The organism is Pseudomonas sp. MDT1-16 (genome assembly GCF_054898115.1).
Map to the genome: position 1 here is coordinate 1,850,596 of NZ_CM142717.1, position 115,343 is coordinate 1,965,938.

The 115,343-nt window shown below is 58.7% G+C and carries 101 protein-coding genes, 4 tRNA genes and 2 pseudogenes (1 of these 107 running past the window's edge); 71 read left to right on the plus strand and 36 right to left on the minus strand.

Annotated features, from left to right (window positions below; all coding sequences use genetic code 11):
- From pabC to ACYZT3_RS08430, 10 genes are all read left to right on the plus strand, one after another.
- On the plus strand, positions 1-449 hold the 3' portion of the coding sequence (gene pabC / locus ACYZT3_RS08385) for an aminodeoxychorismate lyase (RefSeq protein ID WP_462031855.1). 367 nt of this gene lie to the left of the window's left edge; only the last 449 of its 816 coding nucleotides appear in the window; its start codon lies off the left edge, out of view; its stop codon occupies positions 447-449.
- Between the two features lie 3 nt (positions 450-452).
- Complete coding sequence (mltG, locus tag ACYZT3_RS08390; protein ID WP_282375709.1) at positions 453-1,718, plus strand: endolytic transglycosylase MltG; 1,266 nt, start codon at positions 453-455, stop codon at positions 1,716-1,718.
- A 19-nt stretch (positions 1,719-1,737) separates the two neighbouring features.
- On the plus strand, positions 1,738-2,370 hold the full coding sequence (gene tmk / locus ACYZT3_RS08395) for a dTMP kinase (protein WP_462031856.1): 633 nt from the start codon (positions 1,738-1,740) through the stop codon (positions 2,368-2,370).
- Positions 2,363-3,349 carry a DNA polymerase III subunit delta' gene (locus ACYZT3_RS08400; protein ID WP_462031857.1) on the plus strand — a complete coding sequence of 329 codons (987 nt, stop codon included), beginning with the start codon at positions 2,363-2,365 and terminating at the stop codon, positions 3,347-3,349. The genes tmk and ACYZT3_RS08400 overlap by 8 nt, the downstream gene beginning before the upstream one ends.
- A 42-nt stretch (positions 3,350-3,391) precedes the next feature.
- Positions 3,392-3,748, plus strand: a complete 357-nt coding sequence (locus ACYZT3_RS08405) for a PilZ domain-containing protein (RefSeq protein ID WP_282375712.1) — start codon at positions 3,392-3,394, stop codon at positions 3,746-3,748.
- A gap of 14 nt (positions 3,749-3,762) precedes the next feature.
- Positions 3,763-4,548 (plus strand): TatD family hydrolase, encoded by a 786-nt coding sequence (locus ACYZT3_RS08410; RefSeq protein WP_462031858.1) that lies wholly within the window; start codon positions 3,763-3,765, stop codon positions 4,546-4,548.
- 342 nt (positions 4,549-4,890) lie between these two features.
- Positions 4,891-5,529, plus strand: a complete 639-nt coding sequence (locus ACYZT3_RS08415; protein WP_008152317.1) for a TetR/AcrR family transcriptional regulator — start codon at positions 4,891-4,893, stop codon at positions 5,527-5,529.
- Positions 5,530-5,671: 142 nt separating this feature from the next.
- On the plus strand, positions 5,672-6,640 hold the full coding sequence (locus ACYZT3_RS08420; protein ID WP_282375714.1) for a GTP 3',8-cyclase MoaA: 969 nt from the start codon (positions 5,672-5,674) through the stop codon (positions 6,638-6,640).
- Between the two features lie 242 nt (positions 6,641-6,882).
- Complete coding sequence (locus ACYZT3_RS08425) at positions 6,883-7,491, plus strand: DUF4823 domain-containing protein (RefSeq protein ID WP_282375715.1); 609 nt, start codon at positions 6,883-6,885, stop codon at positions 7,489-7,491.
- Positions 7,492-7,508: 17 nt separating this feature from the next.
- Positions 7,509-8,069: a DUF1285 domain-containing protein gene (locus tag ACYZT3_RS08430; RefSeq protein WP_149631158.1), complete on the plus strand. Its 561-nt coding sequence runs from the start codon at positions 7,509-7,511 to the stop codon at positions 8,067-8,069.
- Between the two features lie 61 nt (positions 8,070-8,130).
- On the opposite strand, the gene ACYZT3_RS08435 is transcribed toward ACYZT3_RS08430, so the two are convergent.
- Entirely contained in the window at positions 8,131-9,003 is an 873-nt protein-coding gene (locus ACYZT3_RS08435; protein ID WP_462031859.1) for an esterase/lipase family protein, read from the minus strand.
- A gap of 211 nt (positions 9,004-9,214) precedes the next feature.
- Here ACYZT3_RS08435 and ACYZT3_RS08440 point away from each other — a divergent pair, with 211 nt between their 5' ends.
- The 10 genes from ACYZT3_RS08440 to ACYZT3_RS08485 all read left to right on the plus strand — a co-directional run bounded on the left by ACYZT3_RS08440 (position 9,215) and on the right by ACYZT3_RS08485 (position 19,868).
- Positions 9,215-9,931, plus strand: coding sequence for a FadR/GntR family transcriptional regulator (locus tag ACYZT3_RS08440; protein WP_282375718.1), 717 nt, complete (start codon positions 9,215-9,217; stop codon positions 9,929-9,931).
- Positions 9,932-9,956: 25 nt separating this feature from the next.
- Positions 9,957-10,832 (plus strand): SMP-30/gluconolactonase/LRE family protein, encoded by an 876-nt coding sequence (locus ACYZT3_RS08445; RefSeq protein WP_282375719.1) that lies wholly within the window; start codon positions 9,957-9,959, stop codon positions 10,830-10,832.
- A 198-nt stretch (positions 10,833-11,030) separates the two neighbouring features.
- Positions 11,031-11,849: an SDR family oxidoreductase gene (locus tag ACYZT3_RS08450; protein ID WP_282375720.1), complete on the plus strand. Its 819-nt coding sequence runs from the start codon at positions 11,031-11,033 to the stop codon at positions 11,847-11,849.
- Between the two features lie 121 nt (positions 11,850-11,970).
- Complete coding sequence (locus ACYZT3_RS08455; protein ID WP_462031861.1) at positions 11,971-12,975, plus strand: substrate-binding domain-containing protein; 1,005 nt, start codon at positions 11,971-11,973, stop codon at positions 12,973-12,975.
- A 65-nt stretch (positions 12,976-13,040) separates the two neighbouring features.
- A complete protein-coding gene (araG, locus tag ACYZT3_RS08460; protein WP_462031862.1) occupies positions 13,041-14,597 on the plus strand; it encodes an L-arabinose ABC transporter ATP-binding protein AraG in 1,557 nt (518 codons plus the stop codon).
- Positions 14,598-14,606: 9 nt separating this feature from the next.
- Positions 14,607-15,575: an L-arabinose ABC transporter permease AraH gene (gene araH, locus ACYZT3_RS08465; protein WP_111451791.1), complete on the plus strand. Its 969-nt coding sequence runs from the start codon at positions 14,607-14,609 to the stop codon at positions 15,573-15,575.
- Positions 15,576-15,693: 118 nt separating this feature from the next.
- A complete protein-coding gene (locus ACYZT3_RS08470; protein WP_462031863.1) occupies positions 15,694-16,407 on the plus strand; it encodes a GntR family transcriptional regulator in 714 nt (237 codons plus the stop codon).
- The gene (locus ACYZT3_RS08475; protein ID WP_462031864.1) at positions 16,404-17,411 is read left to right on the plus strand and encodes an ADP-ribosylglycohydrolase family protein; all 1,008 of its coding nucleotides are present in this window, start codon (positions 16,404-16,406) and stop codon (positions 17,409-17,411) included. The genes ACYZT3_RS08470 and ACYZT3_RS08475 overlap by 4 nt, the downstream gene beginning before the upstream one ends.
- A 68-nt stretch (positions 17,412-17,479) precedes the next feature.
- Positions 17,480-18,946: a purine-cytosine permease family protein gene (locus tag ACYZT3_RS08480; protein ID WP_282375728.1), complete on the plus strand. Its 1,467-nt coding sequence runs from the start codon at positions 17,480-17,482 to the stop codon at positions 18,944-18,946.
- Positions 18,939-19,868: a PfkB family carbohydrate kinase gene (locus tag ACYZT3_RS08485; RefSeq protein ID WP_282375729.1), complete on the plus strand. Its 930-nt coding sequence runs from the start codon at positions 18,939-18,941 to the stop codon at positions 19,866-19,868. The genes ACYZT3_RS08480 and ACYZT3_RS08485 overlap by 8 nt, the downstream gene beginning before the upstream one ends.
- A gap of 73 nt (positions 19,869-19,941) precedes the next feature.
- Here ACYZT3_RS08485 and ACYZT3_RS08490 read toward each other — a convergent pair whose 3' ends face one another.
- From ACYZT3_RS08490 to ACYZT3_RS08500, 3 genes are all read right to left on the minus strand, one after another.
- Entirely contained in the window at positions 19,942-20,196 is a 255-nt protein-coding gene (locus ACYZT3_RS08490) for a hypothetical protein (protein ID WP_282375731.1), read from the minus strand.
- Positions 20,197-20,384: 188 nt separating this feature from the next.
- Positions 20,385-21,590 (minus strand): MFS transporter, encoded by a 1,206-nt coding sequence (locus ACYZT3_RS08495; protein WP_462031865.1) that lies wholly within the window; start codon positions 21,588-21,590, stop codon positions 20,385-20,387.
- 112 nt (positions 21,591-21,702) lie between these two features.
- The gene (locus ACYZT3_RS08500) at positions 21,703-22,356 is read right to left on the minus strand and encodes an HD domain-containing protein (RefSeq protein WP_462031866.1); all 654 of its coding nucleotides are present in this window, start codon (positions 22,354-22,356) and stop codon (positions 21,703-21,705) included.
- A 165-nt stretch (positions 22,357-22,521) separates the two neighbouring features.
- Here ACYZT3_RS08500 and ACYZT3_RS08505 point away from each other — a divergent pair, with 165 nt between their 5' ends.
- The 6 genes from ACYZT3_RS08505 to ACYZT3_RS08530 all read left to right on the plus strand — a co-directional run bounded on the left by ACYZT3_RS08505 (position 22,522) and on the right by ACYZT3_RS08530 (position 28,303).
- A complete protein-coding gene (locus tag ACYZT3_RS08505; protein WP_149417666.1) occupies positions 22,522-23,004 on the plus strand; it encodes a GNAT family N-acetyltransferase in 483 nt (160 codons plus the stop codon).
- Positions 23,005-23,195: 191 nt separating this feature from the next.
- Entirely contained in the window at positions 23,196-24,188 is a 993-nt protein-coding gene (locus ACYZT3_RS08510; protein ID WP_462031867.1) for a 2-dehydro-3-deoxygalactonokinase, read from the plus strand.
- Between the two features lie 19 nt (positions 24,189-24,207).
- Positions 24,208-24,828, plus strand: a complete 621-nt coding sequence (locus tag ACYZT3_RS08515; RefSeq protein WP_462031868.1) for a 2-dehydro-3-deoxy-6-phosphogalactonate aldolase — start codon at positions 24,208-24,210, stop codon at positions 24,826-24,828.
- 63 nt (positions 24,829-24,891) lie between these two features.
- Positions 24,892-26,040, plus strand: a complete 1,149-nt coding sequence (gene dgoD, locus ACYZT3_RS08520) for a galactonate dehydratase (RefSeq protein WP_282375739.1) — start codon at positions 24,892-24,894, stop codon at positions 26,038-26,040.
- Positions 26,041-26,128: 88 nt separating this feature from the next.
- Complete coding sequence (locus ACYZT3_RS08525) at positions 26,129-27,439, plus strand: MFS transporter (protein ID WP_282375740.1); 1,311 nt, start codon at positions 26,129-26,131, stop codon at positions 27,437-27,439.
- Between the two features lie 60 nt (positions 27,440-27,499).
- On the plus strand, positions 27,500-28,303 hold the full coding sequence (locus ACYZT3_RS08530; protein ID WP_462031869.1) for an IclR family transcriptional regulator: 804 nt from the start codon (positions 27,500-27,502) through the stop codon (positions 28,301-28,303).
- On the opposite strand, the gene ACYZT3_RS08535 is transcribed toward ACYZT3_RS08530, so the two are convergent.
- Positions 28,304-29,356 (minus strand): NAD(P)-dependent alcohol dehydrogenase, encoded by a 1,053-nt coding sequence (locus tag ACYZT3_RS08535; protein WP_282375742.1) that lies wholly within the window; start codon positions 29,354-29,356, stop codon positions 28,304-28,306. It lies immediately after the preceding gene.
- A gap of 191 nt (positions 29,357-29,547) precedes the next feature.
- Here ACYZT3_RS08535 and ACYZT3_RS08540 point away from each other — a divergent pair, with 191 nt between their 5' ends.
- Positions 29,548-30,438: an AraC family transcriptional regulator gene (locus ACYZT3_RS08540; protein ID WP_282375743.1), complete on the plus strand. Its 891-nt coding sequence runs from the start codon at positions 29,548-29,550 to the stop codon at positions 30,436-30,438.
- Positions 30,439-30,489: 51 nt separating this feature from the next.
- On the opposite strand, the gene ACYZT3_RS08545 is transcribed toward ACYZT3_RS08540, so the two are convergent.
- Complete coding sequence (locus tag ACYZT3_RS08545; protein WP_282375744.1) at positions 30,490-32,154, minus strand: electron transfer flavoprotein-ubiquinone oxidoreductase; 1,665 nt, start codon at positions 32,152-32,154, stop codon at positions 30,490-30,492.
- Positions 32,155-32,700: 546 nt separating this feature from the next.
- Between ACYZT3_RS08545 and ACYZT3_RS08550 the strand changes: the two genes are divergently transcribed.
- The 9 genes from ACYZT3_RS08550 to ACYZT3_RS08590 all read left to right on the plus strand — a co-directional run bounded on the left by ACYZT3_RS08550 (position 32,701) and on the right by ACYZT3_RS08590 (position 39,759).
- Positions 32,701-33,450 carry an electron transfer flavoprotein subunit beta/FixA family protein gene (locus ACYZT3_RS08550; RefSeq protein WP_056745417.1) on the plus strand — a complete coding sequence of 250 codons (750 nt, stop codon included), beginning with the start codon at positions 32,701-32,703 and terminating at the stop codon, positions 33,448-33,450.
- 2 nt (positions 33,451-33,452) lie between these two features.
- Positions 33,453-34,382, plus strand: a complete 930-nt coding sequence (locus ACYZT3_RS08555) for an electron transfer flavoprotein subunit alpha/FixB family protein (protein WP_282375746.1) — start codon at positions 33,453-33,455, stop codon at positions 34,380-34,382.
- An 81-nt stretch (positions 34,383-34,463) separates the two neighbouring features.
- Positions 34,464-35,300: a substrate-binding periplasmic protein gene (locus ACYZT3_RS08560; RefSeq protein ID WP_282375747.1), complete on the plus strand. Its 837-nt coding sequence runs from the start codon at positions 34,464-34,466 to the stop codon at positions 35,298-35,300.
- Between the two features lie 9 nt (positions 35,301-35,309).
- Positions 35,310-35,666, plus strand: a complete 357-nt coding sequence (locus tag ACYZT3_RS08565; protein WP_282375748.1) for a DUF4398 domain-containing protein — start codon at positions 35,310-35,312, stop codon at positions 35,664-35,666.
- A complete protein-coding gene (locus ACYZT3_RS08570; protein WP_462031870.1) occupies positions 35,663-36,475 on the plus strand; it encodes an OmpA family protein in 813 nt (270 codons plus the stop codon). Before ACYZT3_RS08565 ends, ACYZT3_RS08570 begins: the two co-directional genes overlap by 4 nt.
- A gap of 213 nt (positions 36,476-36,688) precedes the next feature.
- Entirely contained in the window at positions 36,689-38,128 is a 1,440-nt protein-coding gene (locus tag ACYZT3_RS08575; protein WP_282375750.1) for an aminotransferase-like domain-containing protein, read from the plus strand.
- A gap of 90 nt (positions 38,129-38,218) precedes the next feature.
- Positions 38,219-38,692, plus strand: a complete 474-nt coding sequence (locus ACYZT3_RS08580) for a translation initiation factor 2 (protein ID WP_282375751.1) — start codon at positions 38,219-38,221, stop codon at positions 38,690-38,692.
- A gap of 165 nt (positions 38,693-38,857) precedes the next feature.
- Positions 38,858-39,112, plus strand: a complete 255-nt coding sequence (locus ACYZT3_RS08585; protein ID WP_282375752.1) for a YkgJ family cysteine cluster protein — start codon at positions 38,858-38,860, stop codon at positions 39,110-39,112.
- Between the two features lie 41 nt (positions 39,113-39,153).
- On the plus strand, positions 39,154-39,759 hold the full coding sequence (locus ACYZT3_RS08590; RefSeq protein WP_282375753.1) for an START domain-containing protein: 606 nt from the start codon (positions 39,154-39,156) through the stop codon (positions 39,757-39,759).
- Positions 39,760-40,168: 409 nt separating this feature from the next.
- Here the strand turns inward: ACYZT3_RS08590 and ACYZT3_RS08595 are convergent, their stop codons facing one another.
- Positions 40,169-41,596, minus strand: coding sequence for an IS1182 family transposase (locus tag ACYZT3_RS08595; protein WP_282383490.1), 1,428 nt, complete (start codon positions 41,594-41,596; stop codon positions 40,169-40,171).
- Between the two features lie 502 nt (positions 41,597-42,098).
- Between ACYZT3_RS08595 and ACYZT3_RS08600 the strand changes: the two genes are divergently transcribed.
- Positions 42,099-44,192, plus strand: a complete 2,094-nt coding sequence (locus ACYZT3_RS08600; protein ID WP_282380822.1) for an LTA synthase family protein — start codon at positions 42,099-42,101, stop codon at positions 44,190-44,192.
- Between the two features lie 62 nt (positions 44,193-44,254).
- Here the strand turns inward: ACYZT3_RS08600 and ACYZT3_RS08605 are convergent, their stop codons facing one another.
- Positions 44,255-44,413 (minus strand): DUF3309 family protein, encoded by a 159-nt coding sequence (locus tag ACYZT3_RS08605; RefSeq protein ID WP_169858239.1) that lies wholly within the window; start codon positions 44,411-44,413, stop codon positions 44,255-44,257.
- Between ACYZT3_RS08605 and ACYZT3_RS08610 the strand changes: the two genes are divergently transcribed.
- From ACYZT3_RS08610 to csrA, 4 genes are all read left to right on the plus strand, one after another.
- Positions 44,406-44,708, plus strand: a complete 303-nt coding sequence (locus tag ACYZT3_RS08610; RefSeq protein ID WP_462031871.1) for a hypothetical protein — start codon at positions 44,406-44,408, stop codon at positions 44,706-44,708. The two genes, ACYZT3_RS08605 and ACYZT3_RS08610, sit on opposite strands and share 8 nt — an antisense overlap.
- A complete protein-coding gene (locus ACYZT3_RS08615; RefSeq protein WP_282380827.1) occupies positions 44,693-45,508 on the plus strand; it encodes an SDR family oxidoreductase in 816 nt (271 codons plus the stop codon). The genes ACYZT3_RS08610 and ACYZT3_RS08615 overlap by 16 nt, the downstream gene beginning before the upstream one ends.
- Positions 45,509-45,572: 64 nt before the next feature.
- Positions 45,573-45,905, plus strand: a complete 333-nt coding sequence (locus tag ACYZT3_RS08620; protein WP_282380829.1) for a YnfA family protein — start codon at positions 45,573-45,575, stop codon at positions 45,903-45,905.
- A 153-nt stretch (positions 45,906-46,058) separates the two neighbouring features.
- Positions 46,059-46,244 carry a carbon storage regulator CsrA gene (gene csrA, locus ACYZT3_RS08625; protein WP_282380831.1) on the plus strand — a complete coding sequence of 62 codons (186 nt, stop codon included), beginning with the start codon at positions 46,059-46,061 and terminating at the stop codon, positions 46,242-46,244.
- A 5-nt stretch (positions 46,245-46,249) separates the two neighbouring features.
- Here the strand turns inward: csrA and ACYZT3_RS08630 are convergent, their stop codons facing one another.
- From ACYZT3_RS08630 to mnmC, 5 genes are all read right to left on the minus strand, one after another.
- Positions 46,250-46,477, minus strand: coding sequence for a YheU family protein (locus ACYZT3_RS08630; protein ID WP_025212539.1), 228 nt, complete (start codon positions 46,475-46,477; stop codon positions 46,250-46,252).
- Between the two features lie 63 nt (positions 46,478-46,540).
- The gene (locus ACYZT3_RS08635) at positions 46,541-47,731 is read right to left on the minus strand and encodes an osmoprotectant NAGGN system M42 family peptidase (RefSeq protein WP_282380836.1); all 1,191 of its coding nucleotides are present in this window, start codon (positions 47,729-47,731) and stop codon (positions 46,541-46,543) included.
- Between the two features lie 151 nt (positions 47,732-47,882).
- Positions 47,883-49,628, minus strand: a complete 1,746-nt coding sequence (gene ngg / locus ACYZT3_RS08640; protein WP_462031872.1) for an N-acetylglutaminylglutamine synthetase — start codon at positions 49,626-49,628, stop codon at positions 47,883-47,885.
- 3 nt (positions 49,629-49,631) lie between these two features.
- Positions 49,632-51,404, minus strand: coding sequence for an N-acetylglutaminylglutamine amidotransferase (locus tag ACYZT3_RS08645; protein ID WP_462031873.1), 1,773 nt, complete (start codon positions 51,402-51,404; stop codon positions 49,632-49,634).
- A 123-nt stretch (positions 51,405-51,527) separates the two neighbouring features.
- On the minus strand, positions 51,528-53,510 hold the full coding sequence (gene mnmC, locus ACYZT3_RS08650) for a bifunctional tRNA (5-methylaminomethyl-2-thiouridine)(34)-methyltransferase MnmC2/FAD-dependent 5-carboxymethylaminomethyl-2-thiouridine(34) oxidoreductase MnmC1 (RefSeq protein ID WP_462031874.1): 1,983 nt from the start codon (positions 53,508-53,510) through the stop codon (positions 51,528-51,530).
- A gap of 319 nt (positions 53,511-53,829) precedes the next feature.
- On the opposite strand from mnmC, the gene pap reads away from it, so the two are divergent.
- On the plus strand, positions 53,830-55,353 hold the full coding sequence (pap, locus tag ACYZT3_RS08655) for a polyphosphate:AMP phosphotransferase (RefSeq protein ID WP_282380962.1): 1,524 nt from the start codon (positions 53,830-53,832) through the stop codon (positions 55,351-55,353).
- Positions 55,354-55,454: 101 nt separating this feature from the next.
- Positions 55,455-56,639: a thiolase family protein gene (locus ACYZT3_RS08660; RefSeq protein ID WP_462031875.1), complete on the plus strand. Its 1,185-nt coding sequence runs from the start codon at positions 55,455-55,457 to the stop codon at positions 56,637-56,639.
- 123 nt (positions 56,640-56,762) lie between these two features.
- On the opposite strand, the gene ACYZT3_RS08665 is transcribed toward ACYZT3_RS08660, so the two are convergent.
- Positions 56,763-56,957, minus strand: a complete 195-nt coding sequence (locus tag ACYZT3_RS08665; protein WP_462031876.1) for a DUF6316 family protein — start codon at positions 56,955-56,957, stop codon at positions 56,763-56,765.
- 201 nt (positions 56,958-57,158) lie between these two features.
- Between ACYZT3_RS08665 and ACYZT3_RS08670 the strand changes: the two genes are divergently transcribed.
- Positions 57,159-58,118, plus strand: coding sequence for a DMT family transporter (locus ACYZT3_RS08670; protein WP_282380969.1), 960 nt, complete (start codon positions 57,159-57,161; stop codon positions 58,116-58,118).
- Positions 58,119-58,245: 127 nt separating this feature from the next.
- Here ACYZT3_RS08670 and ACYZT3_RS08675 read toward each other — a convergent pair whose 3' ends face one another.
- A complete protein-coding gene (locus ACYZT3_RS08675; RefSeq protein ID WP_282380971.1) occupies positions 58,246-59,640 on the minus strand; it encodes a class II fumarate hydratase in 1,395 nt (464 codons plus the stop codon).
- A gap of 190 nt (positions 59,641-59,830) precedes the next feature.
- Here ACYZT3_RS08675 and ACYZT3_RS08680 point away from each other — a divergent pair, with 190 nt between their 5' ends.
- From ACYZT3_RS08680 to ACYZT3_RS08700, 5 genes are all read left to right on the plus strand, one after another.
- Positions 59,831-60,355 (plus strand): DUF2059 domain-containing protein, encoded by a 525-nt coding sequence (locus tag ACYZT3_RS08680; protein WP_109633752.1) that lies wholly within the window; start codon positions 59,831-59,833, stop codon positions 60,353-60,355.
- Positions 60,356-60,367: 12 nt separating this feature from the next.
- Entirely contained in the window at positions 60,368-60,661 is a 294-nt protein-coding gene (locus ACYZT3_RS08685) for a BolA family protein (RefSeq protein ID WP_095133039.1), read from the plus strand.
- Positions 60,662-60,845: 184 nt separating this feature from the next.
- On the plus strand, positions 60,846-61,787 hold the full coding sequence (gene trhO, locus ACYZT3_RS08690) for an oxygen-dependent tRNA uridine(34) hydroxylase TrhO (protein WP_282380980.1): 942 nt from the start codon (positions 60,846-60,848) through the stop codon (positions 61,785-61,787).
- 39 nt (positions 61,788-61,826) lie between these two features.
- The gene (locus tag ACYZT3_RS08695) at positions 61,827-62,429 is read left to right on the plus strand and encodes a DsbA family protein (RefSeq protein ID WP_177338865.1); all 603 of its coding nucleotides are present in this window, start codon (positions 61,827-61,829) and stop codon (positions 62,427-62,429) included.
- Positions 62,422-64,260, plus strand: a complete 1,839-nt coding sequence (locus ACYZT3_RS08700) for an ABC transporter ATP-binding protein (RefSeq protein ID WP_462031877.1) — start codon at positions 62,422-62,424, stop codon at positions 64,258-64,260. Before ACYZT3_RS08695 ends, ACYZT3_RS08700 begins: the two co-directional genes overlap by 8 nt.
- Here ACYZT3_RS08700 and ACYZT3_RS08705 read toward each other — a convergent pair.
- A complete protein-coding gene (locus tag ACYZT3_RS08705) occupies positions 64,241-68,455 on the minus strand; it encodes a hypothetical protein (RefSeq protein ID WP_462031878.1) in 4,215 nt (1,404 codons plus the stop codon). The genes ACYZT3_RS08700 and ACYZT3_RS08705 overlap by 20 nt on opposite strands.
- Before the next feature lie 256 nt (positions 68,456-68,711).
- On the opposite strand from ACYZT3_RS08705, the gene ACYZT3_RS08710 reads away from it, so the two are divergent.
- Both ACYZT3_RS08710 and ACYZT3_RS08715 read left to right on the plus strand, forming a co-directional pair.
- Entirely contained in the window at positions 68,712-71,171 is a 2,460-nt protein-coding gene (locus ACYZT3_RS08710; RefSeq protein WP_282380990.1) for an EAL domain-containing protein, read from the plus strand.
- Between the two features lie 78 nt (positions 71,172-71,249).
- Positions 71,250-72,011, plus strand: coding sequence for a TenA family transcriptional regulator (locus tag ACYZT3_RS08715; protein WP_462031879.1), 762 nt, complete (start codon positions 71,250-71,252; stop codon positions 72,009-72,011).
- 81 nt (positions 72,012-72,092) lie between these two features.
- On the opposite strand, the gene sugE is transcribed toward ACYZT3_RS08715, so the two are convergent.
- A complete protein-coding gene (gene sugE / locus ACYZT3_RS08720; protein WP_027922462.1) occupies positions 72,093-72,407 on the minus strand; it encodes a quaternary ammonium compound efflux SMR transporter SugE in 315 nt (104 codons plus the stop codon).
- Between the two features lie 229 nt (positions 72,408-72,636).
- On the minus strand, positions 72,637-73,557 hold the full coding sequence (gene rdgC, locus ACYZT3_RS08725) for a recombination-associated protein RdgC (RefSeq protein ID WP_282380997.1): 921 nt from the start codon (positions 73,555-73,557) through the stop codon (positions 72,637-72,639).
- Between the two features lie 159 nt (positions 73,558-73,716).
- Here rdgC and ACYZT3_RS08730 point away from each other — a divergent pair.
- From ACYZT3_RS08730 to ACYZT3_RS08745, 4 genes are all read left to right on the plus strand, one after another.
- Positions 73,717-73,792: transfer RNA gene (locus tag ACYZT3_RS08730), tRNA-Val, on the plus strand.
- Between the two features lie 19 nt (positions 73,793-73,811).
- Positions 73,812-73,888, plus strand: a tRNA-Asp gene (locus ACYZT3_RS08735).
- Between the two features lie 188 nt (positions 73,889-74,076).
- Positions 74,077-74,152: transfer RNA gene (locus ACYZT3_RS08740), tRNA-Val, on the plus strand.
- Between the two features lie 18 nt (positions 74,153-74,170).
- Positions 74,171-74,247: transfer RNA gene (locus ACYZT3_RS08745), tRNA-Asp, on the plus strand.
- A gap of 144 nt (positions 74,248-74,391) precedes the next feature.
- Here ACYZT3_RS08745 and ACYZT3_RS08750 read toward each other — a convergent pair.
- Together ACYZT3_RS08750 and ACYZT3_RS08755 are read right to left on the minus strand one after the other, a co-directional pair.
- Positions 74,392-75,525 (minus strand): catalase family protein, encoded by a 1,134-nt coding sequence (locus ACYZT3_RS08750; RefSeq protein WP_462031880.1) that lies wholly within the window; start codon positions 75,523-75,525, stop codon positions 74,392-74,394.
- Entirely contained in the window at positions 75,522-77,324 is a 1,803-nt protein-coding gene (locus ACYZT3_RS08755; protein WP_462031881.1) for a di-heme-cytochrome C peroxidase, read from the minus strand. The genes ACYZT3_RS08750 and ACYZT3_RS08755 overlap by 4 nt, the downstream gene beginning before the upstream one ends.
- Positions 77,325-77,593: 269 nt before the next feature.
- On the opposite strand from ACYZT3_RS08755, the gene ACYZT3_RS08760 reads away from it, so the two are divergent.
- From ACYZT3_RS08760 to ACYZT3_RS08795, 8 genes are all read left to right on the plus strand, one after another.
- A complete protein-coding gene (locus ACYZT3_RS08760) occupies positions 77,594-78,310 on the plus strand; it encodes an FKBP-type peptidyl-prolyl cis-trans isomerase (RefSeq protein WP_282381001.1) in 717 nt (238 codons plus the stop codon).
- Positions 78,311-78,603: 293 nt separating this feature from the next.
- Complete coding sequence (locus ACYZT3_RS08765; RefSeq protein WP_282381003.1) at positions 78,604-79,059, plus strand: YkvA family protein; 456 nt, start codon at positions 78,604-78,606, stop codon at positions 79,057-79,059.
- Between the two features lie 114 nt (positions 79,060-79,173).
- On the plus strand, positions 79,174-79,515 hold the full coding sequence (locus tag ACYZT3_RS08770) for a helix-turn-helix domain-containing protein (RefSeq protein WP_282381005.1): 342 nt from the start codon (positions 79,174-79,176) through the stop codon (positions 79,513-79,515).
- On the plus strand, positions 79,512-79,883 hold the full coding sequence (locus tag ACYZT3_RS08775) for a hypothetical protein (RefSeq protein WP_003223109.1): 372 nt from the start codon (positions 79,512-79,514) through the stop codon (positions 79,881-79,883). Before ACYZT3_RS08770 ends, ACYZT3_RS08775 begins: the two co-directional genes overlap by 4 nt.
- Positions 79,884-80,291 carry an SEL1-like repeat protein gene (locus ACYZT3_RS08780; protein WP_462031882.1) on the plus strand — a complete coding sequence of 136 codons (408 nt, stop codon included), beginning with the start codon at positions 79,884-79,886 and terminating at the stop codon, positions 80,289-80,291.
- Between the two features lie 239 nt (positions 80,292-80,530).
- Positions 80,531-85,192 carry an RHS repeat-associated core domain-containing protein gene (locus ACYZT3_RS08785; RefSeq protein WP_462031883.1) on the plus strand — a complete coding sequence of 1,554 codons (4,662 nt, stop codon included), beginning with the start codon at positions 80,531-80,533 and terminating at the stop codon, positions 85,190-85,192.
- Complete coding sequence (locus ACYZT3_RS08790; protein WP_449644117.1) at positions 85,185-85,562, plus strand: hypothetical protein; 378 nt, start codon at positions 85,185-85,187, stop codon at positions 85,560-85,562. The genes ACYZT3_RS08785 and ACYZT3_RS08790 overlap by 8 nt, the downstream gene beginning before the upstream one ends.
- A 342-nt stretch (positions 85,563-85,904) precedes the next feature.
- On the plus strand, positions 85,905-86,072 hold the full coding sequence (locus ACYZT3_RS08795; RefSeq protein WP_449644194.1) for a hypothetical protein: 168 nt from the start codon (positions 85,905-85,907) through the stop codon (positions 86,070-86,072).
- A 135-nt stretch (positions 86,073-86,207) separates the two neighbouring features.
- On the opposite strand, the gene ACYZT3_RS08800 is transcribed toward ACYZT3_RS08795, so the two are convergent.
- Together ACYZT3_RS08800 and ACYZT3_RS08805 are read right to left on the minus strand one after the other, a co-directional pair.
- Positions 86,208-87,998, minus strand: a complete 1,791-nt coding sequence (locus ACYZT3_RS08800; RefSeq protein WP_462031884.1) for a bifunctional diguanylate cyclase/phosphodiesterase — start codon at positions 87,996-87,998, stop codon at positions 86,208-86,210.
- 149 nt (positions 87,999-88,147) lie between these two features.
- A complete protein-coding gene (locus ACYZT3_RS08805; RefSeq protein WP_282380152.1) occupies positions 88,148-90,229 on the minus strand; it encodes a carboxy terminal-processing peptidase in 2,082 nt (693 codons plus the stop codon).
- Positions 90,230-90,369: 140 nt separating this feature from the next.
- Between ACYZT3_RS08805 and ACYZT3_RS08810 the strand changes: the two genes are divergently transcribed.
- Positions 90,370-91,332, plus strand: a complete 963-nt coding sequence (locus tag ACYZT3_RS08810) for a zinc-binding dehydrogenase (protein WP_282380150.1) — start codon at positions 90,370-90,372, stop codon at positions 91,330-91,332.
- A 59-nt stretch (positions 91,333-91,391) separates the two neighbouring features.
- Here the strand turns inward: ACYZT3_RS08810 and ACYZT3_RS08815 are convergent, their stop codons facing one another.
- The 6 genes from ACYZT3_RS08815 to ACYZT3_RS08840 form a co-directional block, all read right to left on the minus strand.
- On the minus strand, positions 91,392-92,045 hold the full coding sequence (locus tag ACYZT3_RS08815) for an HAD family hydrolase (protein ID WP_282380148.1): 654 nt from the start codon (positions 92,043-92,045) through the stop codon (positions 91,392-91,394).
- A gap of 34 nt (positions 92,046-92,079) precedes the next feature.
- Positions 92,080-93,069, minus strand: a complete 990-nt coding sequence (locus tag ACYZT3_RS08820) for an ABC transporter ATP-binding protein (protein ID WP_282380146.1) — start codon at positions 93,067-93,069, stop codon at positions 92,080-92,082.
- Positions 93,066-93,866 (minus strand): ABC transporter permease, encoded by an 801-nt coding sequence (locus ACYZT3_RS08825; protein ID WP_282380144.1) that lies wholly within the window; start codon positions 93,864-93,866, stop codon positions 93,066-93,068. Before ACYZT3_RS08825 ends, ACYZT3_RS08820 begins: the two co-directional genes overlap by 4 nt.
- Positions 93,853-94,689: an ABC transporter permease gene (locus ACYZT3_RS08830; RefSeq protein WP_282380167.1), complete on the minus strand. Its 837-nt coding sequence runs from the start codon at positions 94,687-94,689 to the stop codon at positions 93,853-93,855. The genes ACYZT3_RS08825 and ACYZT3_RS08830 overlap by 14 nt, the downstream gene beginning before the upstream one ends.
- A 5-nt stretch (positions 94,690-94,694) precedes the next feature.
- On the minus strand, positions 94,695-95,501 hold the full coding sequence (locus ACYZT3_RS08835; RefSeq protein ID WP_282380142.1) for an alkaline phosphatase family protein: 807 nt from the start codon (positions 95,499-95,501) through the stop codon (positions 94,695-94,697).
- Between the two features lie 145 nt (positions 95,502-95,646).
- Complete coding sequence (locus ACYZT3_RS08840) at positions 95,647-96,714, minus strand: ABC transporter substrate-binding protein (protein ID WP_282380140.1); 1,068 nt, start codon at positions 96,712-96,714, stop codon at positions 95,647-95,649.
- Positions 96,715-97,063: 349 nt separating this feature from the next.
- On the opposite strand from ACYZT3_RS08840, the gene ACYZT3_RS08845 reads away from it, so the two are divergent.
- On the plus strand, positions 97,064-97,777 hold the full coding sequence (locus ACYZT3_RS08845; RefSeq protein WP_282380139.1) for a UTRA domain-containing protein: 714 nt from the start codon (positions 97,064-97,066) through the stop codon (positions 97,775-97,777).
- Positions 97,778-97,805: 28 nt separating this feature from the next.
- On the opposite strand, the gene ACYZT3_RS08850 is transcribed toward ACYZT3_RS08845, so the two are convergent.
- Entirely contained in the window at positions 97,806-98,573 is a 768-nt protein-coding gene (locus ACYZT3_RS08850; protein ID WP_462031885.1) for a DODA-type extradiol aromatic ring-opening family dioxygenase, read from the minus strand.
- 103 nt (positions 98,574-98,676) lie between these two features.
- Here ACYZT3_RS08850 and ACYZT3_RS08855 point away from each other — a divergent pair, with 103 nt between their 5' ends.
- Entirely contained in the window at positions 98,677-99,330 is a 654-nt protein-coding gene (locus ACYZT3_RS08855) for a thiopurine S-methyltransferase (RefSeq protein ID WP_282380165.1), read from the plus strand.
- Positions 99,331-99,396: 66 nt separating this feature from the next.
- On the opposite strand, the gene htpX is transcribed toward ACYZT3_RS08855, so the two are convergent.
- Entirely contained in the window at positions 99,397-100,284 is an 888-nt protein-coding gene (htpX, locus tag ACYZT3_RS08860; protein ID WP_282380135.1) for a protease HtpX, read from the minus strand.
- A 316-nt stretch (positions 100,285-100,600) separates the two neighbouring features.
- Positions 100,601-101,812 carry a pyridoxal phosphate-dependent aminotransferase gene (locus ACYZT3_RS08865; RefSeq protein ID WP_282380133.1) on the minus strand — a complete coding sequence of 404 codons (1,212 nt, stop codon included), beginning with the start codon at positions 101,810-101,812 and terminating at the stop codon, positions 100,601-100,603.
- 226 nt (positions 101,813-102,038) lie between these two features.
- On the opposite strand from ACYZT3_RS08865, the gene msrB reads away from it, so the two are divergent.
- The 3 genes from msrB to ACYZT3_RS08880 all read left to right on the plus strand — a co-directional run bounded on the left by msrB (position 102,039) and on the right by ACYZT3_RS08880 (position 103,485).
- Positions 102,039-102,437 (plus strand): peptide-methionine (R)-S-oxide reductase MsrB, encoded by a 399-nt coding sequence (msrB, locus tag ACYZT3_RS08870; protein WP_282380131.1) that lies wholly within the window; start codon positions 102,039-102,041, stop codon positions 102,435-102,437.
- Positions 102,438-102,538: 101 nt separating this feature from the next.
- Positions 102,539-103,024 (plus strand): glutathione peroxidase, encoded by a 486-nt coding sequence (locus ACYZT3_RS08875; RefSeq protein WP_074878825.1) that lies wholly within the window; start codon positions 102,539-102,541, stop codon positions 103,022-103,024.
- Positions 103,021-103,485: a MarR family winged helix-turn-helix transcriptional regulator gene (locus tag ACYZT3_RS08880; RefSeq protein WP_282380127.1), complete on the plus strand. Its 465-nt coding sequence runs from the start codon at positions 103,021-103,023 to the stop codon at positions 103,483-103,485. The genes ACYZT3_RS08875 and ACYZT3_RS08880 overlap by 4 nt, the downstream gene beginning before the upstream one ends.
- Here the strand turns inward: ACYZT3_RS08880 and ACYZT3_RS08885 are convergent.
- A complete protein-coding gene (locus ACYZT3_RS08885; RefSeq protein WP_462031886.1) occupies positions 103,466-105,787 on the minus strand; it encodes a hybrid sensor histidine kinase/response regulator in 2,322 nt (773 codons plus the stop codon). The genes ACYZT3_RS08880 and ACYZT3_RS08885 overlap by 20 nt on opposite strands.
- A gap of 166 nt (positions 105,788-105,953) precedes the next feature.
- On the opposite strand from ACYZT3_RS08885, the gene ACYZT3_RS08890 reads away from it, so the two are divergent.
- Together ACYZT3_RS08890 and ACYZT3_RS08895 are read left to right on the plus strand one after the other, a co-directional pair.
- A complete protein-coding gene (locus tag ACYZT3_RS08890) occupies positions 105,954-106,844 on the plus strand; it encodes an ATP-binding protein (protein ID WP_462031887.1) in 891 nt (296 codons plus the stop codon).
- Complete coding sequence (locus ACYZT3_RS08895; protein WP_282380122.1) at positions 106,841-107,323, plus strand: GAF domain-containing protein; 483 nt, start codon at positions 106,841-106,843, stop codon at positions 107,321-107,323. The genes ACYZT3_RS08890 and ACYZT3_RS08895 overlap by 4 nt, the downstream gene beginning before the upstream one ends.
- On the opposite strand, the gene ACYZT3_RS08900 is transcribed toward ACYZT3_RS08895, so the two are convergent.
- The 4 genes and pseudogenes from ACYZT3_RS08900 to ACYZT3_RS08915 form a co-directional block, all read right to left on the minus strand.
- On the minus strand, positions 107,324-110,272 hold the full coding sequence (locus ACYZT3_RS08900; protein WP_462031888.1) for an HD domain-containing phosphohydrolase: 2,949 nt from the start codon (positions 110,270-110,272) through the stop codon (positions 107,324-107,326). It abuts the gene before it with no gap.
- Between the two features lie 49 nt (positions 110,273-110,321).
- Positions 110,322-113,973 (minus strand): annotated as a pseudogene (locus tag ACYZT3_RS08905) (transporter substrate-binding domain-containing protein).
- An 8-nt stretch (positions 113,974-113,981) separates the two neighbouring features.
- Positions 113,982-114,608 (minus strand): response regulator transcription factor, encoded by a 627-nt coding sequence (locus ACYZT3_RS08910; protein WP_282380117.1) that lies wholly within the window; start codon positions 114,606-114,608, stop codon positions 113,982-113,984.
- A gap of 254 nt (positions 114,609-114,862) precedes the next feature.
- Positions 114,863-115,177: pseudogene (locus tag ACYZT3_RS08915) on the minus strand (response regulator); the annotation flags it as partial.
- Between the last annotated feature and the right edge of the window lie 166 nt (positions 115,178-115,343).

Below are 115,343 nucleotides of genomic sequence, written 5' to 3' on the forward strand. Positions count from 1 at the left end.
TGTTCCCCTGTGCAACGCGGCTTTCCAAACAGCCTCTGCTCGCCGGACTCAAACACCTGAACCGTCTTGAGCAGGTCATCGCCCGTTCCGAATGGCAAGACTCCGATCATGCCGAAGGCTTGATGCTCGACCAGGCCGGGCGAGTCATCGAAGGCGTGTTTAGCAATCTGTTCCTGGTGCGCGATGGTGTACTGATCACGGCCGATCTCAAACGCTGTGGCGTGGCCGGCGTGATGCGTGCCGAATTATTGTTTCAAGCCGAGTCATTGGGGATCCGCACCCAAATCACCGACATCACCCTCGATCAGCTGCAATGGGCTGATGAAGTCTTTGTCTGCAACAGCGTGTATGGCGTTTGGCCTGTGTGCGCCTATGCAGCACTGAGCTGGCCGGTTGGTCCGCTCACCCGTAAACTCCAAACCACTGCCCGCGCACTACTGGATGCTTGATACGTGAGACGTAAATTCTTGCTGCTGCTGGAAACCGGATTGGTTCTGGCGGGGCTGTGTCTGGGCGCTTCCGCCTGGAAAATCCATTCGGCGCTGGAACAACCGCTGAACATCACCCAGGAAGAACTGCTGGAAGTGCCAAAAGGTACGACACCCACCCGTACCTTCTATCGACTCGAAGCCGACGGCGTCATCAAGGATGCTTTTTGGCTTCGCGTGTATTGGCGCTTCAATCTCGCCAAACAACCGTTGCACAAGGGCGAATACCGCCTGCAGCCCGGCATGACTGTCGAAGGGCTGATTGACCTGTGGAAGCGCGGGGAAATGGTTCAGTACAGCCTGACCCTGGTCGAAGGCTGGAATTTCCATCAGGTCCGCGCGGCGCTGGCCAAGGATGAAAAACTTGAGCAGACCCTGAACGGTTTGAGCGATAGCGAGGTGATGGACAAACTCGGCCACACCGGGATTTTTCCGGAAGGGAGGTTCTTCCCTGACACCTATCGCTTCGTGCGTGGCATGACCGATGTTGAGCTGCTGAAAAAAGCCTACGACCGCCTCGACGAAGTCCTCGCCAAGGAGTGGGGCCAGCGCTCGGCTGACGTGCCGTACACCGAACCCTATCAGGCGCTGATCATGGCCTCGCTGGTGGAAAAGGAAACCGGTGTGCCGCAGGAGCGCGGACAAATCGCTGGCGTGTTTGTGCGGCGCATGGAAATGGGCATGTTGTTGCAGACCGATCCGACCGTGATCTACGGCCTCGGTGATCGTTATAACGGCAAATTGACTCGCGCCCATCTCAAGGAAGCGACCCCGTACAACACCTACATGATTTCGGGCCTGCCGCCGACTCCGATCGCCATGGTCGGCCGCGAAGCGATTCATGCAGCACTGAATCCGGTGGCTGGCAATAGCCTCTATTTCGTGGCCCGTGGTGATGGCAGCCACGTGTTCTCCGATGATCTGGACGCGCACAATAACGCTGTGCGTGAGTTCCAGATCAAGCGCCGTGCCGACTACCGCTCCAGCCCGGCGCCGACCACGGCGCCAGAGGCAACGGATGAGCAGGCACCGATTCCGGCCGCATCGCCCGACACGGCTCCCGAGGCTTTGCCACAAGTGCCGCCGCAAGAGCCTGCTCAAGCGGCGCCACCCGAGCCGCAAGCGCCTGCCCGGGAGCCGTCACAGGAGCCGCCGCAAGAACCCGTTCAAGAACCCGCTGCTGCACCTGTGCCCGAACCGGATGCAACCGCGCCGCAAAGCCCGCAATGACTCTGACTAAGGACTGCCTGTGACTGGCTTGTTTATTACTTTGGAAGGCCCGGAAGGCGCCGGCAAGAGCACCAATCGCGAATACCTGGCCGAGCGCCTGCGCGCCACTGGGATCGAGGTCGTGCTGACCCGCGAACCCGGCGGCACGCCGTTGGCCGAGCGGGTCCGTGAAGTGCTGCTGGCACCGGTTGACGAAGTCATGAACCCGGACACTGAGTTGCTGTTGGTGTTCGCCGCGCGAGCCCAGCATCTGGCCGAGGTGATTCGCCCGGCGTTGACCCGTGGCGCAGTCGTCTTGTGTGATCGCTTCACCGATTCGACCTACGCCTATCAGGGCGGCGGTCGCGGCCTGTCGCTGGAGCGCATCGCGACCCTGGAAACCTTCGTTCAGGGCGATCTGCGCCCGGACCTGACGTTGATTTTCGATCTGCCGGTGGAAGTGGGCCTGGCCCGCGCCAGCGCTCGCGGTCGTCTGGATCGTTTCGAACTTGAAGGCCGAACCTTTTTTGATGCGGTGCGCAGTGCTTTCCTCAAGCGTGCTGAAGCGGATCCTGCGCGTTATGTCCTGGTCGATGCCGCCCAGCCGCTGGCGCAGGTTCAGCAGTCACTGGATGCCTTGCTGCCGCGTCTGCTGGAGTTGACTCGTGGCTGAAGCCTATCCGTGGCAGGACAGTCTCTGGCAGCAGTTGGCCGGTCGCAAGCAACATGCTCACGCCTATCTGCTGCATGGCCCGGCCGGGATCGGCAAGCGTGCGCTGGCCGAGCGCTTGATGGCCCGTTTGCTGTGCCAGCGCCCATCCGCCCAGGATGCTTGCGGTGAATGCAAATCCTGTCTGTTGCTGAAGGCCGGCAGTCACCCCGACAACTACATTCTGGAACCGGAAGAAGCCGATAAGGCGATCAAGGTCGACCAAGTTCGTGATCTGGTCAGTTTCGTGGTCCAGACCGCGCAGATGGGCGGCCGCAAAGTGATACTGATCGAGCCGGCCGAGTCGATGAACATCAACGCCGCCAATGCCTTGCTCAAAAGCCTTGAAGAGCCTTCCGGGGATACTGTTTTGCTGTTGGTCAGCCATCAGACCAGTCGTCTGTTGCCGACGATCAAGAGCCGCTGCGTGCAGCAGGCCTGTCCACTGCCGAGCGAAGCCATGAGTCTTTCGTGGCTGGCGAAGGCGTTGCCGGACTGCTCGGAAGAAGAGCGCATCGAGTTGCTGACCCTGGCCGCCGGTTCGCCACTGGCCGCCGTCAACTTGCAGGCCCAGGGCGTACGCGAGCAGCGAGCGCTGGTGGTCGATGGCGTGAAGAAGTTGCTCAAGCAGCAACAGTCGCCAACACAATTGGCCGAAGGCTGGAATGCGATTCCGCTGTTGCTGCTGTTCGACTGGTTCTGCGATTGGTCGAGCCTGATCCTGCGCTATCAACTGACTCAGGATGAAGAAGGGCTGGGACTGACGGACATGCGCAAGGTGATTCAGTACCTGGCGCAGAAAGCCGGCCAGGACAAAGTCCTGAATATCCAGGACTGGATCCTCGCCCAGCGCCAGAAAGTGATGAGCAAAGCCAACCTCAATCGGGTGCTGTTGCTGGAGGCGCTGTTGGTGCAATGGGCGGGTTTGCCTACCCAGAGGTGAGCGTCTGAGCCTAGACTCTGAACATCAGCAGTGGAGGTCAGCATGAATGAAGCCGTCAATCCGGGGCCGCGTAACGGCATTTTGTCCCTGACGATCAAGGACAAGTCCGTGCTTTACGCGGCCTACATGCCGTTCATCAAAAACGGTGGCCTGTTTATCCCGACCAACAAAAATTACAAGTTGGGCGATGAGGTATTCATGCTGCTGAACCTGATGGATGAACCGGAAAAGATTCCGGTCGCCGGCAAGGTCGCCTGGATCACTCCAAAAGGTGCGCAGGGCAATCGGGCCGCGGGAGTCGGCGTGCAATTCAACGACGGCGACAACACTGCGCGCAGTCGAATCGAAACCCATCTGGCCGGAGCCCTGAAGTCCGACCGTCCCACTCATACGATGTAAGTTGCAGCCCTTTTATGCTCGTAGATTCCCATTGCCACCTTGATCGACTCGACCTCGCCGCCCACGACGGCTCGCTGGATGCTGCACTGGATGCGGCCCGTCAGCGCGGGGTAGGGCATTTTCTGTGTATCGGCGTCAGCGTCGAGAACGCCGCGGACGTCAAAGCCCTGGCCGAACGTTACGACGACGTCGACTGTTCGGTTGGCGTACATCCGCTGGATGTGCAGCCGGGGGCAGCGCCGGCGCTGGATTGGCTGTTGCGCGAGCTCAACCACCCGCGCGTGGTGGCGATCGGTGAAACCGGTCTGGATTATCACTACGAGCCGGAAGCGGCAGAGTTGCAGCAGGAGTCGTTTCGCCTGCATCTGCAAGCGGCGCAGCAGACGGGCAAACCGGTGATCATCCACACCCGTGGCGCCCGCGTTGATACATTGAACCTTTTGCGCGAAGCGGCGCTGCCCCAGGCTGGCGTGCTGCATTGCTTCACCGAAGACTGGGACATGGCCAAAGCGGCGCTGGACATGGGCTATTACATTTCCTTGTCCGGGATTGTCACTTTCCGCAATGCCGACGCTCTGCGTGACGTGGCCAGTAAAGTGCCGGCTGACCGACTGCTGGTGGAAACCGACTCGCCCTACCTGGCGCCGATTCCTCATCGCGGCAAACCGAACCTGCCGCAGTACGTGCGCGACGTAGCGGAATTTCTGGCAATGTTGCGAGGTGAGTCCTACGAGCGGTTTGCCGAGCAAACCACCGAGAACTTCAAGCGACTTTTTCCGCTGGCGCATGTGAAAGGTTAAATCGCAGGCAAAAAAAACCCGGGTTCTGGGGGGTGAATCCGGGTTAAGACCATTAGGAGTAAAACAAAGGCACGCGGTCCGTTGGTACCTATATCGGCGCGACACTTGGGGGAGATGCCCCGCCGACAGTTGAAGTATTGATCAGTATTGCGCCGAGTCCAGTTAACCGGTCGCGATTTTTAAACAAATTTGGAATACGGGCGCTTCGGTTGAGTTCTCATCAGTCTGCGAGACTGCCGGAATTCATCAAGAAGCACATACATGGTCGGATGATCCGTGCATTTTTGCGCAAGTTAGGCATAATACGCGGCTTCGAATTTTGACACCTACAGACCTTTTCTTATGCATAAAGAACCTCGTAAGGTCCGTGAGTTTCGTCGCCGCGAGCAAGAAATTCTCGATACCGCGCTCAAGCTGTTCCTCGATCAAGGTGAAGACAGTGTCACCGTCGAGATGATTGCTGATGCCGTCGGTATCGGCAAAGGCACGATCTACAAGCACTTCAAATCCAAGGCCGAGATCTATTTGCGCCTGATGCTCGATTACGAGCGCGATTTGAACGAGCTGTTGCATTCGGCCGATGTCGACAAGGACAAGGAAGCCCTTTCCCGCGCCTACTTCGAATTCCGCATGCGCGACCCTCAACGCTATCGGTTGTTCGATCGCCTGGAAGAAAAGGTGGTCAAGGGCAATCAGGTGCCGGAGATGGTCGAGGAGCTGCACAAGATCCGCGCCTCGAACTTCGAACGCCTGACCCTGCTGATCAAGGGCCGGATCAGCGAAGGCAAGCTCGAAGACGTGCCGCCATACTTCCATTACTGCGCGTCCTGGGCGCTGGTGCACGGCGCTGTGGCGCTGTATCACTCGCCGTTCTGGAGCAATGTGCTGGAAGATCAGGAAGGCTTCTTCCAGTTCCTGATGGATATCGGCGTGCGCATGGGCAACAAGCGCAAGCGCGATACCGACACCCCGAGCAGCTGAGTCCATACAGTTCGCCTTATCGCGCCATGATATTCACACCATGGCGCAGTACCGCAGGAATATACTCAGGCTTAGGTATTGCTAAAACTTGATTTGTGAGTCAAGTTTTAGCGGTCCGAATATTCTTCCGCCGGAGTGATCCATGATCGTTGACCGTCAAGGCAGGCGTTTTCGCAATTTGCGAATCAGTCTGACTTCAGCCTGCAATTACGCTTGTACCTACTGCGTGCCCAACGGCAAGCGTTTGGTGGCTGCGCAGGATGAGTTGTCGGCTGAGGCCATGGCGCGTGGCGTGGCTTATCTGATCGAGGCCGCAGGCATCGAGCGTTTGCGCATTACCGGTGGCGAGCCGCTGGTCAGCCCCAAACTCGAAACCTTCATGACCGCCGTCGGGCAGATGGGCCTGGCGGACATCAGCCTGACTACCAACGGTCAGCTGTTGGCGAAAAAACTGCCACTGCTGGTGGACGCTGGCATTCGTCGCATTAACGTTTCGCTCGATACCCTGGATGCCAGCGCTTTTCGCAGCATTGCCCGTGGCGGCGATCTGGCGACGGTGCTCGACGGTATGGATCAGGCCAGTGCAGCCGGCCTGAAGATCAAGGTCAATATGGTGCCGCTGCGTGGGCAGAACCTCGATCAAGTGATGCCGCTACTCGATTATTGTCTGGAGCGCGGCTATGAGCTTCGCTTCATCGAGCTGATGCGCATGGGCCACCTGGCCAGCGACTCCAATGCTTTCCTGCAGCAGTTCGTGAGCCTTCAGCAGTTGCTGAGCCTGATTGGTGAGCGCCACGAGTATCTTCAGGCCGATGCGCCAGTCGACGCCACAGCCGTGCGCTACGAGATCCCAGGGCAAGGCCACTTCGGTGTGATCGCCAACGAAAGCGTGCCGTTCTGCCGCACCTGCTCGCGCTTGCGTCTGTCGTCTACGGGCTGGCTACATGGCTGCCTGTCGTCGAGCAACCGCCACTATGTCGGCGATCTGCTGGACAAACCCCGTCATCAAGCATTGCCCGCCTTGCAGAGACTCTTGGTGAAAGCCTTGGGTGATAAACAGGAAGTGGCATTTTCTGGTGGCGCGACCGTGATGAAAATCATCGGCGGCTAAACACGATCCCTGTAGCAGCTGCCGAAGGCTGCGTTCGGCTGCGCAGCAGTCGTAAATCCTGTAAGCAAAATATGTCTGGAACACCGCATCGCCTGATCTCGCGACTGCTTCGTCCGAACGCGGCCCGAACCGAACGCAGCCTCCGGCAGCTGCTACAAGAGCCATGCCTCTCCCGAGCTGGCGCGGAAGCTGCATCCCATGGCCATTCGCCGGTTTTCCGTCACCGGCCTCTGGAGGGTAGGATGCGTAGCCTGGTTTTGCTGCTGGCCGTTTTGGCGCTTGGTGGCTGCATGAATGTCAGCGATCTGGCTGAAGGGACTCGCTACCACATGAGCGATGCGGGGCTGCTCGACCATAGCGACAGCCGTCGTGTGAATAACCTGCGCATTCAACCGGATTCATTCGTCTATATCGCCCAAGGCGCCTTTGTGCCGCCAGGCAGTGCTGTCTACCCACGACCTAACGTGATAGCCGAAATCGCCTTCGATGGCTTTGTCGAATACTTCCCTATGGTCCGCCGCGCCCGTGCCCCGGCAGGCCTTGATCAAGCCATGGGCGAGGCCCGTGCCGCCGGTGCCCATTACCTGCTCTATACCCGATTCGCCAGGTCCGACGACCGTATCGGCAACTCGGACGAATGGCTCGATCAGGAAGCCCTGGATCGCCTCGGTATCGACAGCGGCGTGATTCAGATCATGTTGATCGAGACCAGTACCCAGTATTTGATTGATACTGCACGCATCAAGAGTCGTGGCGGTTTACTGACGTTCCACGACAAAAAGCCAGAGGACCTGATGGGCCCGCCGCTGGAACAATACGCGCGCAGCCTGCTGGGGCTCAGCGACCAGTAATTCAAAAGGAGAACGCCATGAGTGGCCCGCAAAAAGCCAACGATCTGTTGGGGCAAATCCCCAAAACCAAAGGCTTGCCGCCAGTCCACCTGTGGAACCCCGACTTTTGCGGCGACATCGACATGCGTATCGCCCGTGACGGCACCTGGTATTACCTGGGCACGCCGATCGGGCGCAAGCCGATGGTCAAGCTGTTCTCCACCATCATTCGCCGCGATGGTGACGATTACTTCCTCATTACCCCGGTCGAGAAAGTTGGCATCAAGGTCGACGATGCGCCCTTCGTGGCGATTGCCGTGGATGTCGAAGGCGAAGGTGAAGCCCAACTCCTGCGCTTCACCACCAATGTCGATGAGACCGCCGAGGCCGGCACCGAACACCCCATGCGCGTGGTGATCGACCCCGTAACGCAGGAGCCCGCCCCCTACGTGCATGTGCGCACCAACCTTGAAGCCCTGATACACCGCAACGTGTTCTACCAACTGGTGGAGCTGGCCGTGACCCGTGAAATCGACGGGCAGCGCTGGTTAGGCGTGTGGAGTGGTGGCGAGTTCTTCCCCATCGGGCTTGAGCCTTAACTCGCTGAGTTGCTGTGTTCTGGAAAACGGCCCGCTATTAAGCGGGCCGCTGTCATTGGGCTTACAAACCCTTGCTCTTGAGCCGAGCGGCATGGTCAAGGTAGAGCTTGACCGGGTTCACATTCCAGCTGTCGACCCCTGCAATCTGATTGACTGCGTCAAAATGGTCCATCGGGTAATCCGAGCGAATCACTTTCCCCAGGTGCGAACTGTATTGACCGACCAGCCCGTCGTTGGCGTTTTTTTCTTTGTAAAATAGCTTCGACAGCACGACACAGTTCAAGTGGGACGGATCGAGGGGTTGCAGGCTTTGAAAGTTTTGTACGATCCCGCTCCAAGAGTAGTAATACACGCCGTTTTCAATTTCGTTGCCTTCCCCACCCCAATGTTTCGGTATCCCTTGCGGGTACTTGAGATTGAAAGCGGCCAATCCTGCGCTGGTCAGGGATTCGAAAGCCGCTTGAGCGTCCTGAGGGTTTTCCGGATGGCCGCTGATCAACGAAATGAAGGTGCCGACTGCTTTGAACAGGGCTAAAACGAGCGCTTCGGGCAACTCTCCAGGCGTCAGCGCCTTATGCAATTGGTCGGCAATCTCGGAGCCATGATTGGGGCAGCTGACAGACGTGACTGACGCGACCTTTTCCGGGTGCAGCGCCGCTACGTAGCGTGCGGCCAGTGGACCTTGGCTGTGCCCGATCAGATTGACCTTGGCGGCTCCCGTTTCCTGCAAAATACGGTTGACGTGTTCGAGTAGTTTTTTACCGCGCTCCTCGTTTCCGTTAACGGCTGGAATATTGACGGCAAACACCTTGGCGCCAGCATGTTCCAGAGCTTCCTTGATCTCGAAGAAGTAGGGATAGCCGGCAATTTTATCGAAGCCAAAAAGGCCGTGGACTAAAACAATCGGGTATTGCGTAGACGCATCCATGTTCATGCTTATACCTGTCGATAGCTGACTTTAGTGGTACAGATGCTATTGACTGCTTGATCTGTCGTGGCTAACCGTAGGTCACAATAGGGGTTCGTTCAAATTGATCGCCTGGACGCCGTCAAACAGCAAAATTCAAATTGACACCCAATCGTATGATGATTAGCGTGGGCATCCATCGCGAACGGCTTTGTGTCGTTGCTGCACCGAGGTGTCCATGTCCAGCAGTTTTCATGCGTCGACGGTCGATTGGCTGGGTTGCTGGATCGCCACGGGGCAGGTCAAGCCGGGTGAAACCCTCAAGGTCGAAGCCGACCTGGGCGAGCAACTCGGTGTCAGTCGCACCGTTATCCGCGAAGCCATAAAAACCCTGGTCGCCAAAGGTATGCTCGAAGTCGGGCCAAAGGTCGGCACACGGGTGTTGCCGGTGCGACGCTGGAACCTCTTCGATCCACAAGTCGTAGGCTGGCTTTCGCGCAGCGGCTTGCCGGAAAACTTCGTCGACGATTTGCTCGACCTGCGCCGCACCATCGAACCGATGGCCGTACGCTGGGCGTGCGAGCGCGCTACCGTCGAGCAGGTTCAAGCCATCCTTCAGGCTTACAACGCATTGGCGAGGGCAGTGGACAGCGGTGTCGATTACAACCGTGCCGACCAGTTCTTCCACGAGTGCATCCTCGCCGCCAGTCACAATCAATTCATCGAACAAATGGTCCCGGCCCTCGGCGCGCTGCTCGCGGTGTCTTTCGAGGTGTCCGCCGCCGACCCGGACGAACTGCGCCGCACGCTACCGATTCACCAAGACATGGCCGAAGCCATCGCCGCCCGGGATGCCGCGAGGGGTGTCTGGGCCTGCATGACCCTGATCGATAACGCCGACCTGGCCATCAAGCGCTTCTACCCGCAAGTCATGGCCGACAAGAAGGCCAGCTGACAACAATAACAATGCAGGAGGTTTCATGACGTGGACTGCGGTTACCGAACACCGGGCGAGACTGGGCGAAGGCCCGTTCTGGGACGCGCCGACCCAGGCGCTGTACTGGGTTGATATCGCCGGTCAACAGGCGCTGCGGCTGATTGGCGCCAACGTGCAGATCTGGCAGATGCCCGAGCACGTGTCTGCCTTCATACCCTGCGAAAGCGGCGATGCGCTGGTGACGTTGAACAGCGGCGTGTATCGACTCGATCTGGATTCCCCCGGCCTGGAACCACGACTGACCTTGCTTTGCGTCGCCGATCCGCAACCCGGCAATCGCGCCAATGAAGCCCGCTGCGATGCTCAAGGCCGACTCTGGCTCGGCACCCTGCAGAACAACATCGGCGAGCAGGGCGAAGACTTGCCCATCGTGCGGCGTACCGGTGGCTTGTTTCGCATCGATCACGATGCTCGGGTCACGCCGTTGCTTCGAGGGTTGGGCATCCCTAATACGTTGCTGTGGAGCGAAGACGCAACCACCGTGTATTTCGCCGACAGCCTCGACAGCACGCTCTACCAGTATTTCATCCGCACCGACGGTAACCTCGACCCGGCCCAGGTCTGGTTTGGGCCCCATGAACGCGGCGGCCCTGATGGCTCGGCGATGGATGCCGAGCGATACATCTGGAACGCTCGCTGGGATGGCAGCTGTCTACTCAGGCTGACCCCGGACGGGCAGGTTGATCGCGTGATCGAACTGCCGATCAGCCGCCCCACCAGTTGCGTGTTCGGCGGTGAGGACCTGAAAACCCTCTACATCACCAGTGCCGCAAGCCCGCTCAACCATCCGTTGGACGGTGCGTTGTTGTCGATTCGAGTCGATGTGCCCGGAAAACCCTGTACTCGTTTTGCTGGGTGAATCCCAAAATATGGGATGTAAAATTATATATTGAGATTATTTGGTGGTCGGGTTTATAGTCGGCCCCATCAGTGACACGCACTCACACTTAAAAAAACAAAACAGGTGAAGTGATGCAGCGATTTTCCAAAAAGCTTTTTGACCGGACCTCGACAGATGCCCGGTTTTTGTCGTGCCTTCGAAAAGGAGTCTTGATCCATGGCTGAACCTCTTTCCTTGCCACCGGTGCCCGAGCCGCCGAAGGGTGAGCGACTGAAAAACAAGGTCGTACTGCTGACCGGTGCGGCTCAGGGTATCGGCGAGGCGATTGTCGCGACGTTCGCTTCCCAGCAGGCCAAGCTGATCATCAGCGATATCCAGGGTGAGAAAGTCGAAAAGCTCGCGGCCCACTGGCGGGACAAAGGCTTTGATGTTCAGGCGATCAAGGCCGATGTGTCCAGGCAGCAGGACCTGCACGCCATGGCCACACTGGCGATCGAGCTTCACGGTCGGATCGACGTGCTGGTCAATTGCGCTGGGGTCAATGTGTTCCGTGATCCGCTGGAAATGACCGAGGAAGACTGGCGCCGTTGCTTCGCCATCGACCTGGACGGCGCCTGGTACGGCTGCAAAGCGGTGCTACCGCAGATGATCGAGCAAGGCATCGGCAGCATCATCAACATCGCTTCGACCCATTCCACTCACATCATTCCCGGCTGCTTCCCGTACCCGGTGGCCAAACATGGCTTGCTCGGCCTGACCCGAGCCCTGGGCATCGAATATGCGCCGAAGGGCATTCGCGTCAACGCCATCGCGCCGGGCTACATCGAAACCCAACTGAACGTCGATTACTGGAACGGTTTTGCCGACCCGCATGCCGAGCGTCAGCGCGCCTTCGATCTGCACCCGCCACGTCGCATCGGGCAGCCGATTGAAGTCGCGATGACGGCCGTTTTCCTGGCCAGCGATGAGGCGCCGTTTATCAATGCCTCGTGCATCACCATCGACGGTGGTCGCTCGGTCATGTACCACGACTGAATTAATCGGGTTTCAGGCGCGGAACTACGCCTGAAATCCAATCATCATACGATATGACTATTAGCTGTACGGTTTGATTGGCTTTCAAATAACGCTCAAAAAAATAACAAGGAGTCAGTTTATGAATCGTCGTCGTGGGATCCGTTCCCTGTGCTGTGCCGCTTTGGCGGTCACCGCGGTCAGCCTGAGCAGTTCGTTGCTGGCGGCCGAGGAAGTGAAGATCGGTTTTCTGGTCAAGCAGGCGGAAGAACCCTGGTTCCAGACCGAGTGGGCGTTCGCCGAAAAGGCCGGTAAAGAGAAGGGCTTCACTGTTATCAAGATCGCCGTGCCGGACGGTGAGAAAACCCTCTCGGCCATCGACAGCCTCGCCGCCAACGGTGCCAAGGGCTTTGTAATCTGCCCGCCAGACGTCTCCCTCGGACCTGCGATCATGGCCAAGGCCAAGCTCAACGGTTTGAAAGTCATCGCCGTCGATGACCGCTTCGTCGATGCCAGCGGCAAGTTCATGGAAGACGTTCCGTACCTCGGCATGGCAGCGTACGAAGTCGGCCAGAAGCAGGGCAACGCCATGGCCATCGAAGCGAAGAAACGCGGCTGGGACTGGAAAGACACTTATGCGGTGATCAACACCTACAACGAACTCGACACCGGCAAGAAGCGCACCGACGGTTCGGCCAAAGCACTGGAAGACGCCGGCCTGCCAAAAGACCACATTCTGTTCTCGGCGCTGAAAACCCTCGACGTACCCGGCAGCATGGACGCCACCAATTCGGCATTGGTGAAACTGCCCAGCGGCGCGAAAAACCTGATCATCGGCGGCATGAACGACAACACCGTGCTGGGCGGCGTGCGCGCCACCGAAAGCGCCGGTTTTGCCGCGGCCAATGTGATCGGCATCGGCATCAACGGCACCGACGCCATCGGCGAATTGAAGAAGGCGAACAGCGGCTTCTTCGGTTCGATGCTGCCGAGCCCGCACATCGAGGGCTACAACACCGCGAGCATGATGTTCGAGTGGGTCACCACCGGCAAAGAGCCACCGAAATACACCGCGATGGACGACGTAACGCTGATCACTCGCGAGAACTTCAAGCAGGAACTGGAAAAGATCGGCCTCTGGAACTGAGGCGCGGTTGATTTCATCGGCGGCCCTGGTGACGAGGCTTGCCTGATCTGTGTGATGAGGTGGTTATGGCGCAAACAAAAATACAACAACACAGCGGCTGTTCTTTTAGTGGCAGTGGCCGCTTGCGCTTCAACGGGATCGGCAAGACCTTTCCCGGGGTGAAGGCGCTGGATGGCATCAGCTTCGTCGCCCACCCGGGGCAGGTTCACGCCTTGATGGGCGAGAACGGCGCCGGCAAATCCACGCTGCTGAAAATCCTCGGCGGTGCTTACACCCCGAGCAGCGGCGACCTGCAGATTGGCGAGCAGACGATGGTCTTCAAGTCCACCGCCGACAGCATCGGCAGTGGCGTCGCAGTGATCCATCAAGAGCTGCACTTGGTCCCGGAAATGACCGTGGCAGAGAACCTGTTCCTCGGTCATCTGCCGGCCAGTTTCGGCCTGATCAATCGCGGCGCACTGCGGCAGCAAGCATTGGCCTGCCTCAAGGGCCTGGCCGATGAAATCGATCCGCAAGAGAAAGTAGGGCGCTTGTCCCTCGGTCAGCGGCAACTGGTGGAAATCGCCAAGGCCTTGTCCCGTGGTGCGCATGTAATCGCGTTTGACGAACCGACCAGCAGCCTGTCGGCACGGGAAATCGATCGTTTGATGGCGATCATCGGTCGCCTGCGGGACGAAGGCAAAGTGGTGCTTTACGTCTCTCATCGCATGGAAGAAGTGTTCCGCATCTGCAACGCGGTGACGGTGTTCAAGGACGGCCGCTTTGTGCGCACTTTCGAGGACATGAGCGAACTGACCCACGACCAGTTGGTGACCTGCATGGTCGGTCGCGACATTCAGGACATCTACGATTACCGCCACCGTCAACGTGGCGCGGTGGCGCTCAAGGTCGAGGGTTTGCTGGGGCCGGGTTTGCGTGAACCGGTGAGTTTCGAGGTGCACAAAGGGGAGATTCTCGGGTTGTTCGGTTTGGTCGGCGCCGGTCGCACCGAGCTGTTCCGGATGCTCAGCGGCCTTGAGCGCAACACCGCCGGACGCCTGGAATTGCGCGGTCATGAACTGAAGTTGCGTTCACCCCGCGATGCGATTGCTGCCGGGATTCTGCTGTGCCCCGAGGACCGCAAGAAGGAGGGCATCCTGCCGCTCGCCAGCGTCGCCGAAAACATCAACATCAGCGCTCGCGGTGCTCATTCCACCTTCGGCTGCCTGTTGCGCGGCCTGTGGGAAAAGGGCAACGCCGACAAGCAGATCAAAGCACTGAAAGTGAAGACGCCCAACGCGGCGCAGAAAATCATGTACCTGTCCGGCGGCAATCAGCAGAAGGCCATTCTCGGTCGCTGGCTGTCGATGCCGATGAAAGTCCTGCTGCTCGACGAACCGACGCGCGGCATCGACATCGGCGCCAAAGCCGAGATTTACCAGATCATCCACAACCTGGCGGCCAGTGGCATCGCGGTGATTGTGGTGTCCAGCGACCTGATGGAAGTGATGGGTATTTCCGACCGCATCCTGGTGCTCTGCGAAGGTGCAATGCGTGGCGAACTTTCCCGCGAACAGGCCAATGAATCCAACCTGCTGCAACTGGCTTTGCCGCGCCAACGCGCTGACGGCGTGGCGAACTGAGAGGTGACTATGACCATTCAAAACAACGCTTTGCCCACCCAGCGCAAACCTCTGGACCTGCGGCGCTTTCTCGATGACTGGGTGATGCTGTTGGCGGCCGTCGGGATCTTCGTGCTCTGCACCTTGCTGATCGACAACTTCCTTTCGCCGCTGAACATGCGCGGTCTGGGCCTGGCGATCTCCACGACGGGGATTGCCGCTTGCACCATGTTGTATTGCCTGGCGTCCGGGCACTTCGACTTGTCGGTAGGTTCGGTGATTGCTTGCGCCGGCGTGGTCGCCGCGGTGGTGATGCGCGACACCGACAGCGTGTTTCTCGGTGTTGTTGCGGCGCTGTTCATGGGGCTGATCGTCGGGTTGATTAACGGGATCGTGATCGCCAAGCTGCGGGTCAATGCGTTGATTACCACGCTGGCGACCATGCAGATCGTTCGCGGCCTGGCTTACATCTTCGCCAATGGCAAAGCGGTGGGCGTGTCGCAAGAGCAGTTTTTCGTCTTCGGTAACGGCCAGTTGTTGGGTGTTCCGGTGCCGATTCTGATCACCATCGTTTGCTTCCTGTTTTTCGGCTGGTTGCTGAACTACACCACCTACGGGCGCAACACCATGGCCATTGGCGGTAACCAGGAAGCGGCACTGCTGGCCGGAGTGAACGTCGACCGGACCAAGATCATCATCTTCGCCGTGCACGGAGTGATCGGGGCGTTGGCCGGGGTGATTCTGGCGTCGCGCATGACGTCCGGTCAGCCGATGATTGGTCAGGGTTTTGAGCTGACGGTGATTTCTGCCTGCGTGTTGGGCGGGGTGTCGTTGAGTGGCGGGATCGGCATGATTCGGCATGTGATTGCCGGGGTGCTGATTCTGGCGATCATTGAGAATGCGATGAACCTGAAGAACATCGATACGTTTTACCAGTATGTGATTCGCGGTTCGATCCTATTGCTGGCTGTCGTCATTGACCGGTTAAAACAACGCTAAACCCCCCGCTAACTGATCGTTCCCACCCTCTGCGTGGGAACGATCAGCGTAAGTTCACCCGTCACCTCCCTGAAATATTCCTTGCTCGCCCAACCCCGTTTCGGTTATCACTCTGTACATGATTAGACAGGTACGATTTGACAAGAAACAACGGGTGGTCGACGAACTCATCCGGCGCATCGAAAGCGGCCTCATGGAGGACGGCTTTCTGCTGCCGGGCGAGCATCAATTGGCTCAAGAATTCAAAGTCAGCCGCGGCACGCTGCGCGAAGCCCTCGCCGAGTTGAAACGGCGCAACTACATCGCGACGCAAAGCGGGGTGGGCTCCATCGTCACCTTCGACGGTGTGGTGCTTGATCAGCGCAGCGGCTGGGCCCAGGCCCTGGCCGACAGCGGGGCGCTGATCAACACCGAAGTGCTGCGGTTGGAGGCGGTCACCCGTCCGGACCTGTTGCCGCGTTTCGGCACTGACCAATTCATCACCCTCGACCGTCGCCGCCGTTCCAACGAAGGCACGCTGGTCTCCCTCGAACGCTCGTTGATGCCCGCCACCGGAGGCCTGGAAAGCCTGCCGCGGGTCGGCTTGATCGATGATTCCCTGACCATCACCCTGGCCGCCTATGGCTACATTGGCGAGCGCGGCGATCAATGGATCGGCGCCGAACCCTTGAACGCCGAAGACGCCGAACTGCTCGGCCGTCCGGCAGGCACGGTTTTCCTCAAGGCCTTGCGCACCACCTACGACCGGAAAAACAGATTCATGGAGCAGGTCGAAAGCTGGCTCGACCCGGTGCACTTTCGCCTGCACCTGCAGTTTGGAGAGTCAAAATGACCGCGCTCAACCGTGCCTTGGGTGCGTTCTACGGACTGGCCCTGGGCGATGCGCTGGGCATGCCGACCCAATCCCTGAGTCGCGCCGAGATCAAGGTGCGCTTCGGCGAAATCACTGGCCTGGAAGACGCTGGCCCGGATCAACCGATCGCAGCCAACATGCCCAAAGGCTCGATCACCGATGACACCGAACAGGCGATTCTGGTCGGCCAATTGTTGGTTGAAGGCGAGGGCCGGATCGAACCGGCGATGCTCGCCCAGCGGCTGATCGAATGGGAAGCCGCGATGCAGGCCAAAGGTTCCCAGGATTTGCTCGGCCCTTCGACCAAGCGTGCCATCGAGATGATCCTCGCCGGCCACTCGCCGGAAGAAGCGGGGCGCTACGGCACCACCAATGGCGCGGCGATGCGCATCACGCCGGTGGGGCTCGCGGCGGACGTCGCCGATCCGGAGCGTTTCATCAACGCTGTCGTGCAGGCTTGCCAGGTCACCCACAACACTACGTTGGGCATTTCCAGCGCGGCGGCAGTGGCGGCGGTGGTCTCGGCCGGTATCAACGGCATGGACCTGGGCGAGGCGTTGAACCTCGGCCAGCAAATCGCTCAGCAAGCTGAAAGCCACGGTTACTGGGTGGCTGGCGGACGCATCGCCTCGCGCATCAGCTGGGCGCGGACCCTCAGTGTCGACAGCGACAAGGCATTGCTGGCGGATTTGATGTACGACGTGATCGGCACTTCGGTGGCTTCGCAGGAATCGGTGGTGGTCTCGTTTGCCCTGGCCCAGCAAGTGGCCATTGGTGAAATGAACGCTTTCGAAGCGCTGTGCATGGCCGCAAGCCTTGGCGGCGACACTGACACCATCGCGGCGATTCTTGGGGCGATGCTTGGGGCTTGTCTGGGCCTTGAGAGTTGGCCGGTGGCGATGATCGAACAGGTCAAAACCGTCAACGATCTGGAGCTGGAACCGTTGGTGCAGGGGCTTTTAGCTTTGCGCTTGCTGGACTGACGCCATCAAACCCTGAGCCTTTCCGTCATTGCCCACAACCACAACAAAGGCAACAGGAGCATTTTCACATGAGTTCATCGAACGCCGGGCAAAGCGCCGGGCAACTGGAAACCCGTGGCATCGAGCCCGTGCCGGAAGCGGAGTGCAACGGTCATCCGCTGCAACTGTTCTGGGTCTGGTTTGCCGCCAACATCTCCATCCTCGGCCTGCCGCTGGGCGCGACCCTTGTAGCCTTTCGCGGCTTGGCGATCTGGCAGGCGATCATCGTCGCGATCCTGGGTGCCGCCGGTTCCTTCGCGGTGGTCGGGATCATCTCCATTGCCGGTCGCCGTGGTCGCGCACCGAGCCTGACGTTGTCGCGAGCGATCTTCGGTGTACGCGGCAACATCGGGCCGACCCTGGTTTCGTTGATGTCGCGTCTGGGCTGGGAAACCGTTAACACCACCACCGCAGCCTTCGTGTTGCTGTCGCTGTGCTCGATTCTGTTCGGCTCGCCGGTAGAAGCCAAAAGCGCGCCGCTGCTGACCCTGGTGTTCATCGCGATTTTCGTGTTGCTGACGTTGTCGGTCTCTGGCCTCGGTCACGCCACGTTGCTGGTGATTCAGAAGTGGGCGACTTACGTGTTCGGTGGGCTGAACCTGCTGGTGGGCGGCTTCCTCTGCGCCACCATCGACTGGAGCGCGGTGTTTAACGCAACGCCCGCGCCGTTGAGCGCGATGATCATCGGCGTTGGCACCATGGCCGCTGGCACCGGGATCGGTTGGGCCAACGCCGGTGCCGACATGTCGCGCTATCAGCATCGTAGCGTCAAAGCCGTGCGCCTGGTGGCTTCGGCAGCGTTCGGTGCGGGGATTCCGCTGGTGCTGCTGATCACCCTCGGCGGCCTGCTGTCGGTGGGTAACAATGACTTGGCCTCCGCCACTGACCCGATCATTGCAATCCGCGACATGCTGCCGACCTGGATGGCCGTGCCGTACCTGATCACCGCGTTCGGTGGGTTGTTGCTGTCGAACAACCTCTCGGTGTACTCCGCCGGTTTGACCACGTTGACCCTCGGCCTGAAGGTCAAACGCGTCTACGCGGTGGTGGTGGATATCGTCGCGATCTTCGCCGGTTCGATTTATTTCATGCTGATCGCCGACAGTTTCTACGGCCCGTTCATTACCTTCATTTCGCTACTGGCGGTGCCGATCACGGCATGGGTCGGGATCTTCGTCGTCGACCTGATTCACCGGCATTACTACAGCCCCAAAGACCTGCTGGACGTCAGCCCGAGCAGCGCTTACTGGTACAACGGAGGTATTGAGTGGCGCGCCTTCGGTGCGTGGGCGGTGGCGATCGTATTGGGCTTCAGCTTCACCACCATCGGCACGACCGAACAAACCGTCTGGTTCCGCGGCTTCCTGTCCGACTCCTGGCTGGGCCATAACGGCCTCGGCTGGATCGTGACGTTCCTGGTGGCCGGCGGGATTTATTGGGTACTCGGCGGGGCCAAGGATCGTCGTGGCGCGATGACCGAGAACGCTCATGCCTAGATTGCTGCACACCGGCCAGGTCATGATCGACCTGGTCATGGCTGTGGATAAACTGCCTCATTCGGGCGGCGATGTGCTGGCGCAGTCCGCCAGTTTCGAGGCTGGCGGCGGCTTCAATGTGATGGCTGCCGCCCAGCGCAATGGCTTGCCGGTGGTTTACCTCGGCCGTCATGGCACCGGACGTTTCGGCGACCTGGCCCGCGAAGCGATGAACGCTGAAGGCATTCGGATCGGCATCACTCACCGCGCCGAGCGGGATACGGGAGTGTGCGTCGCGGTGACTGAAGCGTCCGCCGAGCGCAGTTTCATATCCTACATCGGTGCCGAGGGTGAGTTGACCGCCGAGGACTTGGCGAGCGTGCCGGCCGAGGCGGGTGACTTTGTCTACGTCAGCGGCTACAGCCTGTTGCAGGGCGGCAAAGCCCAGGCGCTGGTGGATTGGATTTTGGATTTACCGAGAGCGATCAACGTGGTGTTCGATCCGGGTCCGCTGGTGGATTCGCCGGATGAGCCGTTGATGCAAGCCTTGCTGGCGCGCATTGATTTGTGGACCAGCAATAGCGTCGAGGCGATGAAGTTTACCGGTACGTCGGACATTGCCGAGGCCTTGAACCGGTTGGCCGATCATCTGCCAGCCGACGTCTTGATGGTGGTTCGTGACGGCCCTCAAGGGTGCTGGATCAGCCAGCGTGGAGATCGCCAGCATGTGCCGGGTTTCAAGGTTGAGGCGGTAGACAGCAATGGCGCGGGGGATGCGCATGCCGGGGTATTTGTGGCCGGGCTGGCGCAAGGATTATCGGCGGGTGAGGCGGCGCGGCGGGCTAATGCGGCGGCGGCGTTGGCGGTCACTCGTTGGGGGCCGGCGACTTCGCCGGGGATTGTCGAGGTGGATGCGTTAATTAGCCAGACTTTCGGTGCCTGATCGCGATGGGGTCATAAGATTCGCGTCTGTCAAACGGTCGCAGCCGCGCACGACTGCGACCTGATTCGTCTTGTTAAACGTCCAGCTTGCGCGCCGCTTCAACCCCTGCGGAACTGAGTTTGATCGGCAAACTCAACGAATGCTCACCCGCCTCGTTACAGGTCACATGCCCATGTTGAATCAGCCCGCGATCCTGCAGCGTGGCGAGGGTGCTGGCCACGACTTTTTCCCCCCGGTAATTGTCCAGGACCTCTTTGCCCAAGCCGCTTGGATGGGCATGCAGCAGACGGGTCAGGATTTCTTTCTCAAGGTTTTTATCGACGTTCATGGTTACCTCTTCCTGGATGTGGATAGGTCGCTCGCGTCGGCGAACTATTGGCTGGCACCGCCTTCTGAACCCGAGCCACCGGTGGTGGTTTTCGAGCCGACGCCGATGTCGCCTCCATTTAATTAGAGTCCTTACCTGATGTTGGTCCGCCCCCGATTTGGATTGGTGCCTGATGAACGACGAACGGTCTAGGCCTGCTGCAAGGCTTTGCTGGTACAGGCGCGGCGCCAGACCAGCCGGCCGACGCTGATCAGCCAGTTCAGCAAGGCCACTGCCAGCACCGTGAGCAGCAGCGTCGACATCCCTTGTTCGACGATGATTTTCCCGGCCAGCAGCGGAAAGCCGAACACGCCGATGAAGTAGGACAGGCTGAACAGCAGCAAGGATTGCGCGGTGGTGCCGTTTGGCGTCTCGTTGGCCGCCAGGCCGTTGATCACCGAATAGGTCAGCCCGTAACCGACCCCGAGCATCACTGCCGCCAGCACATAGCTGAACCTGTCGTCGACGACGAAACCGAACATCAGGATCGAGCCCACCATCAAGCCCGACAGCAGACAGGACGCCCAGAATGGGTCGCGCTTGACCACGAAGCTGGCGATCAGCATTCGGCTGCTGATCACTGCGCTCATGAAGCCGAGGAAGAACAATGAATAGTCGAGTGAACGCGCCGCCGCGTAGCTGGTTTGAAAACTCGACAGACCGCCGAACACGCAACCACCGAGGCCCACCATGATGATCGGGAACACCGCTTTGGACGACAGCACTTGCGCCGCTGCCCGCCATGAAATCCGTGACACCGCTGCCGAGTAGGCGGGCGCCTTCTTGAACTGCGAATCCAACCGCCAGAACAGCAACACGCCCAACAGGCTGGCCAGCGCCGCCAGGTAAAACGCCGCGGTGATCGGATACCCGAGGGCGCTCGCGGCGCGACCCAGCAATGGACCGCTGCCGATCCCGGTCATCATGCTGCCCGACAGCAGCGCAAAGTATTTTGCACGCTGGGCAGGCGTTACCAGACTCGCCACGATGATCGGCCCCAAGGTGTAGAACACGCCCCAACCCAGCCCCAGCAAGAGTCCGAAAAACAACAGCAGATTGCCGAGACCTGGTGTCAGGGCGAAGCCCAGGCTGGCGGCCACCAGCAAGACGCCGAACAGGGCAATTGATCGAGCGGCGCCGAGTAGATCGGACAAGTGTCCGGAGACGATGACCGCGACAAAGGTGCTGAGCATCGCTGCCGAAATCACACTGCCGGCATCGTGCTCGTTGCCGCCGCGGGAACCGATCAACAGCGACAACAAAAATGTCGAGCCGTAGGACAGCGACAGCAAATAGCTGGCGAGGCAAAACAGGCCGAACAACCTGCTGGAGACTGGGGGTGTTGCGCTAGACATGACGCGGTTCCTTGACCCGATAGAAGAGAGCTTCATCTGTCTATCACGCAAGGCATCGATGTTAGGTCTGAGGTTATCGATTTCAGGGTTAGCGCTGGCCGGAGTAAAGCCTTCAGCAGGCGCCGATTTCTTCCTTGAACAACACCATGAATCCCTTCAACCGTTCGTGGCGAATCTGCGCCAGACGCTGGCCGGTGGTCGTCTGGAATCGGTCCGCCAGGTGCAGCAGTTTGGTCTGGAAGTGGTCGAGGCAAAAACGTTTGTCATCGTATTCCCGCTCCTTCGCTTCAGGATCCTGTGGATCGTACAAAGCGCTACCCATACGTCCGGCGATGTAAAAGGTTCGCGCCACACCGAGCATGCCGAGAGAGTCGAGGCGGTCGGCGTCCTGCATGATTTTGGCTTCGAGCGTGGTCGGCGCGATGTTGGCGGAAAAACTGTGCGCTTCGATGGCATGGGCAACAGCGCTGATTTTTGCGCCTGGCCACGCCATGTCCGCCAACACTATCGATGCCTTCTCGGCGGCCAGCCGCGACGCCTGAGAACGCAGCGGCGAGTTCTTCTCTACCGCCACGCAATCGTGCAAAAGCACCGTCGCGAGCAGCACTTCAAGATCGCCACCTTCTTCAGCATGGAGTGTTCGCACGTTGTGCCAGACACGCTGCAAGTGCGACAGATCATGAGCACCGTCCTCTGAGGGTTCCAGCGCGTGGGGTAGCAGTTGCTTAGCGAGGAGTTGCAGTGGCGCGAAAGCATCAGTGTTCATAAACATCCTGTTAAGTGAAAACGTCTTTTGCAGCGACATAGCCCTGCAGCCGCAGGCTTCGCCAGCGGCTACACATGCTCCATGGATCAGCTTTGAATTTCCAGTGTGACGAGCGCCGCTCGCCGCCTTAGTATGGCGTTCTCCACTTTTGACGAAGGCACGTCCATGACGATCGAGATCCGCCCGGCGACCCCGAGCGATGCACCGCAAATCCTCGGGTTCATCACCGAACTGGCCGATTACGAACGTGCCCGCCACGAAGTCATTGCCAGCGTCGCCGACATCGAGCGCAGCCTGTTCAGCGAAGGCGCCACCGCCCACGGCCTGATCTGCCTGCGCGACGGCTCGCCGATCGGCTTCGCGGTGTTCTTCTTCAGTTATTCCACGTGGCTGGGCAGCAACTGCCTGTACCTCGAAGACCTCTACATCACCCCCGAACAACGCGGCGGCGGTGCCGGCAAAACCTTGTTGCGCCATCTGGCAAAAATCGCCTGCGCCAATGATTGCGGTCGATTTGAGTGGAGCGTGCTGGACTGGAACAAACCGGCGATCGAGTTCTACAAGTCGTTGGGCGCGCAGCCGCAGGAAGAGTGGGTTCGGTATCGCATGGATGGGGCGGTGTTGCGGGAGTTTGCCGAGGGCAATTGATCGCACGCGACATCCTTTAAAGATCGCAGTCTTCGGCAACTTCTACCTCGATTTGTAGGCGTCGCCGAAAGCTGCGATCTTTTTTTGTTTTTCTCCCGATATATGGGATAGATATTTATATATTGAGATTTTGGCGTGTCCGGGTTTATAGTCCAGCTCACTCACTGCCAATAAACAAAACAGGTGAATCGATGCTGGCGCAATTGATCGCGCTCGATTGGGGGACAACCTCATTACGTGCTTACAAACTCGCCGCCGGTGGCCAGGTGCTCGAACAGCGTTCGCTGTCGTCGGGCATCATGCAGCTGCCCAGAACGCTGAGAATGATTGCGGGTCAGGCATGTACCGACGGTTTTGAGCTGGCCTTCGATGAGGCCTGCGGTGACTGGCTCGACGCGCAACCCGATTTGCCGGTGATTGCTTGCGGCATGGTCGGCAGCGCACAAGGCTGGCGAGAAGTGGCTTACTGCGATACGCCGGCGAACGTCGCCAATCTCGGAACTTCCCTACAAACGGTTCGCAGTCTTCGCGGTGTTGATGTGCACATCGTGCCGGGCGTGATTCAGCGTTCGTGCCTGCCGAACGTGATGCGTGGCGAAGAAACCCAGGTGCTTGGCGTTCTGCACACTTTGCCGGGCGAGGCGGGCAACGATCTGTTGATCGGCCTGCCGGGCAGTCACTCGAAATGGGTGGAAGTGGCCAACGGCTGCATCGTGCATTTCGATACCTTCATGACCGGCGAACTCTTCGCCGTGCTCAGCGAATACAGCATTTTGGGGCGTACCCAGCAAAAGGGCGCATCCTTCGATGGCCAAGCGTTTGATCGTGGTGTGCAGGTGGCCCTGTCGGCGGAGGGCGAGATCGGGCCGTTGTCGACAGTGTTCAGTGCCCGCAGCCTCGGGTTGACTGGCGAACTCAGCGCCACCGCTCAACCGGATTACTTGTCGGGTCTGTTGATCGGCCATGAACTGTTAGCGTTGGCGAGTGTTCAGCGCCGCCGACGCAACAGCGTTCATCTGCCTTCGATCATCCTCATCGGTAATGCCCAACTCTGTGCCCGCTACAGACGGGCCCTCGACACCTGCGGTTTTGCCCGGGTGACCCTGGCCGAACACGCCACCGAGCGCGGCTTGTGGCAGTTGGCGGGTGCCGCCGGACTGATCACACCACATTCATCCCGTTAAACCTGACTGGAGGTCTGACATGCTCAAGCAAGCACTGGCGCAAAACGGTCTGATCGCGATCCTGCGTGGCCTGCGCCCGCAAGAAGCGGCAGCCATCGGCGAAGTCCTTTACGCCGCCGGATTTCGCGTCATCGAAGTGCCGCTTAATTCCCCTGAACCGTACGAAAGTATCCGCATCCTGCGCAGTACGTTGCCCCCCGATTGCCTGATCGGCGCGGGCACGGTGTTGACGCCGGAACAGGTCGAGCAAGTGAAAGCAGCGGGGGGCCAAGTGATCGTCATGCCTCACGGCGATGCCAAGGTGTTGCGCGCAGCGAAAGCGGCGGGATTGTTCCTGTCGCCGGGTGTGGCGACGCCGACTGAGGCCTTCGCCGCGTTGGCCGAAGGGGCGGACGTGCTGAAGATGTTCCCGGCCGAGCAGCTGAGCCCGGCAGTCGTCAAAGCCTGGCTTGCGGTGCTGCCGGCCGGAACCATTTTGGCGCCGGTCGGCGGGATCACGCCGGACAACATGCAGGTGTTTATCGACGCTGGCGTCAAAGGGTTCGGACTGGGTTCCGGATTGTTCAAACCGGGCATGACGCCTGAGGAAGTGGCCGTAAACGCCAAGGCCTACGTAGCTGCCTGGAAAGCCCTTCGCTAAGACTTTTTTGGCGCTGCGAGCGCTACATCTATAAGAGCTGCACTTATAAAAAGAGAGCAAAAGATGAAAATCACCCAACTGACCACCTTCATCGTTCCGCCGCGCTGGTGCTTCCTCAAGATCGAAACCGACGAGGGCGTGACCGGCTGGGGCGAACCCGTGGTCGAAGGTCGCGCGCACACGGTTGCCGCCGCCGTTGAAGAATTGTCCGACTACCTGATCGGCAAAGACCCACGCAACATCGAAGACATCTGGACCGTGCTTTACCGTGGCGGCTTCTACCGTGGCGGCGCGATCCACATGAGCGCGCTGGCCGGTATCGATCAGGCCTTATGGGACATCAAGGGCAAGGCGCTGGGTGTGTCGGTCAGCGACCTGCTCGGTGGTCAGGTGCGAGACAAGATTCGCGTCTACTCGTGGATCGGCGGTGACCGCCCGGCGGACACCGCTCGCGCCGCGAAAGAAGCCGTCGAGCGTGGTTTCACTGCCGTGAAAATGAACGGCACCGAAGAGCTGCAGTTCCTCGATTCCTTCGAGAAAGTCGACCTGGCCCTGGCCAACGTCGCCGCCGTGCGTGACGCGGTCGGCCCGAACGTCGGCATCGGCGTGGACTTCCATGGCCGGGTGCACAAACCCATGGCCAAGGTGCTGATGAAGGAACTCGATCCGTACAAACTGATGTTCATCGAAGAGCCGGTGCTCAGTGAGAACTACGAAGCGCTGAAGGAACTGGCGCCGCTGACCAGCACTCCGATCGCCCTCGGCGAGCGGCTGTTCTCGCGCTGGGATTTCAAACGTGTGCTCAGCGAAGGTTATGTCGACATCATTCAGCCAGATGCGTCGCACGCTGGCGGCATCACCGAAACCCGCAAAATCGCCAACATGGCCGAAGCCTATGACGTGGCGCTGGCGCTGCATTGCCCGCTGGGCCCGATTGCATTGGCGGCGTGCCTGCAACTGGATGCGGTTTGCTACAACGCGTTCATCCAGGAACAGAGCCTGGGCATCCATTACAACGAAAGCAACGACCTGCTGGATTACGTCAAGGATCCACGGGTGTTCGACTACGAAAAAGGCTTCGTGAAAATCCCCAACGGCCCGGGACTGGGGATCGAGATCAACGAGGAATACGTCATCGAACGCGCGGCCGTCGGCCACCGCTGGCGCAACCCGATCTGGCGCCATGCCGATGGCAGCTTTGCCGAGTGGTGAGTTCTGTCTGACCCCACTGCGGTGATCGTTCCCACGCTCCGCGTGGGAACGATCACGCCCTCAATAAACATAAGAAGAGGCACTCCCCATGCAACCGCAAACCCTCACTGGGCAGGCGACGTTGGTGACGCCCAGCCGCAAGCGTTTTTTCATCATGGTCCTGTTGTTTATCACCGTGGTGATCAACTACCTGGACCGCAGCAACCTGTCCATCGCCGCTCCGGCGTTGACCAGCGAACTGGGCATCGATCCGATTCATGTCGGTCTGATTTTCTCCGCATTCGGCTGGACTTACGCCGCCATGCAAATCCCCGGCGGCTGGCTGGTGGATCGCGTCCCGCCGCGGATTCTTTACAGCGTCGCGCTGCTGTTATGGTCGATCGCCACCGTCATGCTCGGCTTCGCGGCCAGCTTCATCGCACTGTTCGTGTTGCGTATGGCGGTCGGCGCACTGGAAGCACCGGCATACCCGATCAACAGCCGTGTGGTCACCACCTGGTTTCCCGAACGCGAGCGTGCCACAGCTATCGGCTTTTACACGTCCGGGCAATTCGTCGGTCTGGCGTTCCTGACCCCTGTATTGGCTTGGCTGCAGCATCACTATGGTTGGCACATGGTGTTTGTCAGCACCGGTGCGGTGGGCATTCTCTGGGCGGTAATCTGGTACGCGGTGTACCGCGAGCCACGGGATTTCAAAGGTGCTAATGACGCCGAAATCGACCTGATCCGCGAGGGCGGCGGGTTGGTGGATATCCAGGCTGAACACGCCAAAGTCAAAGCCAAATTCAGCTGGATCGACCTCGGCATCGTGCTGACCAAACGCAAATTGTGGGGTATTTACCTCGGCCAGTTTTGCCTCAACTCGACGTTGTGGTTTTTTCTGACGTGGTTCCCGACCTACCTGGTGAAATATCGCGGCATGGACTTCATCAAGTCCGGCCTATTGGCGTCGCTGCCGTTTCTCGCCGCCTTCGTCGGTGTGCTGTGTTCGGGGTTTTTTTCCGACTGGCTGATCCGCCGCGGTTACACCGTGGGGTTCGCTCGCAAGTTGCCAATCATTGGCGGCCTGCTGATTTCCACCTCGATCATCGGCGCCAACTTCGTCGAGTCGACACCGCTGGTGATTGCCTTCCTCGCGTTGGCGTTCTTCGGTAACGGGCTGGCTTCGATCACCTGGTCGCTGGTTTCAACGTTGGCCCCGGCGCGATTGCTGGGATTGACCGGCGGAGTGTTCAACTTCATCGGCAATCTGTCGGCGATTACCACGCCGATCGTCATCGGTTTCCTCGCCACCGGTGATTCGTTTGCCCCGGCGATCACCTACATCTCGGTTCTGGCGTTGATTGGTGCGCTTTCCTACATCTTGCTGGTAGGCAAGGTCGAGCGTATCAAGTTGTAGTCGCAGCCGTCGGGCGACCATAATGCCGCCCGTTCACTCGCTCAACGGTAAAGGCTGGATATGCAGGAAGACGCCCCAAAAATCGCCAAAGACGCCGCACCGACCGGCACCCAGACACTGCTTCGTGGTTTGGGTGTGGTTCAGGCCGTGGCCAGTGGTGCCCGCGATCTCAAGGAAATCGCTCGGCTGATCGGCACCACACGCAGCACCACCCATCGTCTGGCCAGTTGCCTGGTGGACGAGCGTTACCTGCGTGTGGTGCCGCAAGTCGGTTATCTGTTGGGGCCGAAACTGATCGAACTGGGTTTCCAGGCGCGCGAAGAGCTGCCGCTGGTGACCCTTGCTGGGCCGTATCTGGATGAGTTGTCGGCGTTGACGGGCGACACCATTCATTTGGCGATTCGTGAAGGCGACGAGGTGCTGTACCTGCACAAGAATCCGGGGCGCAATGGCCCGGAAATGCGTTCGCGGGTCGGCCATCGCATGCCGTTGGCGCGTACCGGGATCGGCAAGGCATTGATGCTCGATGACACGCAGGAAGAATGGCAGCGGTTGTACGAAGTCAGTTTGCCGGCGGGTGGGAAAAATCAGTTCTGGCCGCAACACCCGGAGCAGTCCTGGGAGCAGTTTCAGCAGCGCATGGTCGAGTATGTGGCGGGCGGTTATGCCTTCGATCTGGAAGACAATGAACCGTCGATCCGCTGCGTGGCGGCGCCGATCCGCGATGCCAGCAAACGCATCGTCGCCGGCATCAGCATCGCCAGCACCGTGCCGTATATGCCGCTGGAGAAAATGGCCGAGCTGATTCCCCTGATCAAAGGGGTCACAGCCCGGCTGTCGGCGGAGCTTGGCGCTAGGGTCTGATCAGACCTTCAGTGTCGCCATGTCGATCACGAAACGGTACTTCACATCACCTGCAATCATGCGGGCGTAAGCCTCGTTGATCTGGCGGATGTCGAGCATTTCGATGTCGCAGGTGATGTTGTGTTCGGCGCAGAAATCCAGCACTTCCTGGGTTTCTGCGATGCCGCCGATCAGCGAGCCGGCCAATACACGACGGCTCATCACCAGTTTGCCGGCGTGGACCGGTGGATCGACCGGTTCGATCAGCCCGACCAGAATGTGCACGCCGTCGAAACGCAGCGTATCGAGGTAGGGGTTGAGGTCGTGCTGCACCGGAATGGTGTCCAGCAGGAAGTCGAAATGTCCTGCCGCGGCCTTCATCTGTTCGGCATCGGTGGACACGATCACGTGGTCCGCACCTTGGCGACGACCTTCTTCAGCCTTGCTCGCCGAGCGAGTGAACAGCGTGACTTCGGCGCCCATCGCCTTGGCGAACTTGATGCCCATGTGGCCGAGGCCGCCCATGCCGAGAATCCCGACCTTGTCGCCCGCTTTCACGCCGTAGTGCTTGAGCGGCGAGTAGGTGGTGATACCGGCGCAGAGGATCGGCGCGGCGCTGGCCAGGTCGAGTTTTTCCGGGATGCGCACGACGAAGTGTTCGCTGACCACGATGCTGTCGGAATAGCCGCCCATGGTGTTGCTGCCATCGACGCGGTCTGGGGTGGCGTAGGTCATGGTCGGACCTTCGAGGCAGTATTGCTCGAGGTCCGATTGGCAGGCTTCGCAGCTGCGGCAGGAATCAACCATACAGCCGACGCCGACCAGATCGCCGACTTTGTGCTGGGTGACGTTCGCACCGACGGCGGTAACTTTGCCTACGATCTCGTGGCCAGGCATCAGCGGGTAAACGGCAATGCCCCACTCGTTGCGTGCCTGGTGGATGTCGGAATGGCAGACGCCGCAGTAGAGAATATCGATCGCGACGTCGTCGGCCCGTGGGCTGCGGCGCTCGAATTTCACGGGGGCGAGGGGAGTGGTGGCCGACTGGGCGGCGTATCCGATGGCGGTGTACATGATGAACCTCGCAAAAGCTGTGACAGGTGAGGTGGCACATTCTGGGCGCCGCACCTGTCACCGGCCATGGCGATTCCTCCGGGTGTCATGCCTAATCCTCCGGCATCAGCCTTCAATGGGTCGCATTGGCGATCAGACCTGCGATGATGCTTTCATCCCTTTTTCCGCGACTTTTTTTGTGAAGAGCTCTCATGTTGTTGACCCGACATCTCGATGCCAATGCCACGCTGGTTTCGCTGATTCAACCTTTGACTAATCGCGATGGTTTCGCGCCCACGGCGTTGCCGGGTGTTCAGGTTTTGCGGGCCAGTTGTGATGTGGCTCGCGGCCCGCAGATCTACGAGCCGAGTCTGGTCATCATCGCCCAGGGCAGCAAGTTGGCGTATCTGGGGCCGCGTACGCTGGAGTACGGCGCCGGGCATTATTTGATTCAGGCATTGCCGGTGCCGTTCGAATGCGAGACGTTTTCGGCGCCGGATGGGCCGATGCTGGGCGTTTCCATCGCCATTGACCGGGTGTTGCTCGGTGAGTTGGTCTTGGCCATGGGGCTGGCGCCGGGGCGTAGTATTCCGGCGCAAACGCCAGAGTCCATGACCTCGGCGGTGCTCGACGATGCGATGCGTGGTTGTGTTGAACGGCTGCTGCGTTGCCTGCACGATCCGCTGGAATGCCAGGTTATGGGGCAGGCGCGATTGCGCGAGTTGTTGTTCGTCGCCTTGCGTGGGCCGCAAGCCGATGTGCTGCGGGCGCTGGTCGAACAGCAGGGGCAGTTCGCCCGGATCGCGGCGTCGCTCAGCCATCTGCATGCGCATTACACCGAGCCGCTGAACGTCGAAACCCTGGCCAGTTGCGCGAACATGAGTGCGTCGACCTTTCATGAGCATTTCAAACGCAGCACGTTGTTGTCGCCAGTGCAGTACTTGAAGCGCTTGCGCTTGCTCAAGGCGCAGCAGTTGTTGCTTGCCGAAGGTTTGGGCGTGGCACAGGTGGCGCATCGGGTCGGGTATCAAAGTACGTCGCAGTTCAGTCGCGAGTACAAGCGCTACTTCGAGCGTAATCCGGGCGATGAGCGCGCTGCCTGACGGACAACAAAAAGGCCCCCGTTCGGGAGCTTTGATGTTCAGGCATTCGACTTACATGTTCGGGTAAGTCGGGCCACCAGAGCCTTCCGGCGCCACCCAAGTGATGTTCTGTGCAGGGTCCTTGATGTCACAGGTCTTGCAGTGAACGCAGTTCTGGGCGTTGATCTGGAAGCGCTTCTCGCCGTCTTCCTTGGTCACCACTTCGTACACGCCGGCCGGGCAGTAACGCTGGGCAGGCTCATCGTACAGCGGCAGGTTCTTGGCGATCGGGATGCTCGGGTCGGTCAGCTTCAGGTGGCACGGCTGTTCTTCTTCATGGTTGGTACCCGAGATGAACACCGAGCTGAGTTTGTCGAAGCTGATCTTGCCGTCCGGTTTCGGGTAGTCGATCTTCTTGCAGTCGGCCGCGAGTTTCAGGCAAGCGTAATCCGGCTTGTTGTCGTGCAAGGTGAACGGTAGTTTTCCGCCGAAGATGTTCTGGTCGAGCCAGTTGAAACCGCCGCCGACGATGGCGCCGAACTTGTGGATCGCCGGGCCGAAGTTGCGGCTGGCGAACAGTTCGTCGTAGAGCCAGCTCTTCTTGAACGCGTCGACGTAGGTGGTCAGCTCTTCGGTGCCGTCCTTCTCGGCGAACAACGCCTCGGCCACGGATTCAGCGGCGAGCATGCCGGACTTCATCGCGGTGTGGCTGCCTTTGATCTTGGCGAAGTTCAGGGTGCCGAGGTCGCAACCGATCAGCGCGCCGCCCTTGAAGACCATTTTCGGCAGCGAGTTCAGGCCGCCCTTGCAGATGGCGCGAGCACCGTAGCTGATGCGCTTGCCGCCTTCCAGGTACTGCTTGAGCACCGGGTGATGCTTGAGGCGCTGGAACTCGTCGAACGGCGACAAGTAAGTGTTGCTGTAGGACAGGTCGACGATCAGACCCACTACGACCTGGTTGTTTTCCAGGTGATAGAGGAACGAGCCGCCGGTGTTTTCGGTGCCCATGATCTCCAGCGGCCAGCCGGCGGTGTGGACGACCAAGCCTGGTTGGTGTTTGGTCGGATCGATTTCCCAGATTTCTTTCAGGCCGATGCCGTAGTGCTGGGCGTCGGCCTCGCTGTCGAGGTTGAAGTGCTTGATCAGCTGCTTGCCGATATGGCCGCGGCAACCTTCGGCGAACAGCGTGTACTTGCCACGCAGTTCCATGCCCGGGGTGTACAGGCCTTCTTTCGGATGACCTTCGCGGTCAACGCCCAGATCGCCCGTGATGATCCCGCGAACCACGCCGTTCTCATCGAACAGCGCTTCCTGGGCGGCGAACCCCGGGTAGATTTCTACGCCGAGGTTCTCGGCCTGCTGGGCCAGCCAGCGGCACAGGTTGCCCAGAGAGATGATGTAGTTGCCTTCGTTGTGCATGGTCTTGGGCACAAAGAAGTCAGGAATCTTCTGCGCGCTGTCAGCGTTCTTGAGAACGAAGATGTCATCGCGGGTGACCGGCGTGTTCAGCGGGGCGCCAAGTTCTTTCCAGTCCGGGAACAATTCGTTCAGGGCGCGGGGTTCGAAGATCGCGCCGGAGAGAATGTGAGCACCGACTTCGGAGCCTTTTTCGACCACGCAGACGCTGATTTCCTTACCGGCTTCGGCGGCCTTCTGCTTCAACCGGCAGGCGGCGGAAAGACCCGCGGGGCCGGCACCGACGATGACCACGTCGAATTCCATGTATTCGCGTTCCACAGGTTATCTCCTACTCAAGGCTCAACAGTTTTTTCTAATTGGAGGTTTGGTGTCGCATCCATGAATTCCTGCGCAATGCAGGAAGAGGACAATCGATGAGCCACCTTTCTCTCTAAGGTGGCGCATTATATCTACACCACTCCTAGCGTCCAATACAAACGTTTGTTTGAATCGGCTCAAAGCCAGAGAAATCAAAGTCACGCGGCTTATGACTGGCTATTTTGCCGTATTGACCGGAATAGGCGTTCCGGTCAATATACGGTCGGTTTTGCGCTCGCCGTAGGCTGACTGTTGGTTTCAAGAGCACCTCTAAAGACAGGGCGATGGCAGTACAGGGTGATGCGCCGCGCAAGTTTGCTGCGCAGTTTACACGCCGCGATATTGAATGACTTGTCGGTCATCACTGACGAACGGTCATCTGCATCGTGAGCGCTTGTCACTTGACACCTTTGCCAGCGTTTTTAGAGGTGCCCTTGCGCCGATGAGCATCAAACCGCCAGGTTCGCCTAGGCGACTTTCTTTTCACCGGAGAGTAACGAGGAATCCATGAAGGTTCTTGTAGCTGTCAAACGCGTTGTGGATTACAACGTCAAGGTTCGCGTCAAGGCGGACAATTCCGGCGTTGACCTCGCCAACGTAAAGATGTCGATGAACCCGTTCTGCGAAATCGCAGTGGAAGAAGCCGTACGCCTGAAAGAGAAAGGTGTTGCGACTGAAATCGTCGTCGTCTCCATCGGCCCGTCCACCGCTCAAGAGCAACTGCGCACCGCGCTGGCTCTGGGTGCCGACCGCGCCATCCTCGTCGAATCCGCCGAAGATCTGACCTCCCTGGCCGTTGCCAAACTGTTGAAAGCCGTTGTCGACAAGGAACAGCCTCAGCTGGTGATCCTTGGCAAACAAGCCATCGACAGCGACAACAACCAGACTGGCCAGATGCTCGCAGCCTTGAGCGGCTACGGTCAGGGCACATTCGCGTCCAAAGTCGAAATCAGCGGCGACACCGTTGCCGTGACTCGCGAAGTCGACGGCGGCGCGCAGACGGTTTCCCTGAAACTGCCGGCCATCGTCACCACCGACCTGCGTTTGAACGAGCCGCGCTACGCGTCCCTGCCAAACATCATGAAAGCCAAGAAGAAGCCTCTCGAAGTGCTGACTCCGGACGCTTTGGGCGTTTCCACCGCCTCCACCAACAAGACCGTGAAAGTCGAAGCGCCAGCTGCACGCAGCGCGGGTATCAAGGTCAAGTCGGTGGCTGAACTGGTCGAGAAACTGAAAAACGAAGCGAAGGTAATCTAATCATGACTATCTTGGTAATCGCTGAACACGACAACAAAGCAGTGGCCCCGGCCACGCTGAACACCGTGGCCGCTGCGGCCAAAATCGGTGGCGATGTTCATGTACTGGTTGCAGGTCAGGGCGTTGGCGCCGTGGCTGAAGCCGCTGCGAAAATCGCTGGCGTGGCTAAAGTGCTGGTGGCCGATAACGCCGCCTACGCTCACCAACTGCCGGAAAACGTAGCGCCGCTGGTTGCCGAGTTGGGCGCTGGCTACAGCCATATCCTGGCTGCTGCTACCTCCAACGGCAAAAACATCCTGCCACGCGTTGCCGCTCAGTTGGACGTTGACCAGATCTCCGAGATCATCTCGGTCGAAAGCGCTGACACCTTCAAGCGCCCGATCTACGCTGGTAACGCCATCGCTACCGTTCAGTCGAACGCTGCGGTCAAAGTGATCACCGTTCGCGCCACCGGTTTCGACCCGGTTGCTGCTGAAGGGGGTTCGGCGGCTGTTGAAGCCGTTGCGGCTGCGCACGACGCGGGCACTTCCAGCTTCGTCGGCGAAGAACTGGCCAAATCCGATCGTCCGGAACTGACCGCTGCCAAGATCGTCGTTTCCGGCGGTCGCGGCATGCAGAACGGCGACAACTTCAAACACCTGTACGCCTTGGCCGACAAGCTGGGCGCTGCCGTCGGTGCTTCCCGCGCCGCGGTCGACGCAGGTTTTGTACCCAACGACATGCAGGTCGGTCAGACCGGCAAGATCGTTGCTCCACAGCTGTACATCGCCGTCGGTATCTCCGGCGCGATCCAGCACCTGGCCGGCATGAAAGACTCCAAAGTGATCGTTGCGATCAACAAGGACGAAGAAGCGCCGATCTTCCAGGTGGCCGATTACGGCCTGGTGGCGGATCTGTTCGAAGCCATCCCTGAGTTCGAGAAGCTGGTCTAATCCAGCGGCCTGACTTATAAAGAGCCCGACCTTTTGGTCGGGCTTTTTTTTTGTTCCGGATTTGAGTGGGAGAGTGTCGCCATGGATCTGCGCCGCGTGGGTGGCTGGTCATTACTGCTGGGTCTGACAATGTTGCCGATGTTGTCCAATGCTGCCGGCAAGTGCGAACGCCTGGTGGTGACCGGCAGCCCGGATGCGCCACCGTACCTGTGGCAAGACCCGCAAAACCCCAAGCACCTGATCGGCGCCAGTGCTGACCTGTTGCAGCAAGTGGCGGGGGAGCTGGGGATCAAGGTCGAACTGCTTTACGCCGGCAAACGCTCTCAGGCCCTGGACGAAGTGCGCAGTGGGCGAATGGACATGCTGGCGGATGCGTCATTGACGGTCAGTGAACTGCAATCCCTGGACTACATTCATCCTCCGTTACTGGAAAACGATTACCTGGTCTGGACCCGCAAAGATTCGACGCTGGTCTCCAACGAAGCGCAGGACCTTCACGGTCATCCCGGCGCGTTGTCGGAAAAATCTCGCATGACCCCGGCATTTGGTACGTTCGCCGAGCAGCAATTGACCCTCATACGGACTCCCAACCTGACCCAAGCGTTTCAGAAATTGCTGCTGGGCGAGGTGGAATTTGTCCTTGCCGGACGCTACTCGGGCATGGCGGCTGCGCAGACACTTAACCTGGCCAACGACCTGATCGCCCGTCCACAACCGATCGACAAACCCGGCCTGTTCCTCGCGGTTTCCCACAACTCAGCCTGCAACGATCCGTGGTTGCGCGGACAGCTGGCCAAAAAGATGACAGAATTGCCCGCGTCCGGACTGACGGAAGCCGTGCTGCAACGCAATATCGAGCGCTGGAAGGCGCAACAGCAGCAATCGCCGCAACAACCCGTCAGTACCCCAAAACAGTAGGGATTTTTAGTGAGTATTCGACCTCTTTTCGCTGCCCTGGCCGTTCTGGCTCTGGCGGGTTGTGCAGCCGATCCGGCGCCGAATGAACAAATGCGCCTGACCGAACAGGCACTCGAGCAGGCAAAGGCCGTGGGCGCCACTGTCGACGACGTGCCGGAAATGAAACTGGCCGAAGACAAGTTCAACCGCGCCAAGGGCAGCATGAACGACCAATCCTTCAAGAACGCGCGCATGCGGGCCGAGCAGGCCGAGCTGGACGCGCGTCTGGCCGAAGCCCGGGTTCTGACCCTCAAGAGCGAGGAGCAGTTGAACGTGCTCAATACCCGCATCACTCGCCTGCGCAAGCAACTGGGAGATGCCCAATGAGCCTCAAGACCAAAGCACTCGGCGGTTTGATCCTGGCAGGCTGCGTAAGTCTCTATGGTTGTGCCGGTCAGCACAGCGAGTCCGCGTTGCAGCAAGCCAGTACTGACTTCCAGAAGGTCAAGGAAGACTCCAGCGTGCTGCGAATTGCGCCCAAGGACGTGATTCGCGCGGGTGAGTCGCTGGCCCGCGCCGATCGTCTGTCCAGCTACTGGGGCAGTGGATCGGACGTGCTGCATTACGCTTACCTGAGTGAGCGCTACAGCGAAATCGCGCGCGAACACACCAATCAGGTGCTCAACGAAGAGCGTGCAGCGAAGCTCGAACTGGAGCGTCAACGACTGCAACTGGCCCTGCGCGAATCCAAACTGCTCAGCGTGCAGCAGCAGGGCAAGTGGCTCGAAGAACAGATTGTCGCGCTGGCGACCACCCAGACCGACCGAGGCCTGGTGATGACCTTGGGCGATGTGCTGTTCGACACGGGCGAAGCAGAGTTGAAAAACTCGGCGAACCGCGTGGTGTTGAAGATCGTGCAGTTCCTGCAGCTCAACCCCAAGCGCGTGGTGCGCATCGAAGGCTACGCCGACAGTACCGGCGGCAAGCAGGAAAACCTCAAGCTGTCTCGCGACCGTGCGCAATCGGTAGCGAACGTGCTGATGGACCTGGGCATCGACGACAAGCGCATCCAGGTCGAAGGGTATGGCGATGAATACCCGGTGGACGTGAACGCCTCCGAGCGGGGCCGGGCACAGAACCGTCGGGTGGAAATTGTGTTCTCCGACGAAAAAGGCCAGCTCGGCGCTGCCCGCTAAGGGCTGCGTCACTGGAAAACCCGGCCTGCCAGTCAGCGCCGGGTTTTTTTGTGCCTGCCATTTACCGCTCGCCGGGCCAATAAAAGCAGTACAGTTTTTGCTGACAATGCACTGTACGGTCGACTATTGTGGCAACTGTCCCAGTACACTTCTAAACTGTTCCGGTATTGTTTCACACAAGAATAAAATGCCCGTGAAATCGAGTGCTGCGTCATGACCAATCTCTTGCTCTACCAACGTATTGCTCAGCAACTGGCCGAAGACATCCGCCGTGGCGTCTATCAACCAGGGGAGCGCGTGCCTTCGGTGCGCAAGATGAGCTCGCAGCTCAACGTCAGCCACGCGACGGTGTTGCAGGCTTACGCCAACCTCGAGGATCAGGGGCTGATCCGCGCCCGGCCGCAGTCGGGTTACTACGTGCACCAGACCCCGGCCCTGACTGCGCCGACACCGGACATCGCCCGAGTCGAACGTCCCGGTCTGGTCACTCGCAGCAGCATCATTCAGCAAGTCCTGGTCGAATCTCGCCGCGAAGGTGTGTTCCCTTTGGGCGCGGCCGTGCCAAGCGTCGAATATCTGCCGGTGCGGGCGCTGCATCAGCAACTGGCTAAAGTCACCCGTTTCCATAGCCCGCGGGCTTTCAGCTACATGTTCAGCCCGGGTTTCGAACCGCTGCGTCGTCAAGTGGCGATCCGCATGCGCGATGCCGGCGTGGTGGTCGATCCGTCGGAAGTGGTGATTACCCACGGCTGCGTCGATGCCTTGCAGATGTCGTTGCGCGTGCTGACCCGGCCGGGTGACTTGATCGCCGCCGAGTCGCCGACCTACTACGGTTTGTTGCAACTGGCTGACCTGCTGGGCCTCAAGGTCATCGAAATCCCCAGCGATCCAGCCACTGGCATGAGCCTCGAAGCCTTGCAACTGGCGGCCAACCAGTGGTCGATCAAGGCGCTGGTGTTGACCACTCGCCTGAGCAATCCATTGGGCGGCACCATGCCTGAAGAGCGGCAAAAGCAACTGCTGCGTCTGGCCTCAGATTTCGATATCCAGATTGTTGAAGACGATATCTACGGCGAGTTGATGTTCGAGCAGGGTCGCACCAAGTCGCTTAAAGCCTACGATCGGCTGGACCGGGTGATCTACTGCTCAAGTTTCTCCAAAACCCTGTCGCCGGGCGTGCGGATCGGCTGGATGATTGCCGGTAAGTACCAGCAGGAGATCCAGCGTTTGCAAACCTTCAGTACCCATTCGGCCTGCAGCGTCACGCAAATGGGTATTGCGGCCTATCTGGAGAACGGTGGTTACGACCGGCATTTGCGCTACATCCGTCAGGAGTACCGCAAGAACCTCAGCGCCTTCCAGCTGGCCGTGCAGCAATACTTCCCGGAAGGCACACAGATGACCCGGCCTACCGGCGGCTTCATTCTTTGGGTCAGTCTGCCGGGGCGGGTCAACACTCAGGAGCTGCACGTTCGTGCGTTGCAGCAGGGCATCAGTATCGCGCCGGGGCTGATTTTCAGTAACACCGAGCAGTTCAATCACTGCATTCGGCTGAACTGCGGCACACCGTGGAACCGTGAAGCCGAGCGTGCATTGATGACCTTGGGCATGCTGGCCACCCAGCTCTGCCAGGAGATGGCTGGCGGCCTGTGACGGGGCGGGGGCAGGTTATTCCTGTCCGTGCTTGTCATGTTGCCTGCAACAGGCGAGCATATGGCCTCATGCCGTTGCGCCGTTGGGTCCATGAAATCGATTTTCCCCGCCGTCTGGCTTTCGATCTGCCTGCTGATGACCTTCCAGGTCGAAGGCGTCATGGCGGCTTCCGTTCAGGAAAAACCGGCAACCAACGCCACTTCGAAAAAACCGGCCCCGGCCAAGAAAGCCGCGCCGGTCAAAAAGAAAGCCGCCAAGGTGAAAAAACGACCGCCGATTGCTTCCAAGTCCAAACCCGCCAGTGAAGTCGTGAAAACCAAGCTTCCTTCGGTCGACCTGGATTTGAGCCTGCCCGAGGACATGGCCGAGGAGTTGAAACCGATCGGTACGGTAGCGTTGCCACGGCACGATGCCGTATTGCCGCAAATGTTCGGTGACAAGGCTGGCAGCACGCCGTTTCAGCTCAACGGAAGGCTGATCAGCAACGAAATGCAGTTGCAACTGCGCAACGAAGAGCGCCGTGAAGTCGAAGGCGCAGCGCTGGAATTCGAGTTCAAGCGGTAATTCCCTCCCATCTGTGACCCGCTGGCCAGACGCTTTGTCGGAGACTGGTCAGTCACGCTCGTTTGAGCGAAAAAACCCGGGCCCAGGCAATTTTAAACAAGCGTTTTAGCGGTTACTCTGTGCCACGTCCTTTAACACATCGCCCATCGCGAGGAGCTCGTCGTCATGAAATGCCGTGAAGGCTGTGGCGCCTGTTGCATTGCCCCTTCCATCAGTTCACCGATTCCCGGCATGCCTAAGGGCAAAGCCGCCGGAGAACGTTGCGTACAACTCTCTGTCGAAAACCTGTGCAATGTGTTTGGCAAACCGGAACGTCCTTCAGTGTGTTCGGCGTTCGAAGCCGACATCGAAGTCTGCGGAAGCAGCAGTGACGAAGCGATCAGATTGCTGGGTTGGTGGGAGCAAATGACGGCTGCGTGATGTGTTCACCGAACGGAACTTCAACAATAAGGAATAAGATTATGGGTTCGCTGCAACGTATGGCTGTGCTGTGTGGTTTGACGGTAATGCTCGCCACCACGGCTGCTCAGGCCGAAGACTGGAAAGTCGCCAAGGAACAGGACGGCATCAAGATCTCCTTGAGCGAGGTGGCCGGCTCCGATTACAAGGCCTACCGTGGTGTCACGCTGATGAAGACCACCCTGGCCAAACTGCGCGCATTGCAGGAAGACGTGCCAGGGGCCTGCGCCTGGATTCACGAATGCAAGACCCAGAAGTTGCTCAAACACGAAGGTGATCAGAGCTGGACTTACACCCAGTTCAATACGCCTTGGCCGGTCACCGCGCGTGATTCGGTGCTGCATGTGACCACCGTCGAGGGTGCCGATGGCAGTCTGACCCGTAAACTCGAAGGCGTGCCGAAGTACATTCCTGAGGAAAAAGGCTTTGTGCGGGTGACCAAGGTCGACGGTTTCTGGAAGTTCGTGCCCAAGGGTGATCAGATCGAAGTGACCTATCAGGTGCACACTGAGCCGGGCGGTAGCATACCGTCGATGGTGGCCAACAAGTTTGTGGTCGATGCGCCGTTCAATACCCTGAAAGCCCTGAAAGAACGCGCTGAGAAGTAATCGATTCGCTCTTTTGATAAAACGCCTCGACTGGTTCGGGGCGTTTTCTATTTGGTAGGGCGGTTTATTTGATCGGGGGCAGATCCGTTTCTGCGGTCGCGGCCGCTTAGGGTTCCGCCCTTACGGCGGGTCACTTGGAAAAGCCCCAAGTAACCAAGGGCTCTTGCCCCTGACGTTCGGTGCCTCGCCTAGGCTCGGCATGCCCTCGCTCCGGTCCTGCTCCGTGGGCCCGCCGCCATCGGCCATCCATGGCCCAGAGTGTGTAAAAACAGGCTCAAGCATCGTCGGCGCGTAGCGCCGACGAGTGTTGGCTGACTCATTGAGCCTAAAGCGTTCTTCGTCGCTCCAGCCCCTTCTCAAGGCCGCTAACAACGCGTTACAGCCCGTCAATTGGGCAAAAAGGGCCTTTTCAGGCCGACAGCGCTTTCATTAGATTCTGCGCACCGAGGATTTTCATCACCCGCTTCAAGTTATAAGCGAGCACGTTCAAACTCATTTCGGCGCTCACCCCGGCTAATCGTCGCGTCAGGAAATGGGTTGCACCCATCCATTGTTTCAGCGTCCCGAAGGGATGCTCGACCGTTCGCTTGCGGATGCTCATCATCTGCGGCGCATTGTCCAGGCGAACCTGCATCTCCTCCAGCACCGCCTCATGCTCCCAGCGACGAACCTTTCGCTCTCTGGCCGGCGTGCATTGCGCTTTTATCGAGCAGGCCCGGCAGTTGGAACTCCAGTAACTGTCCAGCTTCTTGCCTTTATCAACGTAAGAGGAGCGCCAAATCAGCACTTCCTTGGCGGGGCAGATGTACACATTTTTGTCTGCGTCGTAGACGAAAACATCATTGTTGAAGCGTCCATTGAATTTGGCGCGCGAGCTCAGCGTCTTCGGCACATAAGCGGTAATTCCTGCCTCGTGACAGGCTAGGATTTCCCCGCTTTTGAAGTACCCTCGGTCAGCCACCACCGACAACGATTCGAGTTTCATCGCCTCACGGGCCTGCTGGGCCATCGAGCTGAGCTGATCACGGTCGTGACCCACATTGGTCACCTCGTGCGCGACGATCAGATGGTGCTTGGTATCGACCGCCGTCTGCACGTTGTAACCCACGATTCCATTACCGCTCGTCATCATGGAGCGGGCGTCCGGGTCGGTCAGCGAGATCTGTTTGTCCGGCGATGCTTCAAGCTGTATTTCAATCTCCTGAAGCGCCTTCATCTGCTCCTTCAGTTTGGCGATTTTCTCTTCCAAGCCGCCTTTAGGCCCAGAGGGCTTGGGCTCTTCCCGATCAGCCGCATCCAGCGCCGTTAGATAACGGGCAATGCTCGATTCGATTTCTTCCATCCGCCGCTTCAGTTTGGCGCTGGTGAAATTGCGGTCGCGGTGGTTCACCGCCTTGAATTTACTGCCGTCGATGGCGACGAAATTTTCCGAGAAAAGCCCCAACTGCTGGCACAGCACAACAAACTGACGGCAGACGCCTCGAATGGCCTTGCCGTTGTCTTTGCGGAAGTTGGCGATGGTCTTGAAATCCGGCATCAAGCGACCGGTAAGCCACATCAGCTCGACGTTACGCTGCGCCTCACGTTCAAGGCGCCGGCTCGACTGGATGCGGTTTAGATAGCCGTAGATGTAGATCTTCAGCATGACTGCGGGGTGGTAAGCGGGTCGGCCAGTTTCAGCAGGGATAGCGCTTTCAAAACCCAAGGTGATCAGGTCGAGCTCGTCGACGAAGACATCGACTACACGCACCGGATTGGTGTCGCTGACGTAATCGTCCAGGCTCTCGGGGAGCAAGGTACTTTGACCTCGGTGTTCGCCTTGGATGAAGCGTTTCATGGGCAACCCTTGCGATGAAATCCTGGGGAATCATAGCAAGGGTTTGCTTGGGTGTTTTGACACACTCTGGGCCATGGATGGCCGAGGGCGGCGGGCGGCGGGCCCACGGAGCAATGCCGGAGTGAGGGCATGCCGAGCCTAAGCGAGGCACCGAATGGCGGGGCAAAAGCGTTTGGTTACTTGGGGATTTTCCAAGTGACTCGCTGTAAAAGCGAAACCGCCAGTCGCCGTTACCGCAGAAACGGATATGCCCCCGAACTAACGGACATCAGGATCTGGGGACTTTATTTTGTTTCCGGATATCGCGTTGCACGAAATTTTCACAAAGTCTCCAAGACAATTCGCCCGCGCCAAACATACCGGGCAGTAATCAATGGCAATGCCGCGGTTGATCGTGCAACATTTGCGCGCCGCGCAAGCCCCGGGGCCGAGTACTGGCCAACAGAGGGCAGGGCGCAGCTGTATTTTTGAAACTTCAACTTCCAATGGGTCCTAAAACGACATGGCAAACCCGGACGCCCTGAGTCAGCAGCGAGCTTCTAGTCGCCTGCTGCAACCGACCGTCAAATCGCATCTGGCCTACACACTGCTGTGTGCCCTGGTCATGATGGTCATGTTCAGCCTGCTGCGCGTTGCGCTGCTGGCTTACAACAGCGAGATGATACTCGACACCCCCGCCTCGACCTTTCTCGAAGCGTTCGTCAACGGTCTGCGTTTCGACCTGCGTCTGGTGGTCTATCTCAGCATTCCGTTGCTGCTGGCGCTGTTCAGCGCCCGAGCGATGGCCGCACGCGGGTTCTTCCGTTTCTGGCTGACCATTGCCTCGAGCATCGCGCTGTTCCTCGGCCTGATGGAGATGGATTTCTACCGCGAGTTCCACCAGCGCCTCAACGGCCTGGTCTTCCAGTATGTGAAGGAAGACCCGAAAACCGTCATGAGCATGCTTTGGTACGGTTTTCCGGTGGTTCGCTACCTGCTGGCCTGGGCCGTGGGCACATTGATCCTGACCCTGGCGTTCAAGGGCGCCGACCGCGCCACCCGTCCTCGTGGTCCATTCAGCGGCGGCAGCATCGGCACGCGCCAGATCGCCCCGTGGTATTCACGCATCGCGGTGTTTGTCGTCTGCCTGCTGGTCTGCGTAGTGGCCGCTCGTGGCACGTTGCGTCAAGGCCCGCCAATGCGTTGGGGGGACGTCTACACCACCGACTCGAACTTCGCCAACCAGTTGGGCCTCAACGGCACATTGTCGTTGGTCGCAGCGGCCAAGAGCCGGATGTCCGAAGATCGCGACAACATCTGGAAGGCCACCCTGCCACAGCCTGAAGCGCAGAAAGTGGTGCGTGACATGCTGGTGATGGCGGACGACAAGCTGGTGGATACCGAAACCGCAGCAGTGCGTCGCGATTACACGCCACCGGCCGACAAGACCCTGCCGATCAAGAACGTCGTCGTGATCCTGATGGAAAGCATGGCCGGTCACTCGGTGGGTGCCTTGGGTGCACCGGGCAACATCACGCCGTACCTCGACAAACTGTCGAAGGAAGGCCTGATGTTCGACCGCTTCTTCTCCAACGGGACCCATACCCACCAGGGTATGTTCGCCACCATGGCGTGCTTCCCGAATCTGCCGGGTTTCGAATACCTGATGCAGACGCCGGAAGGCAGCCACAAGTTGTCCGGCCTGCCGCAATTGCTCAGTGCCCGTGACTATGACGACGTGTACGTCTATAACGGCGACTTCGCCTGGGATAACCAGTCGGGTTTCTTCAGCAACCAGGGCATGACCAACTTCATTGGTCGTAACGACTTTGTTAACCCGGTGTTCTCCGATCCGACCTGGGGCGTGTCCGACCAGGACATGTTCGACCGAGGTCTGGTCGAGCTCAAGTCGCGGGAAAACGGCAAGCCGTTCTATGCGCTGCTGCAAACCCTGTCCAACCACACGCCATATGCCTTGCCGACGCCACTGCCGGTCGAGCCTGTCACCGATCGCGGTAGCCTGAACGAGCATTTGACCGCTATGCGTTACGCAGACTGGGCGCTGGGCCAGTTTTTTGAAAAGGCCCGCAAGGAGCCGTATTTCAAGGAAACCCTGTTTGTGGTCGTCGGAGACCACGGTTTTGGCAACGAGCGTCAGATCACCGAAATGGACCTGGGCCGCTTCAACGTGCCGATGCTGATGATCGCACCGGGCATCCAGGAAAAGTTCGGCCAGCGTGACCACACCGTGGGCACGCAGATCGACATCGTGCCGACCATCATGGGTCGTATTGGTGGTGAAGTGCGTCATCAGTGCTGGGGGCGCGACCTGCTCAACCTGCCTGAAGGCGACACTGGTTTTGGCGTGATCAAGCCGTCGGGTAGCGAGCAGACCACCGCCATCATCACGGCCGATCAAATCCTGGTGCTGCCGAAAGAAAAGGAAATGGCGCCGAAGATGTATCAGTACGAACTGGGCGCGACGCCTCACGCCGAGATCGTTGCGGACGCGCCGCGTACCGCTGAGCTGAAACTCAAGCTCGAAGCGTTCCTGCAAACGGCAACCAAGAGCCTGATCGACAACACCGCCGGTGTGGTTGACGGCAAGCCGGACTAAGTTTTGACGCAACAAAAGAAGAGGCCCTTGAAAAGGGCCTCTTTTTTTTGCCGGTTAAACCTTTATATCTTGCCGAGCAACAGCAGGATCAACAGCACCACCAACACGACGCCGATGATACCCGACGGGCCATAACCCCAACTTCTGGAGTGCGGGAACACTGGCAAACCACCGACCAGCAACAGAATCAGAATTACGATAAGAATTGTGCCCATGTCTATTTCCTTGTTGGAAGTGTTCTGGATTACCTGGCGTTTAAGTGTCAGCCGGGATGCTATAAAACCAGGCTGCTTACAAAATCCGACTGTCGCTCATGAAAGAAAATTCCAAGTTTTTTTAATGTTTTTCGAAGAAAGGCTTATTTCGTTTTTTATTACTCTAGTTGGTTCAGACGCTTCCGCGGTTTGCTCGGGCCATTCAGCAATCTTATGGAGCGTGGGTCGGGTATTGTCCTTCGCTACACTCGATGCATCTTCCCCGGAACTACAAGGCTGTTTGCTATGCAAAATCGCATGATGATCACTGGCGCGGGCTCGGGCTTAGGTCGCGAAATCGCGCTGCGCTGGGCGCGTGAAGGCTGGCAGCTGGCCTTGTCGGATGTCAGCGAACCCGGTCTGCAAGAAACCCTGAAGCGGGTTCGCGAAGCCGGCGGCGACGGTTTTATCCAGCGTTGCGATGTGCGTGATTACAGCCAGCTGACTGCCTTCGCTCAATCCTGCGAAGAGAAACTCGGTGGCATCGACGTCATCGTCAACAACGCTGGCGTTGCCTCGGGCGGGTTCTTCAATGAACTGTCCCTTGAAGATTGGGACTGGCAGATCGCGATCAACCTGATGGGCGTGGTCAAGGGCTGCAAGGCCTTCCTTGCGCTGCTGGAAAAAAGCAAAGGCAAGATCATCAACATCGCGTCGATGGCCGCCCTGATGCAAGGCCCGGCCATGAGCAACTACAACGTGGCCAAGGCTGGCGTGGTGGCATTGTCCGAAAGCCTGCTGATCGAACTGGCGCAGCAGGAAATCGGCGTGCATGTGGTGTGCCCGTCGTTCTTCCAGACCAACCTGCTGGACTCCTTCCGTGGCCCGACGCCGGCCATGAAAGCCCAGGTCGGCAAGTTGCTGGAAAGCTCGCCGATCACCGCTGCCGACATTGCCGACTACATCTATCAGCACGTTGCCGCTGGCGAATTCATGATTCTTCCGCACGAACAGGGCCGTATGGCCTGGGCGCTCAAGCAGAAGAACCCGCAACTGCTCTACGACGAAATGACCGTCATGGCCGACAAAATGCGCGCCAAGGCCAAACAAACCGCAGGCTGAGCTTGCCCATGCACAACACCGTCGTTAGGGTGGCCACAATCGGCCATCCTCGCGAGACGTTTGCATGCTCAATTACCTGTGGTTTTTTCTTGCCGCGCTGTTTGAAATCGCCGGATGCTTTGCCTTCTGGATGTGGCTGCGCCAGGGCAAAAGCGCCTGGTGGGTCGTGCCGGCTCTGCTCAGCCTGACTTTGTTCGCGCTGCTGCTGACCCGCATCGAAGCGACCTATGCCGGTCGCGCCTACGCCGCTTACGGTGGCATCTACATCATCGCGTCGATTGGTTGGCTGGCGGTGGTCGAGCGGATTCGTCCGCTGGGCTCGGACTGGATCGGCGTGGCGTTGTGTGTGATCGGGGCGAGCGTCATCCTTTTCGGCCCGCGATTCTCCGCCTCCTGAAGGATCGGTCCTTCAATCAATGGATTTGTCAGACGTATCCTTAGGACGCGTTCGTCCTGCGCTGTAGGGCGGGACTGATTGTCTGTCAGCGTATTGAAGAGCCGCTGCACGCGGGGCATCTTCAGGGTCCGATAACCCTGAAGGATGAATGTCATGCTTGTACTCAGTCGCGTTGTGGGCGAATTGATTTCCATCGGTGACGACATTTCCGTGCGCATTGTTGCGGTCAACGGCAACACTGTGCGCTTCGGCGTCGAAGCGCCGCAGAACGTCAACGTTCACCGAGCGGAGGTCTACGACCGCATCCAGGCCAAACGGGCAAAAAACAAAGGGCGCTGAAGGCCTCAGTCGAACAGGTGCTTGGGCACATCATGCTTGAGCATCAACTGGCATTGCTCGCTGTCCGGATCGAAGACAATCAGCGCCTGGCCCTTGGTCAATGCCTGGCGAACCCGCAGAACACGAGTTTCCAGCGGCGTGTCATCACCGTTGTCCGTACCGTCACGGGTGACGAAATCCTCGATCAGGCGAGTGAGGGTATCGACTTCAAGTTGGTCGTGGGGAATCAGCATGGGCACCTCGGCTAAACAATGGCGCGATGCTACGGCGGTTGAACGTACAGGGCCAGCGTTCGCTTAGTTATCGTTGCGCTGCCCCACCAAGCTATCCACCGACGGCACCCGCGTATCGCTTTCCATCTGCGTGTCATGTTCGATCTGATGACTGAACCGGTCCAATGAGCCCTTGGCCGGTTGCGCATCGCTGGCAAACACCGGCGGACTGAGGATGTAGGCGCCGAGCAATCGACTGAGCGCAGCAAGGCTGTCGATGTGGGTGCGTTCGTAGCCGTGAGTGGCGTCGCAGCCAAAGGCGAGCAGGGCGGTGCGAATGTCGTGCCCGGCAGTGACCGCCGAATGGGCATCGCTGAAGTAGTAGCGGAACAGGTCGCGGCGCACCGGCAACTCGTTGTCACTGGCCAGGCGCAGCAGATGCCGTGACAGGTGATAGTCATAAGGTCCGCCGGAGTCCTGCATCGCCACGCTCACGGCATGTTCGCTGGAATGCTGGCCCGGTGCGACCGGGGCAATGTCGATGCCGACGAATTCGCTGACGTCCCAGGGTAATGCCGCCGCGGCGCCGCTGCCGGTTTCCTCGGTAATGGTGAACAACGGATGGCAGTCGATCATCAGCTCTTCGCCGCTGTCGACGATCGCTTTCAATGCCGCCAACAAGGCTGCAACACCGGCCTTGTCGTCGAGATGTCGAGCGCTGATGTGGCCGCTTTCGGTGAACTCCGGCAAAGGGTCGAAGGCGACAAAGTCACCGACGCTGATCCCCAGAGAGTCGCAATCGGCACGGGTGGCGCAATAAGCATCCAGGCGCAGTTCGATGTGATCCCAACTGATCGGCATTTCATCCACGGCGGTATTGAACGCATGCCCGGAAGCCATCAGCGGCAGCACGCTGCCACGGATCACGCCGTTGTCGGTAAACAGGCTGACCCGGCTGCCCTCGGCAAAACGGCTGGACCAGCAACCGACGGGGGCCAGGGTCACACGACCGTTGTCCTTGATTGAGCGAACCGCCGCGCCGATGGTGTCCAAGTGAGCGGAGACCGCACGGTCGGGACTGTTTTTCTTGCCCTTGAGGGTGGCGCGGATGGTGCCGCGGCGGGTCATCTCAAAGGGAATGCCCAGCTCTTCAAGCCGCTCCGCGACGTAACGCACTATCGTGTCGGTGAAACCGGTCGGGCTGGGAATGGCGAGCATTTCCAGCAGGATTTTTTGCAGGTAGTTCAGATCTGGTTCCGGAATTTTGCTGGTCATGGAAACTCCTGATGAGTTGACGACTGATCGTTGATCGTTCCCACGCTCTGCGTGGGAATGCAGCCAGGGACGCTCTGCGTCCCAAAAGCGGACGCGGAGCGTCCAGTGAGGCATTCCCACGCAGAGCGTGGGAACGATCGTGAGGGGAGCGTTAGCCAGCCGGCTGACTATGCGGAAACAACAAATCCACAAATCGCTCGGCCGTCTGCTGCGGTTCATGGTTGGCCAGTCCGGCGCGCTCATTGGCTTCGATAAATACATAGTCCGGTTGATCGGCGGCGGGCACCATCAGGTCGAGCCCGACCATCGGAATATCCAGCGCACGCGCCGCGCGCACTGCCGCGTCCGCCAGGGTCGGATGCAGGATCGCCGTGACATCCTCGAGAATGCCGCCGGTATGAAGATTCGCTGTACGTCGTACGAACAAATGCTCACCGGCCGGCAGAAGACTGCTGTAGTCATAACCCGCCGCGTGCAAGGTGCGCTCGGTCTCAGGGTCCAGGGGGATTTTGCTTTCACCGCTGGTCGCCGCCTGACGACGCCGGCTCTGGGCTTCGATCAGCTCACCGATGGAATGCTGACCATCGCCCACCACTTCTGCCGGTCGGCGAATGGCCGCGGCGACCACCTCAAAACCGATCACCAGAATCCGCAAGTCTAGGCCTTCGTGGAAGCTCTCCAGCAGCACGCGACTGTCGAACTGGCGGGCGGATTCGACGGCTTGCAGGACCTCTTCGATGGTGCGCAGGTCCACCGCGACGCCTTGGCCCTGTTCGCCATCCAGTGGTTTGACCACCACGCGTTCGTGCTCGTCGAGAAAGGCCAGATTGTCATCGGCGTTGCCGGCCAGTTGCTGCGATGGCAGGTTCAGCCCGGCATTTTTCAAGACCTTGTGGGTCAGGCTCTTGTCCTGACACAACGTCATGCTGATGGCACTGGTCAGATCGCTTAGTGACTCACGGCAACGAACACGCCGACTGCCATGCACCAAGGTGAACAGACCGGCCTCGGCGTCATCGACCTGTACTTCGATGCCGCGCCGATGAGCTTCATCTACGATGATCCGCGCATACGGGTTGAATTCGGCTTCGGGACCGGGGCCCAGAAACAGCGACTGATTGATCCCGTTCTTGCGCTTGATGGCGAAGGTCGACAGGTTGCGAAACCCCAACTTGGCGTAAAGACTTTTCGCCTGGTGGTTGTCATGCAGCACTGACAAGTCCAGGTAACTCAGCCCACGGCTCATGAAGTGCTCGATCAAATGCCGCACCAGTACTTCGCCGACACCCGGTCGCGAACAGTGCGGATCAACTGCCAGGCACCATAAGCTACTGCCGTTTTCCGGATCGTTGAACGCCTTGTGATGATTGAGGCCCATAACACTGCCGATGATCGCGCCGCTGTCCTCATCTTCGGCCAGCCAATAGACGGGGCCACCCTGATGGCGCGGGGTCAGCAAACTCGCGTCGATCGCCAGCATGCCGCGCAATTGATACAGCTGATTGATCGCTTGCCAGTCCGTGTCGCTCTGGGCCCTGCGGATGCGAAAGCCGCGAAACACCCGAGTGGACTGACGGTAATCGCTGAACCACAGGCGCAAGGTGTCGGACGGGTCGAGAAACAACTGGGCCGGCTCCAACCCCAGCACTTGCTGGGGCGCAGCCACGTACAAGGCGATGTCGCGTTCGCCGGCCTGCTCGTTGAGCAGCTCTTGGGCCAGGCTCGCCGCATCGGGGAAGGTGTGGCCGATCAGCAACCGGCCCCAGCCGCAATGCACGGCTATCGGTGCGGCGCCGAGTTCGCTGCCGTCTTCGGCCAGACGCGCCTGCAAACGTTCGTACGAGGGCGCCTGACCGCGCAACAAACGTTGGCTGTAGGCCGTGGCGTGGGGTTTCATCGATCAGATTCCTTGTTCACTGAGCCACAGGTTCAATGCCGCCAATTGCCACAGCTTGGAGCCGCGCAATGGGGTCAACTGGCCTTGCGGATCGGTCAGCAGGCGGTCGAGCATCTCTGGCTGGAACAGGCCGCGATCCTGGCTCGGATCAAGCAGCAGTTCGCGCACCCAGTTCAGCGTATCGCCTTGCAGATGCTTCAGGCCAGGGACCGGGAAGTAGCCTTTTTTGCGATCGATCACTTCACTCGGAATGACCCGTCGCGCGGCTTCTTTCAAGACTTGCTTGCCGCCATCCGGCAGTTTGAATTTGCCCGGCACGCGCGCCGACAATTCCACCAGGCGGTAGTCGAGAAACGGCGTGCGCGCTTCCAGGCCCCAGGCCATGGTCATGTTGTCGACGCGTTTGACCGGGTCGTCCACCAGCATGACCGTGCTGTCCAGACGCAGGGCCTTGTCCACCGCCGCATCGGCGCCGGGCTGTGCGAAATGTTCTTTGACGAAGTCACCGGCCGCGTCATTCGCTGTCAGCCATTTCGGCTGCACAGTGGCGGCGTAGTCGTCGTAGCTGCGGTCGAAAAACGCATCGCGATAGGCCGCGTACGGATCGGCGGCACCGTCGACGTGTGGATACCAGTGATAACCGGCGAACAACTCGTCGGCACCCTGGCCGCTTTGCACCACCTTGCAATGCTTGGCCACTTCACGGGACAGCAGATAGAAAGCAATGCAGTCATGACTGACCATCGGTTCGCTCATGGCGCGGAAAGCCGCAGGCAGTTGCTCGATGATCTCTTTTTCGTCAATGCGCAGTTGGTGATGCTGCGTGCCGTAGTGCTTGGCGATCAGGTCTGAATACTGGAACTCGTCGCCGCGCTCGCCGCCGGCATCCTGGAAACCGATGGAGAAGGTCGACAGGTTTTCAACACCGACTTCACGCAACAGACCGACCAGCAGGCTCGAATCGACCCCGCCCGAAAGCAGCACACCGACATCGACCGCCGCACGTTGACGGATCGCCACCGCGTCACGGGTGCTGTCGAGTACACGGTCGCGCCAGTCTTCGAGTGTCAGATTCATCTCGTCGGCGTGTGGTCCGTAGGGCAGGGTCCACCAGGTTTTCTGCTCGGTGGTGCCATCCGCTTCGATGCGCATCCAGGTGGCCGGCGGCAGTTTTTCGATGCCGGCCAGCAAGGTGCGCGGCGCCGGGACCACGGCGTGGAAATTCAGGTAATGATTAAGTGCCACCGGATCGAGGATCGGGTTGATGTCGCCGCCCTTGAGCAACGCCGGCAGCGCCGAGGCAAAGCGCAGGCGCTGGCTGGTGCGAGACAGGTACAGCGGCTTCACGCCGAGACGGTCGCGGGCAATGAACAGGCGTTGGGCGTCGCGCTCCCAGATGGCGAAGGCGAACATGCCGTTGAGCTTGGGCAGCAAGGCTTCGCCCCAGGCGTGATAGCCCTTGAGCAACACTTCGGTGTCGCCGCCGGAATAGAAGGCATAACCCAGGCTTTCAAGCTCGGTGCGCAGTTCCGGGAAGTTGTAGATCGCGCCGTTGAAGGCCAGGGACAAGCCCAATGGGTTGTCGATCATCGGCTGCGCGGAGCCGTCCGACAGGTCCATGATTTTCAGGCGACGATGGCCAAGGGCAATCGGCCCTTGGCAATGAAAGCCCCACGCGTCAGGGCCGCGAGGCGCCAGGTGATGAGTGATTCGTTCAACGGCCGCGAGGTCCGCAGGTTGATGATCAAAGCGTAACTCGCCAGCTAATCCACACATAAAGTCCTTACCGGTTTTTCCGTTGGGGAGGGTCAATCGATACGCGCCAAAAACAGCGGGTACTCAGAAACTGACCCGGCTCAATCTCCGGAGTTTTAGACCGATAAGTTATAAAGCGAGCCGTCAGATTTTTCCGCGGATCAATTGGCGCACGGCAAAACGGTTGGGATGACAGGCCTCGGCGACCGCTCTGGGCAGGGGCAGAGGTTCGTTCTCGATCCACGCTGCGAGCAATTCACCCGACAGTGGCGCGGTGATCAGGCCGCGAGAACCGTGGCCGCTGTTGACGTAAAAACCCTCAAGCCAGGGGCAGGGAGTGTCTGGTACTTGCCGGGCATCCTTGCTCAGTACGGCGTAGGCGTCGGCGAACGCTGCTTGCTCGGCCAACGGGCCGACGATCGGCAGATAGTCCGGGCTGGTGCAGCGGAACGCGGCGCGCCCTTCAAGCTGCTGCGGGTCCAGTTCCTGAGCATGCAGTCGAGTGGTCAGGTCCGGGGAGATTTCCTCGAGCAAGGCCAGGTTGCCGAGGTGTTCGGCGAGGGTCGGGGTCAGGTCATCGCTCTTGAAATTGAAGCTGGCGCCGAGCGTGTGTTCGCCCAGTCGAGCCGGCGCGACATAGCCTTCGGCGCAGACGACGGTGGCCAGGCTCTGGCTTTCAGGTGTTTGTGCCAGTCGGGTGATCTGGCCACGAATGCGTTTGAGGGGCAGTTCGGCGCTCTGCGCAAAACGCTTGATCTCGGCGGCGCCGGCCAGGATCACCACGGGGGCACTGGCCAGCAAATCATCCCCGTCCCAAGCCTGCCACTGATCATCAACCTTGCGCAGTTCCAGTACATCGCGATGGGGCAGCCACTGGATGTTCGCCGAGGACGCTTGCCAGTGGCACAACGCGGGCGGATGAACCCAGCCGCCTTCCGGGAAGAATAATCCGCCGTGCTCAAGGGCGATGCCGGCCTGGGCCTCGGCTTGCGGTTGATCGAGCAAGTGCACCAGGTCTGGCGCAAAGGCTGAAGCCAATTGCGCCTGACGCTCGGCTTCCTTGGCGTTGAAGGCCAGTTGCAAGACCCCGCAATCGTCCCAGTCGACGCCCCGATGCAGATGTTCAAGCAAGCGCCGGGTGTGACCGAAACCACTGACAATCAGTTGCGACAACGCCGTCCCATGGGCCGAAAGCTTGAGGTACAACACGCCCTGAGGATTGCCCGAAGCCTCCTGCGCCAGTGCGTGGTGGCGTTCCAGCAGACTGACTTGCCAACCCCGCGCCGCGAGGCTGGCGGCCGTGGCGCAACCGGCCAGGCCGGCACCGATCACCAGTGCCCGACGTTCGCCGGTCCGTGGCGTCGGGCGCGCAAACCATGGTTTGGCCGCGGCGGGCGTCGGGACTTCTTCAGGCCAGCCGAGAAACACGCCGCGCAGGATTTCCCATTTGTGGCCAATGCCGGGCGTGCGCTTCATCTTGAAGCCCGCCGCATTCAGCAGGCGGCGCACCCAGCCGGTGCTGGTAAACGTACTGATGGTCGAACCGGGCGCCGCCAGCCGCGCCAGTTCGGTGAACAGTTCCGCGGTCCACATGTCAGGGTTTTTCGCCGGGGCGAAACCGTCGAGAAACCAGGCATCGATTTGCGCGTCCAGTTGCGGCAATTGTTCCAGCGCATCGCCGATCAGTAGAGTCAGGGTCACGCGGCCGTTGTCCAGCACCAGGCGTTGGAAGCCTTGGTGGATCCCCACGTACTGCGCGAGTAACTGATCGGTAAACGGCTTGAGCTCCGGCCAGAGCGCAAGCGCCCGTTGCAGATCCGGTGCACTCAACGGGTACTTTTCGACACTGACAAAATGCAGCCGCGCTCCGGCCACCGCATGCTGCTCGAACAACTGCCAGGCGCACAGAAAATTCAACCCGGTACCGAAACCGGTCTCGCCAATCACCAGTCGACCGCCGGCCGGCAACGCAGCGAAGCGCTCACGCAAAGCGTTCTGTTCGAGGAAGACGTAGCGGGTTTCGTCCAGCCCGGACAGGTCGGAAAAGTACACATCATCGAACACCCGCGAGCGCGGGAGCCCTTGGTCGTCCCAGTCGAGCTGGGCGTGGGGCAATACAGGTTTCATGGCAGGCTCGGCAACGGCAAGGCGGCCATTCTAGCCGATCGCCGGGGCGGTGCTTGATCCATGGCAACGCGTGCGTTCGCAGATTCGCTGAAAATCTGTAGCTGCTGGCGCAGCCTGCGTTCGATCGCGCAGCGATCGTAAATCCTGAATTCACGTTTTACCTGAAAAAATACATCGGCTGATTTTGCGACCGCTGCGCGATCGAACGCAGCCTTCGGCAGCTGCTACAAGGAGCCAGTCGTTGCTGCGAGCAAGGGATTTCTCCCACGCAGGTGAGGTCAATCCGATAGTCTTGCTCAATCCTGGAAGGAGCCGTCCCATGTTCGAATCTGCCGAAATCGGTCACGCCATCGACAAAGAAACCTACGACGCCGAAGTGCCGGCCTTGCGTGAAGCCTTGCTCGAAGCGCAGTTCGAACTTCACCAGCAACGCCGTTTTCCGGTGATCGTTTTGATTAATGGCATCGAAGGCGCCGGCAAGGGCGAGACGGTCAAGTTGCTGAACGAATGGATGGACCCACGCCTGATCGAGGTCCGCACCTTCGATCAACAGACCGACGAAGAGCTGGCGCGGCCACCGGCCTGGCGCTACTGGCGGATGCTCCCGGCCAAGGGCCGCATGGGGATTTTCTTCGGTAACTGGTACAGCCAGATGCTGCAAGGTCGGGTTCATGGCTTGTTCAGCGATCCCAGACTCGATCAAAGCATCAACGCAGCCGAGCGGCTGGAGAAGATGCTGTGCGACGAAGGCGCGCTGATATTCAAGTTCTGGTTCCATCTTTCCAAGAAACAAATGAAGGCACGCCTCAAGGCGCTGGCCGATGACCCGCTGCACAGCTGGCGCATCAGTCCGCTGGACTGGCAACAATCCGAAACGTACGACACATTCGTGAAATATGGCGAACGCATACTGCGCCGCACCAGCCGTGACTATGCGCCGTGGCATGTCATCGCCGGGATGGACCCGCGTTATCGGAGCCTGGTCGTGGGCAAAATTTTGCTCGAGGGTCTGCAAAGCGCTCTGAAACGGCCGAAAATTCACCCGGAAAAAGTCAGCGCCGCGCCAGTGTCCCCCAGCGTCGATCAGGTAAACCTGCTCGACAGCCTCGACTTGACCCTGCGCCTGGACAAGGACGATTACGAAGAACAGTTGATCACCGAGCAGGCGCGGTTTTCCGGGCTGATGCGCGACAAACGCATGCGTCGGCACGCCTTGATCGCGGTGTTTGAAGGCAACGATGCGGCGGGCAAAGGCGGGGCGATTCGCCGGGTTGCCGCGGCGCTGGACCCGCGTCAGTACAGCATCGTGCCGATCGCCGCGCCCACCGAAGAGGAACGGGCGCACCCGTATCTCTGGCGCTTCTGGCGACATTTACCGGCGCGCGGCAAATTCACTGTGTTCGACCGCTCCTGGTATGGCCGGGTGCTGGTGGAGCGCATCGAAGGCTTTTGCAGCTCGGCCGACTGGTTGCGCGCCTACAGTGAGATCAACGATTTCGAAGAGCAGATCGCCGATGCCGGGGTAATCGTGGTCAAGTTCTGGCTGGCTATCGATAAACAGACGCAACTGGAACGATTCGAAGAGCGCGAACAGATCCCCTTCAAACGCTTCAAGATCACCGAAGATGACTGGCGCAATCGTGATAAATGGGACGACTACCGCGCGGCGGTCGGCGACATGGTCGATCGCACCAGCACCGAGATATCGCCCTGGACGCTGGTGGAAGCCAATGACAAGCGCTGGGCGCGGGTCAAAGTCCTGCGCACCATTAATCTGGCGCTGGAGGAGGCTTTCGAAAAATCCGGCAAGCACGACAGGAAGGTGAAAAAGCCCAAGAAGTGAGCGATGGTTGCGCATACGCGGGGTGAATGATTGTCGCGGTCGATAACACGGTGGACTTATGCTCGGTCCACTCCCAACCGACAACAATAATGAGGTATGCCATGCGTGAAGTAGTGATCGTCGACAGCGTGCGGACCGGCCTGGCCAAATCCTTTCGCGGCAAGTTCAACCAGACCCGTCCGGACGACATGGCGGCTCACTGCATCAATGCGCTGCTCGAGCGCACGGGCATTGATCCGGCCAGCGTCGAGGATTGCATCGTCGGTGCCGGCTCCAACGAAGGTGGCCAGGGCTTCAACATCGGTCGCAACGTTGCGGTGCTGTCGCGCTTGGGGACTGGCACTGCCGGCATGACGCTCAACCGTTTTTGCTCGTCGGGCTTGCAGGCGATTGCCATCGCCGCCAACCAGATCGCTTCGGGTTGCAGCGACATCATCGTCGCCGGTGGCGTCGAGTCCATCAGCCTGACCATGAAAAGTATCAACACCGACAACCTGATCAATCCGCTGCTTAAAGAGCAGGTGCCAGGCATCTATTTCCCGATGGGGCAGACGGCCGAAATCGTTGCCCGTCGTTACAACGTCAGTCGCGAAGAACAGGACCTGTACGCGCTACAAAGTCAGCAACGTACCGCTCAGGCACAGGTCGCTGGATTGTTTGACGATGAAATCGTGCCGATGGCGGTGAAGTATCGCGTTGAAGACAAGGCCTCCGGTCGGGTGCAGATCCTTGACGGCATCGTCGATCGCGACGACTGCAATCGCCCGCACACCACCCTGGAAAGCTTGGCGGGATTGAAACCGGTGTTTGCCGAAGACGGTACGGTGACGGCGGGCAACTCTTCTCAGCTGTCCGATGGCGCGTCGATGACGCTGGTCATGAGCCTGGAAAAAGCACTGGAACTGGGGTTGAAGCCGAAGGCGTTCTTCCGTGGTTTCACCGTGGCCGGGTGCGAGCCGGATGAAATGGGCATCGGCCCGGTGTTCTCGGTGCCGAAGTTGCTCAAGGCCAAGGGTTTGCAGGTTGCCGACATTGATCTGTGGGAACTCAACGAAGCCTTCGCGTCCCAGTGCCTTTACAGCCGCAATCGGCTGGAGATCGATAACGACAAGTACAACGTCAACGGCGGTTCGATTTCCATAGGCCACCCGTTCGGCATGACCGGTTCGCGTCAGGTCGGGCACCTTGTGCGTGAATTGCAACGGCGTAATCTGCGTTACGGCATCGTCACCATGTGTGTGGGTGGCGGGATGGGGGCGACCGGGTTGTTTGAAGCGGTGCGTTAAGACTGCAAGATTTGTGTTGCCTGGTTAGCCACTGTCGCGAGCAAGCTCGCTCCCACACTCGATCTTTGTCACACACGAGATCCCTGTGGGAGCGAGCCTGCTCGCGAATGGAGGCGCCGCGGTCTATAGGCTCATACGCAAAAGCAGCATCCGCTCGATATAAGCCTGTACCTCCCGCGCCAATTTCTCCGGGTTTTCAAACGGCCCCTCCAGGGTGTTTTCCCGGGTGCTGAAATACAACTCCCCATTCACACGACACACCCGGTCACAGCGAAAGTGCGTGGTGGGGGCATTGTCCTGGGCGCGCTTGCCGTACATGGCGATCTCCTGCTGCTGGCGAATTCAATGAGCTTAAACATGAACCACTTGCAACGCCTGGCCAGCCGATCGACGGCATAGCGCCAATTTAATGGTGCGACCCGCACAGTTTCATTCGCGGCCCACACCCAACTGTCCCTGTGTGCCGAACGGCTCTAAGCCTAGAATGACCTTTCTCGCCACTTGGCTTCGGGGTTCGCCATGCACATTTCATCGGGTCGCTGGGTTTATGGTCTGTTCCTGGCCTTGCTGACTGCGCTGCTGTGGGGAATTCTGCCGATCAAACTCAAGCAAGTGCTGCTGGTGATGGACCCGGTGACGGTGACCTGGTTTCGCTTGATCGTGTCCGGCGGGTGCCTGTTCATTTACCTGGCGGCGACCAGGCGCCTGCCGAGCCGCAAAGTGCTCGGCCCGCGCGGAGGCTGGTTGGTGTTGATGGCGGTGCTCGGCCTGGTGGGCAATTACGTGCTGTACCTGATGGGCCTGAACCTGCTCAGCCCCGGCACCGCGCAACTGGTGGTGCAGATGGGGCCGATCATGTTGTTGATCGCCAGTCTGTTTGTATTCAAGGAACGGTTCAGCGTGGGGCAGGGGATTGGCCTGCTGGTGTTGCTGATCGGTTTCGCATTGTTTTTCAATCAGCGGTTGGCCGAGTTGCTTACTTCGTTGACCGATTACACCGCCGGTGTGCTGTTGGTGCTGTTGGCGTCCACGGTCTGGACGTTCTACGCCTTGGGGCAGAAGCAATTGCTGACGGTATGGAATTCGTTGCAGGTGATGATGGTGATCTACCTGTTCTGCGCGTTGTTGCTGACGCCGTGGGTGCATCCGCTGGAAGCGCTGCAACTGAGTCCGCTGCAAGGCTGGCTGCTGCTGGCGTGCTGCATGAACACCCTGATCGCCTATGGCGCATTTGCCGAGGCTCTGGCCCATTGGGAGGCATCGCGGGTCAGTGCGACGCTGGCGATTACGCCGTTGGTGACGTTCGCTGCGGTGGCTGTGGCGGCGGGGTTATGGCCGGACTATGTGCATGCTGAGACAATCAATGGTCTGGGTTATGGCGGGGCGGTGCTGGTGGTGCTTGGGTCGGCGTTGGTGGCGTTAGGGCCGTCGTTGATTGCGGGGCTCAGAGCCCGAAAGGTGCGGATGGCCGCCAGTTAGACCGCGTCATCGTTCTTCGCGGGCAAGCCTCGCTCCTACAGGGGGGCGATCCCGATAGTGCGATCGACACAAAACCCTGTAGGAGCGAGGCTTGTCCGCGAAGACTGACTGTCAAGCGCCGAAAATCTTAACCCTTGGCACCCGCCTCCAACATATTCTCCGGCCGCACCCAGGCATCAAACTCTTCATCTGTCAGATACCCAAGTTGCAACGCCGCCTCACGCAAGGTCAGCCCTTCTGTGTAAGCCTTTTTGGCGATCTCCGCCGATTTGTCATAACCAATGTGCGGATTCAGCGCCGTCACCAGCATCAACCCACGCTCCAGGTGTTCAGCCATTTTCTCTGCATCCGGTTCCAGACCCGCAATGCAATGCTGGTGGAAGTTGCTGCAACCATCGCCCAGCAGGCGGATCGATTGCAGCAGGTTATAGATGATCACCGGTTTGAACACGTTCAATTGCAAATGGCCCTGACTCGCTGCAAAACCGATGGCGACGTCGTTGCCCAGTACCTGACAAGCGAGCATCGATAGCGCTTCGCACTGAGTCGGATTGACCTTGCCCGGCATGATCGAGCTGCCCGGTTCGTTGGCTGGCAGTTTCACTTCGGCAAAGCCTGCTCGCGGTCCGGAGCCCAGCAGGCGCAGGTCGTTGGCGATTTTCATCAGGGTCACGGCAAGGGTTTTCAGCGCGCCGGACAGTGTTGTCAGCGGTTCATGGCCAGCCAGGGCGGCGAATTTGTTCGGTGCAGTGACGAACGGTAGGCCGGAAAGGGCGGCCAGCTCGGCAGCGATGGCTTCGCCAAAACCATGGGGCGAATTGAGTCCGGTGCCGACCGCGGTGCCGCCCTGGGCCAGTTCACACACGGCCGGCAGCGCGCTGCGGATTGCCCGCTCGGCGTAATCCAGTTGCGCGATGAACGCCGAGAGTTCCTGACCGAAGGTAATCGGCGTCGCGTCCATCATGTGGGTGCGACCGGTCTTGACCAGTTTCATGTGTCGCGCGGACAGCTCGGCCAATCCGCCCGACAGTTCGCTGATCGCCGGCAGCAAATGCTGTTGCACCGCCTGGGCGGCGGCGATGTGCATGGCGGTCGGGAAGCAGTCGTTGGAGCTCTGAGAGCGATTGACGTGATCGTTAGGGTGAACCGGTGATTTGCCGCCGCGAGGGTTACCGGCCAGTTCGTTGGCACGTCCGGCGATCACTTCGTTGACGTTCATATTGCTCTGAGTGCCGCTGCCGGTCTGCCAGACCACCAGCGGGAACTGGTCGTCGTGGCTGCCATCGAGGACTTCGTCGGCGGCCTGTTCAATCAGCCGGGCGATGTCGGCGGGCAGGTCACCGTTGCGGTCATTGACCCGCGCCGCGGCTTTCTTGATCTGCGCCAGGGCATGCAGCACCGCCAGCGGCATACGTTCGTTGCCGATGGCGAAGTTAATCAGCGAGCGTTGCGTCTGAGCGCCCCAGTAGGCTTCATCCGGGACTTCCACCTGGCCAAGGCTGTCGGTTTCGATACGGCTCATCGTGCACACTCCTGTAGGTCTGATCGCAGTTTAGGCCGTCATCGCCGGCCGTGGTTCCATCAGTCTGGAATTTGACCGTTCAACCCCTCTAATTCAGGCCCTGTAAGGCTTGGGGTTGAGCGACACACTTTTTTAGGCGCAGAATGGACGCCCTTGGGGTTTTACCTCGCCTGCTAGAAAAGGAAACTCGATGACTCGTCTTCGTGCCATCTGTACCGCGGTTGCACTGGTTTGCGCCAGCGGCCCTGTTTTTGCCGATACCGCCAGCCACAACGCCAGTGCCGAAGCTTTCCTGACCCTGGCGCACGCTGACAAATTGGGCACCCCGGTGTACATGCAAGTACAGCAAATGTTCGCTCAGCGCTTTGAACAGACCAAAGCCCCTGAATCGAAAAAAGCCTTGCTGGAAACTTACCAGGCCAAAGCCAACGCTGCGCTGGACCAAGCCATTGGCTGGAACAAGCTGAAGCCGGACATGGTCAAGCTCTACACCACCAACTTCAGCGAATCCGAGCTGAAAGACCTGGTCGCGTTCTACAAATCGCCACTGGGCAAGAAAGTCCTGGAAAAAATGCCGCAGCTGACTCAGCAATCGGCCCAGATGACTCAAGCCAAGCTGGAAAGCGCAGTGCCTGTGGTCAACAAACTGCTGGCTGACATGACGGCCGAGCTGGAGCCTAAAGGCGCCGCCGCTCCAGCCAAGAAAAAGCCTTAAGCGGAGTTCGGTATGACCATGCAACAACGCATCGAATCGACGCTGGGCCTGTTGCAGCCGCAGCATCTGCAAGTGCTGGATGAAAGCCACATGCACAGCCGTGGGTTGCAGACTCACTTCAAGGCCGTGGTGGTCAGCCAGCAGTTCGAAGGGCTCAACCGGGTCAAGCGTCACCAAAAAGTCTACGGCACGCTCGGCGAGCTGATGGGCGAATTCCATGCGTTGGCGCTGCATACCTACACACCAGAGGAATGGGCACAGATCGACGCGGCTCCGGCCTCGCCAACCTGTGCTGGCGGCAGGTAGGAGCGAGCGGTGCGGCGATCCGACTTGCCCGCGAAGGCGTATTCAAGATCGCCTTCGCCGGCAAGCCGTGCTCCTACAGAGAAACATTTATTTTTGCTAGAATCCGCAACGCGCCGCTCACCCGGCGCGTTTTTTTTCGCATCCGGTTCACCCCTTACGAGGGTAGCCACCTGGAGAATCACCCATGACACAACAGATTGTCGTGGCGGCACTGTATAAGTTCGTCACTCTGGAAGATTACGTCGCCCTGCGCGAGCCATTGCTGCAAGCGATGGTCGACAACGGCATCAAAGGCACGCTGCTGATCGCTGAAGAAGGCATCAACGGCACCGTGTCCGGCAGCCGCGAAGGCATCGATGGGCTGATGGCTTGGCTCAAGAACGATCCACGCATGGACGACATCGACCACAAAGAGTCGTACTGCGACGATCAGCCGTTCTATCGCACCAAAGTCAAACTCAAGAAAGAAATCGTCACCCTCGGCGTTGAAGGCGTGGACCCCAACAAAAAGGTCGGCACCTACGTCGATCCAGAGAACTGGAACGCCTTGATCAGCGATCCTGAAGTGCTGTTGATCGACACCCGCAACGACTACGAAGTCTCGATCGGCACCTTCGAGGGCGCCATCGATCCGAAGACCACCAGTTTTCGCGAATTCCCCGACTACATCAAAGCCAACTTCGACCCGGCCGTGCACAAGAAAGTCGCGATGTTCTGCACCGGCGGCATTCGTTGTGAAAAGGCGTCGAGCTACATGCTCAGCCAAGGCTTCGACGAGGTCTATCACCTCAAGGGCGGCATTCTGAAGTACCTCGAAGAGGTGCCGCAGGAAGAAACCAAATGGCAGGGCGACTGCTTCGTGTTCGATAACCGCGTGACCGTTCGTCACGACCTCAGCGAAGGCGACTACGATCAATGTCATGCCTGTCGTACACCGATCAGCGTCGAAGACCGCACATCCGAGCACTATGTGGCCGGCATCAGTTGCCCGCATTGCTGGGATACGCTCAGCGAGAAAACCCGCCGCAGCGCCATTGATCGGCAGAAGCAGATCGAACTGGCCAAAGCGCGCAACCTGCCTCATCCGATCGGCTACAACTACAAGCAAACTCCTTCCGAGGCTTGAACCATGTCTGCGCAACGCCTGCTCTATGTGATGGATCCGATGTGTTCCTGGTGCTGGGGCTTTGCGCCAGTCGCCAACGCGCTGGTCGAGCAGGCGCAAGCCGCGGGTGTGGACGTGCATCTGGTGGTAGGCGGTTTGCGTACTGGCAGCGGTTCCGCGCTGGAGCCGACGACCCGACGTTATATCCTTGAGCATTGGCAGGCGGTCACCGAGGCTACTGGCCAACCGTTCAAGCTGGAAGGCGCATTGCCCGACGGGTTTGTCTACGACACCGAACCTGCCTGTCGGGCACTGGTGACTGCGCGCAGCCTGGCGCCGGATTGCGCGTGGAAACTGCTTGGGCTGATTCAGCACGCGTTTTACGCCGAAGGTCGCGATGTCACCCACGCCAGCGTTCTGGTGGAACTGGCGGAGCAAGCCGGTCTACCGCGCATCGAGTTCGCCGCTGCGTTCGACCGTGCCGATCAGCACGCCGCGACGGCTGCCGATTTCACCTGGGTCCAGGACCTGGGCATTGCCGGTTTCCCTACCTTGCTGGCTGAGCGTGACGGTCAATTGGCGCTGTTGACCAATGGCTATCAGCCTCTCAGCGTATTGTCTCCGTTGCTCGGCCGCTGGCTGGAGCGCGCTGCCTGTGCATGATCTGCCCGACGACGCCCCAACCGCTACACGTGTCGACCGTCTGAGCTGGGTGGAAATCCGCCGCCTGGCGCTGCATCACAAGAAATCCCTGTGGATTGCCAACGGCGTGGCGGTGCTGGCAACCCTGTGCAGCGTGCCGATCCCCTTGCTCTTGCCGTTGCTGGTGGACGAAGTGCTGCTGGGCCACGGCGACACCGCGCTGAAGATCATGAACCACGCGCTGCCCGAAAACTGGCAGAAAGCCGCGGGTTACATCGGCCTGATGCTGTTGGTGACGCTGGGACTGCGTTGCGCCGCTTTGCTGTTCAACGTCGTGCAGGCGCGGTTGTTCGCGGCGCTGGCCAAGGACATCGTGTACCGCATTCGCGTGCGGCTGATCGAACGGCTCAAGCGCATTTCGCTGGGCGAATACGAAAGCCTGGGCAGCGGCACGGTCACCACCCACCTGGTAACCGACCTGGACACGCTGGACAAATTCGTTGGCGAAACCCTCAGTCGTTTCCTCGTGGCCATGCTGACCCTGGTCGGCACCGCCTCCATCCTGATGTGGATGCACTGGAAGCTGGCGTTGCTGATCCTGCTGTTCAACCCGTTGGTGATCTACGCCACGGTGCAGTTGGGCAAGCGGGTCAAGCACCTGAAGAAACTCGAGAACGACAGCACCTCGCGTTTCACCCAGGCACTCACCGAAACCCTCGATTCCATTCAGGAAGTACGCGCCGGCAATCGTCAGGGCTTTTTCCTCGGGCGCCTGGGTCAACGCGCCCGGGAAGTACGCGATTACGCGGTGATCTCGCAGTGGAAAACCGATGCCTCGAACCGTGCCAGCGGCTTGCTGTTCCAGTTTGGCATCGATATTTTCCGTGCGGCGGCGATGCTCACTGTGCTGTTTTCCGACCTGTCCATCGGCCAGATGCTCGCGGTGTTCAGCTACCTGTGGTTCATGATCGGCCCGGTGGAACAACTGCTGAATCTGCAATACGCCTACTACGCGGCCGGCGGCGCACTGTCGCGGATCAACGAGTTACTGGCCCGGGCCGATGAGCCTGAATATCCGGGCGGAGTGGACCCGTTCAACGGCCGCAAAACCGTTGGCATCGAAGTCCAGGGATTGAGTTTCGGCTACGGCGGCGAACTGGTGTTGAATCAGATGGACCTGTCGATCGCTCCCGGTGAGAAAGTCGCGATCGTCGGTGCCAGCGGCGGTGGTAAAAGTACGCTGGTGCAGTTGCTGCTGGGCTTGTACACGCCGCTCGCCGGAACGATCCGCTTCGGCGGTTCGACCCAGCAGGAAATTGGTCTGGAAACCGTGCGCGAGAACGTCGCCGTGGTCCTGCAACATCCGGCGTTGTTCAACGACACCGTCCGCGCCAACCTGACCATGGGCCGTGAGCGCAGCGACGAAGCCTGCTGGCAAGCGCTGGAAATCGCGCAACTGCACCAGACCGTTCGAGAACTGCCCAACGGCCTGGACAGCATCGTCGGACGTTCCGGCGTGCGGTTATCCGGCGGGCAGCGCCAACGCCTGGCCATTGCGCGAATGGTCCTGGCCGAGCCCAAGGTGGTAATCCTCGACGAGGCCACCTCAGCGCTGGATGCCGCCACCGAATACAACTTGCACCAGGCGCTGGCGCGGTTCTTGAGCAACCGCACCACGTTGATCATTGCGCACCGACTGTCGGCTGTGAAGCAGGCCGACCGGGTGCTGGTGTTTGATGGCGGGCAGATTGCCGAGGATGGCGACCATCAGCAACTGATTGCCGAGGGTGGGTTGTACGCCAAGCTTTATGGGCATTTGCAGCAATTGCAGATCAGCCCCAAAGCACCTTGAGCGCGTTGTCTGCGCCATCGTGACCGAACTCTTTCAGCACCACTGAACACGACTCACAAGGGCGCATTGTCGTCGCCACGTCGACGGAGCGGATCTGCGACAAATCGGGATATTTTTTACGAATCGCAGCGATCAGCTTGCTTTCGCTGTCCAGCGAAGTCGGTCTGATCGTCTGTGCCGGTTTATAGGTGTTGATGTCCTTGATCGTCAGAGGGACGGCCAATATCTTGCCCTCGGAAGTGACCTCGAGGGACGTTCTGGGATAAGCCTGATCGAAATCAATGTTGAAGTACGTCGTATCACCCATACGGACCTGATTGCCGCCCAGATGCTGGAACAACGGCAAGCGGGTGGTGGTGCGCTGGGCGCCGGAAACACTGACGTAGACCTCCCGACTCCCCGAAATGGTCGTCACGTCGGCGAAGGCGATGTTTCTGGCATTGAGCGCACGTTCGCGCAGGGGCAACAGCCGTTGCAGTTTCTGCATCGCTCTGTCGATCCGCAACGCGGCGGCGGCATTGGCGGGATTGCTGGTCGGCGACTGGAACAGCGTATCGAAGACAGTGGCTGTTCTTTCCCGGAAGGCTTGCGGCGCTCCGGTGCTGCGTGTCCAGGAACTCGCTCCTTCCGGTAATCGGGTGACGATCATTCGTGTCGAGTTGTCGAACATCAACGCCTCACCCGGGCTGGTGTCCACTCTCAGCCCGTTCATATTGTCGGGCGGTGTCGCCTTGACGCCGAGGGGGATGGCGATGTCATCCATGGTTTTCATGGCGCGTTCAACGGCCTCGACCCCGTGAATGCGCGCGACGTTGTTGGCATTCAGCGAGCCGGTGTAGACCACTATCAGTTCGTTTTTCAGTTCGTCGCCAAGGGTATCGGCTTTCTTGAGGGACAGCAGGCCGTCGTACAGACTCTGCCCTGCGCCGCGCTCGGCCACGTAAAAGTCTCCCGCGTTGAGGCGTGTAAACACATAGTGTTTCGAGCCGTCCTTGGAGGGGCAGATAATCGCGCCTACCTGAAAAGTATCGTCAAGACCCTGCTCCGGTACGTTGATTTTGACGCGCGCATAAATGCCCTTGCGAAATTCGATGGTCGCGGTGAGGTGATCGCGTTTGACAAAGGAGGCCGCTTTCATCGGGGCGCGGCCGCCGGCCGGGGTGTAAATCGTGTCACCGAACCAGAGCGCCCAGCCTTTGGTGTCGTCGAATCGGTCGGCGGGAAGCGGAGGGGCTGCCGGCGGCCTCGTGACGAAACTCGTGGTGCATACCGCTCCAGGGACGCGACGCACTCGGCATGGCAGCGCCGTGTATCCGACCTCAACAAGGTCAGCGCGGCGTAACGTGTTTTCGTGCAGTCTATAGGGCACGTCATCAAGCAGCAGCGTTGTCCGGCCATCAACTTCGAGCAGTTCTCGCGCCCGGACGTTTTCCGGCAGTTCGACGAGTACGTGATCGCCGCTGGTTTCCAGGCTCCGGTAATGAGATCGACCTCGTATCAGTTCATCGTTTTTCAATGCCGGCCCGTAAGGTCTGGACGTCTTCGGGTCCAGCAGACGGTAGTGGGGTTCAGCACCCGTGCGAATCTGACGCACGGGCACATCATCGACCCCTTTGAACGTGACCAACTCATCCGTGGCGGCCAGCGCCCTCCATCGTCCAGCGTCCTGGATATCCGGCAGGCTGCGCAGCACGTCATACCGGGCGGCTTTGCCGATCAGCCTCTTGGACCTGAAGATGCCGGACCTGCCTAATTTGATGATGGCTTTACCCAGTGGATGCACCAGCTGCGGAAGTCCATCAAGGGGTAAAAGTGCTCGCAGGCTGGATGTCAGCAAACGCTTTGTCAGCGTTCCAAACGTGTTCAGACGAGCGAAGACCGTCAATTGGCCTCCGGTCTTCAATAGCGCCACGGAGCCTGAAGCAAACTTGCCGACGGGCTGCACGAACGCGACCAGGTCAGCCAACAGGCCGAACACCCCGTTGATGATTCGATGGCGATCCCCGGACGCCAGGTCTTCGATGCTGTTCCAGAACGGAACGAAGATTTTCACGAGCTGGAGGATTTTTTTATCTTGCGCTTCTTTGCGTTCGAATGCGGTTTGCCCGTTAGCGGCCTCTCTCAGCGCCTTGGGGTCGACATATAGAAGCTCAGTCGCGATCAGGTGGCTGATGGCTTTCGTTCGCTCCGACGACAATGTAGTGGGAGCGTTCTGTGCGCTTGAAGACCCGGAGGCTGTGGCCGGTAGCGTGTTACCCAGCTGTTCAATGATGGCCTGGCAAAACGCATTGTTCTTCGGGACGGTCCCCGATGAGTGAGCGTCCCAGTCGAATGGCAGGTCTTTATGGCGAAGCACTGAAACCTTGACGGTTCCGGATCTGCTGACTTTCCACTCCTGGGTGGTATTTCGGCCGCCAATCAACTCCGGTGACAGCGCTTCGAGACGGCGTATGACCCCGGCGCGAGGCAATAGCTCGTAAGTGACAGTTTGCTGCTCGTGAGTGGCCCGCAATATCAAACCGTTGCGGGCTCTGAGCGGCAGGATCATTTCAGCGGTTTCATTCTGTGCTTCGACACTCGTTGTCTCCTTTCTCAAACTGTAAATTCTGGCCTCGCCGGACTCCAGCATCCGGCGATCAACCCTGGGCAGTGAGGCGAGCAGGCTCTGAATCAGCGTTTCATACGCCGCTTTAGTCAATGTCAGATACTGTTTAAAGGCGCTATCAAAGAGCGTTTTGATATCTGGCAGCTGTTTGTGGGGAGACAGGACGAAAGTGGACATGGGCAATTTCCAGGGGGGCGAGACTCTTATCGTTCTGTCCTCCAGCAGCTGTATTTTCTGGGGAGTAAGGGTGCGGCCGTCATTCTCGGTGATGGTCCAGACTTTCTTATTGTGGAATTGGCCCGAGGCGTAAACATCAACGAAGCTGTAATAGTCATACTCCTTGCCTCTGAGCACGGGAGTGTCGCGAAAACCACTTGGGTCGAGAGGGATTTTCCAGGCAAGTTTTTTTCCGTCGGAAGTGAAGCTGCCTTTGCCAAAGATACGTTCCACCTGCGCTTTCGCCATCTCGAGCCGGCTTGGGGGGGGCTGATCAAGTTGCAGGACGGCTTTCGTCAGTTCGTCCGTATGCCGATCGAGGCAGCGCAGCGCGTGTTCAATTTCGTCATCCGAGTAATTTCCATCGTCGCGATGAGCTACTTCACCCTGGGCTATCGCCCAGGCAAGGGCCGGATCAATCCTTGTCAGGGTAAGGAGTTCCAGTTGTTCGGGCGACGCCTCCCTGGAGGTCTCAATCGGCAGATTGACCAACTGCTGGAATGTCATCTGGTCCAACGCTTGCGCATCTGTCGCCTGAATAAGGTTCACGCCGTTGACAAAATTCACCCAAACGACAGAACCGCAGTATCGAAGCGTGGGCGGAATGTCTCTGATGCGAAATTCGCTCGGAAATCGGGGCAGAAACAACTGCGAAATGATGACGGCTTCTTTTTCCGAGGCTGCCCGTCCGGACTTGATCAGATGGGCCACAAATTCGGACTGGATGGTCTGATAGGTTTTTCCCTGGATCGAGGCGGTCCGCAAGTCGTAACCGGCTACGCAGAGGGGGGATTCACTGTCGGGCCGGTTCATCCAAAGCTGTAAGGCCCGGGCGGTTAATTGGGTGCGGATGGTGGGTGATGTTTCCTCACCCTGATTGCCTCCGTACCAACCAATGGCCTTTAAAAGTGAATGGCCCAGCGTTTCGGCTTCGGCGGTTTGTAGAATCCTCTGTAAAAAAACAGTGGGTGTTGCCTTGATCTGCTCCATAGTCGCCGACGAAAAAACATGTCCGGCGAGATAACTAAAGAGCGAGGAGCTTTTTTCGGGTAAAAAATCCTGGACGGCCAGGATCACTTCTGCCCAGATGATCCGGTCATGCAGTGCCTGCACATCCACGCGGTCGGGATCAGCGGACACTCGTTTGACACTTTCGAACAGCGCCAGGTCTCGGGGGGTCGGGCCTCGCCTCAACTGTAAAAGGTCATTGCCACTCTCGAGCTTTAAAGCGGCGGCCGCCCGTCGTTCTTCCAGCTCGTTTACCGATAAGCCCAAAGGGTTGCTATGTCGACGTTCGGCCGGCAAGGCGTCGTGTTGCGCCATTTGACCTTGAGGTTGTGGTGATGCGGTTATTTCAGGGGGCATGGAAGTCATATCAGTTGGCATCTTCAAGTAGGAGAGACACCAGTCTTGAGCACCTGAAGCTGCTTGTGGCGGTACATAGTTGTTACGGGTCGCGGTTTTTGCACTCCAAGCGTCGAACTGCCCCCCAGTGCGCGTTGCCTGCGCCGCTGCCAATTGAAATTGCCGGACGCGACCTGTCCGCTTGCCGGGAGCGAAAACGCCCCCTAGTCTAGCTATAGCGATTTCGTCCGGAAGACGATCAAGCAGTGTTAATGCAAGGGACCTCATGAATCAAACGCGGACTCTCGGAACGCCACGGTTGTTGGGCATCGTCTGGCCATTCATCGCCGTCGTGCTGTTTCAGGCCCTGCTGGGCGGTGTCAGCCTGTACGTTCTGTCGGCGGTGCGCGGCTATGTAGCCGGTGAAAGCCTCTGGTCCAAGGGCCAAAAAGACGCCATCTATTACCTTAATATCTACGCCGACAGTCGCGACGAGCGCATTTTTCTTAAATACCAGAACGCCATTGCCGTGCCCCAAGGGGGCCACGAGTTGCGCGTGGCGCTGGACCATCAGCCGCCGAATATCGAGGCGGCACGACGGGCGATTCTCAAGGGTGGCAACCACCCGGACGACATCTCCAGCCTGATCTGGCTGTACCTCAACTTCCGGCACTTCACCTACCTAGAGAAAGCCATCGACCTCTGGACGGTGGGCGACGCGTATCTGGAGCGGCTTGATGACGTCGCACGGGAAATGCACCAGCGCATCATCACCAGACAGGCCTCCGAGAGCGATATCGAGCGCTGGAAGGATCAGATTTTCGCCATCAACGATGAAGTGACGCCGGCGGCGAAGGCCTTCAGCGATGCCTTGGGCGAAGGTTCGCGGGTGATTTTGCGTCTGCTGCTGGTGACGAACCTTGCCACCGCCCTGGGCTTGATTGTCTTGGCCCTGATGCGTACGCACAAACTGCTCAAGCAGCGCCATGCCTTCGCCGACGCGCTGCAGTTGGAGAAAGACCGGGCGCAAATCACCCTGCAATCGATTGGCGATGGCGTGATCACCACGGATGTCGAAGGCGCGATCGCTTACATGAACCCGGCCGCCGAGGCGTTGACGCACTGGAAGGCCGAACAGGCGACAGGTTTGCCGCTGGCGGCGCTGTTCAATCTGCTGGACGAGAACGCTCAGACCGATGGCTTTACGCTGATCGAGCACATTTTGAGCGGACAACTCAGCGGTGGCAGCGAACACTCCAAATTGATTCAGCGTCTAGATGGCAGCACGGTGTCGGTCACCCTGGTCGGTGCGCCGATCCGCAACGCTGGCAAGGTCAGCGGCACGGTGCTGGTGCTGCACGACATGACCCAGGAGCGGCAGTACATTGCCAATTTATCCTGGCAGGCGACCCATGACGCCTTGACCGGGCTCGCCAATCGCCGCGAGTTCGAGTATCGCCTGGAACAGGCGTTGCACAACCTGACGCGGCAATCGGGGCGCCATGCGCTGATGTTCCTCGATCTGGATCAGTTCAAACTGGTCAACGATACCTGCGGCCATGCCGCGGGTGACGAGTTACTGCGGCATATCTGCGCTTTGTTGCAATCCGGTTTGCGCGAAGGCGATACCTTGGCCCGGCTGGGTGGAGACGAGTTTGGCATCCTGCTGGCGAACTGCGCCCCAAAAGCCGCGGAGAAAATCGCCGAGGGCCTGCGTCAGACCGTGCAGAACCTGCACTTCGTCTGGAAAGGCCGACCGTTCGTGACCACGGTGAGCATCGGGCTGGTTCACGTCGCTCAGAACCCGACCACCCTCGAAGTCTCGCTGCGCGCTGCCGACATGGCGTGCTACATGGCCAAGGAAAAAGGTCGCAATCGGGTTCAGGTCTATCACGCCGACGATTCGGAACTGTCCCTGCGCTTCGGCGAGATGGCTTGGGTGCAGCGCTTGCACATGGCGCTGGAAGACAACCGCTTCTGTCTGTTCGCCCAGGAAATTGCACCCCTGGGTCATATCGAAAAGGGCGGCGGACATATCGAAATCCTGTTGCGCCTGCATGACGAAGCCGGGCGCATGATTCTGCCCGATAGTTTTATTCCGGCTGCCGAACGTTATGGACTGATGACATCCATTGACCGCTGGGTTGTGCAGAACGTATTCAAGATCATTGCCCAATGCATTGCCGAAAAACACAAAGGGCCGTTAGCCATGTGTGCGATTAATCTGTCAGGCACAACTATCGGAGATGACGCGTTTCTGGACTTCCTGCGTGAACAGTTTGTTACTTACTCCATACCGCCTGAAATGATTTGTTTTGAAATCACTGAAACCAGTGCGATTTCCAATCTTGGAAGTGCAATTAGATTTATTAATGAACTCAAAGGTTTAGGTTGCCACTTCTCGTTGGATGACTTCTGCGCTGGAATGTCCTCATTCGCCTATTTGAAACATTTACCTGTAGACTTCCTGAAGATCGACGGGAGTTTCGTAAAGGATATGCTGGACGACCCCATTAACCGCGCCATGGTCGAAGTGATCAATCACATCGGTCATGTCATGGGTAAGCGTACGATTGCCGAGTTTGTTGAAACACCCCAGATCGAGCAGGCATTGCTGGAGATTGGGGTGGATTACGCTCAAGGGTATGTTATTGAACGCCCGCATCCGTTTACCTGCGACAGTTTACAAAGTCGTCCTGCCAGGCCTCAGCCTTTGTTATTCAAGGCGCCTGGCACGTTCCGTTGAAATCTCTTGCTGATCCTTATAATCACAATCAAAAGGAGCTCGACAGTGATCGACACATTCAACCGAACCGGACCCCTCATGGAAGCTGCAAGTTACCCCGCCTGGGCTCAGCGCCTGATCCAGGATTGCAGCGAGAGCAAACGCCGGGTTGTCGAACACGAACTGTATCAGCGTCTGCGTGACAACAAACTCAGCGCCAAGACCATGCGCCAGTACCTGATTGGTGGCTGGCCAGTGGTCGAACAGTTCGCGTTGTATATGGCACAGAACCTGACCAAGACCCGTTTTGCCCGCCACCCGGGCGAAGACATGGCGCGTCGCTGGCTGATGCGCAACATTCGCGTCGAATTGAACCATGCCGATTACTGGGTGCACTGGAGTCGTGCACACGGTGTCAGTCTGGAAGATCTGCAAGCGCAACAGGTTGCCCCTGAGCTTCACGCTTTGAGCCACTGGTGTTGGCACACCAGTTCGGCAGATTCGTTGATCGTTGCCATTGCCGCCACCAACTACGCCATCGAAGGTGCGACCGGGGAGTGGTCGGCGCTGGTCTGTTCCAGTGGCGTCTACGCGGCATCGTTCCCGGAGGAAGATCGCAAGCGGGCCATGAAGTGGTTGAAGATGCATGCCCAGTACGACGATGCCCATCCCTGGGAAGCACTGGAAATCATCTGCACGCTGGCGGGCATGAACCCAAGCAAATCCCTGCAAGTGGAATTGCGTCAGGCAGTCTGCAAGAGCTACGACTACATGTTCCTGTTCCTGGAGCGTTGCATGCAGCTTGAGCATGCGGAAAAGGTCCCGGTCGCGCGTGAGCGTAGGGCACTGGCCGAAAGCTGATCCGTTATCACTGTATTGAAAAAGCCCGCACCCCTGTCCGTATCGACAGGGGGCGGGCTTTTTAGTGACACCTGCAAATGACTAGGCGCTGACCTTCAGGCCAACCAGCCCGGCTATGATCAGCGCCACACTGGCCAGCCGGAACAGCGCCATGGATTCGCCAAAGAGAATGATCCCGGCGATCACTGTCCCGACTGCACCCACACCCGTCCAGATCGCATAGGCCGTGCCCAGCGGCAATTCCTTCATGGCAAGACCCAGCAAGCCAAGGCTGATGGCCATGGCGGCCACGGTCAAGGCGGTGGGGAGAGGGCGGCTGAAACCATCGGTGTATTTCAGGCCGACGGCCCAGCCAACTTCGAACAGGCCGGCGAAGAACAGAATGATCCAGGACATGAGAGACCTCCATCGATTGACGGGGTCGTCCCCAGATTAATGACTCGATCGAGCCGCCAGGTCGTCCTCGCGTTGCACAATAGAGTGCCCATCATTAACCCAGGGATCAAGTTTTCGGATCAGTCGACAGCCTGCTGGGCCTGTTTCCCGATCCACGACGGCGAAAATCAGTACCCAGTAAGTCCGCTATCGCGAGCAAGCTCTCTCCCACAGTAGAGATCACAAGGCTTTAGATCCCTTGCGGAGTCTCTTCGCCGCCCAGCGCTTCAACCAGCGCCGGCAGGTAGTCGCCGAAGGTCAGCATCATCAGGGTGAAGCTGGCATCCAGTTGGCCGAGGGCTTCTTCGCCACCGTCCTGTTCCGCCTGGTCTTGCAGCAGGTCTTCGAACTTCAGGCGCTTGACCACCATTTTGTCGTCAAGTACGAAAGACAGCTTGTCTTGCCAGGCCAGCGACAGCTGAGTGACCACTTTGCCGGTGCTCAGGTGCAACTGGATTTCTTCGCTGGTCAGGTCTTGGCGCTTGCAACGCACGATGCCGCCGTCTTCGTGGGTGTCGCGCAGCTCGCACTCGTCCAGCACGAAGAAGTCGTCCGCAGCTTTCTGGGTGGTGACCCATTCGGTCATGGTCGCGGTAGGGGACATCTTCACGGTCAGCGGACGCACCGGCAGCGAGCCGATCACTTCACGCAGGGTGGACAGCAAGTCCTCGGCACGTTTCGGGCTGGCCGAATTGACCAGGATCAGGCCCTGTTTCGGCGCGATGGCGGCGAAAGTCGACGAACGACGAATAAAGGCGCGCGGCAGGAAGGCCTGGATGATTTCATCCTTGATCTGATCGCGTTCCTTTTTGTAGACCTTGCGCATTTGTTCCGCTTCGATCTCTTCGACCTTTTCCTTCACGGCGTCACGCACGACGCTGCCCGGCAGAATGCGTTCTTCTTTGCGCGCGGCGATCAGCAGGAAGTCGCCGCTGATGTGCACCAGCGGAGCATCTTCGCCCTTGCCGAACGGCGCGACGAAACCGTAGGTGGTCAACTCCTGGCTTGCACAGGGACGCGCCAGTTTGGTGGCCAGTGCAGTTTCCAACGCCTCGGCATCAAAAGGCAGATCTTGGGTCAGGCGATAGATAAGCAGGTTTTTGAACCACATGGGGCGAGTCTCTCCTTTATGCAAAGGGGGGCATTATTCTCTTCGCCGCGCCATAGGCCAACCCTTCTCTAAGCCTTTGGAAGGCCTGAAAAATTATTTTAGAAAGTGCTTGCCAGAGGTGAAGTCGCTCCGTAGAATGCGCGCCACACCGAAAGTGAAGGGTGATTAGCTCAGCTGGGAGAGCGTCTGCCTTACAAGCAGAATGTCGGCGGTTCGATCCCGTCATCACCCACCATTCGCTTCCAGTGTTACGCGCAGCGGTAGTTCAGTCGGTTAGAATACCGGCCTGTCACGCCGGGGGTCGCGGGTTCGAGTCCCGTCCGCTGCGCCATATTCGGTAATCTGGAACGCTGAACGCCAGGTCACCACGGAAAAGCCCGCTAACGCGGGTTTTTTTCTGTCCGTAGTTCCTGCCGGGTGTATCGCTTTACGGGTTTTCAGATTTTTTTGATAAATTTATTAATTAAATCAACATGTTATGAAAATCTGTGGCACAATGCGCCCCGCAACGAAGGTAAAGGGTGATTAGCTCAGCTGGGAGAGCGTCTGCCTTACAAGCAGAATGTCGGCGGTTCGATCCCGTCATCACCCACCACTACTTTCAATGTTACGCGCAGCGGTAGTTCAGTCGGTTAGAATACCGGCCTGTCACGCCGGGGGTCGCGGGTTCGAGTCCCGTCCGCTGCGCCATATTAGGTAATCTGGAGCGCTGAACGCCAGGTCACCACAGAAAGCCCGCTTAATGCGGGCTTTTTGCTGTCTGGGGTTTGGCTTCTGCCGGGGCACCACTGAGAAAGCGACCTTCGTTCGGGTCGCTTTTTTCGTTCTGCCTTCTTATTGTTCGGCGTTGCGGCTGTGGCGGTAATCGCTAACGGCTTCATACACGGCTTTGCGCAACCGGTTGATGCCGCCAATGGGGCGATGAGCCTCTAGGCCAAACCACGGGTTGAACGACTGGTTGTCGCATTGCACGTTCAGCGCAGGCGTATCGAAGTCTTGGGCGGGTACTTTGATCCGCGCCACGGTTTCGAACAGCGCATCGCTTTCTTGCCACTCTATGCTCGTGTCTTCGATCGGCATGTACTTGGCCGGGTCCTGGCGTTGTATCTGCAGGACGAAACAGGCCGGCATCCGGTCGGCCGACAGTTGTTGGTTCAGCGCATTGCGCAGGAAGTTCGGTAACTTCTGGTTTTGCGCGGGTAGGGTGTAGGTCGGGCAGCTTGCCGGATCGGGCATGGCGCGGAACTTGGCATTGGCTTCGCCGAATTTGTAGGGCGAAACTGAAAAGTAAGTCGTCTGGGTCGGGCTTTCCGGGGCGGGTGACAGTGTCGCCAGCGCGACAAACAGGTGGCGAACCTGCCAAGTCCGCGGGTCCCAACCCGGGAAGAACGCCATCAGCTTCTTGCCGTCAGCCTGTGCGGCTACATTCTGACGGTACTCGGCGACATCGCTGACGAAGAAGTTTGGATGACTGAACATCACAAAGTCCTGTTCACCGCGACGCTGTTGGTCGTCCAGCAGTTGCTTGCCCGGCACATCGAGCAACTTGATCGCCATGCCCCGAGCATCGCGGATGCTGTCGAACTGCGGGTAAGCATTACCGTTGGATAAGCGCATTGTCGCCTGCCAGGTTTTGCCGGGTTCGCTGAACACACCCTGACGCAAGTCACCCGCCAGCTCCGGCAGCACCTGAACCTCGGCCTTCACGCAGCCATGAGCCTTGGCATGAGCATCGCGCAGGTAGCGAGTGCTTTCACGGTGCTGGTCGACGATGCGTACGGCCGTCTGGATGATGTCCTGAGTCATTGCCGCTTCGCCGGCCGGGATCAGCTCTTCAGCCGATACCGAGCCGCTGTGCTGCCAGGCGAACCACGCCGTGGACAGCGCCCAGGCAAACAATCCAAGACCCAGCAACCAAAGCAGGGTCTTGCCGAGAAAGGCGCCAAGGCGCAACCAGAGAATGCTCATGGCAATTGTGACTCCAATGGTCCGCCCAACACTTTCAGATATTCCAGCAACGCCCAGCGCTCCTGGGGTTGCAGCAAGCGGCCGATAACGCCGTTGCCCCGCTTGCCTGCGCGGAACTCGTGACCGCTGTTGTGATTGCCGGTGATGCGGGTGTCGAACACGAAGCCGTTGGTAAAGGCTTCGGTGCGATAACCCAAATGCCTCGGGTCGTACTCGAAAGTGCCTTTGTAGAAGGTGGTTGCGCGTTCATCCTGGGGCGAGAGCAGTTGATAAATGCTTGGCACCGAACCGTTGTGCAGAAACGGCGCAGTCGCCCACACACCCGCCAGCGGCCGGGCCTTGTAGGCACGTAATTCGCGCACGCCAATCGGCAGGCCGAAGCCATCCATCTCCGGTCGCTCGGCTGGGGTAATGTTGGCTTCGCGATACGCGCGATTTTCGACAAATGCGGTGACGTACGCCAGACCTTTGGCCACTGAAAGCTTGCTCAGGTCCAGTGGTTCGGTGGGCTTTGGTTGGACGTCCAGTTGCGCCAGCTCTGCCGGGTCCCACTGCAAGGCGGTCAGATCGAAACGGTGGTCGGCAATATTGTTGGCGGCCCCCGGGTCTGTGCCAATGACCTCCACCGGGAGCATTTTCAGGTGCTGCACGGATCGCCCGTCGCTTTGCGTCACGCGCGGTACATGGCAGCCTGCGCAGTTTTCTGTAAACAACGCGCGCCCTTTGGCGGCCAAGGGTTTGTCGACCGCGCCCAGCAGTTCTTCCGGCCAGGCTGGCGGCTTGAGTCGCTGCAGGGTTTCTTCGATCAGGTGTAAATCGCGCACCCGGACGCTGGATGGATAACGGTTGTCGCCCTTGAGTGGCTGCCCATTGCTGTCGAAGAAGTTCAGCGTGGCGCCAACACCCAACGCCTCGCCGATGTTGCGGGCCATCGGCTGCTGCGCCGAACCGTTCCACTGCACCCAGTCGAAGGTCCACATGTCCCATAACTGCGGATAGTCGACCGGAGCGTTGGCCACCCGATAGTTGGCGGGGGAGATTGCATCGCCGAAACTGGCGTTGGCAATGCGCCCGAAAGCGTCGGTGCGGCCGGGGCCTTCTGCGGTCGGGTAGAGCCCGCGATGGGTGTCGTTCCAGGCCACCTTCAAGAAGGTGTCGAGAGAGATTTTGAAGTCTTTGCGCAGCTGTTGATGCTGGGCATCGTAGTCCTGGTCCAGCACGTTGCGTGCGAAACGTTCGAATTTCCACGGGTTGTAGTAAGTCGACGTCAGACTGGCCACTAGCGCTTGCCCGAAACTGCCGCCGCGCAACGTAGGAACGCTGGATGGCAGAACGTGCTGCGCCGAACCGCCATCGATACGCACGGCCTGACCGTTAAAACGCAGTTCGCCGGTGTGGCAGGCAGCGCAGGTGATGTCCAGAAACTCGTCCTGGCTTCCAGGGTTCTGATGACGGGCAAAACCCACGGGCAGATTGCCGGGGTTGTTCGGCGTGGGTTTCTGGCCGGGATCGACCAGGAAACCGAAGCGGGCGAGGTATTCGGGAGCGGCGAATCGCTGTTGTGAAAACGGCAGTTCGAGCGCTTTGAACCAGTCATAGCGCAAGCCTTTGACCTGGGTGCCCTGGGGAGTGAAATAGTAGGTCTGGCGATCCGCGGCGCTCCATTGCTCCAGGTAATGCACTTGTTGCGCGGGTGACCAGGCCGGCAGTTTCGGGTTGGCAACGTAGTACAGAACCACGGCCAGGCCCAGCCCGAGCAGCACTGCGAGCACAACCAGCAAACGGAAGAAGAGGCGCAAGTTAAACATCCTTGTCGGTTTATAACTCCCTTATGCCTCAACACCAGAGGTGCGGCAAGTGGCCATTACGCCAGATGCTGTGGTATCCGATTCCAGTTTCTATGAGCGCAAGATGACAGAGGCTTCATCATCCCATTCCCGAAATGCGTTAAAACACCTGAACTTATCAGAAGTTTCCTGCTCTCATGCCGGTAGCCATTGGTCGTGGCCGCCTGATAAGCTCGCGGCTTTATTCGATTGCCCTTTAGGCGCATGAACAAGGAAATAGCATGAAACAGCATCGGTTGGCGGCGGCGGTGGCCCTGGTTAGCCTGGTACTTGCGGGTTGTGATTCGCAGACCAGCGTAGAGCTGAAAACCCCGGCGCAAAAAGCTTCCTACGGGATTGGCCTGAACATGGGCAAGAGCCTGGCTCAGGAAGGCATGGATGACCTGGACTCCAAAGCCGTAGCACAAGGCATCGAAGATGCCGTCGGCAAGAAAGAACAGAAGCTGAAGGATGACGAACTGGTCGAAGCCTTCGCAGCACTGCAAAAGCGTGCTGAAGAGCGTATGGCCAAAATGAGCGAAGAGTCGGCAGCCGTCGGCAAGAAATTCCTCGAAGACAACGCCAAGAAAGCCGGTGTAACCACCACCGCTTCGGGCTTGCAGTATGAAGTGGTGAAGAAAGCTGAAGGCGCACAGCCTAAGCCGGCCGACGTAGTGACTGTTCACTACACCGGCACCCTGACCAACGGCACCGTTTTCGACAGCTCCGTCGAGCGTGGCAGCCCGATCGACCTGCCGGTCAGCGGTGTGATTCCGGGTTGGGTCGAAGGCCTGCAACTGATGCACGTTGGCGAGAAGTACAAACTGTACATCCCTAGCGAACTGGCTTACGGCGCCCAAAGCCCAAGCCCGGCGATTCCAGCCAATTCAGTGCTGGTATTCGACCTGGAACTGCTGGCGATCAAGGATCCAGCAAAACAAGACGCCACTGCCAAGTAACCGGCGTCTGCTCTACAAACAACGCCTCGCTTATGCGGGGCGTTGTTGCATCTGGCGTTCAGCGAAGGTAAACAAAGCGAACGGATGCTGTAGGCTGGAGTCATAGCCATTGAGGACGTCTGTGCTAGCCGCGCCAGAGCGCCAAGTCAATGAAATCTTGGGTTTTTTTATGTGAGTAAAAAACGCCCGATCTGAGTTAAGCCCTTATGAAACGGGGCTTTCAGCCGTGAAAAGTAGCTCTGTTCACAAGGTTATCCACAATTTGTGTGGATAACATTTCAGTGGGAGGAATGATGAAAATGCCTTGGAGTTTCGCTCGTTTCCTGCCTCTGGCCGGACGCCTACTCGCGCGTGGACGTTTGCCGACCTTGCTCTTCGCGGTGGCCAGCAAAGGTGCCAGCCAAGGCAACCGGCTGGGCAAACTTAAGGATGATCTACGCTTGTTGCAAGCACTCTGCCTGGCTTATTGGCGCGGTGAGTATCGGGCCATCAGCCCCAAAGCCCTGATATCAGTCGTGGCAGGCCTGATGTACTTCCTCAGTCCGCTGGATGCAATTCCAGACTTTATTCCGGTGTTCGGCATGCTCGATGACATCGCGGTGCTGGCTTGGTTGATGAAAGTCCTCGACGACGAACTCAACGCCTTCCGCGCCTGGCGCAATCGTCAGCTGCCGGAGAAGCTCGCAGTGGTCGAGCGCCTGCCCGATACCCCGGAACAACTGCAGCTTCAGGGGCCGAAAAAAAACTGAGTTGATTCAGTCTCCTCCACAGATTGATGCCCCCCGCGACCTTGGCCGCTGTTAGGATTACACTTCTAGGGAAAAGTGCCGACTCGCTAAGTGTTGTTGTCCTACGGGGTAGTCATGGATATTCAGATAATTACACGCGAAGGCGAGCCCGAATATGCGGTTCTGCCGTGGGCTCAGTATCAGGCTCTACTGAAAGCAGCAGGCATCAACGAACAACCGCCGCAGGTCGCCCCAGAGCGTCACGCGGCAACACCAGACCAGATTCTTCCGGGGCTGGATCAACTACGCAGTTTGCGCGAAGGGAAGGGCATCGCCATCGAGGCGCTCGCCCGCACGGTAGGCATCAGCCCGTCTTATCTAGCCTTGATCGAAAGTGGCGAGCGTCAACCCGACGCTGCGATTCGCCGCAGCCTGGCCTGGGAATTGACGGTGCCAGGATGGAGGGATGAATCGTGAGCGTACGCATCAGTCGTCAACATTGGGACGGGTTGCTGGGTGAACTGGATCAGGCGCGCCGCCAGCGCCATCTGCTGACATACCGGGCGTTGCTCGAACGTTTGCAATTGCCCACGCCGGCCATGCAAACCCTGACCGCCGCCCTTGAGCATCTGGCCGCGCTGGACGCCAAGGCCGAGCAGCCTTTGCGCAGCTCGCTGGTGATCAGCCAGGGTGCCAGCCGCTTGCCGCGCACCGGTTTCTTTGAATGTGTCGAACGTTTGGGGCGTTTCTCCGGGCCGTCCGACGGCGTCGCTGCCGCCTCGTGGCACGCCTCGGAAGTGGTGCGCGTGTTCGAATACGAGTACCCGGAATCGGCGGAGGCCTGAGTGTTTTTAAAGCTCAAGGCGCGGGCCGGTTACTGGCTGGCCCGCCGATTGTTTCACTGGTCGTGGTTCGTGCGACAGCCGCGCGGCTGGAGCTGGCTCGAAGGCCAGTTCGCCCGTATGGCCAACCTGGGTGACGTTGGCGCGCAAAGCTTCTATGGCCACATCCTGACCTTTCGCGGCGTTGGCCTTGGGGCTCGTGAGGAAGGCGTTCGATTGCTGCGCCTGGCGGCATTGGCGGGGGATGGCAAAGCGGCGTATCAGGTGGGAGTGATCAGTTTGGCGGGGACGCCGAGCAAGGCGCCGGATCCGATTGACGCGGCTCGCTGGTGGGGCATGGCGGCGAAGGCCGGGCATCCGTTAGCGGAGATCAAGCTTAAAGAGTTGGCGTCTCGCGGATCTTCGCAGTAACCCTCATCGTTGTCTGCTAAACAAACGTGGCGTGAGGGAAACCTCCTGCCACGTTTGCGTTTCTGCCTGCTTGTCATTCGGTGATCGTTAATTAGGGATTTGCCCTACATCCATATCCTACTCCCCTGACTTCTTTCTGGATTGATCCCCCGCACAGTCTCGCGCGCCCATTTTCTGCGCGAGGGATTGCTCATGTTTGACCCGGTTTTTCACTCTACTTCATACCGTTCGGTGTGCTGATGGAGCACATCGCCCGCATCGAGCAGGAGCTCGACGGTTTTCCGGACACACTGTCCCTCTACCGCGAACAACTTAAGCGTTGGTTTAACCAAACGGCGGATAAGGCCAGCCGTGTCGCTGATTTGCCGTCGCTGATGGGCATGGAACGGCTCATAAAGCTTGGTAATACCACCACTGCGGTGAGCCGTGGCGATGAGGACTTTTTCTCGAGCGTTGCGCAGTGCCCTGCCAATCGGATTCTGCAGATCGAGAGCAAGTTTGAATCGGTCTATGACATTCCGTTGGGGAATATTCAGGTCGATGTGATTGCTGTTGAGGGTGGCGAGAGTACGCCTGTCACGCTCGATGAAAACGGTAAGGGGCAGTTCGAAGGCATTCCCGGCAAGTTCTATCGCGTTCATGTCCAGAATGAAGTCACCCCGACTCAAATCGATGATCTTTTCTCCTCTTACGACGGCCTGACCCAAGAGCTGGACGGCTGGCTGCGCAAAGAGTGGGAAGGGTTCAAACCTCAGTGGTCGCAGTCGACTTTTGCTGCGACGGGTAACGGAATGCTCGCAGGGAGCTGGGCGGCGATCGTGGGCGTGTGGGACAGCATCAGCCTGCTCTCGGACATTCTTCAGGATCCGCGCAAGTTCGTTGAGCGTTTGGGGAGTGGTGCCGAGCAACTCGCCGAGTTGGCAGAAGAATTTCCGGCAACGATGGCAAAAATCCAGCTGCTGGCTAGCGATGAAGCGGCGCTGTGTTTGCTGCTTCGTACGGCCAGTCTCTGGCTGGACATGCTGCCACCCGGCGAGATCGCCGGCAAAACCGCCGAGGCTGTGTCGACGGTAGTAGTGCAGTTGCTCATCGACATTCTAATCGGGGTTGTCCTGACTTTCGCCGGTGCAGGTGCGGGCATTGCCTATCTGGGTATGCGTCTTGCCAATTATGGCAACCGGATCGTCAACGCCGTACTGGGCCTCGTTAAAGCGATCTTCACGATCATCAACAGCTTCATGACCTACGTCGACCGCTACAAAACGGTCGCCGCGCGCGGTGTGGCGGCCGGGCTGAAACAAGGTCGGATGCAACTACGCTGGAATGGCCGCAAGAACACCACGCTGAAAAAAGAAGAACACCACGACAACGTCCCGGACCAAGCGAAAAACCCCAACGGCGACTCCGCCGATTCCGCCGATAAAACCGCCACTCACAAATGCCCGGTGTCGATGGTCACCGGCGAAGAACTGCTGACCCTCACCGACGGCTCGCTGGACGGCATCCTGCCGTTCGACTTCACCCGGCTCTATCGCACCAGCGCCGCCGAGATCGATTGCGGCCTCGGTTTCGGCTGGAGTCACAGCCTCGCCCATCGACTGGAAATCGACGGCGACCACGTCGTCTGGATCGACCACGAAAATCGCCGCACCAGCTTCCCGCTACCCAACCGCGAACGCCCGGCGATCCACAACAGCCTCTCGTGCGCGGCGATTTATCTCGGCGATCAACCCGAAGAACTGATCCTCGCCCAGGCCGGTGACGACACGCGGTTCTATCACTTTCAAAACGGCCGACTGACAACCATCAGCGACGCTTACGACAACCGCCTGCGCATCACCCGCGACCGCCAGGACCGGATCAAACGCCTCGACAACGGCGCCGGCCGCGCCTTGCTGTTGCGTTATGACCGCAGCCATCTAGCCGCCGTCGACTATCAGGTTTTTATCCCGGCGCAGACTCTCGATGAGGCCTGGAAAACTGAGCTAACGCTGGTCAGTTATCGCTACGACGAACGCTCACAACTCATCGAAGCGACCAACGCCGCCAACGAAAGCGAGCGCTACGACTACGACGAGCAGCACGTCATCCTGCAGCGGCAGTTGGCCGGTGGGGCGAGTTTCTTCTGGGCGTGGGAAAGGTCCGGCAAGGCGGCCCGATGCATCCGCCACTGGGCGTCGTTTTCACAGATGGACGCGCGTTACGTCTGGGATGACCAGGGCAGTGTCACTGTCCAGAACATCGATGGCAGCGAAGAAGTTTACGTCCATGACGACCGCGCGCGGCTGGTGCGCAAGGTCGAACTGGACGGTGGCGAACACCTCAAGGCCTACGACGATAAAGGTCGGTTGATTGCCGAGCAGGATCCGCTGGGTGCCGTCACTGAATACCATTACGACGAAGTCGGACGGCTGGTCGCGCTGATTCCACCGGAAGACGAACCAACGGCCTACGAGTATCGCAACGGTTTCCTGCACGCGCGGTATCGCGGCAAAGCGGTCTGGACCTATCAGCGCAATGCTCAGGGCGCTATCACCGAAGCGACCGATCCCGACGGCCATGTCAGCCACTACCACTACGACAAAAAAGGCCAGCTGCTGTCGATCCGTTACCCGGACAACAGCCGGCATGTCTTCGTCTGGAGCGCCTTAGGGCAACTGCTCGAAGAGACCTTGCCGGGCGGTGGCCAGCGGCGGTTTTCCTACGATGTGATGGGGCGGCAGATTACCCGTCAGGACGAACACGGCGCCGTCACCCAGTACCAATGGGATGCCGTTGGCCGACTGATCCAGACGACTTTTCCTACCGGTGCCAGCCGCGCGTTCAGCTACAACGCCTACGGCAAGATCACCGCCGAACGTGACGAACTGGGCCGCGTCACGCGTTACGAATACGTCGACGATCTGCACTTGGTCAGCCGACGAATCAATGTCGACGGCACCCAGCTGAAGTACCGCTACGACAACGCCCAGCTGTTGCTCACGGAAATCGAAAACGAATCCGGCGAAAAATATCAGCTGGACTACACGGCCAACGGCCTGATCCGACAAGAAACAGGATTCGACGGCCAGCGGACGGCGTATGCCTACGACCTCAACGGCCATCTGCTGGAGAAAACCGAGTTCGGTGATGACGACTCGCAGCTGGTGACGGCTTATCAGCGGGACTCTGCAGGGCGATTGCTGGTCAAAACCCTGCCCGACGGCATCAAGGTTGAATACCGCTACGACAGCCTCGGTCGCCTGATCAGCGTCGACGACGGCCACGATCATCCGCTGGAATTCGAGTACGACCAGCAGGACCGCCTGATCACCGAGCATCAGGGCTGGGGCACGTTGCGTTATGGCTACGACGCCTGCGGTCAACTCAATCGCCTGCGCCTGCCGGACGGCAGCAAACTCGATTACCACCACGCCAAGGGTGGTGCGCTGACCGCCATCGACCTCAACGGTGCGCGACTCACCAGCCACCAATTCGCCTTCGGCCGCGAACAGCAACGCCAGCAAGGCCTGTTGCTCAGCGAATATGCCTACGACGATCAGGGCCGCCTGAAGGCCCACGCCGTCAGCCATCAGCAACAAGCGCTGTATCGCCGCGACTATGCCTACAGCGCCAACGGCAACCTCGACAGCATCGCCGACACCCGTCACGGCCAGCGCAGCTATCAGTACGACCCACTCAACCAACTGACCCGCGTGCGCCACACCCGCGACGACCCACCGGAAAACTTCGCCCACGACCCCGCCGGCAACCTGCTGATGCAGGACCGTCCCGGTGCCGCGACCGTCAAAGGCAATCGCCTGCTCATGCAGGGAGACCGCCACTACGACCACGACGCCTTCGGCAACCTGATCCGCGAACGCCGCGGCACCGCGCAAAAACTCGTCACCGAATACCGCTACGACTGCCAACACCGCTTGATCGGCGTCACCACCCCGGACGGTCGTTGCTCAAGCTACCGCTACGACGCCTTCGGCCGCCGCATCGCCAAAACCGTCGATGGCCACACCACCGAGTTCTTCTGGCAGGGCGACAACCTCGCCGCCGAAAGCAGCCGCGAGCACTACCGCAGCTACGTCTACGAACCGGGCAGCTTCCGCCCACTGGCCATGCTCGACGGCAAAGGCCCGCGCCACGCCTGCCCGTTCTATTACCAACTCGATCACCTCGGCACGCCGCAGGAACTGACCGATTTTGGTGGCGAGATCGTCTGGTCGGCGAAATACAACGCCTACGGCAAGGTCACGCGCCTGGCGTTCGGTGGGGGAGAACAGCTCGAGCAGCCGTTGCGGTTTCAAGGGCAGTACTTTGATGCCGAGAGCGGCCTGCATTACAACCGGCATCGGTACTATGATCCGCAGGTGGGTCGGTACCTGACGCCGGACCCGATCAAGTTGGCGGGCGGGCTGAACCAGTATCAATACACGCCGAATCCGACGGGGTGGATTGATCCGTTGGGGTTGAGCGGGAATTGTCCGCCGCCGAATAAGCCAGGGTGTCAGGCGCCGGATGAAGTTGCCGGCGCCACGGTCGCACAAGGTGAGCCAAAGGTCCCACAGCCGAAATCACGCCCTCAGGATTTTGGTAGCGAAGAAAAGCTTGTTGGGCATTATGAAAAACATGGCGCAGAATTTAAGGCTATGAGCAGGGAGGAGTATTTGCTAATAGCTCGTGATGTTATGAATAAAGGTACTCGTGTGGAGTACCAATATAAAGGCGAGATTCGCGCGGGATATTTGCAGTTAATGGGAAATAATCGAAGAGGGGAGACTAAATTCGCGTTTGTGGGCACAAACAATAAGCAGGAAATAACGACTTTGCATACGAAGAGTGGAAAAGAATTTTGGAGAACTATAAATGGTGATTCTCACGACAAAGTATTGAGGCCCACGAATGACTAATAAGTATGCTGCGGTTTTACTGGCAGTAGATCAAATCGTCGAAGAAGAGATTTTATTGCTCGTTAACGGTGTAAAAGTTAAATGCTTTGCGAGCCACTGTCCTGAAAAAATCGAAGTGGGAGAATCCTACGAAGTGGAATTCGAAATCGTCCTTCCTGATGACGATTTTATTGTCGCCATAGAAAAAACAACTGGCACGCCGATTGAAATGACGGGCGACGGGTTCTCATGCACCCTGTACGGGTATCTGGATGGAAGTATTTTCCGATCCTTCGTTGACTTTACGGATCAGGAAATCCACTACGACTTTCCAGAACTCAATGAAAAATTCGTAAAACTCAAGGTGGAGCGAATTGATGTGGCGTTCTAATTGAGGTGCGAAATTTCCGGGCAACGTCGTCGGAAGGTTCCTTCAAGTTGTAGCGGTTTCCATGAACTGGTGCTGAATGAGTTCAATCGATAGCCTTTGCTGGTCATTGGAATTCAGTGATGGGGTGTAGGAACCCGGTATTAGCATCGGTAACGCATTAGCGTTCGAAACCTGATTTGCGGCCGTTAATGTGCGTACGTAAGATCTGTTGCGGCGGCTGTGCGCGGGCACGCTTCGGCGTGGTCGAGTTTCCGATGCTCGGTATTCCTACCCCGCGTATAGCTGCCACCCAAGCCTGTGGGAAGGCTTTTGGCAGCTCCTATTTTCATCGGAAGGTTTCAAATGCCAACACTTCATCCCGATCCACCCTACGAAAAACCAATCCCCCACCCCGAAAAACGTTTCATGGCGTTGACCAGCAACTGCAACGACATGGCCACCCTGTTCGTTGATACCCGCGTACCGCTCGATGTCTTGGCCGACGCGGCCAGCTACCGAATCCTCGCTTGATGATCGTTCCCACGCTCTGCGTGGGAATGCAGCCCGTGACGCTCTGCGTCACATCAGTGTCAGGCTGGACACCAGCGGTGGGGCTGGAACGCGGAGCGTCCCTGGAGGCATTCCCAGAGCGTGGGAACGATCAGTTCACCGATGCCCGGCAACCAACGCTTCCTCAGCTTCAGGCATCGCCAAACTATCAATCACATGCACGCTATACCCCGGCACATTCTTCGCATGGTGCTTGGCTTGCGAGGCCATCTCCGCCAATTGGCTTGCATCGAGGTGTCCACAGGCCTGTGGATGTAAATGCACCACGCCGATCGACAGTGACAACAACGCAAACTCCTGACGCACACCCTGACGGTTTGGGGCGATGAAGCAGCCAGCTTCCAGGTGTTCGCTGCGGTAGAAACGTCGGCACTGGCTCTGGAAGTCGTCCAGCAACTGGTTCAAACGTTTGCGCCAGTCTTCCGGGCCGAGCACCAGCAGAAAGTCGTCGCCGCCGATATGCCCGACGAAGTCGCGGGAAGGGTCGACGCGATCATTCAGGCATTGCGCCAGGCACAGGAGGACTTCGTCCCCACGGCCGTAGCCGTAGATGTCGTTGAAGGGTTTGAAACTGTCGATGTCCACGTAGCAGATCACCGATTCCCGTTGCTGTTGAAGCAGCCGTGTCAGGCATTGCTGGATCGGCACGTTTCCCGGCAGCAGGGTCAGCGGGTTGGCGTAGCGGGCTTGCTGGATTTTCAGTTCGGTAATCAGTTTGAGCACATCGATAACCCGGCCCAACCCCAGATAACCGCCATTGAGGGTGATGATGAAGTCTTCTTCGATGCGCTGCCGCGCGCGGCTGGTGATCAGGCGACTCACTTGTTGCAACGACTGGCTCATCTCAACGGCGAGAAAGTCGTCGCTCATTAACCGGCTGATCGGCTTGCGGGCGAACAGGTCGGTGGCAAAGGGCTTCAGCAACGCGTCCGAGAGCGAATGCCGATGGACGATGCCGCAAGGGTGGCCTTGCTCGTCGAGCACCGCCAGTGAGTTCAGGTTGGCTTGGCGGCGGAAGGCTTCCAGCACTGTGGCGGTCGGGGTGTCGCGGGCCACGGCCGGTTGATCGTTGAGCAGTGCGCTGAGGTCGCTGCCTTCGTCATTCAGCGCCACGGCGGAGCTGTCATGTTTTGGCATCATCGCTCGGGCATCCCGAGGCGGTTGCTCTTGAGGCCGACAGAGCAAATAACCCTGAACCAGGTCAACGCCCATCTCGGTCAACACCGCGAGTTCTTCCGGCAGCTCGATGCCTTCGGCGATCACTTGCGCCCGCGACGCCTTGGCGATTTGCAGGATAGAGCCAACGAATTCGCGCTTGAGGGCGTCCTGGTGAATGCCATCGATGAAGTGTCGATCAATCTTCACGTAGTCCGGACGCAATTCGGACCAGAGCCGCAAGCTCGAGTAGCCTGCACCCAGATCATCCAGAGCAATGGAAAACCCCATCGCTCGATAGTGATGCAGCGCGGTTTGCAGCAGCTCGAAATCGTCGGTCGGGGTCTGTTCAGTCAGTTCGATCACCACCTGACTCGGCGGTATGCCGAAATCCTGCAGCAGTTGCAGGGTGCGACCGGGTTGGTGAGCGGCTTCGAGCAAGGATTCCGGGGAAACGTTGAGGAACAGCTTGCCGGGCAGTTGTTGTTCGTTGAAGCGGCGGCAAGCGCTTTGACGGCAAGCGATCTCCAGTTCGCTCAGGCGGCCAGCCTGCCGGGCGACGGCGAACAGTGCGATGGGGGAGTGCAGCGGACTGTTGGAGGGGCCGCGACTGAGTGCTTCGTAACCGAGAATGCGTCGTTCAGAGAGGCAAATGATCGGCTGGAACAGGCTGTGCAAACCGCTTTGAGCCAGTATGGAACTCAAGGCACTCAGCTGTTCGGTAGTGGTCATGGCGATCTCTGGCGATAAAAAAAGGACTGGGAGCACACTCTTGATTTAAAGAGGGCTCCCAGTCCTGTATTTCACGACAGAATGATGACTGTTTGATGACGCTCCGGGGAGCATCAGTATTAAATTGCCATCATCTTGCTTGTAACAACTTAGTGCTTGGCTACCGCGGTGTTGAGTTTCAGGTAGTCCAACAGAATCCGCCCGGTCTCGCTCAGATAAGCATCGTCTTCTGGTTTGGTCTTGTCTGGCTCGGCCGCGATCGCGTCTTCGTCTTCTTTCTTCAGCTCTTTGAGCGGCTCTTCACCCTTGGCCTTGCGACGAATGTTTTCCATGGCAAGTTGCTTGGCTTCGATATCGGCGTGTTGGGCACGACGATCAGCTTCATTGAGGCTGACGGTTTTTTCCGCCATCAGTTTCTGCGCCAAGGCCAGTTTGTCGCGGATGAACACGAACTCCGCGTCTTTGGTCGAGCGTACGTCATGCTCGGATTTAAGCTGCGAGATGTACGGCTTGAACGGGTCAACCGCAGGCTTGATGGCCGCACGGATGGTGTCCCACGGCATGGCTTCAGGCAGTGCGCTTTCGCCGATTTCCTTGGTGTCGATGATCGATGGGTAATCGATGTCCGGCAGTACGCCCTGATGCTGGGTGCTCTGGCCGGAAACCCGGTAGAACTTGGCCAGGGTCAGTTTCAGTTCGCCATGGTTCAGCGGCTGAATGGTCTGCACGGTGCCTTTACCGAAGGTCTGGCCGCCGATGATCAATGCGCGGTGGTAGTCCTGCATGGCGCCGGCAAAAATCTCCGAAGCCGAGGCGGACAAGCGGTTGACCAGCAACGCCATTGGCCCTTTGTAGAAGGCGCCCGGGTTTTCATCTTCCAGCACATCGACCCGGCCATCGGCATTACGTACGAGAACGGTCGGACCTTTGTCGATAAACAGACTGGTCAGCTCTGTGGCTTCCTGCAGGGAACCACCGCCGTTGTTGCGCAGGTCGATGACTACGCCGTCAACTTTGTCTTTCTGCAACTCGGTCAGCAGCTTCTTGACGTCGCGAGTGGTGCTCTTGTAGTCCGGATCGCCAGCACGGAAGGCCTTGAAGTCCAGGTAGAAGGCCGGGATCTCGATGACGCCGAGCTTGTAGTCCTTGCCATCCTGTTTCAGGTTGAGGACCGACTTCTTCACAGCCTGGTCTTCAAGCTTCACTGCTTCGCGGGTGATCGGGACGATCTTGGTGGTCTGGTCGTTCGGCGCGTTACTGGCCGGGATCACTTCCAGACGCACCACGGTGCCTTTCGGCCCACGGATCAGCTTGACCACTTCGTCCAGACGCCAGCCGACCACATCGACCATTTCTTTGTTGCCCTGGGCAACGCCGATGATCTTGTCAGCCGGTGCGACTTGCTTGGTCTTGTCGGCCGGGCCTGCCGGCACCAGACGCACGACTTTCACCTGGTCGTTGTCGCTCTGCAACACGGCGCCGATGCCCTCGAGGGACAGGCTCATGTTGATGTCGAAGTTCTCCGCGTTATCCGGCGACAGATAGTTGGTGTGCGGGTCGTAGGACATGGCGAAGGTATTGATGTACGCCTGGAAGATGTCTTCCGGACGGGTCTGGTCCAGGCGCGCCAATTGATTCTTGTAACGCTTGGTCAGGGTTTCCTGAATCTGCTTGGGCTCTTTGCCGGCAATCTTCATCCGCAGCACTTCGTCCTTGACGCGTTTGCGCCACAGGTCGTCGAGTTCTGCTGTGGACTTGAGCCAAGGGGCGTCCTTGCGATCGATCAGCAAGGTTTCCTTGGTCGTGAAGTCGATCTTGTCGACGCCTTTGTTCAGCTCGGCAAGGGCGAAGTCCAGACGCGCTTTGACGCGGTCCAGGTAGCGCTTGTAGATGGTGAACCCGGCGTTCAGGTCGCCGCTTTTGAGGAAGTCGTCAAACTGGGTTTTCCACTTGTCGAATTCGGCAATGTCGCTGGCCATGAAGTAGCTGCGCGATGGATCCAGCAACTTGAGGTAGCTGTCATAGATGATCACGGAGCGCGCATCATCGAGAGGTGGTTTGCTGTAGTGATGGCGCTTTAGCAACTCGACGACGTTCAGGCTGGCGATTACTTCGTCACGATCAGGCTGAAGCTTGTCCCAGCTATTGGCTGCAAACGAATTGGTCGACATCGGCAACAGGCCGATACCAATGAATAGAGCTAGGGCGGTGCTGGGGAAAAAATGCTTCATGCTGATTCGACGCGGGGACAATTGATCACGCATATTAGGCCGTCTTTGAAGTCGCCGGTTCCACAAAGGGCCGGTCAAAAAATGCAAGAAAGCCCGGCGCTACAGCTACGGGCTCAGTCCAGACTCACTATGGAGGCACTGTGAAAGCATTGCAAGGCGTTGAAGGTCAAGTGGCGTGGGTGGAAGAGCCCAGTCCTACATGCGATGTAGGACAAGTTCGGATTCGAGTGGCGGCTGCGGGTCTCAATCGAGCCGATTTGTTACAGGCGGCGGGTCTTTATCCGCCACCGCCGGGAGCCAGTCAGGTACTGGGTCTTGAGTGTTCGGGGGTGATTAGCGAGGTGGGGCCGGGTTCGTCCTGGCAGCTCGGGGACCGGGTCTGCGCCTTGCTGGCCGGGGGTGGGATGGCCGAGGAGGTAGTTGTCGACGGACGGCATGTGTTACCGGTTCCCGAAGGTTTGTCTCTGGCTGAGGCAGCAGCGCTGCCGGAAGTGTATGCGACCGTTTGGCTGAATTTGTTTCAATTGGCTGCGCTCAAGCCAGGTGAGAAAGTTCTCCTGCACGCCGGAGCAAGTGGAATCGGTTCAGCTGCCATTCAGCTGTGCAAGGCGTTTGGTAACCCGTGCTGGGTCAGCGTCGGTTCCGCCGAGCGTTTGGCTTACTGCGAAGCGCTGGGCGCACAAGGCGGGGTAGTGCGCAACGGGGATCTGGACAGCTTGGGCGATCTGGGGCCGTTCGATGTGATCCTTGATCCGGTCGGCGGTAACTACGCGACGTTGAATCTGAAACTGCTGGCCCGCGACGGTCGTTGGGTGTTGATTGGCCTGATGGGCGGACGTGAGGCGAAGCTGGATCTGGCGCAGGTGCTGGCCAAGCGCGTGCAATTGCTGGGTTCGACCTTGCGCAGTCGCGACGATCAGTTCAAGGCGGATTTGTTCAGTGATCTGAGCCAGCATGTCTGGCCGCTGTTTGCCGAAGGGCGTTTGAGTCCGCAACTGGCCAAGACCTTCCCGATCAAGGATGCCGAAGCGGCGTTTGCTGAGTTGGCGACCAACAAGGTGGCGGGGAAGTTGGTGTTGGTGATCGACGAAAGCCTGACCTGATTTCCGGCTGACTTAGATCGTCCCACGCAGAGCGTGGGACGATCAGTGGGGAAGGGGGATTATTTCCAGAGATGGATCGGCCAGCCTGCTTTTTCGGCGTGCTCAAGCAACACTGGATCCGGATTCACCACGTGCGGGAAATCCACTTTCAGCAGCAGCGGCAAATCGTTGCGTGAATCCGAATAGAAACTCGCGCCCTCAAGGTTTTCCTCTTCAGCATCCAGCCATTCCAGCAAGCGCGTGATCTTGCCTTCGCGGTAGGTCAGCGTGCCGACGGTGTGGCCGCTATAAACGCCGTGCGCGACTTCCAGCTCGATGCCAAGAATCTCGTCAATGCCCAAGCGATCGGCAATCGGCCTCACCAAGTGCGTGCCCGACGCCGAAATCACCAAAATCCGGTCGCCGGCCTTGCGATGGGCTGCAATCGCTTTGGTGGCGTCACTGAAAATGATCGGCTCGATGAAGTCTTCCACCCAAGGCCCTACCAAATGGTCGACCTCTTGCGGTGTGCGCCCGATCATCGGCTCAAGGCTGAAAGTCATGTACTCCTCCATCCGCAGCTTGCCGTGGCTGTAGGCATCCATCAGTTCGTTGTTCTGACGCATGAACGACTCGGGATCGACCCAGCCCAGGCGGCCCATTTGCTCGCTCCAAAGGGTGGCGCAGTCACCGTGGATCAGGGTTTCGTCCAAATCAAAAATTGCCAGGGCCATCAGTGCGGTTCTCTCTTCAACATCAGCAAAGGCATCAGGCTACCTCACAGAGGGCCGTCGGATCGATGGAAAGCGCCAGACGCTGACCATCGGGATGCAGATCGGCCGCCGAGCGGTTCAGCACATCCACCACCAATTCCACGCCCCGGGCTTCAACCCGGTAGCGAATCACGTTGCCCAACAGGCTGTGGCTGCGGATTTGCGCGTCGAGTTCGCCGTTCAGGCTCAGCTCGATGGCTTCCGGGCGAATCGCGATGCGCTGGGTAATGGGTCGCTGCAGCAGTTTTGTGGCGCTGTCGGCGTCCAGCAGGTTGTAGTTGCCGATGAAACCTGCGGCAAAGAAATCGATGGGTGCGGTGTAAAGGGTCTGGGCGTCGCCGCTTTGTACGATTTTTCCCTGATTCATCAAGAAAATCCGGTCGGACATCGTCAGGGCTTCTTCCTGATCGTGAGTGACGAAGATCGTGGTCAAGCCGAGTTCACGCTGGATCTGACGGATCTGTTCGCGCAAGTGCTTGCGAATCCGCGCATCGAGGGCCGACAGCGGTTCATCCAGCAACAACAGACGTGGTCGGGTCACCAACGATCGGGCGAGGGCGACTCGCTGGCATTGGCCGCCGGACAGTTGATGTGGATAGCGCGCGGCGAAATCGTTGAGTTCCACCAGTTTCAGCACTTCGGCAACACGCTTATGGCTGTCGTCGGCGTTGACCTTCTGCATGCGTAAACCAAAAGCGACGTTCTGCTCCACGGTCATGTTGGGGAACAGCGCGTAGCTCTGAAACACCATGCCGATCCCGCGTTTCTGCGGGCTCAACGGCACAAGGTCGGCGCCATCGAGCAGGATCTTGCCACCATCCACCGAGGTCAGCCCGGCGATGCAACGCAGTAGCGTCGACTTGCCGCAACCGGACGGGCCGAGGAGGGTGACGAACTCACCCTTCTGGATTTCGCAGTTGATGTCGCTGAATACGGTGGTGCCCGAATAGTTTTTTTGCAGGTGTTGGACGCTGACATAGCTCATTCGCTTTTGTCCTTGTTCAAAATATTGGCCGCCCAGGTCAGAACCAGCACAAAGAAGAAGTAGGAGATCACCAGCGCACTGGTGAAGTGGCCGCTGCTGTTACGCATGTTGTTGAGGTAGACCTGCAGGGTTTCGTAGCGGGTGCCGACCAGGATGTTGGCGAAGACGAACTCACCGAACAGGAACGAGAACGACAGCAGCAACGCCACCATCAGGCCCTTGCGCAGGTTCGGCAACACCACCAGGAACGCGGCTTGCCAGGTGCTGGCCCCAAGCAACTGAGCGGAGTCCATCAGGTCGCGCAGGTTGATCGCTTGCAGGTTGTTGGTGATCGCCCGGTACATGAACGGCAGCGCGATGGTGAAGTAGCAGCCAATCAGAATCCACGGCGTACCGACCATCGCAAACGGCCCGGAACCATAGAGCTGCAACAGCCCCACCGACGACACCACCGGCGGCACCGCGAAGGGCAGCAGGATCAGGATGTTCATCAGCGCATCGAGTTTGGGGAAGTGGTAATGCACCACGAACAGCAACGGCAGAATCAGCACCACCGACAGAATCAACGCGCCGACGCAAACCAGCAGCGACTGCCCGAAGGCATGCAGAAAGCGCGGATCGCTCCACAGCTGGATGTACCACTTGAAGGTAAAGCCACTGGGCAGAATGGTCGCAGACCAACTGCTGGCGATCGAGTAGATCAGCGTCCCGAGCAACGGCAACAACAGAATGGCAAACAGCAAGTACACCACTACCCGGTGATAGACACCGATGGGGCCCAGTTCAGCGCGAGACATGGTAGCTCCTCTTCAACAGCAGCTGATGCACGATGGTCACCAGGGTCATCAACGCCACCAGCACCACGGCCAGGGCACTGGCCAGGTTCGGGTCCAGGGAAATATCGCCGGACACCATTGCCGCAATGCGGATCGGCAGCACGTTGAAGTTGCCGGTAGTCAGGGCGTACACCGTGGCGTACGCACCCAGGGCGTTGGCCAGCAGGATCACGAAGGTACCGAGCAGCGCAGGCGTCAGCACCGGCAAACCGATGTGCCGCCAGAACTGCCAGCCGTTGGCGCCGAGCAATTGGGCGGACTCACGCCAGTCTTCGCGCAAGGCATCGAAGGCCGGGTAGAGCAGCAGCACGCCCAATGGAATCTGGAAGTAGGTGTAAAGAATGATCAGCCCGGTTTTCGAGTACAGGTTGAAGTCCTGAATGATCCCTGCCTGCTTGAGCAAAATGGTGAAGCTGCCGTTGAAGCCCAGCAGGATGATGAACGCGAAAGCCAGGGGCACGCCGGCGAAGTTGCTGGTCATGTTGGCGAAGGCGTTGACGAAGTTGCGCAGTTTCGAGTCGACCCGGCGTAAGGAGTAGGCGCCGAGTACGGCGATGATGATGCCGAACACGCTGGACCAGAAACTGATCTCGAGGCTGTACTGGATCGCTTGCAAATAGAACTTCGAATTGAAGATCTTGGTGAAGTTCGCCAGGCCCCAGCCGAACTCTTCCGATTGCAGGCTGTTGATCATCACCCAGACGAGGGGGGCGATCTCGAACACGATAAAGAACAGTGCGAAAGGCACCAGGCACAAGGCTGCCAGCCATTTGCCGCGCGTCATGGCGTTCACTTGAGCAATTCCCGGCAGACAGGTTTGTCGTGGGTCACACCCAGCAATTCGCAGACGGTGCCGCATATTTCAGTCTGTTTCGGTGCGGCGTCGGCGTTGAAACTGAAGGCATCTCCCAGAACGAATAGCGGTACTTCGCGCTCTTCGGCCAGCAGGCCATTGTGGGAACGGTCGTTGTTCATCCCGTGGTCGGCCGTCACCAGCACCTGATAGCCGGCGTCGAGCCAGGTTTGCAGGTAGTCGGCCAGAATAATGTCCGCCGAGCGGGCGCTGTTGCGGTATTGCGGGGTGTCGAGACCGTGCTTGTGCCCGGCGTCGTCGATGTTCATGGGGTGGACCAGTAAAAAATTCGGCGCATGACGCAGGCGCAGATTCTCGGCGTCGGCGAACAGGTGCGAGTCCGGGTAGTGATCGTTCCAGTAGAAATGGCCGTGCTGGATCGGCAGGTCGGGGTTGTCGGTGTGACGATCCCGTGCGGCAACGAAGGGCGAATTGTTATACAGCTCGCTGACCCAGTGATAGGCCGCGGCGGCGGTTGTAAGGCCGGCATCACGGGCGTAGTGATAGATGCTGCGCTGGTTGGACAGGCGCGAGACGTTATTGTGGACGATGCCGCTCTCGATGGGCGGGACGCCGGTGAGGATGCATTCGTAAAGCGGTCGGGACAGGGCCGGCAGTTCGCACTCCAGTTTGTAGAGCGACGCGCGTCCTGCGCCAACATAAGCCTGCAGGTGCCCCATGGCGTGACGCGCGACTTCGTAATTGAGGCCGTCGAGCACGACAAGGATGACGTTGTGCTTCATAGGGGCGATGACTCCGTAAAACATTAGATTTCAGCGAAACTTGTAGGAGCGAAGCTTGCTCGCGAAAGCGGACTTTCAGCCAACATCAATGTTGAATGTCAGTCCCTCTTCGCGGGCAAGCCTCGCTCCTACAAGAAGCACGGCATCACTTCATCTCGACGATGACTTCTTCGTTCCACTTCTGAGGCAGCGCCTTGGAGGTCTTTTCCCACGCATCTGCGTCTTTGATCGGCGTGACCTTTTTGTACTGCTCGTTAGGCAGCAGTTGGGCCTTGACGTCATCCGGCAATTTGACGTGGTCGGCGCGGATCGGACGGGCGTTGCCGCGCGCCAGGTTGATCTGACCGGCATCGCTGAAGATGTATTCGCGGGTCAGCTTGGCGGCGTTCGGGTTTTTCGCGTATTTGTTGATGATGGTGGTGTAACCGGAAATCACCGAGCCATCGGATGGAATCAGCACCACGTAATCATCCGGATTCGCCATCTTGGCCTTGTAGCTCAGGCCGTTGAAGTCCCAGACCACGCCGACTTCGATTTCACCCTTTTCCATCGTGGCGATGGTCGGGTTGGCCATGGACAGGCGTCCTTGTTTGGCGATATCTGCGAACAGCAACAGCGCTGGTTGCAGGTTCTTTTCGTCGCCACCGTTGGCCAGTGCTGCGGCCAGTACGCCGTTGGCGGCCTGGGCGGCGGTACTCACGTCACCGATGGAAACCTTGTATTTACCGGTTTTCAGATCAGCCCACTTGGTCGGGGCTTCGGAACCGTGCAGCAGCTTCTTGTTGACGATAAACGCGATGGTGCCGGTATAGGCCAGCGCCCAATTGCCGTCCTTGTCCTTGGCCCAATCTGGAATCTGATCCCAAGTAGAGGGTTTGTAAGGTTGCACCACATCTTGCTTGACCGCGATCGGGCCGAAGGCTGCGCCGACGTCACCGATGTCAGCCGTGGCGTTGTCTTTTTCAGCTTTGAACTTGGCGATTTCCTGGGCCGAGCTCATGTCGGTGTCGATGTGCTTCAAGCCGTAGTTCTTGGCCAGGTCATCCCAGGTGCCTTTCCAGTTGGCCCAGTTATCGGGCATGCCGACACTGTTGACCTCACCTTCCGCTTTCGCAGCGGCTTCCAGAGTTTTCAAGTCGGTATCAGCGGCCATGGCGGCGGTGCACATGGCAATGGTCGAGCCTAACAGTGATGCCAGGAAAAGCTTTTTCATCCGAAGCTCCTTTGGGCGTTTTCAACGCTGCGATTGCGGTTGTGTTGGTCTAGGTCAGCAATACCTGAGCCAATTTAGGCCGGTTGGATGACATTTTGATGTCGACGACCGGTCTACCTCTATGTTCTGTACTGGAATGCTCAGGCTCCGGGGTAAGCGTAGACCATGGCTAAAGAGCTGATATGAAAGGACTTGGCCATGAAATTGCAGGTGTCTGGATCAACCGTTCGGCGCCTTTGTCATCTGTCAGTCATAAGCAGTGCCTAGGCTTGCAGAGAGTTGATGGGAGCCGATTGAATCGCGGTTCCGCCCCGAAACAGTGCTGGTCTAGTCCAGATAGGTAACGTTGATGCGCATCGAGACAACCAAAGCGGTGACAGCGATCGGGCAGGTTCTGCAGGAACAGCTTGACCATGGCCTGTTGGCGCCCGGTAGCAAACTGCCGGCCGAGCGTAAACTCAGTGAGTTGTTCGGTACCACGCGAATCACCGTGCGTGAAGCGTTGTTGCAGTTGGAAGCCCAGGGGCAGATTTATCGGGAGGAGCGCCGTGGCTGGTTCGTGTCGCCACCGCGCCTGGCGTATAACCTGATGCAGCGCAGTCATTTTCACGCGATGGTCAGTGCACAGGGGCGTGTGCCGTCCACCGAGGTGATTTCAGCGCGGTTGCAACCGGCGTCGGCGGCGGTCTGTGCCTGGTTGCAGTTGCCGGCGTTGTCGAGCGTGATTCAGATTTGCCGGGCGCGGCGGATTGATGAGCGGCTGGTGTTGTACGTGGAGCACTATTTGAATCCGCAGTTTTTCCCGGGGATTCTGGAGTTTGATTTGAATCAGTCGATTACCGAGCTGTACGCGCGGCATTACGATTTGCACTACGGGCGGGTGCGCTTCGAGATTGTGCCGACGGCGTTGTCGGTGGATGCGGCGGCGGCCTTGCGGGTGACAGTGGGGAGCCCGGGATTACGGATTGCGCGGGTCAACTACGATCAGCATGAACGGCTGATCGATTGTGATCTGGAGTTTTGGCGGCATGATGCAATTCATGTCGGGGTTGATGTGGTCTGAACCTGGCCGCCGCAGGACGCTCCTTTCTTTATCCGAAGCGGTAAATGTCCATGCCCAGGGCGCCCATGGTGAATCCCTTGTGAGTCACGCTGAAGTTTCCTCCGGCGCCACGGGCAAAATACAAAGGCAGCAGATGTTCATCACTCGGATGGTTGCGCGCGGCATTCGGTGCTTGCTGACGGTAGTCGTGCAACGCGGTTTCGTCGTTGGCAGCGAGTTTTTCGATCATCCAGTCGCGAAATGCCTGGGCCCAGGGTTCGACGCTTTCCGGGCCTGCGTGCCAGTCCAGTTCGCGCAGGTTGTGGGTGATGCTGCCGGAACCGATCAACAGCACGCCATGTTCGCGCAGACTGGCCAGCGCATGGCCGACGCGGGTTTGCAGGGTCGGGCCGCCACGGGTGGGGAGCGAGACTTGCACCACGGGGATATCAGCTTGTGGATACATCAACGACAAAGGCACCCAGACACCATGGTCGAACGGCCGTTTGGCATCGATGCGTGCGGGCAGGCCATCGCTCTTCAGCAGTTCGACAACTTCTGCGGCCAATTGTGGATCACCGGGCGCCGGGTATTGCACGTCGAACAACGCCTGTGGAAATCCGCCGAAGTCATGCCAGGTTTCGGGTTGGGGATTGCCGCTGACGAGCAATTCACTACTTTCCCAATGCGCGGAAACAACGATGATGGCCCTGGGTTTCGGCAATTCTGCGGCCAAGCGAGCGAGGGCGGGCCCGCTGGCGCCCGGTTCCAGTGCCAACATGGGCGAGCCATGGGATATGTACAGGCTGGGGAACATGAATGAGCTCCTGAGGCGTAAGATGGCATCATCTTCAGTCAGATCATTGATCTAAATCTAATATAAGTTTTAGAGTCTATTGATCGAATTTTCGGGATTAATTATGCAGCCGGAGTTTTGGCACAAGCGGTGGACGTCGAATCAGATCGGCTTTCACCTGCCGGAAGTAAATCCATATCTGCAACGGTACTGGCCGCAACTGGGCCTGGAAGAGGGCGCGCGCGTACTGGTGCCGTTATGTGGGAAAAGTCTGGATCTGCTGTGGCTGGCGAAATGCGGTCACGAAGTGTTGGGCGTCGAGTTGTCGGAAAAAGCGGTGGAAGACTTTTTCCACGAGCATCAATTTGATCCGGACGTCAGCGACCAAGGCCCCTTCACTGTCTATCGGGCGGGCTCGATCGAGATCTGGTGTGGTGATTTCTTCGCGTTGACTGCCGGCGATGTCGCCGATTGCAGTGCGCTGTACGACCGCGCTGCGTTGATCGCCCTGCCGCCTAAAATGCGCGATCAATACGCCGAGCATCTGAAGCGAATTTTGCCGAAGGATTCGCAGGGGCTGCTGATTACTCTGGACTACGACCAGCCGCAAATGGACGGACCGCCCTTTGCAGTGTTGGATGACGAAGTGCAACGGTTGTTCGGGGCGACGTGGGAGCTGAAGATTCTGGAGGATCAGGACGTTCTGGGCGAGAGCTGGAAGTTTATCGAGAGCGGAGTCACGCGGCTTGAAGAGCGGGTGTATCGCCTGATGAGTTGATGGAACAGCAAGGCATAAAAAAGGGGTGATCAGATGATCGCCCCTTTTTTTGTCACCGCAGAACTATCAGCCCCGACGACGCAATGCGTCGATGCGCTCTTCCAGCGGCGGGTGGCTCATGAACATGCGGGCGAACCCCTGTTTGATGCCACCGTTAATGCCGAAAGCATTCAAGGTGTCCGGCATGTGCACCGGCAGACCCTGTTCCGCACGCAGGCGCTGCAGGGCGCCAATCATCGCGTTGGTGCCCGCCAGGCGTGCACCGGCTTCGTCGGCACGGAACTCACGTTTGCGCGAGAACCACATGACGATGGAGCTGGCCAGAATGCCCAGGACCAGTTCGGCGAAGATGGTCGCCACGTAGTAGGCAATGCCCTGGCCTTCTTCGTTCTTGAAGATCACCTTGTCGACAAAGTTGCCGATGATCCGCGCAAAGAACATCACGAAGGTATTCACCACGCCCTGGATCAGGGCCAGGGTGACCATGTCGCCATTGGCTACGTGGCCAATTTCGTGGGCCAGAACGGCTTTCACTTCATCCGGCGAGAAGCGCTCGAGCAGGCCCTGGCTGACCGCGACCAATGCGTCGTTCTTGTTCCAGCCGGTGGCGAAGGCGTTCGCCTCATAGGCCGGGAAAATACCGACTTCGGGCATCTTGATCCCGGCTTCCCGGGACAATTGCTCGACGGTTTGCAGCAGCCATTGCTCGTGGCGTGTGCGCGGCTGGCTGATGATTTGGGTGCTGGTGCTCATCTTCGCCATCCACTTGGAGATGAACAGCGAGAACAGCGAACCGGCGAAACCAAAGACCGCACAGAAAATCAGCAGCTGATTGAGGTTGAGATCAACCCCGTTGGCCGCCATGAACCCGTTGAAGCCGAAAAGGCTCAGGGTGATGCTGGCAATCAGCACGACCGCCAGGTTAGTGGCCAAAAACAGCAGGATGCGCATCATGGTTGTAGAAATCTCCTCATGCTAAAGATGTAGCGTACTGCGGGGTATATAAGGTGCTGAACCGGGCTATTCAACCGGGTGACTATTTCAAACTGTGTCCTACGGCAACAGCCTAGCTATTTGAAGGGCATTTCCGACGTCGATAGGGGAAGTGTTTGTCAGTCATTTCACGTCGCAGGCCCCGTCTTTGTTAGACGCGAGCGCGCAACGAGTCATCAGCCAGCAATTGAAGAAGCGATGTTCGGCAGGGCGCAAAGATATGTTGCTGAATCAATCACCGTGCGACGTGCGCAAGCGTCGCACGGTGACAGGCCGCTTACTGGCGATAGGACTTGAGGAAGTTGCCAATCCGTCCGATGGCCATGTCCAGGTCGTCCACACGCGGCAGGGTCACCACACGGAAGTGGTCCGGCCATGGCCAGTTGAAGGCGGTGCCTTGAACCACCAGCAGCTTCTCCGACAGCAGCAGGTCGAGCACGAATTTCTCGTCGTTATGGATCGGGCAGACTTTCGGGTCGATCCGTGGGAACGCATAGAGCGCGCCCATGGGCTTGACGCAGCTTACGCCGGGAATGGCGTTGAGCAGTTCCCAGGTACGGTTGCGCTGTTCCAGCAGCCGACCTTGGGGTAATACCAGATCATTGATGCTCTGATAACCGCCGAGGGCTGTCTGGATAGCGTGCTGGCTCGGCACGTTGGCACACAGTCGCATGTTCGCCAGCATGTCGATGCCTTCGATGTAGCTCTGGGCGTGGTGTTTCGGGCCGGAAATGGCGATCCAGCCGGAACGGAAACCCGCCACGCGATAAGACTTGGACAGACCGTTAAACGTCAGGCACAGCAGATCTGGCGCCAGGGAGGCCGTGCAGATGTGCACGGCATCGTCGTACAGAATCTTGTCGTAGATTTCGTCGGAAAAAACCACGAGGTTGTGCTGACGGGCCAGTTCCAGCATGCCCAGCAGGACTTCTTTCGAATACACCGCGCCGGTCGGGTTGTTCGGGTTGATGATCACCAGAGCTTTGGTGTTCGGGGTGATCTTGGCCTTGATGTCCGCCAGATCTGGCCACCAGTTGGCCTGCTCGTCGCACAGGTAATGCACCGGGTTGCCGCCCGACAGGCTCACCGCGGCGGTCCACAGCGGGTAATCCGGGGCCGGCACCAGCACTTCGTCGCCGTTGTTGAGCAGGGCCTGCATCGACATCACGATCAGCTCGGAAACGCCGTTGCCCAAATAGATGTCTTCAATGCCGACGCCTTCCACCTGCTTTTGCTGGTAGTACTGCATGACGGCCTTGCGGGCGCTGAACAGACCCTTGGAGTCGCTGTAGCCCTGAGCGGTCGGCAGGTTGCGGATCACGTCCTGGAGGATTTCATCCGGCGCTTCGAAACCAAAGGGCGCCGGGTTGCCGATGTTCAGCTTGAGGATGCGATGGCCTTCCTCTTCCAGGCGTTTGGCGTGCTTGAGCACTGGGCCGCGAATGTCGTAGCAGACGTTGGCGAGCTTGTTCGATTTGCTGACCTGCATGGCAATGTGTTCCCGAAAATGAACGATCCAGGCGGCGTATGAACAACCGTGCTGGGAATCCTGCGTATTCACACAGGCCTGACGCCTTGAGAGGCAGCACCCATAAATCCGTTTGAATGCGCGCGGTCTGGCTGCCAGACTGGCGTATGACGAGGCGCAATCATACGTGCCGCCCGATCCGTGGAAAAGGTACAGATCGGGCTTTTTCAGCTGCTGAGGTGTGATGATGGAAAAGTTGGAAAAAACCCTGGAAGAATGGAAAGCAATGCTCGACCCGGAGCAGTACAACGTTTGCCGCCTCAAGGGCACCGAGCGACCGTTCTCCGGCAAATTTAACGACACCAAAACTGACGGCGTTTACCACTGCATCTGCTGCAACGAGTCACTGTTCGACTCCAAGACCAAATTCGACTCCGGCTGCGGCTGGCCGAGCTTCTACGCGCCGATCGGCGACAGCGCCATGGTCGAGATCCGTGACGTCAGCCACGGCATGATCCGCACCGAAGTGGTCTGCGGCAAATGCGATGCGCACCTGGGGCACGTGTTCCCCGACGGTCCACCGCCGACCGGTCTGCGTTATTGCATCAATTCGGTGTGCCTGGACCTGGTACCCCGCGGAAAATAAGCCAGAGGGTGATCTGATGATCGCCCATCGGATAATTAAATTGCACGCAATTCAATTGCTCGCTATGTTTGTCTCATCTTCCCTCATTTAGAGTCCGAATCATGAGCGACAACCTGCTGAGCATCCCTTGCACCACCATCAAGGGTGAGCAAAAAACCCTGGCGGATTTCGCTGGCAAAGCCGTGCTGGTGGTCAACACGGCGAGCAAATGCGGCTTCACCCCGCAGTACAAAGGCCTTGAAGAGTTGTGGCAGACCTACAAGGATCAAGGTCTGGTGGTGCTTGGGTTCCCGTGCAATCAGTTCGGCAAGCAGGAGCCGGGCAACGAAGGGGCGATTTCCGAGTTCTGCGAGTTGAACTTCGGCGTCAGTTTTCCGCTGTTCAAAAAGATTGAAGTCAATGGCGCCGGTGCCCATCCGCTGTTCGTTCAACTGAAAAAGCGCGCGCCGGGTGTGCTGGGTTCCCAGGGCATCAAGTGGAACTTCACCAAGTTTCTGATCGGCAAGGATGGCCAGCTGGTCAAGCGCTTCGCCCCCGCGACCAAGCCGCAGGACCTGAGCCGCGAGATCGAAGCCCTGCTCAAATGAACACCTTGTCAGTCGATTCCCTGAAGCTCGACAGCCAACTGTGCTTCAAACTGTACGCCGCTTCCCGGGCGGTGATCCGCGCCTACAAGCCGATGCTCGATCAGCTCGGCCTGACCTACCCGCAATACCTGGCGATGCTGGTGTTGTGGGAATGGCAGGAGGCAGCCCCTGAGCAGCCGACGGTCAAGGCGTTGGGCGAACGCCTGACGCTGGATTCCGGCACGCTGACGCCGTTGCTCAAGCGTCTTGAGCAACTGCAACTGGTTCAGCGTCAGCGCTCGGCGCGGGATGAGCGTGAAGTGCACTTGAGCCTGTCGCCCACCGGCAAGGCCTTGCGCGATCAGGTCGGGCCGCTCAAGGCCCGCTTGCTGTGCGACAGCGGTGTGGATCTGGATCGCCTGAATGATCTGCGCGATGGCCTTGATCACTTGTTGGGGCAAATCAAAGCACTGTCGTACTAGGGATCCACAAGTCCAGCAGGGCAGCCAACTCTTCCCGACGGAAGGGTTTTGCCAGGTAATCGCTCATGCCCGCCGCACGACAGCGTTCGCGCTCTTCGGACATGGCGTTGGCAGTCAGGGCGACGATGGGCAGTTGTGGCCAGCGCCCGCTGCGACGGATTTGCCGACTGGCCTCGTAGCCGTCCATCACCGGCATGTTGCAGTCCATCAGCACCAGATCGAATTCGCTCTGCTCAAGCTGATCCATCGCCTCGCCACCGTGACCGGCGACGATCACTTCGCATCCGAGTTTCCCGAGCATCCCCTTGGCCACTAATTGGTTGACCGGATTGTCCTCCACCAGCAGCACGCGTCCGCGTCGTTGTGGGGAGAGGGTGTCGAGCCGGGCATCGTTGATCGTGTTGAGTTCCGGCTGCAGGACTCGTCGCAGCGTCTGGTACAGCGCGTTGCGCGCCAGAGGCCGCGCCTGTTGCTGCAAGGGGGCGAGGGCGACGGCTTCTTCGCTGGGCATGAAACTGCCGTAAGCGGTGACCAGCAGAATGGGGGCTGTACACGAGGGGCGCAGGCCAAACAGGCATTCGGGGCAATCGGTAATCAGTACATCAGGGTTCAGACCCAGCAACGATTCATCGATGGAACGCTGCTGATAGTCGAGCCCCCAGCCGGGCAACACACTGTTCAACAGTTCTGCCAGACCGCTGCTCGCGGCGGTGATTGCGATGACCTTGCCTTGTAAAGAGGCCGGGGGAAGGGCCCGGGTGTGGCTGGGCAGCGGCAGATCCGCGCAGAACTGGCTGCCGAAGCCTGCTTCGGAGCTGATGGTGAGGCGCCCTTGCATGACTTCGCAGAGGTTGTAGGTCAGTGCCAGGCCCAACCCGGTCCCGCCGAATTGCCGGGTGATGCCGGCACCCGCCTGGGTGAAGGGCTGGAAAATCTTGACCTGGGCGTCCTGGGCGATACCGATACCGGTGTCGCAGACTTCGATTCTGACGCCGTCCTCGAATGTCGAGAGGCGCACATCGACCCGACCGAAACGGGTGAACTTGAGGGCGTTGGATAACAGGTTGCTGACGATCTGTCGGACCCGGGTCGGATCCCCGAGCACCAGTGCCGGAAAATGCGGATCGATCAGGCAGCTCAGCTCGACGCTCGGCGCGGCGTTCTGTGACAGCAGGTTGGCGGTGTCCTCGATCAGCGAGCCGAGGTCGAACGGAATATGTTCGAGCTCAAGTTGGCCGGCATCGAACTTCGACAAATCGAGAATATCGTTGAGCAGTTCCACCAGTACTTTGCCCGAGTCATGGGCGATGGACAGCTGTTGCTGTTGCTCGGCATTGAGCGGACCGTCCAGGGAAAGCGCGATCATCCCCAGCAAGCCGTTGAGCGGCGTGCGGATCTCGTGGCTCATGTTGGCCAGGAACACCGAGCGCGCGTCGGCCATGCCCAGGGCGGTGCTGCGGGCGACCTCCAGCTCCTGATTGGATTGGCTGAGCCGATTGTTGATCGCCTTGAGTTCCGCCGTGCGAGCCGAGACGATGTTCTCCAGTTGCCCGAGGTAGTCGGTCAGACGGTTTTCGGCGTTGCGTCGCTGCTGGATTTCGGTGGCGATGTTTTCGAACTGTTGATTGGCAACCTTGACCAGTACCCCGATTTCATCGTTTTCATGGTCCGTCGGACACTCCAGCGACGTCGACTCCGCGCTGCGCGGGTCGCGAATACTGAGTTCACGGATGACCCGCACCAACGGCTTGGTCAGCATCACATAAAACAGCGCCAGCAGGATGCCGGTCAGCAGCAGGCTGCGGGCGAAGCCATTGAGCAGCGTCACCTCGGCCCGGCGCAGGAACCGGTTGCCGAATGAATAGGTATCGACGTCCAGACGCAGAGTGCCGAGGGATTCGGTCGGCAAGTGATCCAGGTAGAGACGGTCTTCGAACTGCCGGTTGGCGCCGAACAGGAAGTCGCTGATCACCCGATAGCCGCTTTGCACGCCTGGGCGTTTGACGTTGGCCAGCACGGTATTGTTGTTGTCGATCAATTGCGCGCCGGTGATCGCCGGCGAGCGCAACAGGCCCAGGGTCAATTCCTGAGCGAGTTCGGCATCGATGTTGTAGGCGATGCGGGACGCGGGGTTATGGCTGATTTCCAGTAAAGACAGGATTTCTCGGTTGATGGAGGCGTCTTCACTGGCATAATCGATGCCTATTTGCATCAGACTGAGCAGCGTACCCAGAATGAAACCGACCAGCACAGTAAGCCTGGCTTGCTTGTAGGACAGTCGGTTGGTGAACTTGATATCCATGGGGTGTCGAACCACTTCCGTTTCCCTTCGCTGCTCAAGCATAGTCGATCATGCATGGATACCGATGTTCTCGCGAGCCCTTGTGCACAGGGATGAACCGGACACCGAGCGCTGTGTTTCGTCGCTGTATCGCCATCATTACTGTGAACGTGCCCGAGGAGAAGACGTGGATTCCCGATTAAATGCTTTTCTTGAACGCGCCGATGCCGTTTTGGCCCGTATCGAACCGCTGCTGCCCGCACCTCGGCAAGTCATCGACTGGAACCACTGCCTGGCTGCACGCTGGCAGCGCGAGGGGCGCAGCGGTTTTATGCTGCCGCTGCAAGTCAGCCTTGACATGCGTTTGTCCGACCTGATCGGCGTCGACCGGCAACTGGAGCAACTGGGGCGAAATACCCAACAGTTCCTCGACGGCATGCCGGCCAACCACGCGTTGCTCTGGGGCTCGCGCGGCACCGGTAAATCGTCGCTGGTTCGCGCCTTGCTGGCCGAACACGCCAAGGGGGGATTGCGGTTGATCGAGATCGAACGCGATCACTTGGCAGACTTGCCGCGAGTGGTCGAACAAATCGCCAAGCTGCCCCAGCGTTTCGTGCTGTTCTGCGATGACCTGTCGTTCGAGTCGGGCGAGGGTGACTATCGCGTACTCAAGAGCGTGCTCGACGGCTCTCTCGAACAGGCGCCGGATAACGTTTTGCTGTACGCCACTTCCAACCGTCGCCATCTGGTGCCGGAAAAGGAAAGCGATAACGAAAACTGGAAAAGGGTCGACGGCGAACTCCATCCCAGCGAGGCGGTGGAAGACAAGATTGCGCTGTCGGACCGTTTCGGATTGTGGCTGTCGTTCTACCCGTTTACCCAAGAACACTTCCTCAACGTCGTCGAACACTGGATCGGTCAACTGGCCGACAAGGCGGACCTTAAGTGGCAACGAGACGAGGAACTGGACATCCTCGCGGTGCGCTGGGCCACGGGCCGGGGTAATCGCAACGGACGTTGCGCGTATCAATTTGCCCGCTATTGGGTCGGGCTGAAGCTGTTGGAGCACAAGGCATGATCGATTTACAGAAGAGCGGCCAGGGCCTCGAAGGCTACGGCATGCTGTGGGCGCAATTGGAGTCATTGCTGGCGGACGAGCGGGATTTCATCGCTAACGCCGCGCAGTTCTCGGCGTTCCTGTACAACCTGCTCGATGACCTGAACTGGGCTGGGTTCTACCTCAATCGCAACGAAGAACTGGTACTCGGCCCTTTTCAAGGGCAGATCGCCTGCGTGCGGATTCCATTCGGTCGGGGCGTATGCGGGGCTGCGGCGACGACCTTGCAGACCCAGTTGGTCGAGGACGTGCACGCGTTCCCCGGACACATCGCTTGCGACAGCGCGTCGAACAGCGAACTGGTGGTGCCGCTCGTCAAGGACGGTCGATTGATTGGCGTGCTGGACCTCGATAGCCCGAAACTGGCGCGTTTTACCGCTGAAGATCAGGCCGGTATTGAGCAATTGGCGGCGATTTTCCTGCGCCTGACCGACTGCTGATCATGCCCTCAAGCCTGCCTTGACCAGCAGGCTCGACGGGTCCACCGCATCGATTTGTTGGGGGTCGAGGAATCGATCGGCGTACTGCAAATAGATTTGTGCGTTGATGAACAGCCCAAACAACTCAGGATCGATGTGGGCGTCCCGGCACAGGGTGGCCATGATGCCCAGCGCTTCGTTCAACGACTTGGCTTTCTTGTAGGGGCGATCGGCGGCGGTCAGTGCTTCGAAAATATCGGCAATCGCCATCATCCGCGCCGGCAGGCTCATTTCTTCACGCTTCAATTGTTTGGGGTACCCGGTGCCGTCCATTTTTTCATGGTGGCCGCCGGCGATCTCCGCGACGTTGTTGAGGTGACCGGGGAAGGGCAGGTGGCTGAGCATCAGAATTGTCTGCACCCTGTGGTGATTGATGATGTAACGCTCCTCGCGGGTCAGGGTGCCTCGGGCAATGCTCAGGTTGTAGAGCTCGCCCCTGTTGTACTTGTAGCGCGGCACATCGAGTTTGAACCCCCAGGGATTATCTTCCGGAATCAGTTCGGCTTCGGGTCGTTCGAACAGGTGCTCGGGTTTGTCCGCCAGCAATGGTTCGCTGACCGGCAGTGCCGGTGCCGGGGTTCGCGCCTGGCGTCGGTTCTCTTCCCAGGAAACGCCCAGCCGGTCATCCAGTGTTCGGGTCCAGGTGCGCAGGGCCATGCTGTGAAGGCGTTGCAGGTCGGACTCGGCCATCGCCTCGCCCCCCAGGTTGCAGCGGGCAACGAACGCGAAGTCATCGTCCAGCCCCGCCAGAGTGGCGTTGCGCAGTTCGGTCAGGTGCTGCTCGTCACCGCCCAGGGTCATGGCTTGCCAATAGTTGATCCAGACATCGCGCTTGAGCACTTCGAAACGGGTACGGATTTCGTGGATACGGTCGTAAAGCGTTTCCAGCTTCGTGGCTTTATCGACCACGTATTCCGGAGTGGTGACCTTGCCGCAATCATGTAGCCAAGCCGCGATGTGCAGCGCTTCCCATTCATCGTCGGTGGGTTGGTAGCCACTGAAGGCCGGGTCCTGGCTGGCCGCTGCGGCCTGGGCGAGCATCAGGGTCAGCGCCGGCACTCGCTGGCAGTGACCGCCGGTGTAGGGGCTTTTGGCGTCAATCGCACCGGCCAGCAGTTGAATGAAGGCGTCCAGCAGTTGTTTTTGTTTGGCTTGCAGACGCTGACTTTCAATACTCACGGCGGCCGCGCCGGATACGGCCTGGAGGAACGCGATGCGGTCTGGACGAAGTTTTTCCAGATCGCTCTGGTTGCCGGTATCGGCCAACAGCAGGACCAGCAGGCCCAGGGTTTCGTGATGACGATTGTGCAGTCGAATACCGATCAGATGAACGCGGGGGCACTCCAGCGCAAGCAACACCTTCTGCAAATCCCCCGCCTGTTCGAAACCAAGTGCGGTGACGATGTTGTCGGCATTCGACAGCTGCCGTAGCCATGCAGGGCTATGCGGAGCCTGGAGTTCGTGTCCTTGAAGATCAAAGGACGGCAACGCCTGTGAGATGCCGTTGATGACCAGACCCTGTGGCTCCATGCGATCGCCATCACTTTCGCGCAGGTAGATCAGACCGGCCTGGGCCTGGCCGATTTTCACAGTTTCAAACAACACGCGTTCCAGCAAGGGGGCAAAACGGACCTCGGCGCTCAGGCTTCCGGTGATCTGGAAAAAACTCGCCAAGGTATCTTTCATGCGCGCCATCGACACGCTCAGTTGGTCGACTTCGAGCACGGGAGAGCGACGTGAGGGCGGAAAGTTGAAGTCGAAACTGCGAACCGCATCGGCCTCCCGCACCAGCGCGCGCAGGGGTTTAACCAGAATCCGAGAGGTCAGCCAACCCAGCGGCAGGCATAGCAACAGCGTGGCCAAGGTAATCAGCGCGCCTTGCCAGCGCATGCGGTAGGCATCGACGAGTAATTCATCTTCCGGTACCAGCAGCGCCAGTTGCAGTCCCTGGGGGCCACCCTCCTGCATGCTGCTGCGGGCAACGATCCATTGACGACCGGCGACATCCAGGCGGTTACCTTCGGGGGGATTGTTGAGCAGCGCGCCGAGGCTGGGGCTCAGGTCGGCGGCTTTGATCAGGCGGGCAGTCTGATCGTCGATGATCAATTTGCTGCTGTCAGGATAAGCAATGGCATTGCCCTCGGCATCGAACAGCACAATTTCTGTACTGGGGGTCACCACATGTTTGGCCAAGGTCGTGGAGAGTTCCGCCAGGGTCAGATCGGCGCCCATGACGGCGTGTTCGCCGCTGCGCCGGGCCAGGGTGGTGCCGACATTGTGGGTGGAGAAAAAAATGTAGGGTTCGGTGGTGATCTGATCCCTGTCGCTGCGGGCGTTGGCATACCAGGCGCGGGTTCGCGGATCGTAGGTTTCGTCGGGATTGTCCTGGCGACTGATGAGGGTCAGATCTTGATCGAAAAACAGTGATTGGGAGCGGACCTTCCCGTTGTTGCCGGTTCGCTCAATGCTCCACACCTGATAAGCCGCAGTGTCCGGGGCATTCAGGAGCGTTTTCAGACCGGAGGTTCGCAAGGGCCGAACCATGAAGAAATCACCATTGCCGTAGCCCAGATACAGCGAGGCCAGGTCGGGGTTGTCCTTGAGTGACTGGCTGAAGGGTTTGAACAACGCCAGGCGTTGCTCCAGGTCAGGTGCCTGCGTCGCTGGATAATCCGCCAACAGGCTCAGCAGATGACGAATCGGCTCATAGGTGGTGTGCAGGTCCAGGCGGACGTCCTGCTCGATGCGGTTGAAGAGCTTTTCACTGCTGGAAAGAATGATCTGCGTGGTGTGCCGGTAGTTGAAAATGCCCAGCACCACTCCAGTCAGCATCAACAGGAGCGTGAACATCACGCTGATATGGACGTGCAGGGGAAACCGCCGTTGATCCGGGCGCAGTGCGCTGGGCATTGCAGGTCTCTCCATGATGGTTAACACACTGCTCAGCGTCCTAGCATAGTTAAGGCTCTGTCATTCTGCTGTTGTCGTTTTGGCCAATTTGTTGCTGCAAGGCTTGCTCCAGTTCGAGCATGGCGCGCTCTATAGCCTTGCTGCAATCGGCCACCTCGTCGTGATGGAACACTTCATGGCAGGCCTTTTCCAACGCCTCGCAGCTGTCGATCACTCGGGAGGCCTGGACGATTCGGGCGGCGCCCTTGATTTTGTGGGCGACGTCGAGAAATGACTGTGGGTCTTTGGATAGGGACAGGGCCAGCAATTCTTGTCGGTCCAAACGGTTGCTGTTCAACAGTTCGGCCAACAATCGCTGGTCCAATAGCGGATTTCCACCCGTCAAAAGACGCAGCCCTTGCAGGCTGAACGCCGGATCGCGGACGGTCGGCCTGATACCTTCAACCCACTGACTCAAGGCTGTCAGGGTGAGGGGCTTGAACAGGCAGTCGTCCATCCCGGCTTGTTTGCAGCGTTGTATTTCTTCCGGTTGCGCGTTGGCGGTAAAACCCAGAACGGTACAGGGCGGGCGTTGCGTTTGTTGTTCCTGTCGGCGAATGGCGCGGGCCAGTTCGTATCCGTTCATGATCGGCATGTTGCAATCGACAATCACCAGATCGAACGGCTCTGCTTTCCACGCCTCGTATCCCGCTTCGCCATCCGCCTGGACGCTGAATCGATGCCCCAGAAACTCCAGTTGCTGGCACATGAGCAAGCGATTGGCCGGGTGATCGTCGACCACCAGAACGTTCAAGGGGGTCGTCGTGGTGTGTATGTGCGCTTCAACAGTCTCCGGCACCTGCTCGAGTGGCAGTGTTGCCAGGTGTAACGAAACCTCGACTTGAGTGCCCACACCCGGCTGGCTGCTCAATTGCAGGCTGCCACCCATCATCTCGCACAGGCTGCGGCTGATCACCAGACCCAGTCCTGCGCCACCTCTGTCTGATTGTGCGCAATTATCGGCTTGAGCGAAGGGTTCGAATAACCGCTGCTGATCCTGTTCGCTGATGCCTATGCCACTGTCCTGAACATGCAACAGCATCTGAACCCGCTCGGGTTCGGCGGTGGACTGCAGGTCGACGATGACCCTGACCTGGCCATGCTCCGTAAACTTGATGGCGTTGCTGACCAGGTTGGACAGCACCTGCTTGAAGCGCATCGGGTCCAACAGGACTTCAAACTCCGAATTGTCAGGGCGGAACTCCAGCAGCAGTCGGAGATTTTTCTGGCGTGCCAGTCCATCGAAGACCCGCACGACCGAGGTCACGATTTCACTTGGATTGACGCGCTCAGGGCTCAGGCTAAGACGCCCGGATTCGATCCGTGCAATGTCGAGAATATCCCCGATCAGTTCCAGCAGGTCCTTCGCCGAGTTGTACGCCACATCGATGGCAGGGCGATCCGGGTGCTCATGATCGATACGCTTGAGCGTCAGTTCGAGCATGCCGATGACCGCATTCATCGGGGTGCGGATCTCATGGCTCATGGTCGCCAGAAACGTGCTTTTGGCCCGGTTGGCTTCATCGGCGCGCTCTTTCGCGCAGCGCAGATCATCGAACAGTTGCCGCCGTTCACTGATGTCGATCCAGCCGCCGATGATGCCTTGCACTTCACCGCTCGAATCACGGTAGGGAAGAATCCAGTGGTAAATCGTCAGCCTGCGGCCGCCGATGTGCAACGCGCGGTCGAGAATCAGCGGTATGCCCTCGGCCACGACACGCTGGTAATCGGCCTGATATTCCCGGGCTTCGAACGCATTGCTCATGTTGCCCTGCATGACGCTTTTGCCAATGACGTCTTTACGTTTCGCGCAGAAGGCTTCCAGGTAACTGTCGTTGCAACTTTGCAGCAGTCCCTGGCGATCGCGTACGTAGATGGGATGAGGCGTACCGTTGACCAGCGATCGCATGAATTCGAGTTGATCGTTCAATGCGCGCTCGGCCGCCTGACGCTGCTTAATCTGGCGACGCATGTAAGCGTTCCAGGCAAAGGAAATCAGCAGCAGCACCCCGGAACCGATAATAATTTGGTAGAACATTCGGTGATAGAGGCGCCAGGTACTTTGCGAGGACGCCGAATAGCCACGCCAGCGGCTGTTGATGATGCCCAGCTCTTGCGGCGCAATGCTCAGCAGCGCCTTGTTGAGGATGGAATTCAGTTCTTTGGTATCTCGTCCTGTGGCCAGGGAGAACGCGGCCTCGCGGGTACCGATGGTGGTACTGATTTGAAGTGTGTGCTCAAAGAGCCGCGATGAGATGAAGTAGTTCGCAATCACCAGTGAGTTCACCGCGCCGTCTGCCTTGCCCTCGGCCAGCCACTCCACGGCGCTGAATGCGTCGGGTGTTTCAATCAGCCTGATCCGCGGAAACTCGCTGCGCAGGTAATCCACCAGGGGGTTGCCTTGGGCGATAGCCAGGCGTTTGTCCTGCAACTGCTCAAGGCTTGTCGGGCTGTCGGCGGCTTTGCGAGTCAGCAGGACAAAGGAGTCTTGCAGATAGGGGCGGGTGAAGTTCAACGTCGTTTCACGTTTCACGTTGGGCGCTGGGGAGCAGGGCGGCGATCAAGTCGGCCTTATTGTCCCTGATCTGCTCGATCATCTCGTCATCGCTGCGGCTGCGATGGACGTCGAATCGCAACCCGGTGCGCAATCTGATCAGCTCGAGCAAGTCCGCGGTAACCCCACGAAAGTTGTTATTACTGTCGAAAAACGTCAGCGGCGCAAAGGCCTCATTGACCACCACACGGACTACCGGATGTTGTGCCAGCCAGCGTTCCTCGGTGTGGGTGAGCTGCAGTTTTTGATCGGTAAGAAGAATGTCACTGCCGGCACTCCAGCGTTTGGCGATGTTATCGCGTTCGCTGGTGGGGATCGCGCTGAGTATTGCGTCGATGATCCCGAGCAATTGCGGGTTGTCCTTGCGCACGGCAAAGCTGAAACCGTGGGCTTCGTGTTTGCCGAAGTTGGCCATGCGGATGTTGTTCAGATAGCCCTTGTTGATCATGTAATGGGTGGAAATTGTGTCTCCCAGAAAAACATCAGCCTGGTCGAAGGCAACTGCATTGATCGCATTCTGGTAGGACGGAAAGGACGTGATGATCGCCCTCGGATACATTGCCTTGACCTCTTCCCGCGGCAAATAGTGATACACCATGCTCAGCCGTAGACCGGCCAGGCCATCGGTCAAGGATCTGGTTTCTCCTTCGCGTGTCACCAGAACCGGCTGGTCCACGGCGTAGGGTGTGGAAAGTACAATGTCGGCGTTATGTGCTTCGAATCCATTGGCGCTACCCAGCAAGTCGACCTCGCCGTTTTCGAGTGCTTTGATTGCGGCCTCCCGGGACGCAAAGCGCAGAACCTTGATTGGCAAACCGGTTGATGTACCCAGGAGGCCCGCGTAATCAGCGGTATAACCTTCGTAGTCGTGACCACTGGTGGTCAGGTCGAAAGGAGGGTAGTCCGGGGCTGACGTGCCAAGGATCAGTTCCCGTTTATTCTTGATCCATTGCCGTTGTAATTTATCCAGTTGGACTTCCTGGTGTCCGGTCATTGAGCGACTGAGCAGGGTGTAGTTCTCGCTGACGGTCTGCGCAGCGAGCACTGAGGTGCTCAGGCATAAACCGGCGGCCATCAGTGTCAGATAATCCTTTATACGACTGGGCATCCTGTCTCTCACACTAAGGCGTTACGTTTTGCCATATCGATGAGTTCAACCAAGGATTTGGCTTTGAGTTTTTGCATGAGGCGTTTTTTATAAGTGCTGACAGTCTTGTTGCTCAGAAACATACCTTTGGCAATTTCCTTGTTGGTGCGTCCCTGGGCAAAGAGTTGCAATACCATCAGTTCTCGGTCATTGACTGACTTGAACAGTTCCAGGTCGGTAAAGCGCGCGTCATCACTGCGAACAGGATTCAAGGCCTGACTTGGGAAATAGTTGTAACCTGACAATACGGCTTTTATAGCACTGACCAGTTCACTCAGGTCTTCCTGTTTGCACACATAGCCCGATGCGCCGGATTGCATGCAGCGAATACCAAAAAGTGTCGGGCACTGCGCTGTTAACACCAATGTTTTGAGACGGGTACTCATTGCGTTGAATCGGGCGAGAACTTCCAACCCGTCCAATTTGGGAATGCTGATGTCGAGAATGACCAGGTCGGGCGTGCATTCGCGAACCATCTGCATGGCATCGACCCCATTATCAGTTTCGCCGACGACTTTGTAACCTTCATGTTCAAGCAACATTCTGACGGCAAGGCGGATGACCGGGTGATCGTCGACAATAAAAACGGAGTTCATAATCAAATCCCATACGAGCTCAAATAAAGCGCGCACCTTAGCTCAGATAGTTGAGGTGACGCATGAACTGACGGACCTGTAGCGGTAATATAGGATGATTCCTACAGATGAAGAGGAATAGGACTACGTATCAACTGGATTTTTTATGAAGAAGGGCGAAGTTTGTTGAGGGGCATTCGAGGTGTTGCAAGTGTTGGGTTGCAAGTTTCGAGTTCTATTTGTGCGAAATTTTTAGTGCGTTTGGTGTGCGTTTTTTACAGTGAGGCCAAGGTCAACAAGTTCCTAAATTCTGATTGTTTCAGCGGCTTGATCAAGTAACCCAATAGTGGCAGCCCGTGTTCGTTGGCCTTTTTTTCAAGTTCGTCCAGTTCAGCGGATGTCAGGCTACTTAACAGTATTGCCTGTCTAATCATCCCCCGGTGGCTGGCGAATTCAACCAGCTCGAGCCCGGAGAGGTCGGGCAGACATTGATCGCATAAAAGAATATCAAACGGTTGCACAGCCTTGAGCATTTGTTGCAGCGCGCCATCGGCACTGTCGGTGGTGGTCAGTTGGGTGAAACCATACGTAACTGTTCAATAGATATGAGAGTCAATAGCGCGTTCTACTGGGATGCAAAACAGAGTTCAATAAACAGTATAATGAAAAATTCAATAGGTATGAGATTTTTTTTAAAATTTTCCATCTGCTGAAAGATTTGTGCCAAGGTATACGGCAGGTACCTAACATGCAATA

Coding starts and splice junctions, on each gene's coding strand:
- ACYZT3_RS08405 (WP_282375712.1), top strand. CDS start 3,392: ATGAATGAAGCCGTCAATCCGGGGCCGCGTAACGGCATTTTGTCCCTG.
- ACYZT3_RS08410 (WP_462031858.1), top strand. CDS start 3,763: ATGCTCGTAGATTCCCATTGCCACCTTGATCGACTCGACCTCGCCGCC.
- ACYZT3_RS08415 (WP_008152317.1), top strand. CDS start 4,891: ATGCATAAAGAACCTCGTAAGGTCCGTGAGTTTCGTCGCCGCGAGCAA.
- ACYZT3_RS08420 (WP_282375714.1), top strand. CDS start 5,672: ATGATCGTTGACCGTCAAGGCAGGCGTTTTCGCAATTTGCGAATCAGT.
- ACYZT3_RS08425 (WP_282375715.1), top strand. CDS start 6,883: ATGCGTAGCCTGGTTTTGCTGCTGGCCGTTTTGGCGCTTGGTGGCTGC.
- ACYZT3_RS08430 (WP_149631158.1), top strand. CDS start 7,509: ATGAGTGGCCCGCAAAAAGCCAACGATCTGTTGGGGCAAATCCCCAAA.
- ACYZT3_RS08435 (WP_462031859.1), bottom strand. CDS start 9,003: ATGAACATGGATGCGTCTACGCAATACCCGATTGTTTTAGTCCACGGC.
- ACYZT3_RS08440 (WP_282375718.1), top strand. CDS start 9,215: ATGTCCAGCAGTTTTCATGCGTCGACGGTCGATTGGCTGGGTTGCTGG.
- ACYZT3_RS08445 (WP_282375719.1), top strand. CDS start 9,957: ATGACGTGGACTGCGGTTACCGAACACCGGGCGAGACTGGGCGAAGGC.
- ACYZT3_RS08450 (WP_282375720.1), top strand. CDS start 11,031: ATGGCTGAACCTCTTTCCTTGCCACCGGTGCCCGAGCCGCCGAAGGGT.
- ACYZT3_RS08455 (WP_462031861.1), top strand. CDS start 11,971: ATGAATCGTCGTCGTGGGATCCGTTCCCTGTGCTGTGCCGCTTTGGCG.
- araG (WP_462031862.1), top strand. CDS start 13,041: ATGGCGCAAACAAAAATACAACAACACAGCGGCTGTTCTTTTAGTGGC.
- araH (WP_111451791.1), top strand. CDS start 14,607: ATGACCATTCAAAACAACGCTTTGCCCACCCAGCGCAAACCTCTGGAC.
- ACYZT3_RS08470 (WP_462031863.1), top strand. CDS start 15,694: ATGATTAGACAGGTACGATTTGACAAGAAACAACGGGTGGTCGACGAA.
- ACYZT3_RS08475 (WP_462031864.1), top strand. CDS start 16,404: ATGACCGCGCTCAACCGTGCCTTGGGTGCGTTCTACGGACTGGCCCTG.
- ACYZT3_RS08480 (WP_282375728.1), top strand. CDS start 17,480: ATGAGTTCATCGAACGCCGGGCAAAGCGCCGGGCAACTGGAAACCCGT.
- ACYZT3_RS08485 (WP_282375729.1), top strand. CDS start 18,939: ATGCCTAGATTGCTGCACACCGGCCAGGTCATGATCGACCTGGTCATG.
- ACYZT3_RS08490 (WP_282375731.1), bottom strand. CDS start 20,196: ATGAACGTCGATAAAAACCTTGAGAAAGAAATCCTGACCCGTCTGCTG.
- ACYZT3_RS08495 (WP_462031865.1), bottom strand. CDS start 21,590: ATGTCTAGCGCAACACCCCCAGTCTCCAGCAGGTTGTTCGGCCTGTTT.
- ACYZT3_RS08500 (WP_462031866.1), bottom strand. CDS start 22,356: ATGAACACTGATGCTTTCGCGCCACTGCAACTCCTCGCTAAGCAACTG.
- ACYZT3_RS08505 (WP_149417666.1), top strand. CDS start 22,522: ATGACGATCGAGATCCGCCCGGCGACCCCGAGCGATGCACCGCAAATC.
- ACYZT3_RS08510 (WP_462031867.1), top strand. CDS start 23,196: ATGCTGGCGCAATTGATCGCGCTCGATTGGGGGACAACCTCATTACGT.
- ACYZT3_RS08515 (WP_462031868.1), top strand. CDS start 24,208: ATGCTCAAGCAAGCACTGGCGCAAAACGGTCTGATCGCGATCCTGCGT.
- dgoD (WP_282375739.1), top strand. CDS start 24,892: ATGAAAATCACCCAACTGACCACCTTCATCGTTCCGCCGCGCTGGTGC.
- ACYZT3_RS08525 (WP_282375740.1), top strand. CDS start 26,129: ATGCAACCGCAAACCCTCACTGGGCAGGCGACGTTGGTGACGCCCAGC.
- ACYZT3_RS08530 (WP_462031869.1), top strand. CDS start 27,500: ATGCAGGAAGACGCCCCAAAAATCGCCAAAGACGCCGCACCGACCGGC.
- ACYZT3_RS08535 (WP_282375742.1), bottom strand. CDS start 29,356: ATGTACACCGCCATCGGATACGCCGCCCAGTCGGCCACCACTCCCCTC.
- ACYZT3_RS08540 (WP_282375743.1), top strand. CDS start 29,548: ATGTTGTTGACCCGACATCTCGATGCCAATGCCACGCTGGTTTCGCTG.
- ACYZT3_RS08550 (WP_056745417.1), top strand. CDS start 32,701: ATGAAGGTTCTTGTAGCTGTCAAACGCGTTGTGGATTACAACGTCAAG.
- ACYZT3_RS08555 (WP_282375746.1), top strand. CDS start 33,453: ATGACTATCTTGGTAATCGCTGAACACGACAACAAAGCAGTGGCCCCG.
- ACYZT3_RS08560 (WP_282375747.1), top strand. CDS start 34,464: ATGGATCTGCGCCGCGTGGGTGGCTGGTCATTACTGCTGGGTCTGACA.
- ACYZT3_RS08570 (WP_462031870.1), top strand. CDS start 35,663: ATGAGCCTCAAGACCAAAGCACTCGGCGGTTTGATCCTGGCAGGCTGC.
- ACYZT3_RS08575 (WP_282375750.1), top strand. CDS start 36,689: ATGACCAATCTCTTGCTCTACCAACGTATTGCTCAGCAACTGGCCGAA.
- ACYZT3_RS08580 (WP_282375751.1), top strand. CDS start 38,219: ATGAAATCGATTTTCCCCGCCGTCTGGCTTTCGATCTGCCTGCTGATG.
- ACYZT3_RS08585 (WP_282375752.1), top strand. CDS start 38,858: ATGAAATGCCGTGAAGGCTGTGGCGCCTGTTGCATTGCCCCTTCCATC.
- ACYZT3_RS08590 (WP_282375753.1), top strand. CDS start 39,154: ATGGGTTCGCTGCAACGTATGGCTGTGCTGTGTGGTTTGACGGTAATG.
- ACYZT3_RS08595 (WP_282383490.1), bottom strand. CDS start 41,596: ATGAAACGCTTCATCCAAGGCGAACACCGAGGTCAAAGTACCTTGCTC.
- ACYZT3_RS08600 (WP_282380822.1), top strand. CDS start 42,099: ATGGCAAACCCGGACGCCCTGAGTCAGCAGCGAGCTTCTAGTCGCCTG.
- ACYZT3_RS08610 (WP_462031871.1), top strand. CDS start 44,406: ATGTCTATTTCCTTGTTGGAAGTGTTCTGGATTACCTGGCGTTTAAGT.
- ACYZT3_RS08615 (WP_282380827.1), top strand. CDS start 44,693: ATGCAAAATCGCATGATGATCACTGGCGCGGGCTCGGGCTTAGGTCGC.
- ACYZT3_RS08620 (WP_282380829.1), top strand. CDS start 45,573: ATGCTCAATTACCTGTGGTTTTTTCTTGCCGCGCTGTTTGAAATCGCC.
- csrA (WP_282380831.1), top strand. CDS start 46,059: ATGCTTGTACTCAGTCGCGTTGTGGGCGAATTGATTTCCATCGGTGAC.
- ACYZT3_RS08630 (WP_025212539.1), bottom strand. CDS start 46,477: ATGCTGATTCCCCACGACCAACTTGAAGTCGATACCCTCACTCGCCTG.
- ACYZT3_RS08635 (WP_282380836.1), bottom strand. CDS start 47,731: ATGACCAGCAAAATTCCGGAACCAGATCTGAACTACCTGCAAAAAATC.
- ngg (WP_462031872.1), bottom strand. CDS start 49,628: ATGAAACCCCACGCCACGGCCTACAGCCAACGTTTGTTGCGCGGTCAG.
- ACYZT3_RS08645 (WP_462031873.1), bottom strand. CDS start 51,404: ATGTGTGGATTAGCTGGCGAGTTACGCTTTGATCATCAACCTGCGGAC.
- mnmC (WP_462031874.1), bottom strand. CDS start 53,510: ATGAAACCTGTATTGCCCCACGCCCAGCTCGACTGGGACGACCAAGGG.
- pap (WP_282380962.1), top strand. CDS start 53,830: ATGTTCGAATCTGCCGAAATCGGTCACGCCATCGACAAAGAAACCTAC.
- ACYZT3_RS08660 (WP_462031875.1), top strand. CDS start 55,455: ATGCGTGAAGTAGTGATCGTCGACAGCGTGCGGACCGGCCTGGCCAAA.
- ACYZT3_RS08665 (WP_462031876.1), bottom strand. CDS start 56,957: ATGTACGGCAAGCGCGCCCAGGACAATGCCCCCACCACGCACTTTCGC.
- ACYZT3_RS08670 (WP_282380969.1), top strand. CDS start 57,159: ATGCACATTTCATCGGGTCGCTGGGTTTATGGTCTGTTCCTGGCCTTG.
- ACYZT3_RS08675 (WP_282380971.1), bottom strand. CDS start 59,640: ATGAGCCGTATCGAAACCGACAGCCTTGGCCAGGTGGAAGTCCCGGAT.
- ACYZT3_RS08680 (WP_109633752.1), top strand. CDS start 59,831: ATGACTCGTCTTCGTGCCATCTGTACCGCGGTTGCACTGGTTTGCGCC.
- ACYZT3_RS08685 (WP_095133039.1), top strand. CDS start 60,368: ATGACCATGCAACAACGCATCGAATCGACGCTGGGCCTGTTGCAGCCG.
- trhO (WP_282380980.1), top strand. CDS start 60,846: ATGACACAACAGATTGTCGTGGCGGCACTGTATAAGTTCGTCACTCTG.
- ACYZT3_RS08695 (WP_177338865.1), top strand. CDS start 61,827: ATGTGTTCCTGGTGCTGGGGCTTTGCGCCAGTCGCCAACGCGCTGGTC.
- ACYZT3_RS08705 (WP_462031878.1), bottom strand. CDS start 68,455: ATGACTTCCATGCCCCCTGAAATAACCGCATCACCACAACCTCAAGGT.
- ACYZT3_RS08710 (WP_282380990.1), top strand. CDS start 68,712: ATGAATCAAACGCGGACTCTCGGAACGCCACGGTTGTTGGGCATCGTC.
- ACYZT3_RS08715 (WP_462031879.1), top strand. CDS start 71,250: ATGGAAGCTGCAAGTTACCCCGCCTGGGCTCAGCGCCTGATCCAGGAT.
- sugE (WP_027922462.1), bottom strand. CDS start 72,407: ATGTCCTGGATCATTCTGTTCTTCGCCGGCCTGTTCGAAGTTGGCTGG.
- rdgC (WP_282380997.1), bottom strand. CDS start 73,557: ATGTGGTTCAAAAACCTGCTTATCTATCGCCTGACCCAAGATCTGCCT.
- ACYZT3_RS08750 (WP_462031880.1), bottom strand. CDS start 75,525: ATGAGCATTCTCTGGTTGCGCCTTGGCGCCTTTCTCGGCAAGACCCTG.
- ACYZT3_RS08760 (WP_282381001.1), top strand. CDS start 77,594: ATGAAACAGCATCGGTTGGCGGCGGCGGTGGCCCTGGTTAGCCTGGTA.
- ACYZT3_RS08765 (WP_282381003.1), top strand. CDS start 78,604: ATGAAAATGCCTTGGAGTTTCGCTCGTTTCCTGCCTCTGGCCGGACGC.
- ACYZT3_RS08770 (WP_282381005.1), top strand. CDS start 79,174: ATGGATATTCAGATAATTACACGCGAAGGCGAGCCCGAATATGCGGTT.
- ACYZT3_RS08785 (WP_462031883.1), top strand. CDS start 80,531: ATGGAGCACATCGCCCGCATCGAGCAGGAGCTCGACGGTTTTCCGGAC.
- ACYZT3_RS08790 (WP_449644117.1), top strand. CDS start 85,185: ATGACTAATAAGTATGCTGCGGTTTTACTGGCAGTAGATCAAATCGTC.
- ACYZT3_RS08795 (WP_449644194.1), top strand. CDS start 85,905: ATGCCAACACTTCATCCCGATCCACCCTACGAAAAACCAATCCCCCAC.
- ACYZT3_RS08800 (WP_462031884.1), bottom strand. CDS start 87,998: ATGACCACTACCGAACAGCTGAGTGCCTTGAGTTCCATACTGGCTCAA.
- ACYZT3_RS08805 (WP_282380152.1), bottom strand. CDS start 90,229: ATGAAGCATTTTTTCCCCAGCACCGCCCTAGCTCTATTCATTGGTATC.
- ACYZT3_RS08815 (WP_282380148.1), bottom strand. CDS start 92,045: ATGGCCCTGGCAATTTTTGATTTGGACGAAACCCTGATCCACGGTGAC.
- ACYZT3_RS08820 (WP_282380146.1), bottom strand. CDS start 93,069: ATGAGCTATGTCAGCGTCCAACACCTGCAAAAAAACTATTCGGGCACC.
- ACYZT3_RS08825 (WP_282380144.1), bottom strand. CDS start 93,866: ATGTCTCGCGCTGAACTGGGCCCCATCGGTGTCTATCACCGGGTAGTG.
- ACYZT3_RS08830 (WP_282380167.1), bottom strand. CDS start 94,689: ATGACGCGCGGCAAATGGCTGGCAGCCTTGTGCCTGGTGCCTTTCGCA.
- ACYZT3_RS08835 (WP_282380142.1), bottom strand. CDS start 95,501: ATGAAGCACAACGTCATCCTTGTCGTGCTCGACGGCCTCAATTACGAA.
- ACYZT3_RS08840 (WP_282380140.1), bottom strand. CDS start 96,714: ATGAAAAAGCTTTTCCTGGCATCACTGTTAGGCTCGACCATTGCCATG.
- ACYZT3_RS08845 (WP_282380139.1), top strand. CDS start 97,064: ATGCGCATCGAGACAACCAAAGCGGTGACAGCGATCGGGCAGGTTCTG.
- ACYZT3_RS08850 (WP_462031885.1), bottom strand. CDS start 98,573: ATGTTCCCCAGCCTGTACATATCCCATGGCTCGCCCATGTTGGCACTG.
- ACYZT3_RS08855 (WP_282380165.1), top strand. CDS start 98,677: ATGCAGCCGGAGTTTTGGCACAAGCGGTGGACGTCGAATCAGATCGGC.
- htpX (WP_282380135.1), bottom strand. CDS start 100,284: ATGATGCGCATCCTGCTGTTTTTGGCCACTAACCTGGCGGTCGTGCTG.
- ACYZT3_RS08865 (WP_282380133.1), bottom strand. CDS start 101,812: ATGCAGGTCAGCAAATCGAACAAGCTCGCCAACGTCTGCTACGACATT.
- msrB (WP_282380131.1), top strand. CDS start 102,039: ATGGAAAAGTTGGAAAAAACCCTGGAAGAATGGAAAGCAATGCTCGAC.
- ACYZT3_RS08875 (WP_074878825.1), top strand. CDS start 102,539: ATGAGCGACAACCTGCTGAGCATCCCTTGCACCACCATCAAGGGTGAG.
- ACYZT3_RS08880 (WP_282380127.1), top strand. CDS start 103,021: ATGAACACCTTGTCAGTCGATTCCCTGAAGCTCGACAGCCAACTGTGC.
- ACYZT3_RS08885 (WP_462031886.1), bottom strand. CDS start 105,787: ATGGATATCAAGTTCACCAACCGACTGTCCTACAAGCAAGCCAGGCTT.
- ACYZT3_RS08895 (WP_282380122.1), top strand. CDS start 106,841: ATGATCGATTTACAGAAGAGCGGCCAGGGCCTCGAAGGCTACGGCATG.
- ACYZT3_RS08900 (WP_462031888.1), bottom strand. CDS start 110,272: ATGCCCAGCGCACTGCGCCCGGATCAACGGCGGTTTCCCCTGCACGTC.
- ACYZT3_RS08910 (WP_282380117.1), bottom strand. CDS start 114,608: ATGAACTCCGTTTTTATTGTCGACGATCACCCGGTCATCCGCCTTGCC.